Annotated in this window: 105 protein-coding genes and 1 other RNA gene (2 of these 106 running past the window's edge); 68 read left to right on the top strand and 38 right to left on the bottom strand. The window is 61.1% G+C overall.

The window, feature by feature from the left end:
- From AC0J41_RS25405 to rhtB, 3 genes are all read left to right on the top strand, one after another.
- Nucleotides 1–1,897 carry the 3' portion of an ATP-binding cassette domain-containing protein gene (locus AC0J41_RS25405; RefSeq protein ID WP_025113265.1) on the top strand. The gene continues 14 nt to the left of window position 1, outside the view, so 1,897 of the gene's 1,911 nt are visible here — the last part of the coding sequence; its start codon lies beyond the left edge, outside the window; the stop codon is at nt 1,895–1,897.
- On the top strand, nt 1,897–2,478 hold the full coding sequence (locus tag AC0J41_RS25400; protein WP_025113266.1) for a mechanosensitive ion channel family protein: 582 nt from the start codon (nt 1,897–1,899) through the stop codon (nt 2,476–2,478). Before AC0J41_RS25405 ends, AC0J41_RS25400 begins: the two co-directional genes overlap by 1 nt.
- A gap of 220 nt (nt 2,479–2,698) precedes the next feature.
- Complete coding sequence (gene rhtB / locus AC0J41_RS25395; RefSeq protein WP_473013892.1) at nt 2,699–3,331, top strand: homoserine/homoserine lactone efflux protein; 633 nt, start codon at nt 2,699–2,701, stop codon at nt 3,329–3,331.
- 60 nt (nt 3,332–3,391) lie between these two features.
- Here rhtB and AC0J41_RS25390 read toward each other — a convergent pair whose 3' ends face one another.
- The 5 genes from AC0J41_RS25390 to AC0J41_RS25370 all read right to left on the bottom strand — a co-directional run bounded on the left by AC0J41_RS25390 (nt 3,392) and on the right by AC0J41_RS25370 (nt 8,153).
- Nucleotides 3,392–4,135 carry a hypothetical protein gene (locus AC0J41_RS25390; protein WP_025113268.1) on the bottom strand — a complete coding sequence of 248 codons (744 nt, stop codon included), beginning with the start codon at nt 4,133–4,135 and terminating at the stop codon, nt 3,392–3,394.
- 3 nt (nt 4,136–4,138) lie between these two features.
- Entirely contained in the window at nt 4,139–4,726 is a 588-nt protein-coding gene (gene lpoB, locus AC0J41_RS25385) for a penicillin-binding protein activator LpoB (RefSeq protein ID WP_473013891.1), read from the bottom strand.
- Nucleotides 4,727–4,762: 36 nt separating this feature from the next.
- Nucleotides 4,763–5,137, bottom strand: a complete 375-nt coding sequence (locus AC0J41_RS25380) for a YcfL family putative periplasmic lipoprotein (RefSeq protein WP_025113270.1) — start codon at nt 5,135–5,137, stop codon at nt 4,763–4,765.
- A 15-nt stretch (nt 5,138–5,152) separates the two neighbouring features.
- A complete protein-coding gene (locus AC0J41_RS25375) occupies nt 5,153–6,547 on the bottom strand; it encodes a COG3014 family protein (protein WP_473013890.1) in 1,395 nt (464 codons plus the stop codon).
- Between the two features lie 214 nt (nt 6,548–6,761).
- Nucleotides 6,762–8,153 (bottom strand): COG3014 family protein, encoded by a 1,392-nt coding sequence (locus AC0J41_RS25370; RefSeq protein WP_473013889.1) that lies wholly within the window; start codon nt 8,151–8,153, stop codon nt 6,762–6,764.
- A 195-nt stretch (nt 8,154–8,348) separates the two neighbouring features.
- On the opposite strand from AC0J41_RS25370, the gene AC0J41_RS25365 reads away from it, so the two are divergent.
- The 3 genes from AC0J41_RS25365 (at nt 8,349) to AC0J41_RS25355 (ending at nt 11,793) form a co-directional block, all read left to right on the top strand.
- Nucleotides 8,349–9,248 (top strand): LysR family transcriptional regulator, encoded by a 900-nt coding sequence (locus tag AC0J41_RS25365; protein ID WP_473013888.1) that lies wholly within the window; start codon nt 8,349–8,351, stop codon nt 9,246–9,248.
- A gap of 86 nt (nt 9,249–9,334) precedes the next feature.
- Nucleotides 9,335–11,230, top strand: coding sequence for an FTR1 family protein (locus AC0J41_RS25360; protein ID WP_473013887.1), 1,896 nt, complete (start codon nt 9,335–9,337; stop codon nt 11,228–11,230).
- A 107-nt stretch (nt 11,231–11,337) separates the two neighbouring features.
- Complete coding sequence (locus AC0J41_RS25355) at nt 11,338–11,793, top strand: YaiI/YqxD family protein (RefSeq protein ID WP_025113275.1); 456 nt, start codon at nt 11,338–11,340, stop codon at nt 11,791–11,793.
- Nucleotides 11,794–11,922: 129 nt separating this feature from the next.
- Here the strand turns inward: AC0J41_RS25355 and elbB are convergent, their stop codons facing one another.
- Nucleotides 11,923–12,591, bottom strand: a complete 669-nt coding sequence (gene elbB, locus AC0J41_RS25350) for an isoprenoid biosynthesis glyoxalase ElbB (protein ID WP_473013886.1) — start codon at nt 12,589–12,591, stop codon at nt 11,923–11,925.
- Between the two features lie 114 nt (nt 12,592–12,705).
- On the opposite strand from elbB, the gene AC0J41_RS25345 reads away from it, so the two are divergent.
- Entirely contained in the window at nt 12,706–13,941 is a 1,236-nt protein-coding gene (locus AC0J41_RS25345) for a sterol desaturase family protein (RefSeq protein WP_473013885.1), read from the top strand.
- Here the strand turns inward: AC0J41_RS25345 and AC0J41_RS25340 are convergent.
- Nucleotides 13,922–14,572 carry a DedA family protein gene (locus tag AC0J41_RS25340; protein ID WP_025113278.1) on the bottom strand — a complete coding sequence of 217 codons (651 nt, stop codon included), beginning with the start codon at nt 14,570–14,572 and terminating at the stop codon, nt 13,922–13,924. The two genes, AC0J41_RS25345 and AC0J41_RS25340, sit on opposite strands and share 20 nt — an antisense overlap.
- A 207-nt stretch (nt 14,573–14,779) precedes the next feature.
- Here AC0J41_RS25340 and hemB point away from each other — a divergent pair, with 207 nt between their 5' ends.
- Together hemB and ppk1 are read left to right on the top strand one after the other, a co-directional pair.
- Nucleotides 14,780–15,793 carry a porphobilinogen synthase gene (gene hemB, locus AC0J41_RS25335; RefSeq protein ID WP_025113279.1) on the top strand — a complete coding sequence of 338 codons (1,014 nt, stop codon included), beginning with the start codon at nt 14,780–14,782 and terminating at the stop codon, nt 15,791–15,793.
- An 18-nt stretch (nt 15,794–15,811) separates the two neighbouring features.
- The gene (gene ppk1, locus AC0J41_RS25330) at nt 15,812–18,037 is read left to right on the top strand and encodes a polyphosphate kinase 1 (RefSeq protein ID WP_025113280.1); all 2,226 of its coding nucleotides are present in this window, start codon (nt 15,812–15,814) and stop codon (nt 18,035–18,037) included.
- Between the two features lie 154 nt (nt 18,038–18,191).
- Here the strand turns inward: ppk1 and ppx are convergent, their stop codons facing one another.
- The 5 genes from ppx to AC0J41_RS25305 form a co-directional block, all read right to left on the bottom strand.
- On the bottom strand, nt 18,192–19,694 hold the full coding sequence (gene ppx, locus AC0J41_RS25325; protein WP_025113281.1) for an exopolyphosphatase: 1,503 nt from the start codon (nt 19,692–19,694) through the stop codon (nt 18,192–18,194).
- Nucleotides 19,695–19,891: 197 nt separating this feature from the next.
- Entirely contained in the window at nt 19,892–20,629 is a 738-nt protein-coding gene (locus AC0J41_RS25320) for an amino acid ABC transporter ATP-binding protein (RefSeq protein WP_025113282.1), read from the bottom strand.
- Nucleotides 20,616–21,266: an amino acid ABC transporter permease gene (locus AC0J41_RS25315; RefSeq protein ID WP_025113283.1), complete on the bottom strand. Its 651-nt coding sequence runs from the start codon at nt 21,264–21,266 to the stop codon at nt 20,616–20,618. The genes AC0J41_RS25320 and AC0J41_RS25315 overlap by 14 nt, the downstream gene beginning before the upstream one ends.
- The gene (locus AC0J41_RS25310; RefSeq protein WP_473013884.1) at nt 21,263–21,931 is read right to left on the bottom strand and encodes an amino acid ABC transporter permease; all 669 of its coding nucleotides are present in this window, start codon (nt 21,929–21,931) and stop codon (nt 21,263–21,265) included. Before AC0J41_RS25310 ends, AC0J41_RS25315 begins: the two co-directional genes overlap by 4 nt.
- 21 nt (nt 21,932–21,952) lie before the next feature.
- Nucleotides 21,953–22,738 (bottom strand): transporter substrate-binding domain-containing protein, encoded by a 786-nt coding sequence (locus tag AC0J41_RS25305; RefSeq protein WP_473013883.1) that lies wholly within the window; start codon nt 22,736–22,738, stop codon nt 21,953–21,955.
- Nucleotides 22,739–22,994: 256 nt separating this feature from the next.
- Here AC0J41_RS25305 and AC0J41_RS25300 point away from each other — a divergent pair, with 256 nt between their 5' ends.
- From AC0J41_RS25300 to AC0J41_RS25275, 6 genes are all read left to right on the top strand, one after another.
- Complete coding sequence (locus AC0J41_RS25300) at nt 22,995–23,702, top strand: FadR/GntR family transcriptional regulator (RefSeq protein ID WP_473013882.1); 708 nt, start codon at nt 22,995–22,997, stop codon at nt 23,700–23,702.
- 120 nt (nt 23,703–23,822) lie between these two features.
- A complete protein-coding gene (gene trxA / locus AC0J41_RS25295) occupies nt 23,823–24,152 on the top strand; it encodes a thioredoxin TrxA (RefSeq protein ID WP_003206727.1) in 330 nt (109 codons plus the stop codon).
- 248 nt (nt 24,153–24,400) lie between these two features.
- Nucleotides 24,401–25,660: a transcription termination factor Rho gene (gene rho, locus AC0J41_RS25290; protein ID WP_003229334.1), complete on the top strand. Its 1,260-nt coding sequence runs from the start codon at nt 24,401–24,403 to the stop codon at nt 25,658–25,660.
- Between the two features lie 185 nt (nt 25,661–25,845).
- Entirely contained in the window at nt 25,846–27,846 is a 2,001-nt protein-coding gene (locus AC0J41_RS25285) for an acyltransferase family protein (RefSeq protein WP_473013881.1), read from the top strand.
- Nucleotides 27,847–27,915: 69 nt separating this feature from the next.
- A complete protein-coding gene (gene ubiD, locus AC0J41_RS25280) occupies nt 27,916–29,382 on the top strand; it encodes a 4-hydroxy-3-polyprenylbenzoate decarboxylase (RefSeq protein WP_008048693.1) in 1,467 nt (488 codons plus the stop codon).
- Nucleotides 29,382–30,350 carry a CDP-6-deoxy-delta-3,4-glucoseen reductase gene (locus AC0J41_RS25275; RefSeq protein WP_025113288.1) on the top strand — a complete coding sequence of 323 codons (969 nt, stop codon included), beginning with the start codon at nt 29,382–29,384 and terminating at the stop codon, nt 30,348–30,350. Before ubiD ends, AC0J41_RS25275 begins: the two co-directional genes overlap by 1 nt.
- Before the next feature lie 76 nt (nt 30,351–30,426).
- On the opposite strand, the gene AC0J41_RS25270 is transcribed toward AC0J41_RS25275, so the two are convergent.
- Nucleotides 30,427–30,903: a sn-glycerol-3-phosphate transporter gene (locus AC0J41_RS25270; protein WP_473013880.1), complete on the bottom strand. Its 477-nt coding sequence runs from the start codon at nt 30,901–30,903 to the stop codon at nt 30,427–30,429.
- 353 nt (nt 30,904–31,256) lie between these two features.
- Here AC0J41_RS25270 and AC0J41_RS25265 point away from each other — a divergent pair, with 353 nt between their 5' ends.
- Nucleotides 31,257–31,925, top strand: coding sequence for a gamma-glutamylcyclotransferase (locus AC0J41_RS25265; RefSeq protein WP_025113290.1), 669 nt, complete (start codon nt 31,257–31,259; stop codon nt 31,923–31,925).
- On the opposite strand, the gene glpT is transcribed toward AC0J41_RS25265, so the two are convergent.
- Nucleotides 31,901–33,250 carry a glycerol-3-phosphate transporter gene (glpT, locus tag AC0J41_RS25260; RefSeq protein WP_025113291.1) on the bottom strand — a complete coding sequence of 450 codons (1,350 nt, stop codon included), beginning with the start codon at nt 33,248–33,250 and terminating at the stop codon, nt 31,901–31,903. The two genes, AC0J41_RS25265 and glpT, sit on opposite strands and share 25 nt — an antisense overlap.
- 226 nt (nt 33,251–33,476) lie before the next feature.
- On the opposite strand from glpT, the gene AC0J41_RS25255 reads away from it, so the two are divergent.
- On the top strand, nt 33,477–34,106 hold the full coding sequence (locus AC0J41_RS25255) for a flagellar basal body-associated protein FliL (protein WP_473013879.1): 630 nt from the start codon (nt 33,477–33,479) through the stop codon (nt 34,104–34,106).
- 178 nt (nt 34,107–34,284) lie between these two features.
- Nucleotides 34,285–34,899, top strand: coding sequence for an energy transducer TonB (locus tag AC0J41_RS25250; RefSeq protein WP_473013878.1), 615 nt, complete (start codon nt 34,285–34,287; stop codon nt 34,897–34,899).
- A 94-nt stretch (nt 34,900–34,993) separates the two neighbouring features.
- Here the strand turns inward: AC0J41_RS25250 and AC0J41_RS25245 are convergent, their stop codons facing one another.
- A complete protein-coding gene (locus AC0J41_RS25245) occupies nt 34,994–35,971 on the bottom strand; it encodes an NADPH:quinone oxidoreductase family protein (protein WP_025113294.1) in 978 nt (325 codons plus the stop codon).
- A gap of 150 nt (nt 35,972–36,121) precedes the next feature.
- Here AC0J41_RS25245 and AC0J41_RS25240 point away from each other — a divergent pair, with 150 nt between their 5' ends.
- On the top strand, nt 36,122–36,529 hold the full coding sequence (locus AC0J41_RS25240) for a flagellar basal body-associated protein FliL (RefSeq protein ID WP_025113295.1): 408 nt from the start codon (nt 36,122–36,124) through the stop codon (nt 36,527–36,529).
- A 141-nt stretch (nt 36,530–36,670) separates the two neighbouring features.
- Here AC0J41_RS25240 and AC0J41_RS25235 read toward each other — a convergent pair whose 3' ends face one another.
- On the bottom strand, nt 36,671–37,123 hold the full coding sequence (locus AC0J41_RS25235) for an EVE domain-containing protein (protein ID WP_025111999.1): 453 nt from the start codon (nt 37,121–37,123) through the stop codon (nt 36,671–36,673).
- A gap of 197 nt (nt 37,124–37,320) precedes the next feature.
- On the opposite strand from AC0J41_RS25235, the gene AC0J41_RS25230 reads away from it, so the two are divergent.
- On the top strand, nt 37,321–37,476 hold the full coding sequence (locus AC0J41_RS25230; protein WP_003229308.1) for a hypothetical protein: 156 nt from the start codon (nt 37,321–37,323) through the stop codon (nt 37,474–37,476).
- 35 nt (nt 37,477–37,511) lie between these two features.
- Here the strand turns inward: AC0J41_RS25230 and AC0J41_RS25225 are convergent, their stop codons facing one another.
- The 4 genes from AC0J41_RS25225 to AC0J41_RS25210 all read right to left on the bottom strand — a co-directional run bounded on the left by AC0J41_RS25225 (nt 37,512) and on the right by AC0J41_RS25210 (nt 38,930).
- Nucleotides 37,512–38,117 (bottom strand): 5-formyltetrahydrofolate cyclo-ligase, encoded by a 606-nt coding sequence (locus AC0J41_RS25225; protein ID WP_473013877.1) that lies wholly within the window; start codon nt 38,115–38,117, stop codon nt 37,512–37,514.
- Nucleotides 38,118–38,197: 80 nt separating this feature from the next.
- Nucleotides 38,198–38,376: non-coding RNA, 6S RNA (gene ssrS, locus AC0J41_RS25220), on the bottom strand.
- A gap of 30 nt (nt 38,377–38,406) precedes the next feature.
- Nucleotides 38,407–38,724, bottom strand: coding sequence for a cell division protein ZapA (locus AC0J41_RS25215; RefSeq protein WP_008055229.1), 318 nt, complete (start codon nt 38,722–38,724; stop codon nt 38,407–38,409).
- Nucleotides 38,721–38,930: a TIGR02449 family protein gene (locus AC0J41_RS25210; RefSeq protein ID WP_025112001.1), complete on the bottom strand. Its 210-nt coding sequence runs from the start codon at nt 38,928–38,930 to the stop codon at nt 38,721–38,723. Before AC0J41_RS25210 ends, AC0J41_RS25215 begins: the two co-directional genes overlap by 4 nt.
- Before the next feature lie 130 nt (nt 38,931–39,060).
- On the opposite strand from AC0J41_RS25210, the gene AC0J41_RS25205 reads away from it, so the two are divergent.
- From AC0J41_RS25205 to gcvH, 9 genes are all read left to right on the top strand, one after another.
- Nucleotides 39,061–39,621 (top strand): YecA/YgfB family protein, encoded by a 561-nt coding sequence (locus AC0J41_RS25205; protein ID WP_473013876.1) that lies wholly within the window; start codon nt 39,061–39,063, stop codon nt 39,619–39,621.
- A gap of 27 nt (nt 39,622–39,648) precedes the next feature.
- Nucleotides 39,649–40,983 carry a Xaa-Pro aminopeptidase gene (pepP, locus tag AC0J41_RS25200; RefSeq protein WP_473013875.1) on the top strand — a complete coding sequence of 445 codons (1,335 nt, stop codon included), beginning with the start codon at nt 39,649–39,651 and terminating at the stop codon, nt 40,981–40,983.
- The gene (gene ubiH, locus AC0J41_RS25195; protein ID WP_473013874.1) at nt 40,980–42,167 is read left to right on the top strand and encodes a 2-octaprenyl-6-methoxyphenyl hydroxylase; all 1,188 of its coding nucleotides are present in this window, start codon (nt 40,980–40,982) and stop codon (nt 42,165–42,167) included. The genes pepP and ubiH overlap by 4 nt, the downstream gene beginning before the upstream one ends.
- Nucleotides 42,160–42,645 (top strand): DUF4442 domain-containing protein, encoded by a 486-nt coding sequence (locus tag AC0J41_RS25190; protein WP_025112005.1) that lies wholly within the window; start codon nt 42,160–42,162, stop codon nt 42,643–42,645. The genes ubiH and AC0J41_RS25190 overlap by 8 nt, the downstream gene beginning before the upstream one ends.
- Before the next feature lie 9 nt (nt 42,646–42,654).
- Nucleotides 42,655–43,872 (top strand): 2-octaprenyl-3-methyl-6-methoxy-1,4-benzoquinol hydroxylase, encoded by a 1,218-nt coding sequence (locus AC0J41_RS25185; RefSeq protein WP_473016034.1) that lies wholly within the window; start codon nt 42,655–42,657, stop codon nt 43,870–43,872.
- Between the two features lie 221 nt (nt 43,873–44,093).
- On the top strand, nt 44,094–45,098 hold the full coding sequence (locus AC0J41_RS25180) for an extracellular solute-binding protein (protein ID WP_473013873.1): 1,005 nt from the start codon (nt 44,094–44,096) through the stop codon (nt 45,096–45,098).
- A 129-nt stretch (nt 45,099–45,227) separates the two neighbouring features.
- Nucleotides 45,228–46,844 carry an ABC transporter permease gene (locus tag AC0J41_RS25175; RefSeq protein WP_473013872.1) on the top strand — a complete coding sequence of 539 codons (1,617 nt, stop codon included), beginning with the start codon at nt 45,228–45,230 and terminating at the stop codon, nt 46,842–46,844.
- A 156-nt stretch (nt 46,845–47,000) separates the two neighbouring features.
- Nucleotides 47,001–48,083: a glycine cleavage system aminomethyltransferase GcvT gene (gene gcvT / locus AC0J41_RS25170; RefSeq protein ID WP_473013871.1), complete on the top strand. Its 1,083-nt coding sequence runs from the start codon at nt 47,001–47,003 to the stop codon at nt 48,081–48,083.
- Nucleotides 48,084–48,132: 49 nt separating this feature from the next.
- On the top strand, nt 48,133–48,516 hold the full coding sequence (gcvH, locus tag AC0J41_RS25165) for a glycine cleavage system protein GcvH (protein WP_025112010.1): 384 nt from the start codon (nt 48,133–48,135) through the stop codon (nt 48,514–48,516).
- 54 nt (nt 48,517–48,570) lie between these two features.
- On the opposite strand, the gene AC0J41_RS25160 is transcribed toward gcvH, so the two are convergent.
- Nucleotides 48,571–49,713 (bottom strand): DegT/DnrJ/EryC1/StrS family aminotransferase, encoded by a 1,143-nt coding sequence (locus tag AC0J41_RS25160; RefSeq protein ID WP_025112011.1) that lies wholly within the window; start codon nt 49,711–49,713, stop codon nt 48,571–48,573.
- Nucleotides 49,714–49,869: 156 nt separating this feature from the next.
- Here AC0J41_RS25160 and gcvP point away from each other — a divergent pair, with 156 nt between their 5' ends.
- On the top strand, nt 49,870–52,743 hold the full coding sequence (gene gcvP, locus AC0J41_RS25155; RefSeq protein ID WP_473013870.1) for an aminomethyl-transferring glycine dehydrogenase: 2,874 nt from the start codon (nt 49,870–49,872) through the stop codon (nt 52,741–52,743).
- 175 nt (nt 52,744–52,918) lie between these two features.
- Here the strand turns inward: gcvP and AC0J41_RS25150 are convergent, their stop codons facing one another.
- The 3 genes from AC0J41_RS25150 to AC0J41_RS25140 all read right to left on the bottom strand — a co-directional run bounded on the left by AC0J41_RS25150 (nt 52,919) and on the right by AC0J41_RS25140 (nt 55,520).
- On the bottom strand, nt 52,919–53,236 hold the full coding sequence (locus AC0J41_RS25150; protein WP_102354863.1) for a DUF2388 domain-containing protein: 318 nt from the start codon (nt 53,234–53,236) through the stop codon (nt 52,919–52,921).
- 70 nt (nt 53,237–53,306) lie between these two features.
- Nucleotides 53,307–55,091, bottom strand: a complete 1,785-nt coding sequence (tfpB, locus tag AC0J41_RS25145; RefSeq protein ID WP_025112014.1) for a type IV pilus assembly ATPase TfpB — start codon at nt 55,089–55,091, stop codon at nt 53,307–53,309.
- 90 nt (nt 55,092–55,181) lie between these two features.
- Complete coding sequence (locus AC0J41_RS25140; RefSeq protein ID WP_025112015.1) at nt 55,182–55,520, bottom strand: hypothetical protein; 339 nt, start codon at nt 55,518–55,520, stop codon at nt 55,182–55,184.
- Between the two features lie 126 nt (nt 55,521–55,646).
- Here AC0J41_RS25140 and AC0J41_RS25135 point away from each other — a divergent pair, with 126 nt between their 5' ends.
- Nucleotides 55,647–56,117 carry an Lrp/AsnC family transcriptional regulator gene (locus AC0J41_RS25135; RefSeq protein ID WP_473013869.1) on the top strand — a complete coding sequence of 157 codons (471 nt, stop codon included), beginning with the start codon at nt 55,647–55,649 and terminating at the stop codon, nt 56,115–56,117.
- Nucleotides 56,118–56,216: 99 nt separating this feature from the next.
- On the opposite strand, the gene AC0J41_RS25130 is transcribed toward AC0J41_RS25135, so the two are convergent.
- On the bottom strand, nt 56,217–57,587 hold the full coding sequence (locus AC0J41_RS25130; protein ID WP_025112017.1) for a CYTH domain-containing protein: 1,371 nt from the start codon (nt 57,585–57,587) through the stop codon (nt 56,217–56,219).
- Between the two features lie 156 nt (nt 57,588–57,743).
- Here AC0J41_RS25130 and argE point away from each other — a divergent pair, with 156 nt between their 5' ends.
- Nucleotides 57,744–58,898, top strand: a complete 1,155-nt coding sequence (gene argE / locus AC0J41_RS25125) for an acetylornithine deacetylase (RefSeq protein WP_473013868.1) — start codon at nt 57,744–57,746, stop codon at nt 58,896–58,898.
- A gap of 265 nt (nt 58,899–59,163) precedes the next feature.
- Complete coding sequence (gene argA, locus AC0J41_RS25120) at nt 59,164–60,465, top strand: amino-acid N-acetyltransferase (protein WP_025112019.1); 1,302 nt, start codon at nt 59,164–59,166, stop codon at nt 60,463–60,465.
- A 50-nt stretch (nt 60,466–60,515) separates the two neighbouring features.
- On the opposite strand, the gene tauA is transcribed toward argA, so the two are convergent.
- Nucleotides 60,516–61,508 carry a taurine ABC transporter substrate-binding protein gene (gene tauA, locus AC0J41_RS25115; protein ID WP_473013867.1) on the bottom strand — a complete coding sequence of 331 codons (993 nt, stop codon included), beginning with the start codon at nt 61,506–61,508 and terminating at the stop codon, nt 60,516–60,518.
- Nucleotides 61,509–61,874: 366 nt separating this feature from the next.
- Here tauA and AC0J41_RS25110 point away from each other — a divergent pair, with 366 nt between their 5' ends.
- From AC0J41_RS25110 to AC0J41_RS25075, 8 genes are all read left to right on the top strand, one after another.
- Nucleotides 61,875–63,200 carry an OprD family porin gene (locus AC0J41_RS25110; protein ID WP_025112021.1) on the top strand — a complete coding sequence of 442 codons (1,326 nt, stop codon included), beginning with the start codon at nt 61,875–61,877 and terminating at the stop codon, nt 63,198–63,200.
- Nucleotides 63,201–63,494: 294 nt separating this feature from the next.
- Nucleotides 63,495–64,133 (top strand): peroxiredoxin, encoded by a 639-nt coding sequence (locus AC0J41_RS25105; RefSeq protein ID WP_025112022.1) that lies wholly within the window; start codon nt 63,495–63,497, stop codon nt 64,131–64,133.
- 323 nt (nt 64,134–64,456) lie between these two features.
- Complete coding sequence (gene ssuE, locus AC0J41_RS25100; protein ID WP_473013866.1) at nt 64,457–65,050, top strand: NADPH-dependent FMN reductase; 594 nt, start codon at nt 64,457–64,459, stop codon at nt 65,048–65,050.
- A gap of 88 nt (nt 65,051–65,138) precedes the next feature.
- Nucleotides 65,139–66,134, top strand: coding sequence for a sulfonate ABC transporter substrate-binding protein (locus AC0J41_RS25095; protein ID WP_473013865.1), 996 nt, complete (start codon nt 65,139–65,141; stop codon nt 66,132–66,134).
- Nucleotides 66,135–66,159: 25 nt separating this feature from the next.
- Entirely contained in the window at nt 66,160–67,308 is a 1,149-nt protein-coding gene (gene ssuD / locus AC0J41_RS25090) for an FMNH2-dependent alkanesulfonate monooxygenase (RefSeq protein WP_025112025.1), read from the top strand.
- Nucleotides 67,309–67,316: 8 nt separating this feature from the next.
- Entirely contained in the window at nt 67,317–68,099 is a 783-nt protein-coding gene (gene ssuC, locus AC0J41_RS25085) for an aliphatic sulfonate ABC transporter permease SsuC (protein ID WP_473013864.1), read from the top strand.
- Nucleotides 68,096–68,902, top strand: a complete 807-nt coding sequence (ssuB, locus tag AC0J41_RS25080; RefSeq protein ID WP_473013863.1) for an aliphatic sulfonates ABC transporter ATP-binding protein — start codon at nt 68,096–68,098, stop codon at nt 68,900–68,902. Before ssuC ends, ssuB begins: the two co-directional genes overlap by 4 nt.
- Before the next feature lie 106 nt (nt 68,903–69,008).
- Complete coding sequence (locus AC0J41_RS25075; RefSeq protein WP_003229256.1) at nt 69,009–69,224, top strand: TOBE domain-containing protein; 216 nt, start codon at nt 69,009–69,011, stop codon at nt 69,222–69,224.
- A gap of 161 nt (nt 69,225–69,385) precedes the next feature.
- Here AC0J41_RS25075 and AC0J41_RS25070 read toward each other — a convergent pair whose 3' ends face one another.
- Both AC0J41_RS25070 and AC0J41_RS25065 read right to left on the bottom strand, forming a co-directional pair.
- Nucleotides 69,386–70,018: a TetR/AcrR family transcriptional regulator gene (locus AC0J41_RS25070; protein ID WP_025112028.1), complete on the bottom strand. Its 633-nt coding sequence runs from the start codon at nt 70,016–70,018 to the stop codon at nt 69,386–69,388.
- A 248-nt stretch (nt 70,019–70,266) separates the two neighbouring features.
- Complete coding sequence (locus AC0J41_RS25065) at nt 70,267–71,643, bottom strand: glutamine synthetase family protein (protein WP_003229254.1); 1,377 nt, start codon at nt 71,641–71,643, stop codon at nt 70,267–70,269.
- A gap of 730 nt (nt 71,644–72,373) precedes the next feature.
- On the opposite strand from AC0J41_RS25065, the gene AC0J41_RS25060 reads away from it, so the two are divergent.
- The 7 genes from AC0J41_RS25060 to AC0J41_RS25030 all read left to right on the top strand — a co-directional run bounded on the left by AC0J41_RS25060 (nt 72,374) and on the right by AC0J41_RS25030 (nt 80,733).
- A complete protein-coding gene (locus tag AC0J41_RS25060) occupies nt 72,374–73,732 on the top strand; it encodes a glutamine synthetase family protein (RefSeq protein ID WP_025112029.1) in 1,359 nt (452 codons plus the stop codon).
- A gap of 56 nt (nt 73,733–73,788) precedes the next feature.
- Nucleotides 73,789–75,153, top strand: a complete 1,365-nt coding sequence (locus tag AC0J41_RS25055) for an aspartate aminotransferase family protein (RefSeq protein WP_025112030.1) — start codon at nt 73,789–73,791, stop codon at nt 75,151–75,153.
- A 171-nt stretch (nt 75,154–75,324) separates the two neighbouring features.
- Entirely contained in the window at nt 75,325–76,434 is a 1,110-nt protein-coding gene (locus AC0J41_RS25050) for a polyamine ABC transporter substrate-binding protein (protein ID WP_025112031.1), read from the top strand.
- Nucleotides 76,435–76,621: 187 nt separating this feature from the next.
- Complete coding sequence (locus tag AC0J41_RS25045) at nt 76,622–77,719, top strand: polyamine ABC transporter substrate-binding protein (protein WP_025112032.1); 1,098 nt, start codon at nt 76,622–76,624, stop codon at nt 77,717–77,719.
- Between the two features lie 67 nt (nt 77,720–77,786).
- The gene (locus AC0J41_RS25040) at nt 77,787–78,929 is read left to right on the top strand and encodes an ABC transporter ATP-binding protein (protein ID WP_025112033.1); all 1,143 of its coding nucleotides are present in this window, start codon (nt 77,787–77,789) and stop codon (nt 78,927–78,929) included.
- 35 nt (nt 78,930–78,964) lie between these two features.
- Complete coding sequence (locus AC0J41_RS25035) at nt 78,965–79,846, top strand: ABC transporter permease subunit (RefSeq protein WP_174823756.1); 882 nt, start codon at nt 78,965–78,967, stop codon at nt 79,844–79,846.
- Nucleotides 79,843–80,733: an ABC transporter permease subunit gene (locus AC0J41_RS25030; protein ID WP_025112035.1), complete on the top strand. Its 891-nt coding sequence runs from the start codon at nt 79,843–79,845 to the stop codon at nt 80,731–80,733. The genes AC0J41_RS25035 and AC0J41_RS25030 overlap by 4 nt, the downstream gene beginning before the upstream one ends.
- Before the next feature lie 147 nt (nt 80,734–80,880).
- On the opposite strand, the gene AC0J41_RS25025 is transcribed toward AC0J41_RS25030, so the two are convergent.
- Nucleotides 80,881–81,522, bottom strand: coding sequence for an HD domain-containing protein (locus tag AC0J41_RS25025; RefSeq protein ID WP_025112036.1), 642 nt, complete (start codon nt 81,520–81,522; stop codon nt 80,881–80,883).
- Nucleotides 81,523–81,835: 313 nt separating this feature from the next.
- Between AC0J41_RS25025 and AC0J41_RS25020 the strand changes: the two genes are divergently transcribed.
- Nucleotides 81,836–82,801 (top strand): GlxA family transcriptional regulator, encoded by a 966-nt coding sequence (locus tag AC0J41_RS25020; RefSeq protein WP_473013862.1) that lies wholly within the window; start codon nt 81,836–81,838, stop codon nt 82,799–82,801.
- Between the two features lie 114 nt (nt 82,802–82,915).
- Here the strand turns inward: AC0J41_RS25020 and AC0J41_RS25015 are convergent, their stop codons facing one another.
- Both AC0J41_RS25015 and AC0J41_RS25010 read right to left on the bottom strand, forming a co-directional pair.
- The gene (locus tag AC0J41_RS25015) at nt 82,916–85,327 is read right to left on the bottom strand and encodes a penicillin acylase family protein (protein ID WP_473013861.1); all 2,412 of its coding nucleotides are present in this window, start codon (nt 85,325–85,327) and stop codon (nt 82,916–82,918) included.
- A gap of 102 nt (nt 85,328–85,429) precedes the next feature.
- Nucleotides 85,430–86,008, bottom strand: a complete 579-nt coding sequence (locus AC0J41_RS25010) for a DUF6436 domain-containing protein (RefSeq protein ID WP_473013860.1) — start codon at nt 86,006–86,008, stop codon at nt 85,430–85,432.
- 99 nt (nt 86,009–86,107) lie between these two features.
- Here AC0J41_RS25010 and bipL point away from each other — a divergent pair, with 99 nt between their 5' ends.
- Nucleotides 86,108–87,055, top strand: a complete 948-nt coding sequence (bipL, locus tag AC0J41_RS25005) for a phospholipase BipL (protein ID WP_025112040.1) — start codon at nt 86,108–86,110, stop codon at nt 87,053–87,055.
- Nucleotides 87,056–87,162: 107 nt separating this feature from the next.
- Here bipL and AC0J41_RS25000 read toward each other — a convergent pair whose 3' ends face one another.
- Complete coding sequence (locus AC0J41_RS25000; RefSeq protein ID WP_025112041.1) at nt 87,163–87,915, bottom strand: DUF2059 domain-containing protein; 753 nt, start codon at nt 87,913–87,915, stop codon at nt 87,163–87,165.
- Between the two features lie 108 nt (nt 87,916–88,023).
- Here AC0J41_RS25000 and AC0J41_RS24995 point away from each other — a divergent pair, with 108 nt between their 5' ends.
- Both AC0J41_RS24995 and AC0J41_RS24990 read left to right on the top strand, forming a co-directional pair.
- Nucleotides 88,024–88,656 (top strand): 2OG-Fe(II) oxygenase, encoded by a 633-nt coding sequence (locus AC0J41_RS24995; protein WP_025112042.1) that lies wholly within the window; start codon nt 88,024–88,026, stop codon nt 88,654–88,656.
- A 1-nt stretch (nt 88,657) separates the two neighbouring features.
- A complete protein-coding gene (locus AC0J41_RS24990) occupies nt 88,658–89,143 on the top strand; it encodes a 2-thiouracil desulfurase family protein (protein WP_025112043.1) in 486 nt (161 codons plus the stop codon).
- 120 nt (nt 89,144–89,263) lie between these two features.
- Here the strand turns inward: AC0J41_RS24990 and AC0J41_RS24985 are convergent, their stop codons facing one another.
- Entirely contained in the window at nt 89,264–89,833 is a 570-nt protein-coding gene (locus AC0J41_RS24985) for a transporter substrate-binding domain-containing protein (RefSeq protein ID WP_473013859.1), read from the bottom strand.
- A gap of 135 nt (nt 89,834–89,968) precedes the next feature.
- On the opposite strand from AC0J41_RS24985, the gene AC0J41_RS24980 reads away from it, so the two are divergent.
- Nucleotides 89,969–90,394 carry a DUF4399 domain-containing protein gene (locus tag AC0J41_RS24980; protein WP_025112045.1) on the top strand — a complete coding sequence of 142 codons (426 nt, stop codon included), beginning with the start codon at nt 89,969–89,971 and terminating at the stop codon, nt 90,392–90,394.
- A 62-nt stretch (nt 90,395–90,456) separates the two neighbouring features.
- Here the strand turns inward: AC0J41_RS24980 and serA are convergent, their stop codons facing one another.
- Nucleotides 90,457–91,686, bottom strand: a complete 1,230-nt coding sequence (gene serA / locus AC0J41_RS24975) for a phosphoglycerate dehydrogenase (protein ID WP_025112046.1) — start codon at nt 91,684–91,686, stop codon at nt 90,457–90,459.
- Nucleotides 91,687–91,892: 206 nt separating this feature from the next.
- Between serA and AC0J41_RS24970 the strand changes: the two genes are divergently transcribed.
- The 4 genes from AC0J41_RS24970 (at nt 91,893) to AC0J41_RS24955 (ending at nt 96,194) form a co-directional block, all read left to right on the top strand.
- On the top strand, nt 91,893–93,287 hold the full coding sequence (locus tag AC0J41_RS24970) for an FAD-binding oxidoreductase (protein WP_473013858.1): 1,395 nt from the start codon (nt 91,893–91,895) through the stop codon (nt 93,285–93,287).
- A 39-nt stretch (nt 93,288–93,326) separates the two neighbouring features.
- On the top strand, nt 93,327–93,992 hold the full coding sequence (locus tag AC0J41_RS24965) for a fumarylacetoacetate hydrolase family protein (RefSeq protein ID WP_473013857.1): 666 nt from the start codon (nt 93,327–93,329) through the stop codon (nt 93,990–93,992).
- A 258-nt stretch (nt 93,993–94,250) separates the two neighbouring features.
- Nucleotides 94,251–95,174 (top strand): SdiA-regulated domain-containing protein, encoded by a 924-nt coding sequence (locus tag AC0J41_RS24960; protein ID WP_473013856.1) that lies wholly within the window; start codon nt 94,251–94,253, stop codon nt 95,172–95,174.
- 102 nt (nt 95,175–95,276) lie between these two features.
- Complete coding sequence (locus AC0J41_RS24955; RefSeq protein ID WP_025112050.1) at nt 95,277–96,194, top strand: SdiA-regulated domain-containing protein; 918 nt, start codon at nt 95,277–95,279, stop codon at nt 96,192–96,194.
- A gap of 149 nt (nt 96,195–96,343) precedes the next feature.
- Here the strand turns inward: AC0J41_RS24955 and rpiA are convergent, their stop codons facing one another.
- A complete protein-coding gene (gene rpiA, locus AC0J41_RS24950; protein ID WP_025112051.1) occupies nt 96,344–97,018 on the bottom strand; it encodes a ribose-5-phosphate isomerase RpiA in 675 nt (224 codons plus the stop codon).
- 146 nt (nt 97,019–97,164) lie between these two features.
- On the opposite strand from rpiA, the gene ilvA reads away from it, so the two are divergent.
- Together ilvA and AC0J41_RS24940 are read left to right on the top strand one after the other, a co-directional pair.
- Nucleotides 97,165–98,679: a threonine ammonia-lyase, biosynthetic gene (gene ilvA / locus AC0J41_RS24945; RefSeq protein WP_025112052.1), complete on the top strand. Its 1,515-nt coding sequence runs from the start codon at nt 97,165–97,167 to the stop codon at nt 98,677–98,679.
- 39 nt (nt 98,680–98,718) lie between these two features.
- Nucleotides 98,719–99,144 carry a DUF2269 domain-containing protein gene (locus tag AC0J41_RS24940; protein WP_025112053.1) on the top strand — a complete coding sequence of 142 codons (426 nt, stop codon included), beginning with the start codon at nt 98,719–98,721 and terminating at the stop codon, nt 99,142–99,144.
- Nucleotides 99,145–99,250: 106 nt separating this feature from the next.
- Here AC0J41_RS24940 and AC0J41_RS24935 read toward each other — a convergent pair whose 3' ends face one another.
- On the bottom strand, nt 99,251–99,907 hold the full coding sequence (locus AC0J41_RS24935; RefSeq protein WP_473013855.1) for a histidinol-phosphatase: 657 nt from the start codon (nt 99,905–99,907) through the stop codon (nt 99,251–99,253).
- A 143-nt stretch (nt 99,908–100,050) separates the two neighbouring features.
- On the opposite strand from AC0J41_RS24935, the gene AC0J41_RS24930 reads away from it, so the two are divergent.
- The gene (locus AC0J41_RS24930) at nt 100,051–100,530 is read left to right on the top strand and encodes an RNA pyrophosphohydrolase (protein WP_003229203.1); all 480 of its coding nucleotides are present in this window, start codon (nt 100,051–100,053) and stop codon (nt 100,528–100,530) included.
- Between the two features lie 22 nt (nt 100,531–100,552).
- Nucleotides 100,553–102,841 carry a phosphoenolpyruvate--protein phosphotransferase gene (gene ptsP / locus AC0J41_RS24925; RefSeq protein WP_025112055.1) on the top strand — a complete coding sequence of 763 codons (2,289 nt, stop codon included), beginning with the start codon at nt 100,553–100,555 and terminating at the stop codon, nt 102,839–102,841.
- Nucleotides 102,842–102,949: 108 nt separating this feature from the next.
- Here the strand turns inward: ptsP and AC0J41_RS24920 are convergent, their stop codons facing one another.
- On the bottom strand, nt 102,950–103,696 hold the full coding sequence (locus tag AC0J41_RS24920) for an NRDE family protein (protein WP_473013854.1): 747 nt from the start codon (nt 103,694–103,696) through the stop codon (nt 102,950–102,952).
- 130 nt (nt 103,697–103,826) lie between these two features.
- On the opposite strand from AC0J41_RS24920, the gene AC0J41_RS24915 reads away from it, so the two are divergent.
- From AC0J41_RS24915 to AC0J41_RS24905, 3 genes are all read left to right on the top strand, one after another.
- A complete protein-coding gene (locus AC0J41_RS24915) occupies nt 103,827–104,609 on the top strand; it encodes a sulfite exporter TauE/SafE family protein (RefSeq protein WP_025112057.1) in 783 nt (260 codons plus the stop codon).
- Nucleotides 104,610–104,702: 93 nt separating this feature from the next.
- Entirely contained in the window at nt 104,703–105,518 is an 816-nt protein-coding gene (gene lgt, locus AC0J41_RS24910) for a prolipoprotein diacylglyceryl transferase (protein ID WP_473013853.1), read from the top strand.
- Nucleotides 105,519–105,568: 50 nt separating this feature from the next.
- Nucleotides 105,569–106,540 carry a thymidylate synthase gene (locus tag AC0J41_RS24905; protein WP_025112059.1) on the top strand — a complete coding sequence of 324 codons (972 nt, stop codon included), beginning with the start codon at nt 105,569–105,571 and terminating at the stop codon, nt 106,538–106,540.
- A 124-nt stretch (nt 106,541–106,664) separates the two neighbouring features.
- On the opposite strand, the gene cadR is transcribed toward AC0J41_RS24905, so the two are convergent.
- Nucleotides 106,665–107,114 (bottom strand): Cd(II)/Pb(II)-responsive transcriptional regulator, encoded by a 450-nt coding sequence (gene cadR, locus AC0J41_RS24900; RefSeq protein WP_025112060.1) that lies wholly within the window; start codon nt 107,112–107,114, stop codon nt 106,665–106,667.
- An 84-nt stretch (nt 107,115–107,198) separates the two neighbouring features.
- On the opposite strand from cadR, the gene AC0J41_RS24895 reads away from it, so the two are divergent.
- The 4 genes from AC0J41_RS24895 to AC0J41_RS24880 form a co-directional block, all read left to right on the top strand.
- Complete coding sequence (locus AC0J41_RS24895; RefSeq protein WP_473013852.1) at nt 107,199–109,460, top strand: heavy metal translocating P-type ATPase; 2,262 nt, start codon at nt 107,199–107,201, stop codon at nt 109,458–109,460.
- Between the two features lie 16 nt (nt 109,461–109,476).
- Nucleotides 109,477–110,340 carry a LysR family transcriptional regulator gene (locus tag AC0J41_RS24890; protein WP_473016033.1) on the top strand — a complete coding sequence of 288 codons (864 nt, stop codon included), beginning with the start codon at nt 109,477–109,479 and terminating at the stop codon, nt 110,338–110,340.
- A 165-nt stretch (nt 110,341–110,505) separates the two neighbouring features.
- Complete coding sequence (locus tag AC0J41_RS24885; RefSeq protein WP_025112063.1) at nt 110,506–111,582, top strand: putative 2-aminoethylphosphonate ABC transporter ATP-binding protein; 1,077 nt, start codon at nt 110,506–110,508, stop codon at nt 111,580–111,582.
- A protein-coding gene (locus AC0J41_RS24880; RefSeq protein ID WP_473013851.1) for a putative 2-aminoethylphosphonate ABC transporter permease subunit crosses the window boundary here: on the top strand, nt 111,582–111,609 show its 5' end (the start). Its footprint extends 1,697 nt past the window's final position; 28 of the gene's 1,725 nt are visible here — the first part of the coding sequence; it begins with the start codon at nt 111,582–111,584; its stop codon lies off the right edge, out of view. Before AC0J41_RS24885 ends, AC0J41_RS24880 begins: the two co-directional genes overlap by 1 nt.

The raw sequence follows: 111,609 nt of genomic DNA, 5'->3' as shown, positions 1-111,609 counted from the left end.
GAACCTGACTTTACAGCGTGGCCCGCAGCGTCTGCTAGAAGACGCCGAGCTGACCCTGCACGCCGGCCACAAAGCCGGCCTCATCGGTGCCAACGGCGCCGGCAAATCGAGCCTGTTCGCCCTGTTACGCGGCGAGTTGCATCCGGACTCGGGCGATTGCCTGTTGCCGGCCGACTGGCGCATCGCGCACATGCGCCAGGAGGTCGACACCCTCGAGCGCCTGGCGGTCGACTATGTGCTCGATGGCGACCTGCGTCTACGCGAAGTGCAGCGTGACCTCGCCGCCGCCGAAGCGGCCCACGATGGCACGGCACTGGCCCGTTTGCACGCCGAACTCGACAGCGCTGACGGCTATACCGCCGATGCACGTGCGCGCAAATTGCTGGCCGGTCTTGGTTTCACCAACGAGCAGATGGATCGTCAGGTAGGAGATTTCTCCGGTGGCTGGCGGATGCGTCTGAACCTGGCGCAGGCCTTGATGTGTCCATCGGACCTGTTGCTGCTCGACGAACCGACCAACCACCTGGACCTCGACGCAATCATCTGGCTCGAAGAGTGGCTGAAAAGCTACCCGGGTACTTTGCTGCTGATTTCCCACGACCGCGACTTCCTCGATGAAGTGGTCGATCACGTGGCCCATGTCGATCAGCGCAAACTGACCCTGTACCGGGGCGGCTATACCGCGTTTGAACGTGCCCGTGCCGAACGTCTGGCCCAGCAACAGCAGGCTTACGAGAAGCAGCAGGCGCAACGTGCGCACATGGAAAGCTACATCGCTCGCTTCAAGGCCCAGGCCACCAAGGCCCGTCAGGCGCAGAGCCGGATCAAGGCCCTGGAGCGCATGGAAGAGCTGTCGGCGGCCCACGTCGATTCGCCGTTCGATTTCGTGTTCCGCGAGTCGACCAAGATCTCCAGCCCGCTGATCGACCTGTCCGATGCGCGTCTGGGATATGGCGATAAAACCATCCTGGAGAAGGTCAAGCTGCAACTGACCCCGGGTGCGCGGATCGGCCTTCTCGGGCCGAACGGTGCCGGTAAATCGACCCTGATCAAGAACCTCGCCGGTGAGCTCGAGCCGCTGGGCGGGCGTCTGACCCGTGGCGAAAACACCGTCGTCGGCTACTTTGCCCAGCATCAGCTCGACTCGCTGGATGCCAAGGCCAGCCCATTGCTGCACTTGCAGCGACTGGCGCCGACCGAGCGCGAGCAGACCCTGCGTGACTTCCTCGGCGGTTTCGACTTCCGTGGCGCGCGCATCGACGAACCGGTGCTGAATTTCTCCGGTGGCGAAAAGGCGCGTCTGGCCCTGGCGTTGATCGCCTGGGAACGGCCGAACCTGCTGCTGCTCGACGAACCGACCAACCACCTCGATCTGGAAATGCGCCTGGCGCTGACCATGGCGCTGCAGGAATTCAGCGGCGCGGTGTTGGTGGTGTCTCACGATCGTCACTTGCTCAAGAGCACCACCGACAACTTCTACCTGGTCGCTGATGGCAAGGTCGAAGAGTTCGATGGCGATCTCGAAGACTACGCGCGCTGGCTGGTGGAATACCGTCAGCGCAACGCCCCGGTCAGCAACACGCCGGTCAATCCGGACAAGACCGACAAGAAAGCTCAGCGTCAGGCTGCCGCTGCGTTGCGTCAGCAATTGGCGCCGCACAAGCGTGAAGCCGACAAGCTCGAAGCTGAGCTGGGCAAGCTCCACGAGAAACTCGCCAAGGTCGATGCCAGTCTCGGTGACAGCGACATTTACGAGCCTGCGCGCAAGAATGAGCTGCGTGATCTGCTGGCCGAACAGGCCAGACTGAAGGTTCGCGAAGGCGAGCTGGAAGAAGCCTGGATGGCAGCGCTCGAAACCCTGGAAAGCATGCAGGCGGAGCTGGAGGCGCTGTCCTGATGGACGCGTTCAAGCTTCCTTTGCCGGCAGTGTGGGTCGAGCCGATCTGGCTCGGCGTGCAGATTCTGCTGATCCTGCTGGCCGGTTATCTGGCTCAGCGTTTCGTTGCCAAAGGCCTGACCCGTCTGGGTGAGCGCTACCCGTTCCCGCCGCAGTTGCTGATGCCGCTGCGCGGCGGGCTGCGCTGGCTGATCATGGGCAGTGCGCTGATCTTTGTGCTGGAACGCCTCGGCGTGTCGGCCACGGTGCTGTGGACGGCGCTGTCGGGTTTTGTCGCGGTAGCGGCGGTGGCGTTCTTCGCCATGTGGAGTGTGCTGTCGAACCTGCTCTGCGCGATCCTGATCTTCACCGTCGGCCCGTTCCGTCTGGGTGATGTGGTCGAACTGGTCGACACCACCGACAAGCCGGGTGTCAAAGGCCGGGTGGTGGCGATCAATCTGCTCTACACCACGTTGATCGAGGCTGAGGAACTGGGCACCGGCAGCGCCATGGTGCAAGTGCCGAACAGTCTGTTCTTCCAGCGCTCGGTGCGGCGCTGGCGCGGCAGCGATGTGTTCCCTTCCGGCGGTTTCGAAAAGTAGATTGCCCGGGCGTCTGATCTGACGCCTTCGCGAGCAGGCCCGCTCCCACAGTGTCCTGAGTGGAACACACAATGTGTGAACACCAAAGATCCTTGTGGGAGCGGGCTTGCTCGCGAAGGTGCCCCCGGTAGCCCCACAACTTTCAGCAAAAAATCGGTAGTCATCCATTCAAACCCGGATTAGCTTAGGCATTTGTCACGAACATGAGTCGAGGTGAGCGATGGAGCTACAAACATGGCTGGCGTTTTTCGCCGCCTGCTGGGTGATCAGTCTGTCCCCGGGCGCCGGCGCCATTGCGTCGATGTCCAGCGGTCTGCAATACGGTTTCTGGCGTGGTTACTGGAACGCCCTCGGTCTGCAGATCGGCCTCGCGGTACAGATTGCGATCGTCGGCGCCGGTGTGGGCGCGATCCTCACCGCTTCGGCCACCGCGTTCTATGCGATCAAATGGTTCGGTGTGGCGTATCTGGTCTATCTGGCGGTCAAGCAATGGCGTGCGCTGCCCATGGACATGAGCGATGACGCGGCGGTACGGCCGATCGGCAAACCGTTGGCGCTGGTGTTCCGCGGTTTTCTGGTGAACATCAGCAACCCCAAGGCGCTGGTGTTCATGCTGGCGGTGCTGCCGCAGTTCATCAATCCGCACGCTCCGCTGCTGATGCAGTACCTGGTGATCGGCGTGACCATGATCTGCGTTGATCTGATCGTCATGGCCGGCTACACCGGGCTGGCATCGAAGGTGCTGCGCCTGTTGCGCACGCCGAAACAGCAGAAGCGCATGAACCGCACGTTTGCCGGGCTGTTCATCGGCGCGGCGGCGTTTATGGCGACGTTGCGCAAAGCCGTCGCGTAAAGCAACAGGCACAAAAAAGGCGACCCTCTCAGGTCGCCTTTTTCGTTTACGGCTGTCGAATCAGTGAAGAATCACCGGCGCCGTATCGCGCGGCAGGTTGTTGCGCTGCTGCGGCTCACGCGGCTGCTCGTAACCGCCGCCACCGAGCTGTTGGCTCAATTGCCCGGCGACGTCCTCGCCCAGTGCCTTGGACACCTCACGCACCACCCGAGGGCGGTTCAGCGAGATCTTGATGTCGCGCCCGTTCACCAGTTTGGTGTCCTGCGCTTCACCCATCGCCGTGAAGGCTGAAGTGATCTCGTAGGTCTTGGTGTTGATCAGACTGAAATCCGCCACCAGCGTCAGGCCCAGTACCGCCGAATAGCTGTCGGTGTGCGCCAGCTCGTTCATGTCCTGGGTGAAGTCGATGTCGGACACCGTGCCGAACAGCACATAGTCGGCGCCTTTGAAGCTGCCGGCCTTGATGCGTTTGATAACGTCATAGACGTCACCCTTGGACGACGCGGTGTACGGCGTGCCCTGCACCAGCTGGAACATGCCGGTACGCAGGATTTCACCCTTGATGTCGCCGGTGAATTTACGCAGCTCACCCTGCTCGATATAGCTGGTGGTCGCTTCCAGCTCGTTATAGCTCGATGAGCCACTGGAGCTGTAGTAACCCTCGCGGTAATTGTTCTGCGCCGAAACGATGTGGATGTATTGCTCCACACGCTCCTGATACGCCAGATCCGTCACTGCGACTTTGGGGGCTGCCTGCACGCTGAACGCGCAAGCCAGGGCCATCATGCCAATCCATGCGCGCATTGCTTAACGCTCCGTGGTTTTGCGGATCTCTTTTTCGTCCATCCACTCGGCCAGACCGCTTTCAACGTCGATCAGTTGCAGGCTGAATTTGTAGAAGACGTCCTTGTAGTCGCTGCTGCGCTTGACGATCGAGCTGATCGAACCTTCCAGGCGGTACTTGGCGGCGATCATGTTGCCGGTCTTGGCCACGCTGCTCTTCTTGTACAGGCCGCTCTGGTTTTGCAGCTTGAGCTGATCAACCTGGCTCTGCATCGCGGTGTTGTCGCTGGCGAAGCGGGCGGTGCCGGACTTCATCAGCTGGGTCTTGATGCTGGTGGTGATTTCGCGGGTATTGATGTACTCGCTGGTCTTGTTCTTCACGTCGTAGACCTGCACCACCGGACGGCCCTGCAGAATGCCGGACTGGGCCAGCGAGCGGGTCATCGACTCGGCGATCATTTGCAGATCGGTCGAACCGAATTCGTTGGTCACGGTTTCAACCGCTTTGGTGTCGCCGTAGCTGATGTTCTTGTTGCCCAGGGTCGGCGAGGTGTTGGCGCAACCGGAAGCCAGCAGGGCGAGGACAGCGATCAAGGAAAAGCGTGCAAACATGGGAGTGCTCTCTAAAACAGGAATAGGGTGGCGGACTTAAGGCGTCTTGAGTTCCAGACGGAAATCCACGGCTTTGGGGGTCGGGGCGATGCCCTGAATGAAGCTGGTCTGGGCGCCGTACATCATCTGGCTTTTCCAGACTTCTTCCTCGGCAATCGGGAAACCTTCCGGGCCGAGCCAGGCGAAGCGGTAGTAGAACGTCTTGTTGCTGTTGAGGGTGTTGGTCAACTGCACATTGACGGTCATGAAGCCGTTCTCGCGTGCCACGCGCATGGCGCCGACTGCGATGTGTTTCTGCGGGCCCATGGCCACGACCTTGCTCGCGGCGCTGCCCGGCTCAGGTGGTGGCGGGGTGGCGCAGCCGCTCGCCAGGACGGCGAGGGCGGCAACGGCGATGAGTTTGAAGCGCATGCAAAGACTCCGTTCTTAAGGTTGTTTGAGGCTGGCGACGTTGGTCGCACCGGCGCTCGGAATGACGTGGGCGGCGAGGCCCGCAGCGAACACCTGATTGCCCACGGCGCGCAGGCTGATCACCTGATAACGCTGATCGACGGTGACCTTGACCACCGAGCCACCGATGGCGCTCGGCAAACTGACTTGGTGCTCGCCTTTCTTCAAGCGCAGACGTACCACCTGGGTGTTGTCCGGCAGGGTGCGCCACGTACGGGTATCGGCACCTTCGAGCACAGCTGAAGAGATACCGACGGCCAGACCGGCCAGCGGATTGGTTTCGTTGATCTTCTTCTGCGCCACGCCTTTGGTGATTGCGCGCACGGTGGTGCGCACGATAATCCCCGGCATGTCATCGCGCAGGGCGCGGCGCGACATGGCAGTGGTGCTGTTGAGGGCGGTCAGGTTGACTTGCTGGCCATCGACGCCAATCTGCGCGAACGGCGCGGTGGAGGTGTCAGGCTTGATGATCGGGAACGACAGCGGGGTGATCACCACGTTGTTGGAGATCGGCAATGGCAGCGGCACGCGGATCGAATCGCGGGCTGGCGCCAGACCGCTTTGCACCACGATCAGGATGTCGCTGTCGTCGGATTTGCTTGGCTTGTCGAGATTGACCAGCGCCTGTTCCAGCAGTGGGGTGTTCGGACGCAGTTCGGCAGCCTTGCGGTAGCCCGGTGCAGCCAGGTCTTTCTCGCCCAGGGCTTCGTAGACGAAGCCGGCCAGGTAATGGCTGAACGCACTCTGGTAGCTGTTTTTCAGGCTGACCACTTCCGGCGCATCAAGGCTGGCAACCGGGTAACCCTGCAGATCCTTGTACTGGGTCTTGATCCCTTCTTTCTCGGCCTCTTCCTCGCTCTTGAGGTATTCCTTGTCACGCAGGTCGGCGATCACGGCTTCACGTTCGTGAGTCTTCTTGATCGCGGTGCGGGCGCCGTCGAAGTCATTGACCGCCAGCAGGTTGAGGGCTATCTGCGTGGTCAGCATGACTTTTTCGTAGTCGTAGCCTTCGTAGCGACGAACCTTGTCGTTGACGATGAAGCTACCGAACTGAGCCAGGTATTTGCCGGAATCGAGCTTGACCGCGTCTTCCCACTGACCGACCACCTGGTCGGCGCTGGTCCAGGCGTTCTGGCTGCCGGACAGGTCGCCCTTGGCGCGCAGCAACTCCCCCTTCTCGAAGTAATAGAGCAGGTCTTTGTCCGGGCCGGTGTTGTTCTTTTCCAGCAGGGTCAATGCGGCGTCGACGTTGCCGGTGGCCAGTTGCTGGTTGGTCTGGGCCAGTTCCGAATCGTAGTTGCGAAACGCCGAACAGCCGGACAGCAGAGTGACAGCGCTGAGCGCGATCAAGGTGGGAGCGCGGAATGCCATGGGGGTACTTCTTCCCTGAGCTTGAAACTGCAGCAGCCACCTGTGCTGGTCGGGCTGATGTGACCCATCGACAGTGGCGCTGGCCTCCTGCCAATTCCTCATAACCAGAGGAGCTTTTATGCCGCATCGCGATAGCGCGGGCGCGGCATTATAAGCAGGCGATGCTGGCCATGTAATAGCTTTTTAATCGCACTTGTTAGTTTGGTGCCATTACTTATTTCAGGCCGGATACGCGGGTTTCCAGCGCAGGGATGGCCTGAAAAGCGCTGCCATTCGCGTAAATCCGCTCGCCCAGCACACGCAGACCGATCATCTGACGGTTCTGGTCGATACGGATTTTCAGCGGTGCACCCGCATTCGGCAGGCTAATCAGATGTTCGCCCTTTTTCAGGCGCAGGCGCACAACCTGCGTCAGGTTGGGCAGGGTGCGCCACGTGCGGGTGTCCGCCTGCTCGAAACCGTCCCAGTGGGTCACGTAGGACGCTTTGCTCGGGTTACGTCGGTTGTCCGTGCCTTGCACGTCCGCTGCAAGAAATGCCCGGTAGGTCGTGCGCTGGATAATCCCGGGCATGTCGTCGCGCAGCGTGCGCAAGGACATGTCGGTGATGCTGTTGACCGCGATCAGCTGTTTTTGTCGACCATCGATACTGACCTGACTGATCGGCGGGGTTGAGGTGTCCGGCACCATCACCGGAAACGAGATGTTGGCGACGATGACTTGCCCGTCCGCCAGTTTCACCGGGTAAGGCACGCGTACCGAACTGCGGGCGGGCGCCAGGCCACTTTGCACAATGATCAGCACATCGCTTTCGTCGGCCTTGAGCCCGGGGCTGTCGAGGTCACGCAATGCCTGTTGGAAAAACGCCATGTCCGGGCGCAATTCAATGGCTTGCCGATAGCCGGGCGCGGCGAGGTCCTTTTCACCCAGTGCTTCATACGTGAAGCCGGCGAGATAGTGACTGAACGCACTTTGGTAACCGTTTTTCAGGGCAATCACCGCAGGCGATTCGAGCATCACCACCGGATAACCCTGCAAATCCTTGTAATGCACGCGTGCGCCCTGGACCTTGGCGGTTTCCTCGATTTTTTCGTATTCCAGCTCCCGTTGCCGGGCTATCAGCGCTTCGCGTTCATGAGTTTTCCTGATGTCGGCGCGGGCGCCATCGAAGTCATTTTGCGCTAACTGATTAAGGGCCATTTGCGTGGTCAGCATGACCTTTTCATAGTCGTAGCCATCGTAGCGGCGCAGCTTGTCGTTGATGATGCTGCCCCAGTGATTGCCCATCGCGGCGAGCAACTTGTCGCCAGTGGTTTCGATCGTGTCCTGACGCTCGATGATCATCTGCTCGGCGCTGCGCCAGGTTGTCTGGCTCTGCGCGAGCTCTCCGCCGGCACTGAGGACGGCGCCCTTTTCGAAATAGTAGAGCAGGTCTTTTTCCGGGTCCGGGTTGTGCGCTTCGATCACGGACAGAGCGCCGTCGATGTTGCCGGCCTTGAACTGATCGGTGGTCTGTTGCAGTTCCAGATCGTAATTGCGATACGCCGCGCAGCCGCTCAGTTGGACAACGGCGGTGATCAACAGGGGCAGGAGCAAGCGATGGCGCATGAGGAGGGGTCATCCTTGGACGGGAAATGCAATGAAGTGGCGCATTATAGGTGGCGATAGTGGCTAAGTGATCCGTCCGTTTTGGCGGCCCATTGCACCGCTCATGTGTGGCGCTCAACGGACTTGCCGGTGGGATGGCGCACGGGATTGAGCTAGCCTTGCTGGCCTGACGCATAAACGAATTGCGGGACTTTAATGAATCAACTGCAAGCCATGCGCGCATTTCGTTGCATCGTCGAATGTCGCGGCTTCAGCGCCGCCGCCGAGCGGCTCGACACCACGCACTCGACTATTTCCCGGCAGTTGCAGCAGCTGGAAAATGAACTCGGCACGCGCCTGATCAACCGCAACACCCGGCGTTTCAACCTGACCACGGCGGGGCAGCAGTATTACGCCGCGTGCGTGGACATCCTCGAACGCCTCGATCAAGCCGCGCTGGCGGTGGGGCAGGCCCATGAAAGCCCCAGCGGTGTGTTGCGCATCAGCGCGCCGATGGTGATCGGTACGCTGGAACTGGCGAGCTGGCTGCCAGCGTTTCAACAGCGCTATCCCGACATCGACGTGGAGCTGTCCTGCGATGATCGTTTCGTCGATCTGATTGCCGAGGGCTTCGACGTGGCGCTGCGCATCTGCGGGCCATTGGCCGACTCGTCACTGGTGGCGCGCCTGCTGACCGTCTCGGACATGCTGCTGGTGGCGTCGCCGGCCTACGTTGCCCGCCACGGTCTGGTGCGTCAGGTGCGCGAGCTCGCCGGGCAGCAGTTGCTGGCGTTCGCCGGTGCCAGCGACTGGGTGCTGACTGACGCGCGCGGGGTTACCAGCGGCGTGCGTGCGCAAGGCCGGTTCAAGGCCGACTCGATCAGCTCGTTGCACGCCGCCGCGCTCGCCGGGGTCGGCATTGCCGCGTTCACCCGCGCCACGGTGCAGGACGATCTGCTCAGTGGCCGGCTGGTGCACATCCTGCCCCATTGCAGCCTCGGTCAGCGCCACTATTACGCGCTCTATCCGCATGCCCGGCATGTCGCGCTGAAGGTGCAGGTTTTCGTCGAGTTCATGCGCGAGCATTACCGCAACACCCCCGCAGCGCTGCGCTAAAACGCCACGAGTCGTCGACAAAGCTTGAGGGAAAGGCCTTCGAAGTGAACAATATGTAACTTCGCATTTCCATTTGAGACTCATTCATGACTGCCTCGTCCCGATTCCTGGCCTGGCTGGTGTTCCCTTTGTTTGCCCTGAGCAGTTTCAACCTGCTGGCCGACACCGTGGAAGGCGCCCCGCAGGCGCTGCACCTGCTCGATTACATCAGCGCCGACTACCCGCCGACGGTCGCGGCGGGCAAGGTCGTCGACGACGGCGAGTACCGCGAACAACTGGAATTCACCCAGGTGCTGCAAGGTTTGATCGCCGGCATGCCGGCCAAGCCAGAGAAGGCCGCACTGGAGCAGGGCGTCGAGGCTTTGCGCGTCGCCATCAGCGCGAAGCAGGACGGCGCTGAAGTCGCCCGGCAGGCCCGGCAACTGGGCGCGAAGCTGGCGGTGGCGTATGAAGTCAGCCAGGCACCGATCATCACGCCGGATCCGACCCGGGGCGCGCCGCTCTATGCGCAGAACTGCTCGGTCTGTCATGGCGACGCAGGTGTTGGCGATGGTCCGGCGGGCCTCGGCATGAACCCGGCGCCGGCCAACCTGCGCGCTGCCGCACGGATGGACCACCTGAGTCTGTACGCGATCTACAGCACCCTCGGCCAGGGTGTCGAAGGCACCGACATGCCGGCGTTTGCCGATCAACTGGATGACCGTCAGCGCTGGGACCTGGCGACCTACATCGCCGGCTTCAGTGCCGACCCGGCAGCGGCCAGGTCCGACAAGACCTACAACATCGCCGATCTGGCCCGCCAGACCCCGGCCGAAGTGCAGGCCGCCGAAGGTCCACAAGCCGCCGCGACCTTCCGCGCCCAGCGCGCGCAGCCGCCGCAGGTCAAGCGTGGCCCGGCGCAGTTGCTCGATTACACCGCTGCCACGCTGGACAAGAGCCTGGCCGCGTACCGCGCCGGTGATCGTGATCAGGCCTATGACCTGGCGGTGGCGGCTTATCTGGAAGGCTTTGAACTGGTCGAAAGCTCGCTGGACAACGTTGACGCCAACGTGCGCAAGGACACTGAAAAGTCGCTGATGGCCTACCGTCAATCGCTGCAGGACGGTCTGCCAGTGGCGCAGGCCGAGCAGCGTCTGGATGCGGCAAAGGAAAAACTGAAAGCGTCTGCCGAACTGCTCGGCAGCGATGGCCTGAGCTGGTCGCTGAGCTTCATTTCCGGGCTGCTGATCCTGTTGCGCGAAGGTCTGGAAGCGATTCTGGTGTTGGCGGCGATCCTCGCCTTTCTGCGTAACACCGGTCAGCAGTCGGCGGTACGCAGCGTCAACATCGGTTGGGGTCTTGCGCTATTGGCCGGTCTCGGCACCTGGGCGCTGGCGGCGTGCGTGATCGACGTCAGCGGGTCGCAGCGTGAATTGCTCGAAGGCGCGACGGCGCTGTTCGCCAGTGTCATGGTGCTGTGGCTCGGGGTGTGGATGCACGACCGGCGCCACGCGGCGGCCTGGCAAGACTACATCAAGCAAAGTCTGGTGGGCGGTGGCGGGCGTTTCGGTTTCGCGATCCTCGCGTTTTTCTCGGTGTATCGCGAGCTGTTCGAAGTGATCCTGTTCTACGAAACCCTGTGGCTGCAGGCAGGTCCGGCCGGGCATGACGCGGTGCTGGCCGGTGGTGCCACGGCGCTGGTGCTGCTGGTCGGTCTGGCCTGGGTGATCCTGCGCGGCTCGGCGAAGTTGCCGCTGGCGCTGTTCTTCAGTATCAACGCCGGGCTGCTGTGTGCGTTGTCGGTGGTGTTCGCCGGCCATGGCGTGAAAGCGTTGCAGGAAGCCGGGATCTTCGGCACGCGGCCGGTGGCGTTCTTTGACTTCGACTGGCTGGGGATTCATGCCGATGCCTATTCGCTGACGGCGCAAGCGGTGGCGATTGTGGCGATTGTCGTGTTGTACGGGCGTAGTCGGATGGCCGAGAAAAAGCGCGTGACTGCTTAAGAGCATTCGGCGCGCTCACATTCGCGAGCAGGCTCGCTCCCACAGGAGTTGCGCGTAACCTGTGGGAGCGAGCCCGCTCGCGAATTGTTTTTTGGAGGCAAGAAAAAATGCGTGTATGGATCGATGCCGACGCCTGCCCCCGGGCAGCGAAGGATCTGGTGGTGAAGTTCGCCCTCAAGCGCAAGTTCGAAGTGGTGCTGGTGGCGGGGCAGCCGCAGATCAAACCGGGGCTGGCGATCGTCAAACTGATCGTGGTGCCGAGCGGCCCGGATGCGGCGGACGATTATCTGGTGGAGCACGCAGTGCCCGGTGAACTGGTGATCTGCAGCGATATTCCGCTGGCCGATCGTCTGGTGAAGAAAGGCGTGGCGGCGCTGGACCCGCGCGGCAAGGAGTTCGACGCACAGAACATGGGCGAGCGGCTGGCGGTGCGCAATCTGTTCACCGACCTGCGCGAACAGGGCCAGATCAGTGGCGGCCCGGCGCCTTTCGGCGAGCGCGAGAAGCAGGCCTTTGCCAATGCGCTGGATCGCATCCTCACCCGGCTCACCCGCAAACCCTGAACATTACACAGATCCCTTGTGGGAGCGGGCTTGCTCGCGAAGGCGTCGTATCAGACAACATTGATTTGCATGACGCACCGCTTTCGCGAGCAAGCCCGCTCCCACATTTGTTCTGCATGCCGTCAGAGATCAGGCATCTTTTTCGTGGGTCAATTCCAGAACGCGGTCGACCAGTTTGTTGATCCCCGAAGCCGCCTCACTGATGTTCTGCGCCAGCATGTAAGCCGGGGTGGTCACCAGTTTGCGTGCCTTGTCTTCGATGATGTCGCTCACCGCGCAGTCTTCGTGGGTGGCCCCCATCTTGTTCATCGCCGTCGCGGTGTCGGCATCGTTGCCGACGGTGCAGGTCACGCCAGGGCCGTAGATCTTCGCCGCCAGCGCCGGTGAGATGCACATCAGGCCTACCGGTTTACCCGCTTCGGCAAACGCTTCGGCCAGTTCCAGCACCTGCGGCTGCACGCTGCAACCGGCGCCTTCGACGGCGAAGTTCGAGAGGTTTTTCGCCGCACCGAAACCGCCCGGCACGATCAGCGCGTCGAAGTCGTCGACGTTGGCTTCGCGGATGTCCTTGATATTGCCGCGGGCAATGCGCGCCGATTCCACCAGGACGTTGCGCGTCTCGGGCATTTCTTCGCCGGTCAGGTGATTGATCACATGCAATTGCGCAATGTTCGGGGCGAAGCACTGCACCTGCGCGCCGCGTTGATCCAGGCGCAGCAGGGTGATGACGCTCTCGTGGATCTCGGCGCCGTCGTACACGCCGCTGCCGGACAGGATCACTGCAACTTTTTTGCTCATGGGTTTCTCTCCAGATTCATGGCGCTAAATGTCCACTAATTTGTCGCGCGTTGCCATAGGGTGATTGGGCGGCTACACCTAGGATCTGTCCATAGAATCCGACCGGGGCGCGCCATGGACTTCATTCTGTATGCAGTGCCGTTTTTCTTCGTGCTGATCGCCGCCGAACTGCTCGCCGACCGCTGGCGCGGAGTGCGCCACTATCGCCTCGCCGACTCGGTGAACAGCCTCAGCGCCGGGGTGTTGTCGACGACCACCGGGCTGCTGACCAAGGGTCTGGGGCTGGTGACCTATGCGTTTGCTCTGGAACACCTGGCGCTGCTCAGGCTGCCGGCGGACAGTGTCTGGGTCTGGGTGTTTGCCTTTGTGTTCTATGACTTCTGCTATTACTGGCTGCACCGCCTGGGTCATGAGCGCAACATCCTCTGGGCGGCACACTCGGTGCATCACCAGAGCGAGGAGTACAACCTCTCCACGGCGTTGCGCCAGACCAGTACCGGGTTCCTGCTGGGCTGGATCTTCTACTTGCCGATGGCGGTGCTCGGCGTGCCGCTGCTGGTGTTCGTCAGCGTCGCGGCGATGAATCTGCTGTATCAGTTCTGGGTCCACACCCGGCACATTCCCAAGCTCGGCTGGTTCGAGTGGTTCTTCGTCACGCCATCCAATCATCGGGCCCACCATGCACAGAACGCTCTCTACATGGATCGCAACTACGGCGGGGTGTTCATTCTTTGGGATCGGCTGTTCGGCACGTTTCAGGAAGAGGATGACAACGAACCGGTGATTTTCGGCGTGACCACGCCGCTGGCGAGCTGGAATCCGCTGTGGGCCAATGTGCAGTTCTATGCGCAGTTGTGGGACGACGCGCGCCGCGCCGAAAGCCGCTGGGACACACTGCGGATCTGGTTCATGCGCACCGGCTGGCGCCCGGCGGATGTCGCGTTGAAGTATCCGCTGAACAAGCCGGATCTGCGCCGCTTTCGCAAGTTCGAGGTGCCGCTCGACAGCCGTCGAAAGGGCTACGTGGCGCTGCAGTTCTGCGTCTATATCGCGTTGGGCAGTTACCTGATGGGGCAGGCGCCGCAGCTGCCGATCGCCGCGCTGGTGCTCGGCTGGGTCGCGGTCGCATCGGGTCTGTTTGCGCTGGGCGTGGCTCTTGAGAATCGCCCGTGGGCGTTGAAGGTGGAACTGCTGCGGCTGGGGTCAAACGTACCGCTGGTGTGGCTGGCGCCATTGCTCGGGTTATGGCCGGCCAGCCCGTTGGCCTGGGCTGGCTTGCTCGGTTACAGCTTGCTCAGCGGCCTCGGGCTGTATGGCTGTCGCCAGCGTGTTACTCGGCTGGCGTCTTAGGTTCGGCGGGTTTGGCTGCTTCTGCCTGATGCAGACGCGCGGCGTGTGCGGCTTGCTCGTCGGCGTAAACCTGCTTGGCCAGGCGCGCATTCTTGAACCGGCGACGAAGCCACAGGCCGACACCCAGTACCAGCAGCGCGCCGAGGACCCACAGTTCGTACTTCTTGATGCTGCCGAGCATGCCTTCAAGCACTGCGCCGAAGTGGTAGGCGGCGGCTGCCAGGGCAGTGGCCCAGATTGCCGCACCAATGCCGTTGAGCAGCAGATAACGTCCCGGCGGATAACCCGACAGGCCGATCGCCACCGGCATCACCGTGCGCAAACCATAAACGAAGCGGAAGCTCAGGACCCAGATGTCCGGATGCTTGCGAATGTGTTCCAGCGCGCGGTCGCCCATCATCTGCCAGCGCGGTTTGCGCGCCAGCAATTTGCGCCCGTGCTTGCGCCCCAGGAAGTACCACAGCTGATCGCCGGCATAACTGCCGAAGAACGCCACGACCACCACCAGGTTGATGTCCATGTATCCACGGAACGCGAGGAAGCCTGCGAGCACCAGGATGGTTTCGCCTTCGAAGAACGTGCCGAGGAACAAGGCAAAGTAGCCAAAGTCATGCAGAAATTGTTGGAGCATTGTCTGGGTGCTGGCGAAATGAACGCGCAGCCTAACCCTTCGGACACATTCATGAAAGTGTCCAAATGTGTCTCGACGTGAACAATTCCTACACTAACAATGGAATGCGGCTACGTGTCACGGGGTACGCACAACTGTAATCTGTTCGTCATAATGCCCGTCTATAACTGTCACGCTCGCCCGTTTGCGCGGGCTCAGGAGTCTGCCGTGAGCTTTACCCCTGCCAACCGTTTGTTCCCCGCCACCCGTTTGCGCCGCAATCGTCGCGATGATTTTTCGCGTCGGCTGGTACGGGAAAACGTGCTGACGGTCGATGACCTGATCCTGCCGGTGTTCGTGCTCGACGGTGAAAACCGTCGCGAAGCCGTGGCCTCGATGCCCGGTGTCGAGCGCCTGACCATCGATCTGCTGCTCGAAGAAGCGGCGAAATGGGTCGATCTGGGTATCCCGGCGCTGGCGCTGTTCCCGGTCACTCCTCCCGAATTGAAAACCCTCGACGCCGCCCAGGCGTGGAACCCTGAAGGCATCGCCCAGCGCGCCACCCGTGCCCTGCGTGAGCGCTTCCCTGAACTCGGCGTGATCACCGACGTTGCGCTCGACCCGTTCACCACCCACGGTCAGGACGGCATTCTCGACGAAGAAGGCTACGTGCAGAACGACATCACCGTCGATGCACTGGTCAAACAGGCACTGTCCCATGCCGAAGCCGGCGCTCAGGTCGTGGCACCGTCGGACATGATGGACGGTCGCATTCAGGCGATTCGCGAAGCGCTGGAAATCGCCGGTCACGTCAATGTGCGGATCATGGCCTACTCGGCCAAGTACGCCAGCGCCTACTACGGTCCATTCCGCGATGCGGTCGGTTCGGCGTCGAACCTGGGCAAAGCCAACAAAGCCTCTTATCAGATGGACCCGGCCAACAGCGACGAAGCGCTGCACGAAGTCGGCGCGGACTTGTCTGAAGGCGCGGACATGGTCATGGTCAAACCCGGCATGCCGTACCTGGACATTCTTTTGCGGGTAAAAGATGCCTTCAAAGTGCCGACCTTCGTCTATCAGGTTAGCGGCGAATACGCCATGCACATGGCGGCGATCCAGAATGGCTGGTTGAGCGAGGCGGTGATTGTCGAATCACTGACCGCCTTTAAACGTGCCGGTGCTGATGGCATCCTGACTTACTTTGCTGTCCGTGCCGCTCAATTGTTACGAGAGCAGAAATAGCCCTCCCAGGAACATTCGATGAATACCGAAGGACTCACAGAAGTTGCAGTAAAAGAAGCTCAGCCGGTGGTGGAACAAATCACCGAAACCCCGCCGGAACTGGAGCCTGCGCCACCCGCGCCGGTTGCCGAGGCCGCAGCGGCGGCACCGGTGATCGCGATTCCCGGCCTGGATGACAGCAGCCTGTACATCCACCGCGAGCTCTCGCAACTGCAATTCAACATCCGCGTGCTGGAACAGGCGCTGGACGAGTCCTATCCGTTGCTGGAGCGGTTGAAGTTCCTGCTGATCTTCTCCAGCAACCTCGACGAATTCTTCGAGATTCGCGTCGCCGGCCTGAAGAAACAGATCACCTTCGCCCGTGAACAGGCCGGTGCCGACGGCCTGCAGCCGCATCAGGCGCTGGCGCGGATCAGCGAGCTGGTGCACGGTCACGTTGACCGCCAGTACGCGATCCTCAACGACATCCTGTTGCCGGAGCTGGAAAAGCACCAGGTGCGCTTCATTCGTCGCCGCAACTGGACGACCAAACTCAAGACTTGGGTGCGCCGTTATTTCCGCGATGAGATCGCACCGATCATCACCCCGATCGGCCTCGACCCGACGCACCCGTTCCCGTTGCTGGTGAACAAGAGCCTGAACTTCATCGTCGAGCTGGAGGGCATCGACGCCTTCGGCCGCGATTCCGGTCTGGCCATCATCCCCGCACCGCGCCTGCTGCCACGGATCATCAAGGTTCCGGAAGAAGTCGGCGGCCCGGGCGACAACTATGTGTTCCTGTCGTCGATGATTCACGCCCACGCCGATGACCTGTTCCAGGGCATGAAGGTGAAGGGCTGCTACCAGTTCCGTCTGACCCGAAACGCCGACCTGGCGCTGGACTCCGAAGACGTCGAAGACCTTGCGCGCGCCCTGCGTGGCGAGCTGTTCTCGCGGCGCTACGGTGATGCCGTGCGTCTGGAAGTTGCCGACACCTGCCCGAAACACCTGTCGGACTACCTGCTCAAGCAGTTCAACCTGAGCGAGACCGAGCTGTATCAGGTCAACGGTCCGGTCAACCTGACGCGTCTGTTCAGCATCACCGGTCTGGACAGCCACCCGGAGCTGCAATACACGCCGTTCACCCCACAGATCCCGAAACTGCTGCAGAACAGCGAGAACATATTCAGCGTCGTCAGCAAGCAGGACATCCTGCTGCTGCACCCGTTCGAGTCGTTCACGCCAGTGGTCGACCTGCTGCGTCAGGCGGCGAAAGACCCGCATGTATTGGCCGTGCGCCAGACCCTGTACCGCTCTGGCGCCAACTCGGAAATCGTCGACGCGCTGGTGGACGCCGCACGTAACGGCAAGGAAGTGACGGCGGTCATCGAGTTGCGCGCACGTTTCGACGAAGAGTCCAACCTGCAACTGGCTAGTCGTCTGCAAGCGGCCGGTGCGGTGGTGATCTACGGCGTGGTTGGCTTCAAGACCCACGCCAAGATGATGTTGATCCTGCGTCGCGAGGCCGGCGAGATCGTGCGGTATGCGCACCTCGGTACCGGTAACTACCACGCCGGCAACGCCCGTCTGTACACCGACTACAGCCTGCTGACTTCCGACGACGCGTTGTGCGAAGACGTCGGCAAACTGTTCAGCCAGTTGATCGGCATGGGCAAGACGCTGCGCATGAAGAAGCTGCTGCATGCGCCGTTCACCCTGAAGAAGGGCATGCTCGACATGATTGCCCGCGAGACCCAGTTCGCCCTCGACGGCAAACCGGCGCACATCATCGCCAAGTTCAACTCGCTGACCGATCCGAAAATCATCCGCGCGCTGTACAAGGCCAGCCAGTCGGGCGTGCGCATCGATCTGGTGGTGCGTGGCATGTGCTGCCTGCGTCCTGGGATTGCCGGGGTTTCGCACAACATCCATGTGCGCTCGATCATTGGTCGCTTCCTCGAGCACACCCGGGTGTTCTACTTCCTCAACGGTGGCGAGGAGCAGATGTTCCTTTCCAGTGCCGACTGGATGGAGCGCAACCTCGACAAGCGCGTCGAGACTTGCTTCCCGGTCGAAGGCAAAAAGCTGCTGACCCGCGTGAAGAAAGAGCTGGAGTTGTACCTGACCGACAACACCCACAGCTGGAGCCTGCAGTCGGATGGCCGTTACATCCGCAACACGCCTACCGGCAACCAGAACCCGCGTAGTGCGCAGGCGACGTTGCTGGAGCGGTTGGGTAGCCCGATTTTGCCGGTGAGCAGCTGAGGTCTTAAAAGCCAAAAGCCCCTCACCCTAACCCTCTCCCATTGGGAGAGGGCCGGGATGGATTCAAGAAACACCAAAGGCTTGTAGCCGAACGCTCAAGCCCAATAAAAAAGGCGATCCCTGCGGATCGCCTTTTTTGTGCCTGAGATTTAACTCAGTGAACAGTGAGGACAATCCCCACCCGCGTCAGCCACTCGGCTTCAAGCCCGAAATCCGCTTGGGTCAGCTGATTCTCATCCAGCCAGTTCTCCGGGAATTCCACGTCAAGGTTGTTGCCCTTGGCATGCAGCACCACCTGCGGCATCGCCTGGGTGCCACGGATGTGGTGGAACAGGATCGCAAAGCGCAGCAGCACGCACAGGCGGATCAGCTTGTCGCCGTCGTCACCGAACTCGGCGAACTTGTCCTTGGGAATGTTGCGGCGGTGGCCACGCACCAAGAGCGCGAGCATCTGCTGGTCTTCACGGGAGAACCCGGCGAGGTCCGAGTGCTCGATCAGATAGGCGCCGTGCTTGTGGTAGTGATAGTGCGCGATGTCGAGGCCGACTTCGTGGACTTTCGCCGCCCAGCCCAGCAGTTCGCGCCAGATACCGTCGTCCAGCTCCCAGTCGGCCGCGACCTGATCGAACGCGTGCAGCGCCTTGCGCTCGACCCGTGCAGCTTGTTCCAGGTCGACGTGATAACGCTCCATCAGCGAAGTCAGGGTGCGTTCACGCACGTCTTCGTGATGATGGCGACCGAGCAGGTCGTAGAGCACGCCTTCACGCAGCGCGCCTTCGCAGTGATCCATGCGTTGCAGTTCGAGGGCGTCGAAGATCGCTTCGAGAATTGCCAGGCCTGCGGGGAAAATCGCCCGACGATCTGGCTTGATGCCTTCGAAATCGATCTTGTCGACATCGCCAAGCTTGAACAGGCGACGCTTGAGCCACGCCAGGCCTTCGGCGTTGACTTCGCCGGTGCCATGGCCACCGGCCTTCAGCGCCAGGCCGATGGCGCGGATGGTACCCGAGGAGCCGATGGCTTCATCCCAGGTCAGGCGGTGCAGGGCGTGTTCGATGCTCATGATCTCCAGCCGCGCTGCGGTGTAAGCCTGGGCGTAGCGCGCCGGGGTGATCTTGCCGTCCTTGAAGTAACGCTGGGTGAAGCTGACGCAGCCCATTTGCAGGCTTTCGCGCAGCAGCGGTTCAAAACGCTGCCCGATGATGAATTCGGTACTGCCGCCGCCGATATCAGCCACCAGGCGCTTGCCCGGGGTGTCGGCCAGGGTGTGCGAGACACCCAGATAGATCAGGCGCGCCTCTTCACGGCCGGAGATGACCTCCACCGGGTGACCGAGGATTTCTTCGGCGCGGTGGATGAACTCCAGACGGTTGCGCGCTTCACGCAGGGCGTTGGTGCCAACGATGCGCACGGCGCCCAGTGGCATACCGTTGATCAGTTGGGCAAAGCGCTTGAGGCAATCGAGCCCGCGCTGCATGGATTCTTCGTTGAGATGGCGCTCATCGTCGATGCCGGCGGCGAGCTGAACCTTCTCTCCGAGGCGCTCCAGAATACGGATTTCACCGTTCTGGGCCTTGGCCACGACCATGTGAAAGCTGTTGGAGCCCAGGTCGATTGCGGCGATCAGGGACAGATTCTTGGCTTTGGATTGCGGCATGGTCTGGGGGTCTCGGTCGATAACCCCGACATCGTGCCACGATCAAACGCTGGCGCCAACGCGCATGGTTCAAACCCTTGATCCTGCGCATAAAAGCTGGAGACCGCGGCGCGGCCATTCGCGAGCAAGCCCGCTCCCACAGGTGACCGCATTCCCATGTGGGAGATTCTATGTTGCAGGGGAACCCTGCAAACTCATCAGGCTGTCGCTTCGACGGTACCAATGAAATTCGCCAGCTCCGGCGTCTGCGGATGGGCAAACAACACCTTCGGATCCCCCACCTCATGCACCTTGCCATGGTGCATGAACACCAGTTTGTCGCCGACCTCCCGGGCGAAGCGCATTTCGTGGGTGACCATGATCAGCGTCATGCCTTCCCGGGCCAGTTGGCGCACCACGGCCAGCACTTCATTGACCAGCTCCGGGTCCAGTGCCGAGGTGATCTCGTCGCATAGCAGCACTTTCGGCGACATCGCCAAGGCTCGGGCAATCGCTACACGCTGCTGCTGACCGCCGGAGAGGCGATCCGGAAATGCATCGAATTTTTCCCCCAGACCGACGCGCTCGAGCATCTTACGCGCCAGTTCGGCAGCCTTGGCCTTGGGGACTTTCTGTACCACTTGCGGGGCGAGCATCACGTTTTCGCCCACGGTCAGGTGCGGGAACAAGTTGAACTGCTGGAACACCATGCCGACTTTCTGCCGCAGGCTGCGCAGGTCGGCGCGGGCGGCATCGAGGTATTCGCCGTCGACTTCGATCACTCCGTCGTTGATCGATTCCAGACCGTTGAGGGTGCGCAGCAGGGTCGATTTGCCCGAGCCGCTGCGGCCGATGATCGCCACCACCTGGCCTTCCTCGACACTCAGGTCGATGCCTTTGAGCACGTGGTGATCGCCGTAGTATTTATGCAGGGCGGAAATTCTAAGCAGAGGCATGCAGTCTCCTTTCCAGGTAGCGCGCACTGAGCGACAAGGGGTAGCAGAGCAGGAAGTAGCCGAGGGCGACGAGGCCGTAGACCATGAACGGTTCGAAAGTGGCATTGGCGAGCATGCCGCCGGTTTTGGTCAGCTCGGTGAAGCCGATGATTGAGGTCACCGCTGTGCCTTTGACCACTTGCACCGAGAAACCCACGGTCGGCGCCACGGCGATGCGCAGCGCCTGCGGCAGAATCACGTAGCGCAATTGCTCCAGAGGGTTCAGCGCCAGGCTTGAAGAGGCTTCCCATTGGCCATGGGGAATTGCTTCGACGCAACCGCGCCAGATCTCCGCCAGATAGGCGCTGGTAAACAGCGTCAGGGCAATCGCCGCGGCCATCCACGGCGAGATTTCGATCCCGGCCAGCGCCACACCGAAGAACACCAGAAACAGCTGCATCAGCAGCGGCGTGCCCTGGAACAGCTCGATCCAGGTGCGGGCGATGCTGCTCGGCAAGGGATTCTTCGAGATGCGCATGATCAGAATCAGCAACCCGACGATCCCGCCGCCGATGAAGGCCACCAGCGACAGTGCCAGCGTCCACTGCAGACCGGTGAGCAGGTTGCGCAGGATGTCCCAGAAGGTGAAGTCGCTCATCGGCTGCTCCTTGCGATATAACGGCGGCCGACCCAGTTCAGCAATTGGCGGATCAGCAGCGCCATGCACAGATAGATCAGGGTGGTCAGCGCATAGGTTTCAAAGGCGCGGAAGTTGCGCGACTGAATGAAGTTGGCGGCGAAGCTCAACTCCTCGGTGGCGATCTGCGAGCACACCGCCGAACCGAGCATGACGATGATGATCTGGCTGCTCAGGGCCGGCCAGACCTTGCCCAGTGCCGGCAGCAGGACCACGTGGCGGAACGCTTCGAAACGGCTCATCGCCAGTGCGGCAGCGGCCTCCAATTGCCCACGCGGGATCGCCTGAATGCCGGCGCGAATGATCTCGGTCGAATACGCACCGAGGTTGATCACCATCGCCAGCACTGCCGCCTGCCACTCGGAAATCTGCACCCCGAGCGAGGGCAGGCCGAAGAAGATGAAGAACAACTGCACCAGAAATGGCGTGTTGCGGATCAACTCGACGTAGACGCCGAAGATCGCCGAGAACGGGCGGATGTTCCACGCCCGCACCAGCGCGCCGACAATCCCCACGCCAACGCCGAGCAGCGCACCGATGGCCGTCAGCTCAAGGGTAAACAGCGCCCCACGCAGCAGCAGGTCGGTGTTTTCCAGCACCGGCAAGAAATCGAACTGATAAGCCATGAAAATCTCCCGCGCAGTCGATCAGAGATCGGCCGGCAGCGGCTCTTTCAGCCAGGTCTGCGAGTTCTTTTCCAGCGCGCCGTCAGCCTTGGCGGTGGTCAGGATGTCATTGACCTTGGCCAGCAGCGCCGGCTCGTTTTTGTTCACGCCGACGTAGACGGGAGAGTCCTTGAGCTTCACTTTCAGCGCCGGCACGCGTTTCGGGTTTTTCTCGCTGATCGCGACCATCACCACGTTGCCGCTGGCGATCAGGTTGACCTGGCCAGCGAGGTAGGCAGCGATGGTCGAGTTGTTGTCTTCGAAGCGCTTGATGGTCACGCCTTCCGGGGCGACCTTGGTCAGCTCGATGTCTTCGATGGCGCCACGGGTGACGCTGATGGTTTTGCCCTTGAGGTCGTCGAGCGTGGAGATTGCGGCATCAGGCGGGCCAAACACCGCGAGGTAGAACGGCGCGTAGGCGTGGGAGAAGTCGATGACTTTCTCGCGCTCGGGGTTCTTGCCCAGGCTTGAGATCACCAGGTTGACCTTGCCGGTGGTGAGGAACGGGATGCGGTTGGTGCTGTTGACCGGGGTCAGTTCGAGTTTGACCTTCAACTGGTCGGCCAGCAGTTTTGCCGTGTCGATGTCCAGGCCGCGAGGCTTCATGTCCGGGCCGACCGAGCCGAACGGCGGGAAGTCCTGGGGCACGGCAACTTTCAGCGTGCCGCGTTTGACCACGTCGTCCAGACCGTCGGCGTGGGCGGGCACCTGGCTCAGCATCAGGCTGGCAAACAGGGTGGCGAGGAGGGCACTGTAACGCTTGGTCATGGACAATCTCCGGATCGGCGGGAAGTGATTTCTGCGATCGGACAGAGCACGGGCCATGCCAACAGCCCGGTCTGTTCCCTGAGGGCCGCGGTTTCCTTGGGTTTGTTCGGTCTTACTGGTCTGAACAGTCAGGGTGTTTTTCGCACCCCGATAGCGCATCGCGCCAAGGCGCCGAACCCCGCTGGGGCACGACTTGCCGGATCCGGCGAATAGCTTTACAACTAGCCGCACCTTGGCCTGGCTCGTCTGAACAACCATGAACTCGATCTCTCGCGCCGTACCTGAAGTGGCGCTGCAAGCGATTCGCAAACTGATCACTGAACAGGGTTTCGGCCCGGGCGAGGCGTTGCCATCGCAACGGGATCTGGCGCTGCAACTGGGCGTCAGTCGGGCGTCATTGCGTGAGGCGCTGTCGTCGCTCAGCGCACTGGGCGTGGTCAGCATCCAGCCGGGCAAAGGCGTGTTCGTGCAGGCGCCGGTGGAGTTGGCGCGCAGTGATAGCGCTCCGGGCTGGCCGTTTGCGGCGCAGGCCTCGCCGCTCGATATTTTTCAGCTGCGCTATGCCCTGGAAGGGTTTGCGGCAGGGCTGGCGGCGGTGACCTTGAGCACGTTCGATCTGGATGCGCTGGAGGACAACGTCGCGGCGATGCGTGAGCAGTTGAAGGCGGGTGACTTCGAGGCGGCAGCCAGGCTCGACTTCGAATTCCACCAGCGCATTCTGCTGGCCAGCGGCAATCAGGCGATGCTGAGCATCCTCACCGCCAGTGCCGAGATTTTTCTGGAAAGCCAGAAGCTACCGTTCATCCGCGCCGAACGGGCGATGGAAACCTGGCAGGAGCACCGCAAGATTCTCCGCGCACTGGCCCGCCGGTCGTCCGCCGCTGCCCAGAAAGCCATGCAGGAGCACGTGCGCAACGCAGCACTGCGCACCGGCATCGCCTTTATCGCCCCCGCCAGCGCGTGAGTTGAGCTATACCCAGACTCATGGGGCGCCATAGCAAGACTCAATCATCTGCGGCTTCCTGAACAAGGGAAGGGCGGATATGATGGGCCACGTTTTTTTGCTTACAACCTGGAGAATTCCATGAGCAGCGATCTTATCAAACACGTTAGCGACGCCAGCTTCGAAGCCGACGTACTCAAGGCCGAAGGCGCTGTACTGGTCGACTACTGGGCTGAATGGTGCGGCCCTTGCAAAATGATCGCTCCGGTTCTGGACGAGATTGCCGAGACCTACAAAGGCAAGCTGACCGTTGCCAAACTGAACATCGACGAAAACCAGGAAACTCCGGCCAAGCACGGCGTGCGTGGTATCCCGACGTTGATGCTGTTCAAGAACGGTAACGTTGAAGCGACCAAAGTCGGCGCCCTGTCCAAGTCGCAACTGGCCGCTTTCCTCGACGCCAACATCTAAGCGTCGCCGTAAAGTGCCCTGAAAAAGCCCCGCAAATTGCGGGGCTTTTTGCGTATTCAGGGCTAGACGCTCCGAAACTCAGGTGGTACATTCGGCCCCGCACTGGTTTCTCCACTGCCCCCTGCTAGCCGTCGCCGACGCACTCCTTTTCGAACAAGTTCGCGATCCTGTCGCCTTCTCCGCGGCGCGGCCTCATTAAGCCAAAAGCTTAATTTCCCCCCCTCCATAAATGATTACGTCATTCCTATATGAATCTGACTGAACTCAAGCAAAAGCCGATTACCGAACTGCTCGAATTGGCCGAACAGATGGGCATAGAAAATATGGCCCGTTCGCGCAAGCAGGACGTGATTTTCTCCCTGCTGAAAAAGCACGCGAAAAGCGGCGAGGAAATCTCCGGTGATGGCGTGCTGGAGATTCTCCAGGACGGCTTCGGCTTCCTGCGCTCCGCTGACGCTTCCTACCTGGCCGGCCCGGACGATATCTACGTCTCGCCGAGCCAGATCCGTCGTTTCAACTTGCGCACCGGTGACACCATCGTTGGCAAGATCCGCCCTCCAAAGGAAGGCGAGCGTTACTTCGCCCTGCTCAAGGTCGACACGATCAACTTCGATCGTCCCGAGAACGCGAAAAACAAGATTCTCTTCGAGAACCTGACCCCGCTGTTCCCGACCGTGCGCATGAAGATGGAAGCCGGTAACGGTTCCACTGAAGACTTGACCGGTCGTGTGATCGACCTGTGCGCCCCGATCGGCAAAGGCCAGCGTGGTCTGATCGTTGCACCGCCCAAAGCCGGTAAAACGATCATGCTGCAGAACATCGCCGCGAACATCGCCCGTAACAACCCTGAAGTGCACCTGATCGTGCTGCTGATCGACGAGCGTCCGGAAGAAGTTACCGAAATGCAGCGCACCGTGCGCGGCGAAGTGGTTGCCTCGACCTTCGACGAGCCGCCGACCCGTCACGTGCAGGTTGCCGAAATGGTGATCGAGAAGGCCAAGCGCCTGGTCGAACACAAGAAGGACGTGGTGATCCTGCTCGACTCCATCACCCGTCTGGCCCGTGCCTACAACACCGTGATCCCGAGCTCCGGCAAGGTCCTGACCGGTGGTGTCGATGCTCACGCCCTGGAGAAACCGAAGCGTTTCTTCGGCGCTGCGCGCAACATCGAAGAAGGCGGCTCGCTGACCATTATCGCCACCGCACTGGTTGAAACCGGTTCGAAGATGGACGAAGTGATCTACGAAGAGTTCAAGGGTACCGGCAACATGGAACTGCCTCTGGATCGCAAGATCGCCGAGAAGCGCGTGTTCCCGGCCATCAACATCAACCGTTCCGGCACCCGCCGCGAAGAGTTGCTGACCGCCGACGACGAACTGCAGCGCATGTGGATTCTGCGCAAGCTGCTGCACCCGATGGACGAAGTTGCCGCCATCGAGTTCCTGGTCGACAAGCTGAAAACGACCAAGACCAACGACGAGTTCTTCCTGTCGATGAAGCGTAAGTAACATCGCAGGCAGTGCCCGAAAATGGCATCCCGCACGGGGTGCCATTTTTTTTGCCTGAATTATGGGAGGTTCGTGATCTGTTAAGGTCTGTGACTGGGCAAAATAACCAGCAGCATTTGTGAGCCTTTTCGAGTCATAGGCTCAAGCTGTACAAAAAACAACCATCTGATTGGCATTAAAGATTTATGAGCACACTCGCTTATCGAAGGGATATCGACGGCCTGCGCGCAGTCGCAGTGATCGCCGTGGTGCTGTTCCACTTTGGCGTCCCGGGGTTTACCGGCGGATTTGTCGGCGTGGACGTGTTCTTCGTGATTTCCGGCTACCTCATCACGTCGATCATCTGGAACCAGCGTCAGGCGGGTCGTTTCAGCTTCGTCGAGTTCTGGGCGCGGCGTGCGCGGCGAATTCTGCCGGCGCTGTTCGCGATGATCATCGCGGTGCTGGCGGTAGGCTGGTTCCTGCTCGCACCCAAGGATTACGAGGAACTGGGGCGCTCGGTGCGTTATCAGGTGACGTTCGTCTCGAACCTTCTGTTCATGCGCCAGGACGGCTACTTCGATGTCGCCTCTGACCTGAAACCGCTGCTGCACACCTGGTCGCTGGCGGTGGAAGAACAGTTCTACATTGTCTTCCCGCTGTTGCTGACGCTGCTCTCGAGTCGGCTGAAACACTGGCGGCTGGCGCTGTTCGGCGTACTGCTGGTGTCGTTCGGGTTGAGTGTGTGGGCGATCAATCATCACCCGGAAAAAGCCTTCTTCCTGCTGCCGATGCGGGCCTGGGAGTTGCTGGCCGGGGCGATGCTGGCGATTGCGCCGAAACACGCCTGGCGCTTGAAGCCGCTGGCTGCACAAGCGTTGAGCATCCTGGGCATGGGGCTGATCCTGCTGGCGGTGTTCGTCTATGACAAGTCGACGCCGTTCCCGGGGGCCACGGCCTTGTTGCCGGTGCTGGGCGTAGTGCTGCTGATTCTGGCCAACGGTCATCGCGAGACCCTGGTGGGTCAATTATTGAGCAGCCGAGTGATGGTCGGCCTCGGCCTGATTTCCTATTCCTGGTATCTGTGGCACTGGCCGGTGTTCGTGTTTTCCAGCTACGCCAGTGTCGATGAGCCGGGTGCGCTCGACACCGCCGGTTTGATCCTGCTGACGCTGGTGCTCGGTTATCTGTCGTGGAAATTCGTCGAAACCCCGTTCCGCGAGCGGCGTTTGCTCGCTGGGCGTCGCCAGGTGCTGCTGGCCGGTTTCTGCGGCATTCTGGTGCTTGGTCTGGCCGGGCAAGCCTTGCGCTGGACCGATGGCCTGCCATGGCGCCTTTCCGAGCAGGCACTGCAATACGCCAAGGGCCGCGAGTGGCGGCCGGAGTTGATGGCGTGCCTGGCGGACGACAAGACCCCGGACGACAAGCTGTTCTGCCATTACGGCGTGACGGATCTGCCGACTCGCGCGCTGGTCTGGGGCGACAGTCACGCCACCGCGCTGATCCCGGTGTTCGATGACGGTGCCAAGGCCCACGGCGTCAGCGTGATCCTGGCCAGTTCCCCGGGATGCATTCCGGTCGATGGGCTGGAGCATGACGGTGTGTGTGCGCGGTTCAATAAGCGGGTCGAGCAGGGGCTGAAGGCGCAGTCGGTCAGCGATGTGGTGCTGGTCGCGCGGTGGAGCCTGTATCTGTACGGCGATGCCAAAGGCGATCTGGGTCATGTGCTGAGAACGACCGACGGCCGCTATGATCGCGCCGACGCCGAACGGCGGCTGGCCGAAGGTCTGCGGGCACGGGTGGCGCAATTACGCGCCGCCGGGCATCGCGTATGGCTGGTGAAAGAGGCGCCGCTGCAAGCCTTCAGCCCGCCGTATCGCCTGACGCGTCTGGCGATGCTCGATCGTCCGGTCGATGAAGTCGGGCTGGACGTCGAGGCGCACCACAAGCGCCAGGTATTCATCAGTCAGCTGTTCGCCCAGCTCGCGCAGGATGATCCGGCGGTGCGGGTGGTCGATCCGGCGCCGCGCCTGTGTGATGACAAGGGCCTGTGCCACGCCGAACTGGGCGGTTATTCGCTGTACACCGATGACAATCACCTGTCCGAAGTCGGTGCACGCTTTGTGGCACCGATCCTCGAGCCGCTGTTTATCGGCCTGCAAGCCCGGGAAAACCTTGGCAAAGCGCAGACGAATGCAGCCAAGTAAGCAGCGACAGGCTGCCACAGGCCGGCATAGCAGGTAGGATGTACGCCTATTTTGAGGGTGCCATCGTCAATGAAATTCAAGGATCTTCGGGATTTCGTGCAGCAGCTTGAGCAGCGCGGAGAGTTGAAACGCATCCAGATTCCCGTCTCGCCGGTGCTGGAGATGACCGAGGTGTGCGACCGCACACTGCGGGCCAAGGGCCCGGCGCTGTTGTTCGAAAAGCCGACCGGCTACGACATTCCGGTGCTCGGCAACCTGTTCGGCACCCCCGAGCGGGTCGCCATGGGCATGGGCGCCGAGTCGGTCAGCGAGCTGCGCGAAATCGGCAAGCTGCTGGCCTTCCTCAAGGAGCCGGAGCCGCCGAAGGGCTTGAAGGATGCGTGGTCGAAACTGCCGATCTTCCGCAAGATCATCTCGATGGCACCCAAAGTCGTCAAAGATGCGGTGTGTCAGGAAGTGGTCATCGAAGGCGACGACGTTGACCTGGCGATGCTGCCTGTGCAGACCTGCTGGCCCGGCGACGTCGGCCCGCTGATCACCTGGGGCCTGACCGTCACCAAAGGTCCGAACAAGGATCGCCAGAACCTCGGCATCTACCGTCAGCAAGTGATCGGCCGTAACAAGGTGATCATGCGCTGGCTCAGCCACCGTGGCGGTGCGCTGGACTATCGCGAGTGGTGCGAGAAGCATCCGGGCCAGCCGTTCCCGGTGTCTGTCGCGTTGGGCGCTGACCCGGCGACCATCCTTGGCGCCGTGACGCCAGTGCCGGACAGCCTCTCCGAGTACGCCTTCGCCGGCCTGCTGCGCGGTAACCGCACCGAACTGGTCAAATGCCGCGGCAACGACCTGCAAGTGCCGGCCACTGCCGAGATCATCCTCGAAGGCGTGATCCATCCGGGCGAGATGGCCGACGAAGGCCCGTACGGCGACCACACCGGTTACTACAACGAAGTCGACAGCTTCCCGGTGTTCACTGTCGAGCGCATCACCCACCGGATCAAACCGATCTACCACAGCACCTACACCGGCCGTCCGCCGGATGAGCCGGCAATCCTCGGTGTGGCGCTGAACGAAGTGTTCGTGCCGATCCTGCAGAAGCAATTCCCGGAAATCACCGACTTCTACCTGCCGCCCGAAGGCTGCTCGTACCGCATGGCCATCGTGACGATGAAGAAGTCGTATCCGGGGCATGCCAAGCGCGTGATGCTCGGTGTCTGGTCGTTTTTGCGACAGTTCATGTACACCAAGTTCGTTATCGTCACCGACGACGATATCAACGCCCGCGACTGGAACGACGTGATCTGGGCCATTACCACGCGCATGGACCCCAAGCGCGACACGGTGATGATCGACAACACGCCAATCGACTACCTCGACTTTGCCTCGCCGGTCTCCGGCCTGGGGTCGAAAATGGGCCTGGATGCCACCCACAAGTGGCCAGGCGAAACCACTCGCGAATGGGGTCGCGTGATCGTCAAGGACGACGCCGTTACCCAGCGGATCGATGCCATCTGGAATCAGTTAGGAATAGATTGATGCGTGTAACCCTGCAGCCCTCCGGAGCGGTGCTTGAGATACGGCCCGGCGAGCGGATTCTCGATGGTGCGCGGCGCCTGGGCTACGAATGCCCGCAAAGCTGTCGCAACGGCAATTGTCACGTGTGTGCCGCGCTGCTGGTGGAAGGTCGGGTCGAGCAGGCCGGCAAGGTGCACGACCACGGCGAGTTCTACACTTGCATAGCCGAGCCGCTGGAAGACTGCATCCTGCTGTGGGATGGCGTGCTCGCGCTGGGAGAACTGCCGGTGCGCAGCCTGTCGTGTCAGGTCATCGAATGCCGGGACGTCGGCGGCGACACCTGGCGCGTGCGCCTGCGGGCGCCGGCCGGCAAGCCGCCGCGCTATCACGCCGGGCAGTACCTGATGATCGAGCGCGAGAGCGGCGAGAAGTCGGCGTTCTCCATGGCCTCGGCGCCGCATGGCGGACGTGATCTGGAAATCCACGTACTGGCGCGTGAGCCCAGTGCGCTAAGCCTGATCGAGCAACTGCAACGCAACCCGCTGGTGCGCGTCGAACTGCCGTTCGGCGACACGCACCTCGCCGAATTGCCCGACGGGCCGCTGGTGCTGATTGCCGCCGGCACCGGCATGGGCCAGATCCACAGCCTGATCGAACACTGCCGCGCCAACGGCTTCAAACACCCGGTGCATTTGTATTGGGGGGTGCGTCGTCCGGAAGATTTCTACGAAATCGAACACTGGGATGAATGGCTGAAGCTGCCTAACCTGTTCCTGCACAAAGTGGTCAGCGACCAGTGCGGTTGGGAAGGACGCTGCGGGATGTTGCATCAGGCGGTATGTGAGGACTTCGCGGATCTGAAGTCCCTGCACGTCTACGCCAGCGGCTCGCCGGCGATGGTCTACGGTACGCTGGATGCGCTGGTGGAAGCCGGCATGGATGCGCACCAGATGCGCGCCGACGTGTTTGCCTATGCGCCGCGCTCTTGAGCCGCGCGAATTGAGCTGCGCTCTCGAGCCGCGCGAATTGAGCCATGTGAATTGAGCCGAGCCTGAGTCCCCGCCCCTAGAAACGCACCCCGGTTGTCACCATCGCCGCATTGGCGCCGAGAAACACCAACTCGGCGGCCAATGGGCCGTAGTGAGTACCGATGGACGGAATGATCACCGGTGCAACGCCGTAGCGATTCAACGGGATCTTGTCCTTGTAATCACCGCGATAACCCTGCAACAGCCCACCGGTGACTTTCAGATAAACCGGATACTCGCTGCTGTCATAGCGTTTGCCGACATAGGCATAGTTCGAGCGCTGGCGGAACGAATTGCGGAAAGTTGCCCCGCCAAATACCCAGCCGGAAGCCTGATTGCGTTCGATGCCGATCAAGTCCTGATGATTATTGTGCTCGGGGTCGGGCGAATAATGGCGGGTATAGACACTGGTCTGTGCGTACCAGAACCCCTTGTCCTTCTGTGAGTCATCCTCGGCCAAAGCCTGGCCGGTCTGGATCAATAACAGTGCGGCCAAAAGCCTTGGTTTTTTCATGATGCAGCCTCGGTTAAACGGATGGCTTGCGCCAGAGGAAGGCCGTTATACGTAGGCGTTCAGCGACGGGAAAGACAGAAAGTCCGACATTTTAGTAGGAAGATTCCTGCATTTTCTTGAACCGATCCTGAACAAGCGAAGGCTTATGCATATTTCATTCGGGTATTTAAGATATTTTGGCAAGGGTATTAGGCTATATAAAAGCCGTTGGCCGAGGCTGATAATCGCGCTTTAGCGCTATTGAACAGGTCATACATCCTTTAGCACTTTTCGTTTTACAGTTACTGCTATATGTTCTATCAAGCGAATTGTGCTTACATCTTGTAATACTTGCGGGGCCGAACACTTCCGTCATGACAGCCATTGAATCTGCTTTTGTGAATCTGGCTTACCCTCCGCGGCTCGATCTGGGGCCGCAGCTGACCCACGAACAACTTCTCGTCTCGATGCAATCGACCATGGCGCGCCACAAGGGCGGCCCGGTGTGGCTGTTCGCCTACGGTTCGCTGATCTGGCGTCCGGAGTGTTCGGCTGTGGAGCGGGTGCGCGGACGCGTCCACGGCTACCACCGCGGCCTGTATCTGTGGTCGCATGAACATCGCGGGACGCCGGAGATGCCCGGGCTGGTGTTCGGTCTGGATCGCGGCGGTTCATGCAGCGGCTTCGCCTATCGGCTGCCGGAAGAGAACCTTGACGGCGCGTTGTACGCGCTGTGGAAACGCGAGATGCCGTTCCCGTCCTATCGCCCACACTGGCTCAACTGCCGGCTTGAAGATGGCAGTCAGGTACAGGCGTTGGGATTTGTTCTGGAGCGACACCTGCCCAGCTATGCCGGCAACTTGCCGGATCATGTGCTGAGCCAGGTGTTCGAAAGCGCTTGCGGGCGCTACGGCACGACTCGCGATTATGTCGAGCAGACCGTCCACGCCCTGCGCAGCCACGCCATGCCAGACCGGAATCTGGAGGCGCGGCTCAAGCGCTGCAAGTCAAAGGTCGATCAGGCGAGCGATTCTCGGCCCTGACTGGCGACTTTCTTGTGCCACAACGTGGGAGCCAGGCAAACCATCGCCATGATGCAGCCGCCCACCAGCAGCACGAAGCCGCCGTCCCAGCCGAAGTGGTCCACGGTGTAGCCCATTGCTGCACTGGCCGCGACCGACCCACCCAGATAACCAAACAGACCGGTGAAGCCTGCTGCAGTGCCGGCGGCTTTCTTCGGTGCCAGTTCCAGCGCCTGCAAACCGGTCAACATCACCGGGCCATAGATCAGGAAACCAATGGAGAACAGCGCGATCATGTCGATGGTCGGGTTGCCCGGCGGGTTGAGCCAGTAGACCAGCGTCGCCACGGTGACCAGCGCCATGAATACCATGCCGGTCAGGCCACGATTGCCACGGAAGATCTTGTCTGACATCCAGCCACAGAGCAGCGTGCCTGGAATACCGGCCCACTCGTAGAAGAAGTACGCCCACGAGGTGGTGTCCACGGTGAAGTGCTTGGCTTCCTTCAGATACGTCGGGGCCCAGTCCAGTACGCCGTAGCGCAGCAGGTAGACGAAGACGTTGGCCATGGCCACGTACCAGAGCATTTTGTTGCGCAGCACGTACTTGACGAAGATTTCCTTGGTGCTGAATTCGTCTTCGTGGCTGGCATCGTAGCCTTCGGGGTAATCGTTCTTGTACTGCTCGATCGGCGGCAGGCCAACCGATTGCGGGGTGTCGCGCATGGTCATGAACGCGAACGCCGCCACGCCCAGGGCCACTGCAGCCGGCACGTAGAATGCCGCATGCCAGTCATTGAACAGGCCCATGCCGAGCAGGAACAACGGACCGATCAGGCCGCCCCCCACGTTGTGCGCCACGTTCCACACCGACACTACGCCGCCGCGCTCTTTCTGCGACCACCAGTGCACCATGGTCCGACCGCTCGGCGGCCAGCCCATGCCCTGAGCCCAGCCGTTGATGAACAGCAGAATGAACATCATGGTCACGCTGGACGTCGCCCACGGTGCAAAACCGAAGACGAACATCACGCCTGCCGAGATCAGCAAGCCGAACGGCAAGAAGAAACGCGGGTTGGAACGATCGGACACCAGGCCCATCAAGAACTTCGACAGGCCGTAAGCGATCGCGATGGCCGACATTGCCACGCCCAGTTGACCCCGGGTGTAGCCCTCGTCGATCAGGTACGGCATGGCCAGCGAGAAGTTTTTGCGCAGCAGGTAGTAACCCGCATAACCAAAGAAAATACCGGCGAAGATCTGCCAGCGCAGGCGTCGGTAGGTACTGTCTATTTTTTCGTCAGGCAATGGAGCCTGATGTGCGGCAGGACGAAAGAAAGCAAACATTCAAGAGCTCCAGATTTCTTGTTTTGACTGCGGATGCGAATGTTACAGTTTCGTTACCGAAAATAGCACCGGTTCGCATCAGCAAAACAGTGGAAAATGTTGGAAGTCGCATGTTCCTTTACGAACCTGTCGCTCAGCTGTAAGAACAGGGCGTTTTCACCACCTGTGAACATGTGGGGGCTTAGACTCGCGGTCAGTTCAGCCTATTGATCAGCAGAGATAAGAAATGCCAGTGAAGGTTCGCATGTTGGTGCCGAGATTCTTGGTGGCGGCGGGACTCGCCGTTGTGATGCTGGCCTTGATTTTCACCGACCATCCTGCCCATTCCGGTCTGCGCAACACGACCGTGCTGATCATTCGCCATGCGGAAAAGCCCGACGTGGGCTCGGTGCTCAATGCCCGAGGCGAACAGCGTGCGGCCGCCTACGTCGACTATTTCAGTGTGCTGAAACTCGACGGCCAGACGCTCACCCCCCAGCGTTTGATTGCTGCCGGCGACACCCCGGAGAGCGCTCGCTCGCGCCTGACTCTGACCCCGTTGGCCCAGCGGCTTGGCCTGCCGATTGAGCAGCCCTACGTCAATGGCGATCTGCATCAACTGGTCAAACTGTTGCGCAAGAGCAATCAGGCGCCAACGGTGCTGATCGCCTGGCACCATGGGCACATCAATAAACTGCTCAAAGCCTTTGGCGGTGATGCCAGCGCATTGATGGGGCAGGAAAAATGGCCGGATGATGTCTTCGACTGGTTGATTGTCCTGCGCTTCGATGACAAAGGCCGGCTCATTCCGTCTCGCAGCCTGAAGGTGCAAGAGCATCTGTTGCCGGGCGATATTGCAGGATCAAACAGCGGCTAAACGTCTGTCAGAAAACTTACCTGACGCCACTTACTCAGCGGTTTCGTCAGGTTTCCGCTCGGGATCAGGAAATGTCCTGCGTCCAACAGCGACGTTGCGCCATTCAGTTTAAAGGCCGCGCTCCGTAACCTTTGTGCTGTTGCCGGATAAGGCATCTCACTAGGGACGGGGCACGATCATGCGGTGGTTTTTTGCTGGGCTTCTGTTGACGATCTTCAGCTTGGCGCTGGCGGCAGAAGGGCTGCTCATCCCTGAACACAATCCCAGGCCGATTTACCCAAGAGCGTTGTACAGGGCCGGGATCGATGGCGAGGTCAGGGTCAGCTTCATCGTCAAGGCGGATGGTTCGGTCAGCGCGATCAGCATCGTGCACAGTGACCATCCCGATCTGGCGGGGGCGGTCAAGGAGGCGGTAACGCAGTGGCGATTCAAGCCTTGGTCGGTCGATGAAGGTCGGCCTGCGGAGCAGTCAGTGCTCGCGCCAATGCTCTTTCGACTTGATCTGCATCAGCCGATCCACATCAACCAGTGGCTGAAGACCGTGAAGTGTCGCGTCATCAGTGACGGCCTCACGCACACGCCCGAGTACGCGTGGGTCGATGCACAGGTATTCGATTACACCCGTGCGTACGTGTCGAACGTGATCCACAAGAGTCAACTGGCCGATGAGCAGCGTCTGGCGATCATCGCAAAGATGAACCGGCGCGTACCCTTGATCGTCAGAGGTTGCCGGGAAAACCCTATGCGCAGATACATGAGTTTTCTGCCGGCGGAGGTTCGTGAGTTGCTATGAACGGCAGCAATGCCACGCCGCTATAGGTGACGCCGGGTTGCTGCCTTTCGGGCTCAAGCCGGACTTCGGGGAAAAGTCCGGCCTGAACAACAAGTCAGCGTACCTGCACCACCACCTTGCCCACCGCTTTGCGCTGGCCCAGGTCATTGATCGCCTGCGCCGCATTGCTCAGCGGATACACCTGCGACACCAAAGGGTGGAGCTTGCCTTCGGCAAACCAGCCGAACAGTTGCTGGAAGTTCGCCGCGTTGTCCTGTGGCTGGCGCTGGGCGAAAGAGCCCCAGAACACGCCGAGTACCGCTGCGCCCTTGAGCAGGGCGAGGTTGACCGGGAGTTCGGGGATGCGCCCGCTGGCAAAACCCACCACCAGCAGGCGGCCGTTCCAGGCGATGGCGCGGATGGCCTGGTCAAACAGGTCGCCACCCACCGGGTCGTAGATCACGTCGGCGCCCTGGCCGTCGGTGAGGCGTTTGATTTCGTCCTTGAGGCTGGTTTCGCTGTAGTTGATCAGTTCGTCGGCGCCGGCAGCCTTGGCCACCGCGAGTTTTTCTGCGCTGCTGGCGGCGGCGATGACGCGGGCGCCCATGGCTTTGCCGATTTCCACCGCTGCCAGGCCGACACCGCCGGAGGCGCCGAGCACCAGCAGGGTTTCGCCCGGTTGCAGGTTGGCCCGTTGTTTAAGGGCGTGCATTGAGGTGCCGTAGGTCATGCTGAACGCAGCGGCGGTATTGAAGTCCATCGACGGCGGGATCGGCAGGACGTTATAGCCCGGCACCGCGACCTGTTCGGCAAAGCTGCCCCAACCGGTCAGGGCCATGACCCGGTCGCCGACCTTCAAATGGCCGACCTTTTCGCCCACGGCGCTGACCACGCCGGACGCCTCGCCACCGGGGGAAAACGGGAAGGGCGGCTTGAACTGGTATTTGCCCTCGATGATCAGCGTGTCCGGAAAGTTGACCCCGGCGGCGTGCACGTCCAGCAGGATCTCGTTCTTCTTCGCGACAGGACTGGCGACGTCTTCCAGCACCAGCGATTCGGCAGGGCCGAAGGCTTTGCACAGCACGGCTTTCATCAGGGCTATTCCTTTGGGAGTGATGGCCGATAAGTGTAGGTGTGTCAGTCAACGGGTCAACGAGCATGCCCGGCCCTGATAGTCAGCCATAAGCTTGTGCTTGTGCGGCGGGTCGTTATGCTAGGCCGCAAACCGGATAAGGAGCGAATTGTGAAAGCGTGGATCATGTTGTTGCTGGCCCTGTCTCTGCCTGTGGCAGCGCTGGCCGAAGAAGCCAAAGAAGGCGAGGCGCCGAAGGTCAACTACATCACTCTTAGCCCGCCGTTCGTGGGCAACTACGGGCTGGACGGCACGCCCAAGCTCAAGGTTTACAAGGCCGACGTGGCGCTGCGTGTGACCGGTGACGAGGCGACCAAGCTGGTCAAGGCCAACGAGCCGCTGATCCGCAATCAGCTGGTGGCGCTGTTCACCCAGCAGACTGCCGAGGCGATGAGCAGCATCGAAGGCAAGGAAAAGCTGCGTCAGGAAGCCCTGAAGCAGACTCAGCAAGTCATGAATGACGAAACCGGCAAGCCGGTGGTTGAGGATCTGTTGTTCAACAACCTGATCATTCAGTAAGCCCTTTGTTGTCCGGGCTGTCCTTTTCGCGAGCAAGCCCGCGCCCACAGTGTTTTGCGGTGGCACATAAATATGTGATCACCGCGTCACCCTGTGGGAGCGGGCTTGCTCGCGAAAGCAATTGATCAGTCGCCCAATGAATCAGGGTTTGAGCGCGATCACTGCCGCCCACTGCTCTGCCGTTACCGGCATCACCGACAGCCGCGAACCCTTCTGCACCAATGGCATTTCCGCCAGCGCCGTCTGCTGCTTCAGATAATCCAGCTTCAACACCCGCACAAACGTCTCGACGTGCTCGACATCAATCGCGCTCCAGGCGTTTTTCTCCGGGGTAGCCTTCGGATCGAAGTAATGACTCTCCGGCTCCAGTGCGGTGGGATCCGGGTACGCCGCCTCGATAATTCTGCCGATTCCGGCAATTCCCGGCTCCGGGCAGCTGGAATGGTAGAAAAAGAACTCATCCCCCACCGCCATCGCCCGCAGGAAATTGCGTGCCTGATAGTTGCGAACCCCGTCCCAGCGCGCTGTGCCAAGTTTCTCCAGACCTTTGATCGAGAGTTCATCGGGCTCGGATTTCATCAGCCAGTAGGCCATGTCTTTTGCTCCTCAAGCGGTCATTGGGCAGGTTGTCGGGCAATTTTATGACAAACCGACGGTCGGTTGACGTCAGCGTTTGCGCCCGGGTTCACGTTGTCGCAAAATGCCGGCCTTTAAAGCTTGACGCTGCTGCACGGCCTACGAAGGGAAACCGCTGCTGTCATCGTGATGATGTGCCTTGAGGGGGGCAATCGATGAAACGCAAACCGGATTTGCTATGGACTTTGGTTATTTTGTTCGGCCTGGGCGTCGTGACCACCGGTTATGCGCAAAGTCTGTGGACAAGCAAGACCGATGCTCCAGTTGAAGTCGCGCAACAGGTTCAGCAGTCGACCGCCTTCAAGCGCTGAAACGGCCTCCCCGACGCCGCTGATCTGCGCGGCGTCTAGTCTGCGAAATACCACGCCTTGTCCGTCACCGTGCCCTGCAACGGTACATCCCAGCTTGCCTGCGCCAGGCGTCCGACCTTCTGACATTCATGGGCCAGTCCCAACAGTGTCGGCTTGCGCCAGTTTTTGCGCCGGGCCAGGTACGCCAGGCTGCGGTCGTAGAAACCACCGCCCATCCCCAGGCGTCCGCCGACATCGTCAAACCCCACCAGTGGCAGCAACACCAGATCCAGCGTCCAGATCTTGCGTTGGCGGGCCAGGTTGGCGCGCGGTTCGAGAATGCGGAAGCGATTGGGCTTGAGCTTGTCGGCGGGGCGAATGCGCTGGAAGACCATTTTGGTTCGCGGCCAGGCGCTGAGCACCGGCAGGTAGGTCGCCTTGCCGCGACGCTGGGCTTCGCGCAGCAGCAGGCGCGGGTCGATTTCACCGTCGGTGGGCAGATACAGAGAAATGTGTTTTGCCCGGCGGAAGTGCGGGTCTTGTGCCAGTTGGCGGAACAGGCCTTTGGCGGCCTGACGTTGCTCGCTCGGCGTCAGCGCGCGGCGCGCCTTGCGTAGCAGGCGACGGAGTTGCGGGCGGGGCAGCAGCGCAGGTTCGGTCATGGTTCGGCTTCGGCAGATGAGGGCGAAAACGCACGCATAAAAAATCCGATGCCGGCAAAAACCGGCATCGGATTCGAATCAGGCTCCCCGGATGAACCGCTGTCAACTTAGCCCTTGAACCCGAAAGTTCAAGGTGGAGGATGCAGTAGACTTTAAGGCTTTCCGTCTGGCGGACATGCACACCAGCCCAACGTGCAACCTCCAGGGTAGTGCGAATCGGCTCAGGGACATCGTCAACTGGCAAGCACCCCAGGGAGTGCCGCGAGTATACCTCAAGCGGCCTGGCGAATCAGCCCTTGGTGACGTCCGGATCGGTGGCCAGCACCAGATCGACACGATCGAGCAAGTCGCGCACCTGTTCACGGGTCGAGCCGCTGGCCTGGATGTCCGGGCGCTCTTCTTTGTGCAAGAGGTCATGGGTGATGTTCAGCGCGGCCATCACGGCGATACGGTCGGCACCGATGACTTTGCCGCTGCTGCGAATCTCGCGCATCTTGCCGTCCAGATAGCGTGCGGCACTGACCAGATTGCTGCGTTCTTCCTGCGGGCAGATGATCGAATATTCTTTGTCGAGGATCTGCACGGTAACGCTATTGCTTGAACTCATGAGTCTTGCTCCAGGGCCTTGAGGCGCGAAATCATCGATTCGACCTTACGCCGGGCGATTTCGTTTTTTTCAATGAGGTGAGCGCGTTCCTCGCGCCAGGTCTTTTCCTGAGCTAGTAAGAGTGCGTTTTGACTCTTAAGTTGCTCCACTCGACTAATCAGCAGTTCGAGTCTGGCCATCAGCGCTTGCAGGTCGGTGTCTTCCATTGTGTCCACTGAGTCGGAGTCTGTCTGATGGGATAGCGGGCGGACAGCCTTTAATAGTCTTGGCGAGTCTGTCGATGTAGGATACAAGGCCTTCATTCTAGACATAGCGCCGTCTGGCGCCTAGCTGCCCATGACCATTGCGAATTCCCCGTACCAAGCCTTTGCCACCCTGCTGACTGCCAGCGGCCACAACGTCTCGCCTGCCGAACTGCATGGCCTGCTGCTCGGTCGCAGTTGCGCCGGCGCCGGCTTCGATAACGAAGGCTGGTTGATCGACGCCGCCGAACTGCTCGAAGGCGACATCCAGGACAACGTCCGTAACGCCCTGATCGGCCTGCAAGAGATGGTCAAAGGCGAGCTGACCGGTGACGACGTCACTGTCGTTCTGCTGCTGCCGACCGATGACGCCCCGCTGGCTGACCGCGCCGCTGCGCTGGGCCAATGGTGCCAGGGCTTCCTCAGCGGTTTCGGCCTGAACTGCCGCGACAGCAGTATGCTCAGCACTGAAGCCACCGAAGTATTGCAGGACCTTGCGGCCATCTCTCAGGTGCAAGATGCCCTGGAAGAATCCGAAGACGGCGAATCCGACTACATGGAAGTCATGGAGTACCTGCGCGTCGCGCCGCTGCTGCTGTTCTCGGAAACCAAGAAAGCCGACGTGCCGCCAGCCGCCAAGCCGTCGCTGCATTAATCGCGTGCCAGGGAAAGCCATCTGCCCATGACCCATATCCCCAAAGCGGAATACAGCCGTCGCCGCAAGGCCCTGATGGCGCAGATGGAACCCAACAGCATCGCGATCCTGCCCGCCGCCGCGGTAGCGATCCGCAACCGCGACGTCGAGCACGTCTACCGTCAGGACAGCGACTTCCAGTACCTCAGCGGATTCCCCGAGCCACAAGCCGTCATCGTGTTGATGCCGGGGCGCGAGCATGGTGAGTACGTGCTGTTCTGCCGTGAACGTAATGCCGAACGCGAGTTGTGGGACGGCCTGCGTGCAGGGCAGGAAGGTGCGATCCGTGATTACGGCGCCGATGACGCGTTCCCCATTACCGATATCGACGACATCCTGCCAGGCCTGATCGAAGGCCGCGACCGGGTGTATTCGGCGATGGGCAGCAACCCGGAATTCGATCGGCACCTGATGGACTGGATCAACGTGATCCGCTCCAAGGCGCACCTCGGCGCTCAGCCACCGAACGAATTCGTTGCCCTGGATCACCTGTTGCACGATATGCGTCTGTATAAATCGGCGGCAGAAGTGAAGGTGATGCGCGAAGCCGCACGGATTTCTGCTCAGGCTCATATCCGCGCGATGCAGGCCAGTCGGGCCGGGCTCCACGAGTACAGCCTCGAAGCCGAGCTCGATTACGAATTCCGCAAGGGCGGGGCGAAGATGCCGGCCTATGGTTCGATCGTCGCGGCGGGGCGCAACAGCTGCATCCTGCATTACCAGCAGAATGACGCGCTGCTCAAGGACGGCGACCTGGTGTTGATCGACGCCGGTTGCGAGATCGATTGCTACGCCAGCGACATCACCCGCACCTGGCCGGTCAACGGCAAGTTTTCCGCCGAGCAGAAAGCGATTTACGAGTTGGTGCTGGCCTCGCAGGAAGCCGCCTTTGCCGAAATCGCCCCGAACAAAAACTGGAATCAGGCGCACGAAGCCACGGTCAGGGTTATTACCACCGGTCTGGTCAAGCTCGGGATCCTGCAAGGCGAGGTCGACGAGCTGATCGCGACCGAAGCCTATAAAGCGTTTTACATGCACCGTGCCGGCCACTGGCTGGGCATGGATGTACACGACGTCGGCGAATACAAGGTCGGCGGCGAATGGCGCGTACTGGAGGTCGGCATGGCGCTGACCGTGGAGCCGGGCATCTACATCGCCCCGGACAACCAGAACGTAGCGAAGAAATGGCGCGGCATTGGCGTGCGCATCGAGGATGACGTGGTAGTGACCAAGAGCGGTTGTGAAATCCTGACCAGCGGCGTACCGAAAACCGTCGCCGAGATCGAAGCGCTGATGGCGCAAGCACGGACACACGCGGCATGAGTCGAGTCAATCTGGCAGTCATCGGTGGCGGCCTGGTCGGCGCCAGTCTGGCGTTGGCCCTGCAGGCCGGGGCCAAGGCGCGCGGCTGGAAAATCGTGCTGATCGAGCCGTTCGCCCCCGGTGACAGCTGGCAGCCGAGCTACGACGCCCGCTCGTCGGCGCTGTCCTTCGGTTCGCGGCAGATTTATCAACGGCTGGGTGTGTGGCAGGAGATTTCCCGCCGCGCCGAGCCGATCAAACAGATTCACGTGTCCGACCGTGGCCGCTTCTCCACCGCCCGTCTATCGGCGATGGAAGAGGGCGTACCGGCCCTGGGTTACGTGGTGGAAAACGCCTGGCTTGGCCAGTGCCTGTGGCAACACCTCGATAAAGAGGTGATCAGCTGGCGCTGCCCCGCGGAAGTCACGCGCATGGAGCCGCTGCCCGATGGCTACCGCCTGACCCTCAATGATGAAACCACCATCGAGTGTGATCTGGCGGTACTCGCCGATGGCGGCCGCTCCGGTCTGCGCGAGCAGTTGGGCATCAACGTGCGCAAGCGTCCGTACAACCAGAGTGCGCTGATCGCCAACATCACCCCGAGCGAAGCGCACAACGGCATGGCCTTCGAGCGCTTCACCGACGAAGGGCCGATGGCGCTGCTGCCGCTGCCGGACAACCGCTGCGCGCTGGTCTGGACCCGCCTGGGGATGGACGCGCAACGCCTGGCCGACCTCAGCGAACGCGACTTCCTCAGCGAACTGCAAGGCGTGTTCGGCTACCGTCTCGGCACCTTGAAACAGGTTGGGGCGCGGCATCTGTATCCGCTGACGCTGGTCGAGGCCGAGGAGCAAGTGCGCTCGCATCTGGCCGTGCTCGGCAACGCCGCGCACAGCCTGCACCCGATTGCCGGGCAGGGTTTCAACCTGTCGCTGCGCGACGCCGATGCCTTGGCCGCGGCGTTGCTCGCCAGTGACAAACCGCTGGGCGACTTCGCTACCTTGCAAGCGTATCGCGAGCGTCAGCGTCTGGATCAGGACCTTACCGTGGGCTTCTCCGATCAGGTCACACGGCTGTTCGGCAGCACCCAGCCGCTGGTCTCGCTGGGCCGCAACATCGGCTTGCTCGGCCTCGATCTGCTGCCACCGGCCAAGCGCTGGTTCGCCCGTCAGGCCATGGGGCTGGGAACACGCCCGGATGCTTAAGTGGTTGACCGCGAAATTCGGCAAGGCGCGACTGATGCGCTGGGTGATGACGTTCTACCCGCCATACCTGGGTGCCGGCGTGCGGGTACGACACATCAGCGATGACTTTCGCGACGTGCAGGTGTCGATGGGCCTGGGTTGGTACAACCGCAACTATGTCGGTACCCAGTTCGGCGGCAGTCTGTATTCGATGGTCGATCCGTTCTTCATGCTGATGCTCATGGAAAACCTCGGTTCGCGGTACATCGTCTGGGACAAGGCGGCCGATATCGATTTCATTGCGCCGGGCAAAGGCCCGGTGTTCGCCCGGTTCAACATCGACGACACCCTGCTCGACGAGATCCGTCGGCAGACCGCCAACGGCGAGAAATACCTGCCGCAGCTGCAGGTCGACATTCATGACGGCGCCGGCAACCTCGTGGCGCGGGTCGGAAAAACCCTTTACGTGCGGCTCAAGCCGCAAGCGAGACAGGCTTAAAGCATGGAAATGCGCGCAGATATGCTGATTGTCGGAGCCGGAATGGTCGGCAGCGCCCTCGCGTTGGCGTTGCAGGACAGCGGGCTCGAAGTCCTGCTGCTCGACGGCAGCCCGCTGAGCGTCAAACCGTTCGATGCCGCCGCGCCGTTCGAGCCACGGGTGAGCGCCTTGTCGGCGGCCAGCCAGCGGATTCTCGAGCGCCTCGGCGTGTGGGACGGCATCGCCAAGCGCCGCAGCAGCCCGTACACCGACATGCATGTGTGGGACGGCAGCGGCACCGGACAGATTCATTTCTCGGCGAGCAGTGTGCACGCCGAGGTGCTGGGGCATATCGTCGAAAACCGTGTCGTGCAGGACGCCTTGCTCGATCGTTTGCACGACTGCGATCTGGGCATGCTGGCCAATGCGCGGCTTGAGCAGATGCGTCGCTCCGGTGACGACTGGCTGCTGACCCTGGCGGATGGTCGTCAGTTGCGCGCGCCGCTGGTGATCGCTGCGGACGGTGCGAACTCGGCGGTGCGTCGCCTGACCGGTGTCGCCACCCGCGAGTGGGATTACCTGCACCACGCCATCGTCACCAGCGTGCGCAGCAGCAAGCCGCATCGGATGACCGCGTGGCAGCGTTTCACCGATCACGGGCCGCTGGCGTTTTTGCCGCTGGAGCGTGACGGGCAGCAGGACTGGTGCTCGATCGTCTGGTCGACCACGCCGAGTGAAGCCGAACGCCTGATGGCGCTGGATGAAACCGCGTTCTGCCGTGAGCTGGAGCGTGCGTTCGAAGGCTGTCTTGGCGACGTCATCAGTGCCGACCCGCGACTGTGCGTGCCGCTGCGTCAACGGCATGCCAAGCGCTACGTGGCCGAGGGCCTGGCGTTGATCGGCGATGCGGCGCACACCATTCACCCGTTGGCCGGGCAGGGTGTGAACCTGGGGTTCCTCGATGCGGCGGTGCTGGCTGAAGTGCTGTTGCAGGCGGCTGAGCGCGGCGAGCGACTGGCGGACGTGAAGGTGCTGAGCCGCTATGAACGTCGGCGCATGCCGCACAACCTGGCGCTTATGGCGGCGATGGAGGGCTTCGAGCGTTTGTTCCAGGCGGACCCATTGCCGGTGCGCTGGCTGCGCAATGCCGGGTTGAAGCTGGTGGAGCAGCTGCCGGAGGCCAAGGCTCTCTTTGTTCGTGAAGCACTTGGCCTCACAGGCGACCTTCCGGCGCTCGCCAAACCCTGACATCATCATTGAGGCTGATGACCTCATCGCGAGCAGGCTCACTCCTGCATGGGAACGCATTCCGACTGTAGGGGTGAGCCTGCTCGCGATGGCGTCAGTCCATTCACCGCAGTTTCGGAGCTGTGCAACATCTGGTAACTCCTTGGAAAAGAGTTCGATTGAGGTGGTAAATGTGAGTCCTTATCATTTGGCCCACATTTTCCGACCCAGAGATCACTCCCATGTTGGCACCCAAGCGTCTCCTGACCGCACTGGCCCTGACCCTGATCGGCAGCACCACCGCCCAGGCCGCCGACGAGGTGGTGGTCTACTCCTCGCGTATCGATGAACTGATCAAGCCGGTTTTCGACGCCTACACCGCGAAAACCGGGGTGAAGATCAAGTTCATCACCGACAAGGAAGCGCCGTTGATGCAGCGCATCAAGGCCGAAGGTGAAAACGCCACCGCCGACCTGCTGCTCACCGTCGATGCCGGCAACCTCTGGCAAGCCGAGCAGATGGGCATCCTGCAGCCGTTCACCTCGAAGACCATCGACGCCAACATTCCTCTGCAATATCGCTCCTCGACCCACGCCTGGACTGGCCTGAGCCTGCGCGCGCGGACCATCGCCTATTCCACCGAGCGCGTGAAACCGGGCGAGTTGACCACCTACGAAGCGCTGGCCGACAAGAACTGGGAAGGGCGCCTGTGCCTGCGCACGGCGAAGAAGGTCTACAACCAGTCGCTGACCGCGACCATGATCGAGGTGCACGGCGCCGAGAAGACCGAGAAGATCCTCAAGGGCTGGGTCAACAACCTGTCCACCGACGTGTTCTCCGACGACGTTGCGGTGCTGGAGGCGATCAACGCCGGTCAGTGTGATGTCGGCATCGTCAACACCTACTACTACGGTCGCCTGCACAAGCAGAAACCGGAGCTGCCGGTGAAACTGTTCTGGCCGAATCAGGCCGATCGCGGCGTGCACGTGAACCTGTCGGGCATCGGCCTGACCAAACACGCGCCGCACCCGGAAGCGGCCAAGGCGCTGGTGGAGTGGATGACCACGCCGGAGGCGCAGAAGATCTTCGCCGACGTGAACCAGGAATTCCCGGCCAACCCGGCCGTGAAACCTTCCGAGGAAGTGGCAGCGTGGGGCAAGTTCATTGCCGACACCTTGCCGGTGGAAGTGGCGGGCAAGCGCCAGGCTGAGGCGATCCGGATGATGGATCGGGCGGGCTGGAACTGAGTCTCTTCCGATAGGTTCGTCTGCTTCAAGATCCAGCCCTCTCCTCATGGAGAGGGCCAGGGAGAGGGCAACAATCCCAACCTGAAATACTCAATCCAAGATCACCCCAATCCCTCCAGAGATTCAAAAGTGGCCCACCCCGCTCAACGCCGCTGGTACCCCATCGTCTGCGCCATCGCTGCGCTGGTGCTGTTGCCTCTGAGTGTTCTGCTGTTGTCGTGGCAAACCATCGATCAGCAGATCTGGTCGCACCTGTGGGAAACCCAGATGCCGCGCCTGCTGGGCAACACTCTGACGCTGGTGCTTGGCGTGGGCGTCGGCGTGACGCTGCTCGGTGTCAGTCTGGCGTGGCTTACCAGCCTCTGCGAGTTTCCCGGCCGTCGCTGGCTCGACTGGGCGCTGATGCTGCCATTTGCCATTCCTGCCTATGTGCTGGCGTTCGTCTTCGTCGGTCTGCTGGACTTCGCCGGCCCCGTGCAAACCCTGCTGCGTGAGTGGTTCGGCAGCGGTTTGCGCCTGCCGCGAGTGCGCTCCACAGGCGGGGTGATTGTGGTGCTGGTGCTGGTGTTTTATCCCTACGTCTATCTGCTGGCGCGCACTGCGTTTCTTGCGCAAGGCAAAGGCCTGATGGAAGCTGCGCGGGTGCTCGGCCAATCGCCCTGGCAGGCGTTCTGGCGGGTGGCGTTGCCAATGGCGCGTCCGGCGATTGGCGCCGGTGTGGCGCTGGCGCTGATGGAAACCCTGGCCGATTTCGGGGCGGTATCGGTGTTCAACTTCGACACCTTCACCACCGCGATCTACAAGACCTGGTACGGCTTCTTCAGTCTGCCCAGCGCGGCACAACTGGCGAGCCTGTTGTTGCTGGTGGTGATGCTGGTGCTCTACGGCGAGAGGCGTGCGCGCGGCGCCAACCGGGCGAGCAACGAGCGGCCACGGGTGAAAGCGCTGTATCACTTGCGTGGACTCAAGGCCTTCGCGGCGACGAGCTGGTGTGGATTGGTGTTCGCCTGCGCCTTCGTCATTCCGCTGCTGCAACTGATCGTCTGGTTCTGGCAGCGCGGCCGTTTCGATCTGGATGAACGCTACACCGGGCTGATCCTGCACACCTTGTATCTGGGCGGCATGGCGGCGCTGATTACCGTCAGCGTCGCGCTGCTGCTGGCGTTTGCCCGACGACTGGCGCCGACCCGGGCGATCCGTTCCGGCGTCAGCCTGGCCAATCTCGGTTATGCGCTGCCGGGTTCAGTCTTGGCGGTGTCGATCATGCTCGCCTTCAGCTACCTCGACCGCGAACTGGTGATTCCGCTTTCAGGCTGGCTCGGGGGCGCCGGCAAGCCGCTGCTGCTGGGCAGTCTGGCGGCGTTGTTGATGGCCTATCTGGTGCGCTTCATTGCCGTGGCCTACGGGCCGCTGGAAAACAGTCTGGCGCGTATACGGCCATCTTTGCCTGAAGCGGCACGGAGCCTGGGTGTCAGTGGGCCGCGACTGTTTTTCAAAGTGTATCTGCCGTTGTTGTTGCCCGGCACGCTGAGCGCCGCGTTGCTGGTGTTCGTCGATGTGCTCAAGGAAATGCCCGCGACCCTGTTGATGCGCCCGTTTGGCTGGGACACGCTGGCGGTGCGGATCTTTGAAATGACCAGCGAGGGCGAGTGGGCGCGTGCGTCGTTGCCGGCGTTGACCCTGGTGTTGGTCGGTTTATTGCCGGTCATCGGCCTGATCCGCCGCTCGGCGCATCGAAACACTTAGTAGTGAGTCCTGAATCATGCGGCTACAATGCGCGGCATTCGGTGCGGTTCGTCTGACAGACCCGTTCGCTGAAATCGGCTGAAAGCCTTCTATTTCGCGGCTTTCACCCCGTACAGCGGCTGTCCGCACCTTCGCCACGCCCGGAAGGAGAAACCCATGGGACAGCGTACGCCTCTGTATGACCTGCATCTCGCCCTCGGCGCGAAAATGGTCGATTTTGGCGGTTGGGACATGCCACTGCATTACGGCTCGCAGGTCGAGGAGCACCACGAGGTGCGCCGCGATTGCGGGGTATTCGATGTTTCCCACATGACCGTGATCGATGTCACCGGTGCCCAGGCCAAGGCCTGGCTGCAGCATTTGCTGGCCAATGACGTCGAGCGCCTGCACCGCCCCGGCCGCGCGCTCTACAGCACCATGCTCAACGAGCGCGGCGGCATCGTCGATGACATGCTCGTCTATCGCCTCGAAGACGGTTATCGGCTGGTGGTCAACGCCTCCACCCGTGATCAGGATCTGGCCTGGATGCAGGCGCACGTCGCCGGTTTCAAGGTCAACCTGCAGGAGCGCTCCGAGCTGGCGATGCTCGCCATTCAAGGCCCGCAGGCCCGGCACAAGATCGCCGAGCTGGTGACCCAGTCCCGCGCCGAACTGATCCAGCATCTCAAGCCGTTTGAAGCTCACGTCGATGGCGACTGGTTCATTGCGCGCACCGGTTACACCGGAGAGGACGGTCTGGAAATCGCTCTGCCGGCCGATCAGGCCCCGGGGTTCTTCAACGATCTGGTGGGCGCCGGCATTTCGCCGATCGGCCTCGGCGCCCGTGACACGTTGCGGGTGGAAGCCGGGATGAACCTCTACGGCCAGGACATTCATCAGGATGTCTCGCCGCTGGCGTCCAATATGGCCTGGAGCATTGCCTGGGAACCGGCCTCGCGGCAGTTTATCGGTCGTGCGGCGCTGGAAGCGGAAAAAACCGCTGGCGTTGCGCACAAACTGGTAGGTCTGGTGCTTGAGGAACGGGGTGTTTTACGCGCCCATCAGGTGGTTCGTATCGCCGATGTTGGCGAAGGGGAGATCACCAGTGGTAGTTTCTCTCCTACGCTAAGCAAATCGATTGCCCTGGCGCGTGTACCGATGGCCACAGCCGACCGCGCCGAAGTGGAAATCCGTGGCAAGTGGTATCCGGTACGAGTGGTCAAGCCGACCTTCGTGCGCCATGGCAAAACCTTGATCTAACCTTTTCCGGCGGGCATGACCGCTGACAATTTTCTTGAGGACACCGAGCATGAGCAATATCCCCGCTGAACTGCGTTTTGCCGAAAGTCATGAGTGGGCACGTCTGGAAGCTGACGGCACCGTTACCGTGGGCATCAGCGATCACGCGCAGGAAGCGCTGGGCGATGTGGTGTTCGTTGAGTTGACTGAAGTGGGCAAGGTGTTCGAAGCCGGTGAAGCGGCCGGTGTGGTCGAGTCCGTGAAAGCGGCGTCCGACATCTACTCGCCGATCAGCGGTGAAGTGATCGCAATCAACGAAGCGCTGGCCGATGCGCCGGAAGACCTGAACAACGACCCGTACGGCGCATGGATCTTCAAGCTCAAGCCAAGCGACAAGGCCGAGCTGGACAATCTGCTCGACGCCGCCGCCTACAAGGCTGCCATCGGCGAGTAAGTGCCCGCTACACCGCAAAGCCCCGACCTGTCGGGGCTTTTTTGTGGGCGCCGATCAGGCGTCGCGCAACACCGCTTTCACCGCCGCCACCGAACGCTCGACGTCGTCCTTGGTCATGGTAGTGAACATCGGCAACGACACAATCAGTCGCCCGACGCGCTCGGCCACCGGCAGCATGCCTTCCTGGAAACCGCGCTCGCGGTACAGGCTGAGCAAGTGGATCGGCGGGTAGTGGTAACCGATGCCGATGCCTTTGGCCTGCATCTGCTCCATGAACGTGGCCCGTGCCGGCAAGCCGTCCTTGCGCTCTGGCAGCACCAGCTGGAACAGGTGCCAGTTGCTGTGGGTGAAATCCGCTGGCGGCAGCTGGGCGCCATAGGTCGCTTCAAAGTCATCGCCAAAACATGTGAAGTAGTGACGGGCCAGTTCTTGGCGATGGGCGGTCAGCGTCTCGATGTGGGCAAACTGTCCCAGGCCGATGGTCGCGGCGACGTCGGTCATGTTGAATTTGCCGCCGAGCACATCGACGTCGAGGCCGTCGAAGCCGTTGCGGGTCACGCCTTGCAGACGATACTTCTCCGCCAGCCGCGCTTCTTCCGGGGTGTTCAGCACCAGGCAGCCGCCCTCGGAGCAGGTCACGTTCTTGTTGGCCTGAAAGCTGAACGACACGAAATCGCCGGTGGCGCCGATGCGCTGACCCTTCCAGCTCGAACCCAGCGCCTGGGCGGCGTCTTCGACAATGCGCAGATTATGTTGGCGGGCAATGGCGTACAGCCGATCCATGTCTACTGGCAAGCCGGCGAGGTACACCGGAATCACCGCTTTGGTGCGCGGGGTGATCGCCGCTTCCAGCTGGTCCAGGTCGATGTTGCGGGTCACCGGGTCGATGTCAGCAAACACCGGCGTGGCGCCGACTTCCAGAATTACGTTGGCAGTGGCGACCCAGGAGATCGGCGTGGTGATCACTTCATCACCCGGCCCGATGCCGGCGATGCGCAAGGCGATTTCCATGGTGCAGGTGCCGGAGTTGAACGTGCGCACCGGGCGCCCGCCGAAGTATTCCGACAGCTGTGCTTCGAAGGCCTGGACCTTCGGCCCGCTGGTGATCCAGCCGGAGCGCAGCACATCGCCGACGGCGGCAATCGTGGCTTCATCAATGACAGGTTTGGAAAACGGCAGGAACGGCAGTTGGCTCATGAGGATTCGATCATCCGAAAGTTGGACGCCTGATGCAGGCGCTACAGCATGCCCCGGAACGCCCTGTGCCGCCAAGCCGTGCGCGTCGGTATCGGCTGCTATGCTGGTTTGACCGTGTTGCATTGACGCCGAGCGCCAGTCAAGAGAGAGCCCGTCATGTCCCAGTTGCCATCCTTGAGCCAGTTACGCGACCCTGAAGCCTTCCTGCGCCGCCATTTGGGCCCCGACGCCGCCGAACAGCAGGCGATGCTCGACAGCCTCGGTCTCGGCAGCCGGGTCGAACTGATCGAGCAGACCGTGCCGCCGGGCATTCGCCTGAACCGGGCGCTGGATTTACCACCGGCCCTTGACGAACAGGCGGCGCTGGCCAAGCTGCGTGGCTATGCCGAACAGAATCAGGTGTGGACCAGCCTGATTGGCATGGGCTATCACGGCACGCTCACACCGACCGTCATCCTGCGCAACGTGCTGGAAAATCCCGGTTGGTACACCGCGTACACCCCGTATCAACCGGAGATCGCCCAGGGCCGTCTTGAAGCGCTGCTGAATTTTCAGCAACTGACCATCGACCTCACCGGGCTTGAACTGGCCAACGCCTCGTTGCTCGACGAAGCCACCGCTGCGGCGGAAGCCATGGCGTTGGCCAAGCGTGTGGCGAAGTCCAGGAGCAATCTGTTTTTCGTCGACGAGAACTGTCATCCGCAGACCATCTCCGTGGTGCAGACCCGCGCCGAAGGTTTCGGCTTTGAACTGATCATCGACGCTGTGGATAACCTGAAACAGCACCAGGTGTTTGGCGCACTGCTGCAGTATCCCGACACCCACGGCGAGATCCGCGATCTGCGACCGGTCATCGATCAACTGCACGCGCAGCAGGCGCTAGCCTGTGTGGCGGCGGACCTGCTGAGCCTGTTGCTGCTGACGCCGCCGGGTGAACTGGGCGCGGACGTGGTGTTCGGTTCGTCCCAGCGCTTTGGTGTGCCGATGGGTTACGGCGGCCCGCATGCGGCGTTTTTTGCCAGCCGCGACGAATACAAACGGGCGATCCCGGGGCGGATCATCGGCGTCTCGAAGGACGCTCGCGGCAACGTCGCGTTGCGCATGGCCCTGCAAACCCGCGAGCAACACATTCGCCGGGAGAAGGCCAATTCGAACATCTGTACCGCGCAGGTGCTGCTGGCCAACATCGCCAGTTTCTACGCGGTGTATCACGGGCCTGAAGGCTTGAAACGGATCGCCCAGCGGGTACATCGGCTGACCTGCATTCTGGCTGCGGGCCTTGAGCGCCACGGCCTCCAGCGGGTCAACGGGCAGTTTTTCGACACCCTGACCCTCGACGTGGGGGGCGCGCAGAGCGCGATCATCGACAGCGCCAAGGCTGCGCAGATCAACCTGCGGATTCTTGGCCGGGGCCGAGTGGGCTTGAGCCTCGACGAGACTTGCGATGAAAACACGGTAGCGAAACTGTTCGATGTGCTGCTCGGCGCCGATCATGGGTTGAACGTCGACGAAATGGATGCAGAAATGCTGGTTTCCGGCATCCCCGACTCCCTCCAGCGCAAGACGCCTTACCTGCTTCATCCGGTGTTCAACGCGCATCACAGCGAAACCGAGATGCTGCGCTACCTCAAGCAACTGGAGAACAAGGATCTGGCGCTCAACCAGTCGATGATCCCGCTGGGCTCCTGCACCATGAAACTCAATGCCACCAGCGAAATGATCCCGATCACCTGGCCGCAGTTCGCCAACCTGCACCCGTTCGCGCCTCGGGAGCAGGCGGTTGGTTATACCTTGATGATCGAAGAGCTGGAGCGCTGGTTGTGTGCGATCACCGGGTTTGATGCGATCTGCATGCAGCCCAACTCCGGCGCTCAGGGCGAGTACGCCGGGCTGCTGGCGATTCGCAAATATCACGAGAGCCGGCATCAGGGCGCACGGGACATCTGCCTGATTCCGTCTTCGGCCCATGGCACCAACCCGGCTTCGGCACAGATGGCGGGGATGCGCGTGGTGATCGTCGAGTGCGACGAGGCCGGCAACGTCGATCTGGATGACCTGAAAACCAAGGCTGCCGAGGCGGGGGACAAGTTGTCGTGCCTGATGGCGACCTATCCTTCGACCCACGGCGTGTACGAGGAAGGCATCAGCGAAATCTGCGAAGTTATCCACAAGCACGGCGGGCAGGTGTACATGGACGGCGCCAACCTCAATGCGCAGGTCGGGCTGGCGCGGCCGGCGGACATCGGCGCCGACGTGTCACACATGAATCTGCACAAGACCTTTTGCATTCCGCATGGCGGCGGCGGGCCTGGCATGGGGCCGATCGGCATTCGTGCGCATCTGGCGCCGTTCGTCGCCAATCACCCGGTGGTGCCGATCGACGGCCCGCTGCCGCAGAACGGCGCGGTCAGCGCGGCGCCGTGGGGCAGCGCGAGCATTTTGCCGATCAGCTGGATGTACATCGCGATGATGGGGCCGCAATTGGCGGACGCCAGCGAAGTGGCGATCCTGGCGGCGAATTATCTGGCGCAACACTTATCCGGCGCTTTCCCGGTGCTGTACACCGGGCGCAACGGACGGGTGGCCCATGAGTGCATTCTCGATCTACGGCCGTTGAAGGCGCAGACCGGGATCAGCGAAGAGGACGTCGCCAAGCGTCTGATGGACTACGGCTTCCATGCGCCAACCATGTCATTCCCGGTGCCGGGGACACTGATGGTCGAGCCGACCGAGAGCGAGTCCAAGGCTGAGCTGGACCGGTTTATCGGCGCCATGCTGAGCATTCGTGCGGAAATCACCGAGGTGCAGAACGGCAACTGGCCGGCGGAAGAAAATCCGCTCAAGCGTGCTCCGCATACGCTGGCGGATGTTACCGGGGTCTGGGAGCGGCCTTACAGCATCGAGCAGGGCATCACTCCGGATGCGCACACAAAGGCGCATAAATACTGGCCGGCGGTGAACCGGGTCGACAATGTCTATGGGGATCGCAATCTGTTTTGCGCGTGTGTGCCGGTGGATGATTACCGCTGATTTCCAGGTTGAGTGGGAGCGAGCCTGCTCGCGAAGGCGGCGTGTCAGAAGACATACCTGTATCTGACCCACCGTGTTCGCGAGCAGGCTCGCTCCCACAGGGTGATGTGGTGAATTCGACATTAAGGGCAAAAAAATGCCGCTCATCTGAGCGGCATTTTTGTCGGCGCCAGGCTTACTCGGTTTCCACCGCGTTCTTCGCCAGAATCGCATTCGCCAGTTCCATGTCCGTGGCCTGCAGGCCCGGGTTGTCGGCGCGGACTTTCTGCATCGCCGCTTCCAGATACGGCCCACGGATGCCGCCGTCGCTGGCGACGAAGCTGCCGGCATCGTCCTGCGCGGCAACGATCAGCTTGTGATCCTTGAAGGTCAGGTAGGTCGAACCGGTGGTGGCACCGGACGAAATGACGTTACGCCAAAAGCTGTCGGCCATCGCTGAACCAACGGGAAGGGACAGCAAGGCAAGGGTGGCGACAGCAAGTTTCAGACGCATGATTGAGTGACTCCTGGGGGGTTAACTACGGCGTTGGATTGCGATTTCCCCGATCCGGTTCCGTCGTGGCCTATTTCTGCTCGCTCTGCGGTGTTACCCGCAGCACTTCTTCAAGGGTAGTCAGCCCCGCCGCGACCTTCTGCGCACCCGACAGGCGCAGGCTGCGCATGCCTTCCTTGAAGGCTTGCCGGCGGATGGCGGTGAGGTCGGTGTCCGGGGTGATGAGTGCTTTGAGGCTGTCGCTCAGTTGCATGATTTCGTAGACCCCGGCGCGCCCGCGATAACCGGTGTCGCGGCACTCCAGGCAACCGATCGCGCGTTGCGCATTGCCCGGCAAGGGAGCTTGCCACGGGCGGGTCAGGGTTTGCCAGTCTTCCTCTTCCAGCGTCAGCGGCGCCTTGCAGTGCGGGCACAAAGTGCGCACCAGCCGCTGGGCCATGACCCCGAGCACCGTGGCCTTGATCAGATAATGCGGCACGCCTAGTTCGAGCAGGCGGCTGATCGCGCTGGGCGCATCGTTGGTGTGCAGGGTCGACAACACCAGGTGTCCGGTGAGCGCGGCCTGAATCGCCATTTCGGCAGTCTCCAGATCGCGGATCTCGCCGATCATGATGATGTCCGGGTCCTGTCGCATCAACGCGCGTACCCCGGCGGCGAAGCTCAGGTCGATGTTGTGCTGCACCTGCATCTGGTTGAACGCCGGCTCGACCATTTCGATCGGGTCTTCGATGGTGCAGAGGTTGATCTCCGGCGTCGCCAGCTTCTTCAGCGTGGTGTAGAGCGTGGTGGTCTTGCCTGAACCGGTCGGCCCGGTGACCAGAATGATGCCGTTGGGCTGACGGGTCATGTCCTGCCAGCGGCGCAGGTCGTCGGCGGAGAAGCCCAACTGATCGAAGTCCTTGAGCAGCACTTCCGGGTCAAAAATCCGCATGACCATTTTTTCGCCGAACGCGGTGGGCAGGGTCGACAGACGCAACTCGACCTCGCCACCGTCCGGAGTCTTGGTCTTGACCCGGCCGTCCTGGGGTTTGCGCTTCTCGGCGACATTCATCCGCCCGAGGCTTTTCAGGCGGCTGACGATCGCCATCGTCACCTGCGGCGGGAATTGATAGACGTTGTGCAGCACGCCGTCGATGCGAAAACGCACCGTGCCCTGTTCGCGGCGCGGTTCGATGTGGATATCGCTGGCGCGCTGCTGGAAGGCGTACTGGAACAGCCAGTCGACGATGTTGACGATGTGCGCATCGTTGGCGTCCGGCTCCTGATCGCTGGCACCGAGGTTGAGCAGTTGCTCGAAGTTGCCGAGGTTGCCGCTGTGCTGGTCGGCACTGTTGGCGCCGCTGACCGATTTGGCGAGGCGGAAGAACTCGACGCTGAAGCGCTGGATGTCCACCGGGTTGGCGACCACCCGTTTGATCGGCAGCTTCAGCACGTGGGTCAGGTCGGCCTCCCAGCCGGTGACGTAGGGCTGGGCGCTGGCGACGACCACGGCATCGCGGTCGACCGCCACGGCAAGGATCTTGTGCCGCTGGGCAAACGCGTAAGACATCAGCGGAGTGATCGCGGCAACGTTGATCTTCAACGGGTCGATGCGCAGATACGGCTGGCCGGCCTGTTGGGCCAGCCACAGGGTCAGGCTTTCCAGGTCCAGGTGTTTGCCCGGACGGCTGAGGTCGTCCAGCTGCTGGCTGGCGATGAACTCCAGCGGATGTGGCTGGCCGTGGGTCGCGTGGCGGCGGCGGGCGTTGAGCGCCTGCTCCGCCGAGTCCTGGCTGATGAAACCCTGGGCGACCAGTTCACGCAGTACATCGTTGAGATCCAGCCAGCGGTCCTGAGTGGCAAGTTGAACGGACATGCGGGCTCCTTTTGAACGACAGTTCGCAAAGGATAGTCGTGGCCTCGCAGACCGTTGGGCCACTACCCGACAAAGCCGTTGCCGGATTTGTCAGCCCGCCGCTTGCGCGGGCGTATTCCACGCCGCGTCGGCGTTTTGCAGGTTCACCGAGCAGACGCTGATCAGGTTACGAAGTTTTTCCGCAATCACTTCGGCGCGATGCCAGCTCAGTCCGTCGATAGTCATATCGATCGACAGCAGATCGTCCAGGCGCTCGGCGTTGACCTGGACGGGCGTCAGAAATTGCAGCGCAAACAGATTCAGCACCCGCACCAAAAGATCCGGTTCAGCCTCGGCAAGAATCTGATATTGCGCCAGGCAATGGGCATTGCTCACGTTCCAGACGTCGGCGCGGGTCGGGGTGCTGTTCACGGCTTCAAGGTGCGGCATGGCAAGTCTCCAAAATCACTGGAGAAATTTTTACATTCGGTGTCGGGTATTTCTTGGCTAAAATCGGTGTTATTGGCGAGCGATCGAAAAGATCAATTCGTAATATCTGGCATTTGAGGTTTTTCTATGCACAGCGAGCTGGACAGTTACGACCGCAGGATACTCGCTCTGCTGCAAGAGGACGCTTCGCTGTCCAGCGCACAGATCGCCGAACAGGTGGGCCTGTCGCAGTCGCCGTGCTGGCGGCGGATTCAGCGGATGAAGGAGGAGGGGATCATTCGCGGTCAGGTGACTTTGCTTGATCGCAAGAAGATCGGCCTGAACACGCAGATCTTCGCCGAGATCAAACTCAACGCCCACGGGCGTTCGAACTTCACCGAATTCACCGAGGCGATTCGTGGCTTTCCGGAGGTTTTGGAGTGTTATGTGCTGATGGGGGCGGTGGATTTTCTGTTGCGCATTGTCGCGGCGGACATCGAGGCGTATGAGCGGTTCTTCTTCGAGAAGCTGTCGCTGGTGCCGGGGATACAGGAAGTGAACTCGATTGTGGCGCTGTCGGAGATCAAGTCGACAACGAGCCTGCCAGTCATACGTTGATTGTGCAGGCCGCTTCGTCGGATCGCCGCCCGGAGCCGGCGCGCTCCCACCGTTGGAATGCAATCCCCTGTGGGCGCGAGCCTGCTCGCGAAAGCTGTGTTACATGCGCAGCAGCATTTTCCAGGCACGATTCTGGTAAACCGCAATCGCCTGCTGCTTGCGCGCATCGAGCAGTTCGTCAGTGATCGTCGGCTCGTTGGCCAGTTGCGCCAGTTTGTTCAGCTCGCCGTACAGGCGATCCATTTCCGGGATCTCCAGCACGTTGCGCGCGTGGTGCAGCCAGACCTGGATGCGCTCGATGCGCGGCAGTTGCTCGGCCAGATCTTCCGGTTGCTGCTGATAACGCTGCAATTGCAGGGACGTAGCCTCTTCGCCCAACAGACGTGGCAACCAGCTGTGCAGTTGCGCGGCGCCCTGACGATTGCCACGGGTGTTGCGCTCGGCGGTCCAGGTGCGGGCCAGCAGCCAGCGCGACGCAGTCAGCGAGAACAGGCCCCAGCGCGGGTCTTCCAGTTCTTCGAGGAACTGCTCCGGCGCCGCCTTGCGCACGTCTTCGTCTTCGATGCCGACCTGAACCAGCGGGCGCCAGTCTTCGAGCAATGCATCGAGTGCCACACGCAAGTCGTGCGTCGCAGGACGCGGTGCAGCCTGACCGAGGCTGCTGAGCAGGGCGCGCATTTCCGCGAGGTTCTCGACCCAGTCCAGCAGCAGGCGCCAGTGGCCGTTGAAACGGTATTGTTCAGCCAGACGCTGGCTGCTGCCGAGCAGGTGCCAGCAGAGCGCGGCGAAGGCGTCGTCCAGTTGGGTTTCCGGCGTCAGCTGCGGCGCTGGCAGGCTCAGCGAATAGCTGTTGGCGTCGTACAGACGGTAGCCGCGTTCGGCCTTACTGATGTCGCACGGCATCAGGGCCAGGGTTTCGGCCAGTTCAGCGGCCAGTTCCAGCAGTGCCGCCGGCTCACCCTCACGCAGTTCCAGTTCCAGCTCGCAGATTTCTTCTTTCTGTTTGCCGACCACTACGTGGCCGAGGTCCAGTGCGGCTTCGATGACCACCTTGGCCTTGCCGCGGCCCCAGGCGATTTCGGCGCGCTCGCGGACGAAGTCGGTGGTGAAGATCGGCTTCAGGGTTTTCTTGTCGAGCTCGGCCAGCGACTCGGGCCAGCATTCGCCGTCGAGTTTCTTCACGTCGAGCTTGGCTTTGGGCAACTTCCAGTCGTACTCGTTACGCTCGGACAGGCCGGCAACGCTCTGGCCGCGGGTCTTGAGGGTCTGAATCACTTCGTCACCGTCCTTGCGCAGACGCAGGGCGACTTTGGCCTGGGCCAGATCGCGCTCGGGGGTGTCGAAGTACTGGTTCATCAACTCACGGCGTTCCCAGCCATTTTTGTTGCGTTTTTTCAGTAACGGGTGCTCGCGCAGGGCGGCGAGGGTTTCGCGGCTGACGCGGAGTTTGATTTCGGTTTCTTTCTGCATGGCCGGAAAATCCAGGATCGGGAGCGCAGCCGGGGGAATGTGTGGCTGCCAAGGCCGTGCAGTGTACAGGACTGATACGTCCTACGCCCTGCGGCGGTTTATTCCTGGCGCCGGATGGCTCTATGATGGACTTCAAATCGGGAGTTGGAGTCAGCGATGCCTTTGCCATCCATGCAAGACCAGTTCGCTGCACTGATCGCCTCACCGTCGGTCAGTTGCACCCAACCGAGCCTGGATCAGTCCAACCGGGCGGTGATCGATTTGCTCGCCGGTTGGCTGGGTGATCTGGGCTTCAGCTGCGATATCCAGCAGGTCAGCCCCGGTAAATTCAACCTGCTTGCCAGTTTCGGCAGCGGCCCCGGCGGCCTGGTCCTGGCCGGGCACAGCGATACCGTTCCTTATGACGATGCGCTGTGGCAGACCGATCCGCTGAAGCTCACCGAAGTCGACGGCCGCTGGGTCGGGCTGGGCAGTTGCGACATGAAGGGCTTTTTTGCCCTGATCATCGAAGCCGTGCAGCCACTGCTTGACCAGCCATTCAAGCAACCGCTGCTGATCCTCGCCACCTGTGATGAAGAAAGCTCGATGTCCGGTGCCCGGGCGCTGGCCGAGGCCGGTCGTCCGATTGGGCGCGCGGCGGTGATCGGCGAGCCGACCGGGCTCAAGCCGATCCGCATGCACAAAGGCATCATGATGGAGCGCATCGACATTCTCGGGCAGAGCGGCCATTCGTCGGATCCGCGCCTGGGCCACAGCGCCCTCGAAGCGATGCACGACGCCATCGGCGAACTGCGCGGCCTGCGCCTGTTGTGGCAGCGCGAGTTCAACAACCCGCAATTCAGCGTGCCGCAACCGACCATGAACTTCGGCTGCATCCATGGCGGTGACAACCCCAACCGCATTTGCGGCCAGTGTTCGCTGGAATTCGACCTGCGCCCGTTGCCGGGCATGGACCCCAAAGTCCTGCGTGCGGAGATTCTGCGCAAGCTCAATCCGGTGGCCGAGCGGCATCAGGTGAAGATCGATTACAAACCGTTGTTCCCGGAAGTGCCGTCGTTTGAGCAGGCCGAAGACGCCGAATTGGTGCGCATCGCTGAAAAGCTCACCGGTCACCGCGCCGAAGCAGTAGCGTTTGGCACCGAAGCGCCTTATCTTCAGCGCCTTGGCTGCGAAACCATCGTGCTCGGCCCCGGCGACATCGCCTGTGCACATCAGCCCGGCGAGTACCTTGAAATGTCACGTTTGCAGCCTACCGTGCAGCTATTGCGGCAGTTGATTGAACATTACTGCCTCACGACTGACGAACGATGATGCCCCCTGTGGGAGCGGGCTTGCTCGCGAAGACGGAGTGTCAGGTCCATCCATGTCGATTGACACGACGCCTTCGCGAGCAAGCCCGCTCCCACAGGAGGACTGTGTTTTGCCTGACCAAACGCTGTAAATTGCCAGCACCCCAACCCGTATTCATGAGGAGAGCGCGCGTGTCGCCAAGCCTGTTCCGACGATAACCATCAGCCCGCTGTGCGTTTTCCGTTTCGCCCTTTTTCCGGCTGCTATTTATTACAGGCCCAGGTTCATGCCCGAATACGTCAATTGGCTTCGTCACGCGTCCCCTTACATCAATGCCCACCGCGATTGCACCTTCGTCGTCATGCTGCCCGGCGACGGCGTGGAGCACCCGAACTTCGGCAACATCGTCCACGACCTCGTGCTGTTGCACAGCCTTGGCGTGCGTCTGGTGCTGGTCCATGGTTCGCGCCCGCAGATTGAAACCCGCCTCGCCGCCCGTGGCCTGACCCCGCACTACCACCACGGCATGCGCATCACCGATGCGGCGACGCTGGAGTGCGTGATCGACGCGGTTGGCCAGTTGCGCATCGCCATCGAAGCGCGGCTGTCGATGGACATGGCCTCGTCGCCAATGCAGGGCTCGCGCCTGCGGGTAGCCAGCGGCAACCTGGTCACGGCGCGGCCGATCGGCGTGCTGGAAGGTGTCGACTATCACCACACCGGCGAGGTGCGCCGGGTCGACCGCAAAGGCATCAATCGTCTGCTCGACGAGCGCTCGATCGTGCTGCTCTCGCCGTTGGGCTATTCGCCGACCGGTGAAATCTTCAACCTGGCCTGCGAAGACGTCGCCACCCGCGCCGCCATCGACCTGGGCGCTGACAAATTGCTGCTGTTTGGTGCCGACCTCGGTCTGATCGACGAGAACGGCAAACTGGTGCGCGAACTGCGTCCGCAACAGGTGCCGGCGCATCTGCAGCGTCTGGGCAGCAGCAACTATCAGGCAGAACTGTTGGATGCTGCCGCCGAGGCCTGTCGTGGCGGTGTCGCGCGCAGCCATATCGTCAGCTATGCCGAAGACGGCGCGCTGCTGACCGAACTGTTTACCCGTGACGGTGGCGGTACGCTGGTTGCGCAAGAGCAATTCGAACGGGTGCGCGAGGCGGCGATTGAAGACGTCGGCGGTTTGCTCGACTTGATCAGCCCGCTGGAAGAGCAGGGGATTCTGGTGCGTCGCTCGCGTGAGGTGCTGGAGCGTGAGATCGAGCAGTTCAGCGTGGTCGAGCGTGAAGGCATGATCATCGCCTGTGCGGCGCTGTATCAGATTGCCGATTCGGATGCCGGCGAGCTGGCGTGCCTGGCGGTAAACCCTGAGTACCGGCATGGCGGTCGCGGTGATGAGTTGCTGGAACGCATCGAAACCCGGGCCAGGGCGCAAGGCCTGAAAACCCTGTTCGTCCTCACCACTCGCACCGCGCACTGGTTCCGCGAACGCGGTTTCGAGCCGAGCAGCGTCGAGCGCCTGCCAGCGGCGCGGGCGTCGCTTTACAACTATCAGCGCAACTCGAAAATCTTCGAAAAGACCCTCTGACAGCATGTGAGGACTTTTGTGGCGAGGGGATGAATCCCCTCGCCACATATTCAATTGTTTTCGGTTACAAACTTTGCACTCACGTAAGGCGAGTAATCCGGCAGCACCGTCTCAACCTTGCCCTGTTCCTTCAAAAACTTCGCCGTTTCACCAATCGCCTTGGCCGTGCCGCCATCCAGCAGCGCGGCAGTTTGCTGCGCCTTGGCATCCGGGAAGGCCGAACCGGCCAGCAACTCCGGCACGTCCGCGGCATTGGCGCCGGTCAGTTTGGCGATTTTCTGCACCGGTTCCGAGTCCGCCGTCCAGCTGTCTTTATGGCTGGCGTAATCGGCAAACGCGTCTAGAGTGACCTTGGCAAATTTGGCCACCACCTCAGGATGTTTCTCGGCGTAGTCCTTGCGTGCGACCCAGACTTCAAAGGTCGGCGCGCCCCATTGGCCGACTTGTGCAGCATCGGTCAGGGTCTTGCCGGTCTTGCGGATTTCTCCCAATGCCGGCGACCAGACAAACGCGCCGTCAATGTCGCCGCGCTTCCACGCCGCGGCGATTTCCGCGGGTTGCAGGTTCACCACTTTGACTTTGCTGGTGTCCAGGCCCCAGTGCTTGAGTGCGCCGAGCAGGCTGTAGTGGGAGGTGGAGACAAAGGGTGTGGCGATGGTCTTGCCGACCAGATCCTGCGGGGTGTTGATCCCGCTGCCATTGCGTACCACCAAGGCTTCGGCGGCATTGATCTGCGCTGAAACAATGAACGCGACGATCGGCAGATTGCGCGAAGCAGCCGCTGCCAAAGGGCTGGAGCCAAGATTGCCGATCTGCACATCGCCCGATGCAATGGCTGTCACAACTTCCGGGCCACTATTGAAGCGTCGCCAGTCGATCTGCTGGCCGATGGTTTTCTCGTAGGTGCCATCAGCCTGAGGAACTTTGCTCGGGTCGATACCGGTTTGATAGCCAACAGTGAGGTTGGCGGCTTGGGCGGAGAAAGAAATTATTACCGACACACAAACTGTAACAAATTGACTAGATAGTGCCCGTTTGGCCATGATGGCGTCGCCTTTTGGATAGGGTTTGACGTGATTTGGAAACGTCAACGCTAATCGATCTAAAAATAGGCGAACAAATACCATTTAGTAATTAGCTTAGTAGCCGATATCCTGTGTTGCGCTGCAGGTGGCCACTACTGGGCCATATACTCAGATGATATAAAAAAGAATGAAATAATTCTTTTTGGGGTTATCAGGAAAGTCAGTACTGTGCAGGGACCCAAATACTGCGATTAGACCTTGGTCGTAGACACACAAGGTTACGATTGACTTGTCAGTCACGCTCTGGCGCTAATCGCGAACCTACGGATCCGGGCATTCGACCAGGACCAGGAACACAAGAATTAGAAACGAGAGGAGCTTTACATGAACAAGTCCACCTTGGCCCTGGCTGTGGCCGTAGGGGTTTTGGCGCAGCAGGCAGGCGCCGCCGGTTTCATCGAAGACAGCAAGGCCACTCTGGGCCTGCGCAACTTCTACATCAACACCGACAACCGTGACGGCACTGGCCCGAACAAGAACGAAGAGTGGGGCCAAGGCTTCGATCTGCGTTTCATCTCGGGTTACACCCAAGGCACCGTGCAGTTCGGTGTTGACGCGATCGGCCTGTACGGCGTGCGTCTGGATTCCAGCCCGGCCAAGAGCGGCAACGCCGCTGGTACGTCGTCGGGTGGCACTGTGTTCCCAAGCGACGGCAACAGCGCTGTGAATGACTTCGCCAGCCTGGGCGTGACCGGCAAGGTCAAGATCTCTCAGACCGAGCTGAAGGTCGGTACCCTGATGCCGAACAACCCGGTCATCAAGTACAACGACGGTCGTCTGCTGCCGCAAACTTTCCAGGGCGAAGCGATCACCTCGAACGAATTCAAGGACCTGACTCTGACTGCCGGTCAGGTTGAGGCCGTGAAAGGTCGTAACTCCAGCAACAACGAGAACATGTCGATTGCCGGCGCGAACGCTGGTTCGAACTACGACAAGGGCGTGTTCAGCAACAAGTTCTACTACGGTGGTGCTGACTACAAGATCAACAAAGATCTGACCGCTTCGTACTACTACGGCGAGCTGAAAGACTTCTACTCGCAGAACTTCCTGGGTCTGGTACACAACTGGGGCATCGGCCCGGGCGTACTGAAAAGCGACCTGCGTTACTACCGCAGCCGTGACAACGGTGCCAACGGCGATACTTCTGCCTACTACACCAGCGGTTACTACGGTGGCAAAACCGTCAAGGGCAAGGTCGACAACGACCTGTACAGCTACCTGGCACTGTACTCGGTTGAAGGTCACACCTTCGGTGCCGGCTACCAGTACACCAAGGGCGACAGCGACTTCCCTTGGCTGAACCAGGGTGACGGCTCGTCCAACAGCACCATCACCGACATGCAGATCCAGAAGTTCGCCCGTGCTGGCGAGCGTACCTGGCAGGCTCGCTACGGCTACGATTTCGCCAAGATCGGCGTTCCTGGCCTGACCGCCAACCTGATCTACCTGCGTGGCAACAACATCGACACCCCGCTGGGCGAAAAAACCGAGTGGGAACGTGACCTGACCGTTGGTTACGTGATCCCTGAAGGCCCGCTGAAAAACCTCGGCGTAGCCTGGAAAAACGCTATGTGGCGTACCGACCTGGCGAACACCCGTTCCCAGGACGAAAACCGCCTGATCGTCAGCTACTCGATCCCGCTGCTGTAATAGCGCGTTCAAGCTGCTGATGTAAAAAAGCCCCGTCCGGCACCGTGCCGGACGGGGCTTTTGCATTTTCGAGTCAGACTCACCCCCGTAAGCCCTTCCCGAAATTCCCCTCTTTGCAGCTACTCAAGGCCTTCTCGAACCTTGAGAGCGATGTTCGTCGCGATGCCGGCGAGCGTCCAGTGAACGATGTTTAATATTCCTTTAGGTTCTAGATATCTAGTTATTTATTCTTTTTCATGATGGCGAATCCCGAGCTACAGTTGAGTTCTCCAACAACTCATCAGGAGCAGCACCATGAGCCTCAGACTCGGCGACATCGCCCCCGACTTCGAACAGGATTCCAGCGCCGGCAAGATTCGTTTCCACGAGTGGCTGGGCGATAGCTGGGGCGTGCTGTTCTCCCACCCGGCCGACTTCACCCCGGTGTGCACCACCGAGCTGGGTTTCACCGCCAAGCTCAAGGATGAGTTCAGCAAGCGCGGCGTCAAAGCCATTGCGCTGTCGGTCGATCCGGTGGACTCGCACCACAAGTGGATCGAGGACATCAACGAAACCCAGAATACGATCGTCAACTTCCCGATCCTGGCCGATGCCGACCGCAAGGTCTCCGATCTCTACGACCTGATCCACCCGAACGCCAGCGACACGCTGACCGTGCGTTCGCTGTTCGTGATCGATCCGAACAAGAAGATCCGCCTGACCATCACCTACCCGGCGAGCACCGGGCGCAACTTCCACGAGATCTTGCGGGTAATTGATTCGTTGCAGCTCACCGACAACTACAAGGTGGCTACACCCGCCAACTGGCAGGACGGTGAAGAGGTGGTGATCGTGCCGTCGCTCAAGGATGAAGACGAAATCAAGCGACGCTTCCCGAAAGGCTATCGCGCGGTGAAGCCGTATCTGCGCCTGACACCACAGCCGAACAAGTAAGTCAGTGAGATTTGCGGTGTAGCTGCCAGCGCTTTCGCGAGCAGGCTCGCTCCCACAGGGGGTTGCATTTCAAATGTGGGAGCGAGCCTGCTCGCGAAGGCGTCAGTCCAGGCAATCCAGAATTCAGAACCACAAAGCAGGGGATTTCAGGCCGTTTCCACGGCCTGTTTTTTTGCCCGCTGAAAAGCAGATCATATATCGCTTAAATGCATAACCAAATGAATAAATATGATTTATGGATATATAAATCAGCTGGTAAGGTCACTCCATCGAAGCGAGATCGCAACCTGCGAATCGCCTGTAACGCGCAAGGAATCGTCTGAATGCTGGTCGTCTCACTCGGTGGCAGTCCCAGCCAACGCTCCCGCTCTGGAGTGTTGCTGGAGCGCTCGCAACGCTGGTTGCAGGAGCAGGGGGTGGAAGTGGTGAGTTATCAGGTCAGGGACTTCCCGGCCGAAGACCTGCTCCACGCCCGCTTCGACGGCCCGAAGGTGCTCGACCTGCTGGCCCAGATTGAAAGCGCCGACGGTCTGCTGATTGCCACCCCGGTCTACAAAGCGTCGTTTTCCGGCGCGCTGAAGACCGTGCTGGACCTGCTGCCCGAGCGCGCCCTGAACCACAAGATTGTTTTGCCGATGGCCACCGGCGGCAGCATCGCCCACATGCTGGTGGTCGATTACGCCCTCAAACCGGTGCTGTCGGCGTTGAAAGCGCAGGAAATGCTGCAGGGCATTTTCGCCGAGGACAGCCAGATCGCGTACGGCGAAGGCAGTGCCCAGGCGCAACTGGCGCCGGCGCTGGAGCAGCGTCTGCATGAAGCGCTGGACCAATTTGTCAGTGCCATGGCCCGCCGGCCGAAACCGCTGGAGCCGGGCTTGTTGAATGAACGTTTGTTGAGTGCTCGCTGGAGCATTTAAGCCTCATCGAAATTGAAGTACTGGCCTTACTCGCCCGCCAACGGGCAAGCAGGTGCAGCCACAACCCAACAGCAAAAAGGAGAGCGCTATGCGCACTGTACTTTTGCGTCGTGGTCTGGTCGCTCTGTTTGCTGCGGCTGTCACCTTCGGCGCCATCACTCAAGCTCAAGCGCTTTCTACCCATGAAGGCGTGCTGCGGATCGGTTATCAGAAATACGGCACGCTGGTGCTGCTCAAAGCCAAAGGCACCCTGGAAAAGCGTCTGGCCGCTCAAGGCGTCGACGTGCAATGGACCGAATTCCCCGGTGGCCCGCAACTGCTTGAAGGCCTGAATGTCGGCTCGATCGACTTCGGCGTCACTGGCGAAACCCCGCCAGTGTTCGCCCAGGCCGCTGGCGCCGATCTGCTCTACGTCGCTTACGAGCCACCCGCGCCGAACAGCGAAGCGATCCTCGTGCCGAAAGACTCGCCGATCAAATCGGTGGCGGATCTGAAAGGCAAGAAAGTCGCCCTGAACAAAGGCTCCAACGTCCACTACCTGCTGGTGCGCGCGCTGGAAGATGCCGGCCTCAAATACACCGACATCCAGACCGTGTTCCTGCCGCCGGCCGATGCCCGCGCCGCATTCGAACGTGGCAGCGTCGACGCCTGGGTGATCTGGGACCCGTACCAGGCCGCCGCCGAGCAACAGCTGCAAGCGCGCACCCTGCGCGACGGCAAAGGCATCGTTGACAACCACCAGTTCTATCTCGCGACCAAACCTTACGCAGAGAAAAATCCTCAGGTGATCAAGACCCTCGTGGAGGAAGTGCGCGCGGTCGGCGAGTGGTCCAAAGCCAACCCTGAAGACGTGACTCAACAGGTCGCGCCGCTGCTCGGCCTGCCGGCGGACATCACCCTGACCTCGGTGAAACGCCAAGGCTACGGTGCGCTGTTCCTGACCCCGGAAGTGGTCGCCGCGCAACAGAAAATCGCTGACACGTTCTTCCAGCTCAAGCTGATTCCCAAGCCGCTGAGCATCAAGGATGTGATCTGGACACCACCAGCCGCTGTGGCCCAAAGCTCGGTTACCCAAGCCCAGTAATTCGAATCCCCAAGGAGACCACTCCATGAGCCTCAACATCTTCTGGTTCCTGCCTACCCACGGCGACGGCCATTACCTTGGCACCGCCGAAGGCGCTCGCGCCGTCGACCACGGTTATCTGCAACAGGTCGCGCAAGCGGCGGATCGTCTGGGTTTCGGCGGTGTGCTGATTCCCACCGGGCGTTCCTGCGAAGACTCGTGGCTGGTGGCCGCGTCGCTGATCCCGGTGACTCAGCGTCTGAAGTTCCTCGTTGCCCTGCGCCCCGGGATCATTTCCCCGACGGTCGCGGCGCGGCAGGCGGCCACGCTGGATCGTCTGTCCGGCGGCCGTGCGCTGTTCAATCTGGTGACCGGCGGTGACCCGGAAGAGTTGGCCGGCGACGGTCTGTTCCTCAGTCACGAGGAGCGCTATCAGGCCTCGGTGGAATTCACCCGCATCTGGCGCCGGGTGCTGGAAGGTGAAACCGTTGATTACGACGGCCAACACATCAGCGTGAAAGGCGCCAAGCTGCTCTATCCGCCGATCCAGCAACCGCGTCCGCCGCTGTACTTCGGTGGCTCGTCGGAAGCGGCGCAGGACCTGGCCGCCGAACAGGTCGAGATGGTCCTGACCTGGGGCGAGCCGCCCGCAGCGGTGGCCGAGAAGATTGAGCAGGTTCGCGCCAAAGCCGCCAAGCTCGGACGCACCGTACGCTTCGGCATTCGTCTGCATGTGATCGTCCGCGAAACCAACGCTGAAGCCTGGCAGGCGGCAGATCGGCTGATCTCGCACCTGGATGACGACACCATCGCTCGTGCTCAAGCGTCGCTGGCGCGTTTCGATTCGGTTGGTCAGCAACGCATGGCCGCGCTGCACGGCGGCAGTCGCGACAATCTCGAAGTCAGCCCGAACCTGTGGGCTGGCGTCGGTCTGGTGCGCGGTGGTGCCGGCACGGCGCTGGTCGGCGATGGCCCGACTGTGGCGGCGCGCGTGAAGGAATACGCGGATCTCGGTATCGATACCTTCATCTTCTCCGGTTATCCACACCTCGAAGAGTCGTATCGGGTCGCCGAATTGCTGTTTCCGCACCTTGATGTCGAGCGCCCGGAACTGCCGAAAAGCGCCGGCTACGTCAGCCCGTTTGGCGAGATGGTCGCCAACGACATTCTTCCCAAAGCCGCGTCGCAGAGCTGAGGCGCGCCATGAAGAAAATCATCCACAGCCTCGCGCCCTGGGCGTTGCCGGTGTTGTTGCTGGCGGTGTGGCAGTTGTCGGTGTCGGCCGGTTGGTTGTCGACGCGGATCCTGCCGGCACCGGTGGCGGTGATCGAGGCCGGTGTCAGTCTGGTGCACAGTGGCGAGATCTGGACGCACCTGGCAATCAGCGGCTGGCGCGCGGCGCTGGGCTTCACCATCGGCGGCAGCATCGGTCTGGCGCTGGGCTTCATCACCGGCCTGTCGAAGTGGGGCGAACGCTTGCTCGACAGCTCGGTGCAGATGATCCGCAACGTGCCGCACCTGGCGCTGATACCACTGGTGATCCTGTGGTTCGGCATCGACGAGTCGGCGAAGATTTTCCTGGTGGCGTTGGGCACCTTGTTCCCGATCTACCTCAACACGTACCACGGCATCCGCAACGTCGACCCGGCGCTGGTAGAGATGGCGCGCAGTTATGGCTTGAGTGGTTTCAGCCTGTTCTGGCAGGTGATTCTGCCGGGCGCGCTGCCTTCGATTCTGGTCGGTGTGCGCTTCGCGCTGGGCTTCATGTGGCTGACGCTGATCGTTGCCGAAACCATTTCCGCCAGCTCCGGCATTGGCTACCTGGCAATGAATGCCCGCGAGTTTTTGCAGACCGACGTGGTGGTGCTGGCGATCCTGCTTTACGCGGTGCTCGGCAAACTCGCTGACCTCGCTGCCCGTGGCCTTGAGCGCGTCTGGCTGCGCTGGCATCCGGCCTATCAGGTTGCCAAGGGAGGTGCGGCATGACTGCTCAACAACCTCCACGCCTGCTGCGCGGAATTCCGCTGGTGGTGCGCAACCTGCAGAAAACCTTCGGTGCGCGGCAGGTGCTGCGCAACATCGACCTGCACATTCCGGCGGGGCAATTCGTTGCGGTGGTCGGGCGCAGCGGTTGCGGCAAGAGCACCTTGCTGCGTTTGCTCGCCGGCCTCGACCAACCGACTGGCGGCGACCTGCTGGCCGGCGCCGCAGCGCTGAGTGATGCGCGGGAAGACACCCGGCTGATGTTTCAGGAAGCACGGCTGCTGCCGTGGAAAAAGATCATCGACAACGTCGGTCTCGGCCTCAAGGGCAACTGGCGTCCGCAGGCCCTGCAAGCGCTGGAATCGGTCGGTCTGGCCGATCGCGCCAACGAGTGGCCGGCCGCCTTGTCCGGCGGGCAGAAGCAGCGCGTGGCCTTGGCCCGGGCGCTGATCCACCAACCGCGCCTGCTGCTGCTCGACGAGCCACTGGGTGCGCTGGACGCCCTGACCCGGATCGAGATGCAGCAACTGATTGAGCGTTTGTGGCAGCAGCACGGCTTCACGGTGCTGCTGGTGACCCACGACGTCAGCGAAGCGGTGGCGATTGCCGACCGAGTGATTCTGATCGAGGACGGCGAAGTCGGTCTCGATCTGCACGTGGAGCTGGCGCGCCCTCGGGTGCGTGGTTCGCACCGACTGGCGGCGCTGGAAACCGAAGTACTCAACCGTGTTCTGTCCCTGCCCGGTGAACCGCCCGAGCCGGAACCTGTTTCACCCCTGCCTACGCAATTGCGTTGGGCGCAATGAAGCAGCTTCGAGCGGCAAGCGACAAGCCTCAAGTAAAAGCGCTGTGCTTTTGCTTGCCGCTTGAAACTTGCAACTTGCAGCTTATTTCGACCCCAGGAGAAATATCATGACTATCAAAGCCATCAACGTGCGCAACCAGTTCAAAGGCTCGATCAAAGAGATCGTTCTCGGCGACGTGCTGTCGGAAATCGACGTGCAGACCGCCTCCGGTATCGTCACTTCGGTGATCACCACCCGTTCGGTCAAGGAGCTGGAACTGGTGGTGGGCAGCGAGGTGATCGCCTTTGTGAAATCCACCGAGGTGTCGATCGCCAAGTTGTAAGCCTGTGGAAAAAAACAAACCCCGGAGGGCGTGAGCCCTTCGGGGTTTTTTGTGCCTGACTGGACATCGGCGGCGCGGCCTTCGCGAGCAAGCCCGCTCCCACAGGGAACCGCATTCCAAATGGGGGAGCGGGCTTGCTCGCGAAGAGGCCGGTCAGGACGCTAAAGAATTCTCTTGGGTAAATATGGCGGCAGATACAGGCCGATATAAGCATCAAACACCCGCATCCCTTCCTCCGCCATGCGCGGCGTGATCTGGCCATGCTGCTGCACCGAGCGCGCATACACGCGGTCACCCAGTTCCATCGCCAGCGCAAACACATCGACATCGTTCGGCAGTCGCGGCAATTCGAAGTGGTGGTCGAACAGCTTGTGCATCAGGTCGCCCAGTTCGATGTCGTGCTGCCGGTCGGCCTGGGTCACTTCGGTCAGGCCATGCTGGGCGAGGATCAACTGGCGGGCGGCGGCGTCTTCGTCATAGATCTCCAGCATCCGCTCCTCGACCAGCCGCGACAGGTCGCGCCAGTCGCGCAGGGCATCGTGGTCGATCGGCGCTTGCAGGCAAGCGCGAAACGCCGCATGCACGTCGGCGGTCAGCGCTTCGAGCAGCGCCGGCACACTGGCGAAGAAGTGGTACACGGAGGAGGGCGGAATCTGCGCGCGTTCGGCCACGCTGTAGATCGACAGGCTGGCCACGCCCTCGGCGGCCAGCAGCGTGCGCGCGGCGTCGAGTATCGAATCGATTCGCGCCTGGCTGCGGGCACGGGGTTTGCGGACGGGGGCGGGACGCGTCATGGAAGTCTCCTGCGGGGCAGCGGGCATTGTACGAGCCGAGCCGTGTGTTGTCTGCCAGGACGCCTTCGGGAGCAAGCCCCCTTCCACAGTTGAGCTCTATCTACAAAAAATCCCTGTTCGCTGTAGACCCCTGTGGGAGGGGGCTTGCTACCAAACCGCCGAAAGCGGCCATTCAGATCAGAATTGCGCCATAAAAAAACGCCGCGGGCTGCAATAGCCAACGGCGTTGTTTCTGGCACGACAACCGCTTACACGGTATGCAGATACCAGTTGTACTCGAGGTCGGAGATGGAGTGTTCGAACTCCTCCAGCTCGCTCTCTTTACAGGCGACGAAGATATCGATGTATTTCGGATCGATGTACTTGGCCATCACCTCGCTGTCGTCCAGCTCACGCAGGGCGTCGCGCAAGTTGTTCGGCAGGCTTTGTTCGTTCTGCTCGTAGCTGTTGCCTTCGACCGGAGCGCCCGGTTCGATCTTGTTCACCAGGCCGTGATGCACACCTGCCAGGACCGAAGCCATCAGCAGGTATGGGTTGGCGTCGGCGCCGGCTACGCGGTGTTCGATTCGCACGGCATCGGCAGAGCCGGTCGGTACGCGGATCGCCACGGTGCGGTTGTCCAGGCCCCAGCACGGCGAGTTCGGCACATAGAACTGCGCGCCGAAACGACGGTAAGAGTTGACGTTCGGGCAGAGAAAAGCCATCTGCGCCGGCAGGGTCTCGAGCACACCGCCGATCGCGTGACGCAGCGCGGCGTTCTGCTCGGGATCCTCGCTTGCAAAGATGTTCTTGCCATCTTTGTCGAGCACCGAGATGTGGACATGCAGACCGTTACCTGCCTGACCCGGGTACGGCTTGGCCATGAAGGTGGTGTCCATTTCATGGTCGTAGGCGATGTTTTTGATCAGACGCTTGAGCAGTACCGCGTAGTCGCAGGCCTTGATCGGGTCGGCGACGTGGTGCAGGTTCACTTCGAACTGCGCCGGGGCACTTTCCTTGACGATGGCGTCGGCCGGGATGCCTTGCTCTTTGGCACCTTCCAGAATGTCCTGGAGGCAGTCGACGTATTCGTCGAGGTCGTCGATCAGGTAAACCTGAGTCGAGTGCGGACGTTTGCCGGAGATCGGCGAGCGTGGTGGCTGCGGACGGCCGTTCACGTTTTCCTGGTCGATCAGGTAGAACTCGAGTTCGAATGCGGCGCAGATGGTCAAGCCCAGCTCGTCAAACTTTGCAACAACTTGACGGAGCACTTCGCGCGGATCGGCGAAGAACGGGTCACCTTCGAGTTCGTGCATGGTCATCAACAGTTGCGCGGTAGGGCGCTTCTGCCATGGCTCGTTGCACAGGGTGTCGGGGATTGGATAGCAGATCCGGTCGGCGTCGCCGATGTCCAGACCCAGGCCGGTGCTTTCCACCGTAGAGCCATTGATATCCAGAGCAAATAGAGAGGCCGGCAGGTTGATGCCTTTCTCGTAAACCTTGTGGAGGCTGGTGCGTTCGATGCGCTTGCCGCGCACCACACCATTCATATCCGCAATCAGAAGGTCAACGTACAGAACCTCAGGATGTTCCTTAAGGAACGCGTTCGCTTCGTTAAGCTGAACGGCACGCGGGGGTACCGACATGATGCAACACCTTTGTTGTTAAAAATATCAATCATTGATCTTTTCTGGTTTCAGTCAACCCGAACGGGATGCCGAAGTCAAGCGAGGCCTTTTTTGCCCTAAAAAAGCGCTGCAAGGGCATTTATGGGGCACTTTGGGGCGGTTTTGCTCCCTTTGGACGCTTGGCACCCGCGGGCTTGAGCAGGCCGTGTTGTATTTTTTACGGGGGTGTTGTGTAAAAAAATGAACAAGGCTAAGCTCGGATCAAACCCATAACAGCAATAATACCGGGGTGCTTCATGTCTCGCCTGCCGTTAATCGGCATCACCGACTGCTCGCAACAGTCCGGTCTGCATGCTCAACACATCAGTGGCGACAAATCCGTCCGTAGCGCAGCCAGCAAGGCTCGCGGTCTGTCGACGATGTTCTCGTCGGCAGCAGCCAGAACGGCAGCGTCCGTTATTCTGGACGTACGGCCAAGCATCCTGTTTATGGCGTCTCCTTCCAATATAGATCTCTTTGAGTCCCAAAGCCTGTGCCGCTTGACAAGCCGTGCTCGTGATTCTGCACGCCTTGAATGTGCACAGGAAATGCAACGCCAGCGTAAAGGGCAGGTAAGCTCCTCTTTCATTGTCTATGCGCGGTGCCAGGCGTAAGCCGGCACTGCGCGCAAGCAAGCCCCCTTTAACGCGACGCCACGGCGTCAAACTTTGCCTGACACGATGTCAGGAGACTCAGCCCAGAGGCATTTATGAGTAACAACCTCGACCAGCTCACCGATTGGTTGAAAGACCACAAGATCACAGAAGTCGAATGCATGATCGGCGACCTGACCGGTATCACCCGGGGCAAGATCTCGCCGACCAACAAGTTCATCGCCGAAAAAGGCATGCGCCTTCCGGAAAGCGTGCTGTTGCAGACCGTGACCGGCGACTACGTCGAAGACGACATCTATTACGAACTGCTCGACCCGGCCGACATCGACATGATCTGCCGCCCCGACCAGAACGCCGTGTATCTGGTGCCATGGGCCATCGAGCCGACCGCCCAGGTGATCCACGACACCTACGACAAGCAAGGCAACCCGATCGAGCTGTCGCCGCGCAACGTCCTCAAGAAAGTCCTGAAACTCTATGCCGACAAGGGCTGGCAGCCGATCGTGGCGCCGGAAATGGAGTTCTACCTGACCAAGCGCAGTGACGACCCAGACTATCCGTTGCAGCCGCCGATTGGCCGTTCGGGCCGTCCGGAAATCGGTCGTCAGTCGTTCTCCATCGAAGCAGCGAACGAATTCGACCCGCTGTTCGAAGACGTCTACGACTGGTGCGAACTGCAGGAGCTGGACCTCGACACGCTGATCCACGAGGACGGCACGGCGCAGATGGAAATCAACTTCCGTCACGGTGACGCCCTGTCGCTGGCCGACCAGATCCTGGTGTTCAAGCGCACCATGCGTGAAGCCGCGCTCAAGCACGACGTGGCCGCAACCTTCATGGCCAAGCCGATGACCGGTGAGCCGGGCAGTGCGATGCACTTGCACCAGAGCATCATCGACATCGAGACCGGCAAGAACGTCTTCTCCAATGAAGACGGGACCATGAGCCAGCTGTTCCTGCACCACATCGGTGGCCTGCAGAAACTGATCCCGGAGTTGCTGCCGCTGTTCGCGCCGAACGTCAACTCGTTCCGCCGCTTCCTGCCGGATACCTCGGCGCCGGTGAACGTGGAATGGGGCGAAGAGAACCGCACTGTGGGCCTGCGCGTACCGGATGCCGGCCCGCAGAACCGCCGCGTGGAAAACCGCCTGCCGGGCGCCGACGCCAACCCGTACCTGGCGATCGCCGCGAGCCTGCTCTGCGGTTACATCGGCATGGTCGAGGGGCTCAACCCGAGCGCACCGGTGGTCGGTCGTGGCTATGAACGCCGCAACCTGCGCCTGCCGCTGACCATCGAGGACGCACTGGAGCGCATGGAAAACAGCACCACCGTCGAGAAATACCTCGGCAAGACTTTCATCACAGGCTACGTCGCGGTCAAGCGGGCCGAGCATGAAAACTTCAAGCGCGTGATCAGTTCCTGGGAGCGTGAGTACCTGCTCTTCGCCGTCTGATACGCCGGGCGCGGCTGTCAGCAGCCGCGCCTTCACCGATAACAAGGAGAATTGGCATGACCAGCAACAACCCGCAAACCCGTGAGTGGCAAGCCCTGAGCAGCGATCACCACCTGGCCCCGTTCAGCGACTTCAAGCAGCTGAAAGAGAAGGGTCCACGGATCATCACCAACGCCAAGGGCGTGTACCTGTGGGACAGCGAGGGCAACAAGATCCTCGATGGCATGGCGGGTCTGTGGTGCGTGGCGATCGGTTATGGCCGCGATGAGCTGGCTGACGCAGCCGCGAAGCAAATGCGCGAACTGCCTTACTACAACCTGTTCTTCCAGACCGCGCACCCGCCGGCGCTGGAACTGGCCAAGGCCATTGCCGACGTCGCGCCGCAAGGCATGAATCACGTGTTCTTCACCGGTTCCGGCTCCGAAGGCAACGACACCATGCTGCGTATGGTTCGTCACTACTGGGCGATCAAGGGCCAGCCGAACAAGAAAGTCATCATCAGCCGCAAGAACGGTTATCACGGTTCCACCGTGGCCGGCGCAAGCCTGGGTGGCATGACTTATATGCACGAACAGGGCGACTTGCCGATTCCGGGTATCGTCCACATCGCGCAGCCGTACTGGTTCGCCGAGGGCGGTGACATGTCGCCGGAAGAGTTCGGCATCTGGGCGGCCAATCAGCTGGAAGAGAAGATTCTCGAAGTCGGCGTGGACAACGTCGGTGCCTTTATTGCCGAGCCGATCCAGGGTGCCGGCGGCGTGATCATTCCGCCAGACAGCTACTGGCCGCGCATCAAGGAAATCCTCGCCAAGTACGACATCCTGTTCGTGGCGGACGAAGTGATCTGCGGTTTCGGCCGCACCGGTCAGTGGTTCGGTTCCGATTTCTACGACCTGAAGCCAGACATGATGACCATCGCCAAAGGCCTGACGTCCGGTTACATCCCGATGGGTGGCCTGATCGTGCGCGACGAAGTGGTGAAGGTGCTCAACGAAGGCGGCGATTTCAACCACGGCTTCACCTACTCCGGGCATCCGGTGGCGGCAGCGGTGGGTCTGGAAAACATCCGGATTCTGCGCGATGAGAAAATTATCGAGAACGCGCACAACGAAACGGCACCGTATTTGCAGAAACGTCTGCGCGAACTCAACGACCACCCGTTGGTGGGTGAAGTGCGCGGCGTCGGTTTGCTGGGGGCGATCGAGCTGGTGCAGGACAAGGCCACTCGCAAGCGTTACGAGGGCAAGGGTGTGGGCATGATCTGCCGGCAGTTCTGCTTCGATAACGGCCTGATCATGCGTGCCGTGGGCGACACCATGATCATTGCGCCGCCGCTGGTGATCAGCAAGGCGGAGATCGATGAGCTGGTTACAAAGGCACGCAAGTGCCTGGACCTGACCCTCAGTGCATTGCAGGCCTAAGTGCTAGGCTTCGAGCGGGGGAGCTGCGGCGCTCTCGCTCGAAGGTGTCAGAAAGGTTGGCCTTTTCTTGAAAGACCGCCTCCGATCTTGCCAGACTAGCCGCGGTTCCAGTTGTCGGGGTTCGGCCGCTGAACAAAGTGGTTCAAAAAAGAAAAATTTGGAGCATGACGCATGAAGGCATTAGGTAAAAAGCTTGCTGGCAAGACTCTTCTCGCTTTGTCCGTCGCGGGCATGATGGCGGGCGCGGTTCACGCGGACGACAAAGTACTGCACGTCTACAACTGGTCCGACTACATCGCTCCGGACACCATCGCCAACTTCGAGAAAGAGTCCGGGATCAAAGTCGTCTACGACGTATTCGACAGCAACGAAACCCTGGAAGCCAAGCTGCTGGCAGGCAAGTCCGGTTATGACGTGGTTGTGCCGTCGAACAACTTCCTGGCCAAGCAGATCAAGGCTGGCGTTTACCAGGAACTGGACCAGTCCAAGCTGCCTAACTGGAAAAACCTCAACCAGGACCTGCTCAAGGCCGTGTCGGTCAGCGACCCGGGCAACAAGCACGCCTTCCCGTACATGTGGGGCTCGATCGGCATCGGTTACAACCCGGAGAAGGTCAAGGCTGCACTGGGCGTCGACACCATCGACTCGTGGGACGTGTTGCTCAAGCCGGAAAACATCGCCAAGCTCAAGGGCTGCGGTGTGAGCTTCCTCGATTCGCCGACTGAAATGCTCCCGGTCGCGCTGCACTACCTGGGCCTGCCTACCGACACCCAGAAGAAAGAAGACATCAAGAAAGCCGAGGACCTGTTCCTCAAGATTCGTCCTTCGATCACCTACTTCCACTCCTCCAAGTACATCTCGGACCTGGCCAACGGCAACATCTGCGTAGCGGTCGGCTACTCGGGTGACGTGCAGCAGGCCAAGTCCCGTGCCGCCGAGGCCGGTGACAAGGTCAAAGTCAGCTACGCCATTCCGAAGGAAGGCGCTGGCAGCTTCTTCGACATGGTCGCCATCCCCAAGGATGCCGAAAACGTTGAAGGCGCCTACAAATTCATGACCTTCCTGCAGAAGCCTGAAGTCATGGCCGGCATCACCAACGCCGTACGTTTCCCGAACGGTAACGCCGCTGCAACGCCACTGGTGAATAAAGACATCACCAGCGATCCAGGCATCTACCCGCCAGCCGACGTGCAGGCCAAGCTGTATGCGATCGCCGATTTGCCAGCGGCTACCCAGCGTGAAATGACTCGCAGCTGGACCAAGATCAAATCCGGCAAATAAGCCGGTTTGACGCAGCAACCGCTGGCCGTCGTCCCCGCGAAGGCGGCCAGCGGATCAATTAAATGACAGGAAGTTTTGCAGGAACGGTTTTTCGAGGGTAAGTTGCGCGCCGGTTTGGTTGCCGGGCAGCGATGGCTGTCATGTAACGCGGGGCAACTTGGGCCCAACTAATTTAGAGGACCTCCACTTGCCTATTTTTTCTTCTTTGCGCAAAGCCCTGCTGGCCACTGCCGGCCTGACGATCGCTGTCGGAGCCCAGGCCGCCGGTACGGTGCATATTTATAACTGGTCGGATTACATCGGCGAGACCACCCTGGCCGACTTCGAGAAAGCCACCGGGATCAAACCGGTCTACGACGTGTTCGACTCCAACGAAACCCTGGAAGGCAAGTTGCTGGCCGGGCGGACCGGTTACGACGTGGTCGTGCCGTCGAACCACTTCCTCGGCAAGCAGATCAAGGCGGGCGCGTTCCAGAAGCTCGACAAGGCGCAGCTGCCGAACTATTCGAACCTCGATCCAGTGCTGCTCAAGCGTCTGGAGCAGAACGATCCGGGCAACCTCTACGCCGTACCGTACCTGTGGGGCACCAACGGCATCGGCTACAACGTCGAGAAAGTCAAAGCCGTGCTCGGTATCGACAAGATCGATTCCTGGAGCGTGCTGTTCGAGCCGGAGAACATCAAGAAGTTGCACAGCTGCGGCGTAGCGTTCCTCGATTCGGCGGATGAAATGATGCCGACCGTGCTCAACTACATGGGCCTGAACGCCAACAGCACCAATCCCAAGGATTACGAAAAGGCCACGGCCAAGTTGCTCGCCGTGCGTCCTTACGTGACCTACTTCCACTCTTCGAAATACATCGGTGATCTGGCCAACGGCGACATCTGCGTGGCCATCGGCTTCTCCGGCGACATCTTCCAGGCCAAGCACCGTGCCGAAGAAGCCAAGAAGGGCGTGAACATCGCCTACTCGATCCCCAAAGAAGGCGGCGCGCTGTGGTTCGACATGCTGGCGATTCCCAAGGACTCGTCCAACGTCAAGGAAGCGCACGCCTTCATCAACTATTTGCTGAAACCTGAGGTGATCGCCCAGGTCAGTGATTACGTCGGTTACGCCAACCCCAACCCGGGTTCGGACAAGCTGATGGAACAGTCCATCCGCACCGATGAAGCGGTTTATCCACCGCAAGCAGTCCTCGACAAGACCTACGTGTCGACCGAGTTGCCACCCAATATTCAGCGTTTGATGACCCGCAGCTGGACCAAGGTCAAGTCGGGCAAATAAGGCACAAACTATCCTGGGTTCGTCCGCATAGGGCGAACTGCACTGTTTTTTTCTGGGAGTTTCGTAAATGGCAGTTGCCTCCGGCGCCTATAAGAAAGCCCTCGAGGGCGACCAGACACCTAAACAGGTGTTGGTCAAAATCGACCGGGTCACGAAGAAGTTCGACGAGACGATTGCCGTGGACGATGTGTCCCTGGAAATCAAGAAAGGCGAGATCTTCGCCCTGCTCGGCGGTTCGGGATCGGGCAAATCCACTCTGCTGCGGATGCTGGCAGGGTTCGAACGGCCCACGGAGGGGCGCATTTTCCTCGACGGCGTCGACATCACCGACATGCCGCCGTACGAGCGACCGATCAATATGATGTTCCAGTCGTACGCCTTGTTCCCGCACATGACCGTGGCGCAGAACATCGCCTTCGGCCTCAAGCAAGACAAGATCCCGACGGCTGAAGTCGATGCCCGCGTGGCCGAAATGCTCAAGCTGGTGCAGATGAGCCAGTACGCCAAGCGCAAGCCGCATCAACTGTCTGGCGGTCAGCGTCAGCGGGTGGCCCTGGCGCGTTCGCTGGCCAAGCGGCCGAAGCTGCTGCTGCTCGACGAACCGATGGGCGCACTGGACAAGAAACTGCGTTCGCAGATGCAACTGGAGCTGGTGGAGATCATCGAGCGCGTGGGTGTGACCTGCGTGATGGTGACCCACGACCAGGAAGAGGCCATGACCATGGCCGAGCGCATCGCGATCATGCACCTGGGCTGGATCGCCCAGATCGGCAGCCCGATCGACATCTATGAAACCCCGACCAGCCGTCTGGTCTGCGAATTCATCGGCAACGTGAACATCTTCGAAGGCGAAGTGATCGACGACGCCGAAGGCCACGCGACCATCACCTGCAAGGACCTCGACCGGCAGATCTACGTCGGCCATGGCATCAGCACTTCGGTGCAGGACAAATCGGTCACCTACGCGATCCGTCCGGAGAAGCTGCTGGTCACCGCCGAAATGCCGACCTGCGAGTACAACTGGTCGAGCGGCAAGGTGCATGACATCGCCTACCTGGGCGGTCACTCGGTGTTCTACGTTGAACTGCCGAGCGGCAAACTGGTGCAGTCGTTCGTTGCCAACGCCGAACGTCGCGGCGCGCGTCCGACCTGGGGCGATCAGGTTTACGTGTGGTGGGAAGACGACAGCGGCGTGGTACTTCGCTCATGAACATGCGCAAATTCAAACGCCGCCTCAATCGAATAATTCCCGGTGGCCGCCAGCTGGTCATCGGGGTTCCCTTCATCTGGCTGTTCCTGTTCTTCATGCTGCCGTTCTTCATCGTCCTGAAGATCAGCTTCGCCGAAGCCGACGTGGCCATCCCGCCGTACACCGAGATCTACACCTTCGCCGAGCAGAAGCTGCAACTGCTGCTGAATCTGGGCAACTACGCGATGCTCGGCGACGACGAGTTGTACATCGCCGCCTACCTCGGCTCGCTGAAGATGGCTTTCTTCAGCACGCTGCTGTGCCTGCTGATCGGCTACCCGATGGCCTACGCCATTGCCAGTGCGCGTAAAGAGCTGCAGACGGTGCTGGTGCTGCTGATCATGATGCCGACCTGGACCGCTATCCTGATCCGCGTTTACGCGTGGATGGGCATCCTCAGCAACAACGGCCTGCTCAACGGGTTCCTGATGAGCATGGGCTTCATCGACGAGCCGCTGCAGATCCTCAACACCAACCTTGCGGTGTACATCGGCGTGGTTTATTCGTACCTGCCGTTCATGATCCTGCCGCTGTACGCCAACCTGGTGAAGCACGATCACAGCTTGCTGGAAGCCGCTTCCGACCTCGGTTCGAGCACCTTCAACAGCTTCTGGAAAATCACCATTCCGCTGTCCAAGAACGGGATCATTGCCGGTTGCATGCTGGTGTTCATCCCGGTGGTGGGCGAATTCGTGATCCCGGAACTGCTCGGTGGTCCGGAAACCCTGATGATCGGTAAAGTGCTCTGGCAAGAATTCTTCAACAACCGTGACTGGCCGGTGGCGTCCGCGCTGGCGGTAGTGATGCTAGCGATCCTGATTGTGCCGATCATTCTGTTCAACCGCAGTCAGGCCAAGGAAATGGAGGGTAAAGAATGAAGCGCTTCCGTTTCTCCAGCCTGATGCTGGTCCTGGGTTTGTTGTTCATCTACCTGCCGATGCTGATCCTGGTGATCTACTCGTTCAACGCCTCCAAGCTGGTGACGGTGTGGGGTGGCTGGTCGATCAAGTGGTACGTCGGCCTGCTCGACAACACCCAGCTGATGGGTTCGGTGGTGCGCTCGCTGGAAATCGCCTGTTACACCGCGGTTGCCGCGGTGGCGCTGGGTACGCTGGCGGCATTCGTGCTGACCCGGATCACCCGCTTCAAGGGCCGCACGCTGTTCGGCGGGCTGGTGACGGCGCCGTTGGTGATGCCGGAAGTGATCACCGGTCTGTCGCTGTTGCTGCTGTTCGTGGCCATGGCGCAAATGATCGGCTGGCCGCAGGAGCGTGGCATCGTCACTATCTGGATTGCCCACACGACGTTCTGTGCGGCGTACGTGGCGGTGGTGGTGTCGGCGCGCTTGCGTGAGCTGGACCTGTCGATCGAAGAGGCGGCCATGGACCTCGGTGCTCGGCCGTGGAAAGTGTTCTTCCTGATCACCATCCCGATGATTGCGCCTTCGCTGGCGGCGGGCGGCATGATGTCTTTCGCCCTGTCGCTGGACGACCTGGTATTGGCGAGCTTCGTCTCCGGCCCGGGTTCGACCACCCTGCCGATGGAAGTGTTTTCGGCGGTACGTCTGGGCGTGAAGCCGGAGATCAACGCCGTGGCCAGTCTGATTCTGCTGGCAGTGTCGATCGTCACCTTCATGGTCTGGTTCTTCAGTCGCCGTGCCGAAGAAGCGCGCAAGAAAGCCATCCAGCAAGCCATCGAAGAAGGCGCAGCCGACTCGTGGAAGCAACCGGACGTGCGCCGCGCACCTGCGCCGGAAGCGGCTTAAAGCAACACCGGGTTGGCCTCTTGCTGGCCAACCCGATTCCAAACTTGTGGGAGCGAGCCTGCTCGCGAATGAGGATTGTCAGTCGATATCAATTTGACTGACATACCGCTTTCGCGAGCAGGTTCGCTCCCACAGTTTTTGCGCTGCTCAGGCGCTCCAGGGCGATTTGCGGATGACTTCAACGAAGTTCATCGGCTTGAACCCCGGCTCCTGATCCATCAGCACATCGGTCTTCACATTGCCGAAGGTCGTCTGCGGACGATGGCGCAAGCCGTCGGCAAATGCGCAGATGATGCATTCCTTGAAACCTTCCCCACGTGGATGCGCATGCACTACGGCCTCGCGCTGGGTGCTGCTGAACGCCGCGTAGTCCATGCCCAGCACGTCCATCTCGACGCCTGCGGTCACCAGCGCCACGGTCGGCCGCAAATGCTTGGGCACACCGGGTGTGGTGTGCAGGGCAATCGACAGCCACACTTGTTCGATGTCGTCATCGCTCAGCCCGTATGGCTTGAGAAACGCCGCTGCCGCATTGGCGCCATCCACTTCAAAACGTTCGTCGTCACTGCGATAGCCTTGTACCAGCCCGAGGTCGTGGAACATCGCGCCGACGTACAGCAACTCCGGGTTGTAGGCCAGTTGCTGGCGCTCACCGCTCAGTGCGCCGAACAGGAACACCCGACGCGAGTGGTGGTAGAGCAGATCGGATTCGATGTCGCGAATGTACTCGGTGGTGGCCCGGGCCAACGCGCTGTCAGGGATTTTGATGCCGGCAATGGTGCTGCTCATCTGCTAGTCCTCGTCGAAAACGCCGTCGTGGCGCCGATGGACAAAGTCTGTTCCTCAAGGCACTAAACGGACAATCAACGCATGGCTGCGATCCTTGCCAATCGACCTGCAAATCGTGCCAAACCTCGCTTGTTGGGCGTGGATTGGCTAGGGTTGGCCCGATCAACAAGACAGGCACGGTCCATGTGGGAGCGGGCTTGCTCGCGAAAGGGCCATGACATTCAACTGATCTGTTGAATGACACACCGCTTTCGCGAGCAAGCCCGCTCCCGCAGGGTTTTTGTTTGCCGCAGGCATTGAGGACGTTTGAGTCATGAACAAAACCGTCGCCATCGTGGTGTTCCCCGGCGTGCAGGCGCTGGATGTCAGCGGGCCGATGGATGTGTTCGCCGAGGCCAACCGGTTTCTGCCGACCGAGGATCACTATCGGCTGGAAGTGATCGGTGTCGAGCAGGGCCAGATGGCTTGTTCCAATGGTTTGAACCTCACTGCTCATCGGCATTTCAGCGACGCGCTCGACGCTTATGACTTGCTGTTGGTAGCCGGCGGCCCGCAGTTGCCGTTCATGGATTTTGGCCGGGTCTTCGACGCCTGGCTGCGTGAGGCCAGCGCTCGCGCACGGCGTTTCGGATCGATCTGCAACGGCGCGTTCATGCTGGCGCGCGCGGGGCTGCTGGAAGGGCGCACCGTGACCACCCACTGGAACGACGCTCAGGCCCTGGCGCAGTTGTGTCCATCGACCCGGGTCGAGGCCGATCGCTTGTATGTCGAAGATGGCGTGCTCTACACCTCGGCCGGGGTTACGGCAGGGATCGATCTGTCGCTGTACCTGCTGGCTCGCGATCACGGCGCTGAAGTGGCACTGAGCGTGGCCAAGCGGCTGGTGGTGTTCACGCAGCGCTCGGGCGGGCAGTCGCAGTTCAGCCCGTTCCTCACGCCGCATGCGGAGCCGACCTCGGCGGTGGCGATGGTGCAGCTGTATGTGCTGGCCAATCTCACCGGCGACCTGACGATTGCCGATCTGGCGAATGCGGCGAACATGAGCGCGCGTAACTTCTCCCGGGTGTTCGCTCGCGAGGCCCGGGTCACCCCGGCCGAGTTCGTCGAGCGGGCGCGGGTAGATGCGGCGCGGGTGATGCTCGAAAGCACTGCGGCGCCGCTGAAGACGGTGGCGTATCAGTGCGGGTTTCGCGATGCGCAGCACATGCGCAGTGTGTTCAATCGAAGGTTGGGCGTGACGCCGCAGCAGTTTCGGCTGAATTTTTCTGTGCTGCTCTGAAGGTTTCCGTGTTGCTGATGGCCCTTTCGCGAGCAAGCCCGCTCCCACCGGTGGCACGCGGTCTTGTGTGGGAGCGGGCTTGCTCGCGAAGGCGTCCGCCTGAACAACAGCGGATTATTGAGCAGCCCGCGCCGGCAACAGTTTCAAGGTGCTGCGGGTATTGGCCGTCACTTCTTCCTCGCTGAAGTGCGCCTGCACATACATCCCCTCGACGTACTCCTCGGCCTGATCGTCATAGTGGCTGTCGAACGGCACGCCGCTCTGGCCGACCGGGTTGATGGTCAGGCTGTGCGCCGGGTCGGCGAAGTCGATCAGTCGCCGCGTTGACGGGCCGTACGTCACCGGCCAAGGCGCCGGACCGAGTTTGGCCGAGAGGTTGTTCGGCACTTCATGACTGCCCGGCGCTGCAAACGGGCCGACGTTGAAAATCTTGTCCAGTGGTTTCTGTTGCCCCAGCGGATGGCCGTGGGTCAGGGTGTGCGCGGTGCCCCATTGCCAGTCGGACGGGTTGTCGCCGAGGGTCTGTTTGAGGTGCGCCATGCTCGCCTGCCACGCCACTTTCACGATGTCGGCGCGGGTTTCCTTGTTCGGTGTGTTGCGGTTGTCCCACCACGGTGAATCTGCGTTCGCCGCGAGGCGCGGCAGGGCGGCGTCGATCACCCGGGTCGACAGCAGCGTTTCAAAGAAATCGTTGCCCAGTTCATCACGCATGGCCGCATCGGCGAGGTCGTAGAGGAACTGGTTGAATACCGTCGCGCTGACCGAATCCAGCGGATAGTCGCCTGGCCACTGCGCCAGTTGCTCGACCAGTTTCAGTTGTGCCGGATCGCTCACCACCTCCCGCAATACTGGCAGCAACGGCGCCAGGGTGCGCGGGCCGTAGGCGGTGGTGGTGCCCAGTTGCAGCTTCTGGTTGGCTTCGTTGCTCCACTTCACGTTTTTGTCGCTGAGCTGGCGGTTGAGCTGCTGGCCGCGATCAGCCAGGTTGTAGTAACCGGGGATTTCCATTCCGGTCGGCGACAGCGGCTGGAAGTTGGCCGAGACGATGTAGCCGCGCGCCGGGTTTTCTTCCTGCGGGTTGGCGCTGAACGGGTAGTAGCCGTCCTTGTCCGCCTGATTGCTGCTGCCGTCGAGAATGAAGTCCGGCTTCACCCCGACAGGGCGTTTGGGCAGCAGCGCCGAAGCCCACCAGGCGATGTCGCCCTTGGCGTTTGCATAGACGATGTTCAGTCCCGGCGCCTGGACCTTGGCCGCTGCGGCGCGGGCCTTGGCCAGGGTGTCGGCGCGGTTGAGCTGGTAGAAGCCTTCAAGGATCGGGTTCGGCGTTTCGAGGAACGCCCACCACATGGCGATCGGGGTCTTGCCGGCAGCCGTGCCGAGGGCGTCGTTGACGATCGGACCGTGGGGCGACTGGCGCAGAGTGAGTGTCACCGGCGCCTGGCCCTTCACCGCAATCTGCTGCTCGGTGCTGACCAGATCGGTCCACTGGCCGTGGTACCAGACCTGATTCGGGTTGTCCGGGTTGACCTTCTCGGCAATCAGATCCAGATCGTCATTCTGGAACATGGTCAGGCTCCAGCCGAAATCCAGGTTGTGGCCGAGGAAGGCGAACGGCACCAGCGCCTGATGGTGACCGTAGAGTTCAAAGCCCGGCGCTGACAGTTGCGCCTCGTACCACACCGATGGCACCGAGAAGCGAATGTGCGGATCGCCGGCCAGCAGCGGTTTGCCGCTCTGGCTGCGGCTGCCGGCGATCACCCAGGCGTTGCTGCCTTCGAATTGCGGCAGGCCGTTTTCGATCAGCGCCTGTTCGCTGAGGCGGGCGAGGGCGTTGAGGTCTTTCCAGTCGCTGGCGGCGAGGGCCGGGGGCGGGTTGGCGCGACCTTTGGCAAGCACGCCCTTGGGTTGCCAGTTGAGGTCGAAGACGGTGAGGTAATCGGCACCGAGCTGATCGCGCACGTAGGTCAGCAGCGGTTCGGTGCGAAACGCGGCGGCGAAACTGTAGGCCATGTAACCGGCGACGCTGATGCTGTCCTCCGCCGTGAACGGCCGCTTGGGGATGCCCAGCACGTCGAACTCGACCGGTGCGGCGTGGCTGTCCTGATATTGGTTGATGCCGTCCAGATAGGCTTGCAGGGCCTTCCACGCCGGTGACTGCTTGTCGAGACTGGCGACATAACTGGCGGCGCGTTCGCGGATGCGCAGGCTGCGAAACAGCTTGTCGGTGTCGAGCAGCTTCGGCCCGAGCACTTCGGCCAGCTCGCCACGCGCGAGGCGGCGCATGGCTTCCATCTGGAACAAGCGGTCCTGGGCATGCACGTAGCCAAGGGCGCGATAGAGGTCGGTTTCGTTTTCGGCGCGGATGTGCGGCACGCCACGCCCGTCGTAACGCACCGTCACCGAACCTTGCAGGTTGCGCAGCTCCACCTGGCCCTGACGCGTCGGCTGTTTGCTGTAGACGTACCAGCCGACGCCGGCGAGCAGAACAACGATGAGCAAGGCAAGAACGGTGAAAACGCGTTTCATGGTGACTCCTTGTGCATGCGGGATTGCCGCCCGTCGGGCTGCAAACAATTAGCACAGACCTTCCGTGCCGTGCATCGCTGTCCTCGAAAAGTCCGGAATGCCTTACTGCGCCACCACCGGCCACGGGCAATAACAGCCGACCGCCAGGGTGTGCGTGGCGTTGACCGGGCGATCTTCCGTCAGGGCATTGAGGATCGGTTCGATAAAACTGTTGCTGGAGTTGCAGGTCAGCCCTTCGCTGTAAGGCCCGAAGTACGCCAGCTTGCCGCTGCGGTCCCAGATCGCCACGGCGGGGCTTGCGGGAATCTGCTCGGAGCCGGGCAGTACGGCGATGGTTTTCAGGTTGCTCAGGGTCGCGGGTAATTGACCGTGGGAGCCGGCGCGCTGCACGGCGAAGAATTCCACACCGCGCGCGCCGTACTGCTCGACCATCTCGGTCAGGTGCTGCTGATTACCGACGTTGCACGGGCAGGCCGGGTCCCAGAAGTGCACCAGGCGAATGTTGCCGGGGCCGGCGAGATCATCCGGCAGGCGCAGCGGATCACCGGAAAACACTGCCGTGTGCTGGCTGAAGGCCCGCAGGTAGCGGCCCTGAAACCAGTCGTACGCCGCCCACAGCACCCCGGCACACACAAGCGCGAGCAGGCTGGCAAACAGTGCGGTGCGGTAGGGCGAACGCATGGTTTTTCGATCCTCGAAGGGCCGCTAGCTTGCCATGCTTGCCGCAACAGATGAATATCGCAGGCCGATAAAGTCTGTTTACCGCTTTGGAATACCCGCATGCCTGACACTTTCGATGCCGATCATTTACGCGCCAGCCTCAAGCCTTTGGCCCAATGGCAGCCGTTGTCGGACGAGGCCAAGGCATATCAGCGGTTCTACCAGACCGACTTCCCCGAGCGTGATGTCTGGCGCGGCATGGGGCGCTTCGAAGTGGATGGCTATGAGCTGGTCAGCCACTGCTGGTGGCCGGAGAAGGTCAAGGGCACGCTGTTTCTGCTGCACGGTTTTTACGACCACACAGGGCTGTATCGGCATGTGATCGAGTGGGCGCTGGATCAGGATTTCGCGGTGATCGCCTGCGACTTGCCGGGGCATGGTCTGTCGAGCGGCCCCCGGGCCAGTATCCGCGATTTCTCTGAATATCAGGACGCCTTGCAAGCCTTGTTCGCCGAAGCCAATTCGATCGCCCTGCCGCAGCCCTGGCACCTGTGCGGGCAAAGCACGGGCGGCGCGATCGTCGTCGACCATGTGCTCAACCATGGCGAGCACAGTCCAGCGCAAGGCCAGTTGATCCTGTTGGCGCCGCTGGTGCGTCCGCGCGCGTGGGGCTGGTCGCAGCTCAGTTATTACCTGCTCAGGCCTTTCGTGCGGGGCGTTACCCGGCGCTTCAGCGAGAATTCCAATGACCCGGCATTCCTGCCGTTCCTGCAGGCCGACCCGTTACAACCCAAACGCTTGCCGACCGCGTGGGTCGGTGCCCTGTCGCGCTGGATCATCCGTGTGGAACACGCGAAAAAAAGTCCGCGACGGCCACTGATCATTCAGGGGCAGGCGGACATGACCGTGGACTGGCAGCACAATTTGCAGGTGATGAAATGGAAGTTCGACCGGCCGCAGATTCTGTTGCTGCCAGAGGCGCGGCACCATCTGGCGAATGAGACGCTGGAAATGCGCGAGGAGTATTTCGAGTTTCTGAACAAGCGGATCAGAGGGCGGAATCTCTAGGGCCTTTTGAGGGCCTCTTCGCGAGCAGGCTCGCTCCCACAGGGGGAATGCATTCCAGCATGTGGGAGCGGGCTTGCTCGTGAAGGCGGCCTGTCAGGCGATAAAGATCACTGGCCAAGGCTTGAAGCGCTTTGCCCCACCGCCAGCCCCGCGCGAATCGCCGCGAGTGCCGCCTGGTAATACGCCTTGCCCTCGGTAGATTCGGCAAACGTCGCGAACTGCTCCAGTTCGTCATCCGACAGATCACGGTAAACGTAGAGCAGGGTGTTGTTCATGTCGGCGCCGATCTGATCCATCAGGCGCTGGCGCTGGCCGTTCAACATGCCTTGCGCCTGACCGCCGCCGAGCAGGCCCGGAATCATCGAACTCAAGCTGTCTGCCGCCACGCCGGCAATCGCCAGGCTGACTTCGGCGCCGGCCTCGCGTGCCGGCAGCGCTTGCGCCAGATGGCCGATGATCAGCAGGCGGCTGTCGCTGGCCTGCATCTTCGGCAGGCCCTTGGCGTTCTTCGCCAACTGATCGCGGCGGGTCGCCAGCAACTCGGCGGCGACGATCTTGCGGCCCAGTGGCGACTGGAAAAAGGTCAGCGCCGGTTGTGGATCGGCAAGGTGCTGGCGCAGTTGCGCTTCGGCACGCTGATCCATGGCCTGGGGGGCGAAGCGCTGGTTGCTGTTGTTGACCAGGGCTTGAAACACCGCAGGCGGCAGGTTGTTCTGATAGCGCTGCTGCGCGGCACTCAGGGCGTCATTGAAATGCGCACGTTGATCTGGCCAGCCGGCGATCTTGTACAGCTGATCGTGGCCGTCCGCCCAGGCGGGCAAAACGCAGAACATCAACAGTGAAAAAAGCAAACGGCGCATAGGGACTCCTGTCAGCAGCGGACTATTCTCCGTGCGGTGCCGGTACTTGTCGAGAATTCGTGGCAAGCCGCTGCGTGGCTCTGTCGGATTTCTTGCCGCAGGCATACTATGCGCGCCATGCAAATATCCTCTGAACACCCGCTGCTGTTACGCATCGTCGACGACCTGGCCGAACATGGCTGGTCGCAGCAGAACATTTTCCTGCCCGCGGGTTTGACCCGTGAGCTGGCGGCCGAGTGCCGCAAACGTGAGGCCGAGGGTGAGCTGGCGCCGGCGGCGGTGGGCCGTGGGCCATTTTCGGAGATTCGCGAGGGCATTCGCGGCGACCACATCCAGTGGATCGACCCGGGGCAGGCCGAGGCCAGCGACCGTTATCTGAACCTGATGGACAGCCTGCGCGAGGCGCTCAATCGCGGGTTGTTCCTGGGGCTGGAAGATTTCGAGTGTCACTTCGCCCTCTATCCGCCGGGCGCGTTTTACCGCAAGCACGTCGACCGCTTCCGCGATGATGACCGGCGCATGGTTTCGGCGGTGGTCTACCTCAATGACGCGTGGCTGCCGGAAGACGGCGGTCAGTTGCGCATGTACCTGGGGGAAGACCGGGTTCATGACGTGCAGCCCACTGGCGGCTGTCTGGTGGTATTCCTCTCCGGTGAAGTGCCGCACGAAGTGCTGCCGGCAAACCGCGAGCGCCTGTCGCTGACCGGCTGGTTCCGCCGCCGTGGCAACGAGCCGTTCTGATATGCAGAAGATTCTGGTCAGCCGCTGCTTGCTGGGCCACCGTGTGCGTTACGACGGCGGAGCCAGCGGGCCATTCGATCTGCTCGAACAGTGGATCGCTGAAGGGCGGGTGGTGCCGTTGTGTCCGGAAGTCGCCGGAGGCTTGCCGACCCCACGTGCCGCGGCGGAAATTCCGGGTGGGCAGGGCGTCGAAGTGCTTGATGGCACGGCGGCGGTGATCACCAGCGAAGGCGAGGACGTCAGCGCGCAGTTTCTCGATGGCGCGCGGCAGGCGCTGGCACTGGTGCAGAAACATGGCATCCGTGTGGCGGTGCTCAAGGCCAACAGTCCTTCCTGCGGGAACTTGCTGACCTATGACGGGACGTTCAGTGGGGTGAAGGTCACCGGCGAAGGCGTAACGGCCGCGTTGCTCAAACGGCATGGGGTGCAGGTATTCAGTGAGTTGGAATTGCCGCAGGCCGCAATGGCCCTGACTCAACCCGACTAAAAGCCCAGCGCAGACCCCCTGTAGGAGTGAGCCTGCTCGCGATAGAGATCTATCAGCACATCCATGAATGACTGACAGACCGCTATCGCGAGCAGGCTCACTCCTACAGGGTTTGTGTGTTCATTTGGGGTCGGTGAGCCACTTTTGCGACAACGCCGCCAACCGCCCATCCGCCTTGATCCGCTGCAGCGCACCCGCAAGGCTGGCCTGAAACGCCGGATTACCCTTCTGAAACGGAATCGCCAACTCCACCGGTGTCGCCGCTTTCGGCTTCTCTTCAGTCAACGTCTGCACCAGCACCATCGGCCGTGGCTGTTCGTCCTTCTTCGCCCACAGCTGCGAATCGACCTTGCCGTAGGACTCGCTGAAATCGAAACGATCCTTGAGTTCAGGTGTCAGTGCTATGTGATTGAGCGCAACGTCGTACTTGCCGCTTTCCACGCCCTGGAGCAAGTCTGCTTCGTCAGTGACGATGAAGTCGGCGCGTACATCCAGCTCGTTGGCCAGTTGTTGCCCCAGCTCGACCTCGAACCCCGTGAGTGTGTCGCCGTCCTTGAAATTGAAGGGCGGTGTATTAGCCTCAAGGGCGATGCGCAATTCGCCACGGTCGTTGACGTCATCAATCAGTTCGGCGTGAGCCAATGGGCTCAAAAGGGGTAGCAGGCAGATCAGGCCAGGCAGAAAACGCATGGTCACTCCTTTGAAATCATTATGGCGACGCTCTGAGTCAGGCTCGCTTTGCTATGGTTGTCGAGTGCCTTCGACAACGAATGGTCATGAAGTTGTCATGACCGCGCGGATTTTACGGAAAAACTGGAGAAGAAAATGAAAAGCTTTATGTCACGTGCAGCGTTGGCTGGTGTGCTGATGGGTGTTTCGGTGTTGGCCAGTGCGGCCACCCCGGCCCCGAAAGGCGCCGAAGTGTTCATCGTTTCTCCCGAGGACGGGGCCACGGTTTCGCAAACCTTCACCGTCAAGTTCGGAACCAAGGACGTCGCACTGGCACCCGCCGGTGATGCCACTCCGAATACCGGCCACCATCATCTGCTGATCGACGCCAAGGACATTGTTCCGGCAGGCGCCGTGGTACCGACCGACGCCAATCACATGCATTTTGGCAAGGCTCAGACCTTCGCGGAAATCAAACTGGCCCCGGGCAAGCACACCTTGCAGCTGGAGCTGGGTGACAAAAATCACATGGCATTCGATCCACCTGTCGTCTCGAAGAAAATCACCGTCAACGTCGAATAAACGTTTCGGCGTGCATGAAAAAGGGAGCCCGAAGGCTCCCTTTTTTGTCGCTCAACGCAGGATCAGAACAGCACGCGGCTACGGATGGTGCCGTTGACGTGTTGCAGCTTCTCTTGCGCCAGCTCCGAGTACTCGGCGTCGACGTCGATCACCACGTAACCGACTTTCTCGTTGGTCTGCAGGAACTGACCGGAGATGTTGATGCCGTTTTCGGCGAAGACCTTGTTGATCTCGCTCATCACACCCGGGATGTTCTCGTGGATGTGCAGCAGGCGGTGCTTGCCAGGGTGAGCCGGCAGGGCCACTTCCGGGAAGTTCACCGACGAAACGGACGTGCCGTTGTCGCTGTACTTGACCAGTTTTTCCGCCACTTCCAGACCGATGTTGGCCTGCGCTTCAGCGGTGGAGCCGCCGATGTGCGGGGTCAGGATCACGTTGTCCAGGCCACGCAGCGGGCTTTCGAACTCTTCGTCGTTGGAGCGTGGCTCCACCGGGAATACGTCGATCGCTGCGCCGATCAGGTGCTTGTCCTTGATCGCGTCCGCCAGGGCGTCCAGTTCGACCACGGTGCCGCGCGCGGCGTTGATCAGGATGCCGCCCTTCTTGATGGCGCGGATTTCCTTCTCGCCGATCATCCACTGGGTCGCAGCGGTTTCCGGAACGTGCAGGGTGACGATGTCGGACATGCCCAGCAGTTCGTGCAGGTTGCCGACCTGAGTGGCGTTGCCCAGCGGCAGCTTGGTCACGGTGTCGTAGAAGAACACCTGCATGCCCAGACCTTCAGCCAGAACCGACAGCTGCGTACCGATCGAGCCGTAACCGACGATGCCCAGTTTCTTGCCACGGATCTCGAAGGAGTTGGCTGCGGACTTGATCCAGCCGCCACGGTGGCAGGAAGCGTTTTTCTCAGGGATGCCACGCAGCAGCAGGATCGCTTCGGCCAGCACCAGTTCCGCTACGGAACGGGTGTTGGAGTACGGCGCGTTGAACACGGCAATACCGCGCTCACGGGCAGCACTCAGGTCAACCTGGTTGGTGCCGATGCAGAAACAGCCGACTGCCACCAGCTTCTTCGCGTGATCGAAGATCTCTTCGGTCAGTTGGGTGCGCGAACGAATGCCGATGAAGTGAGCGTCAGCGATCTTTTCCTTGAGCTGGGCTTCCGGCAAGGAACCTGTCAGGTATTCGATGCTGGTGTAGCCCGCCGCCTTGAGGACGTCGACAGCCGATTGGTGGACGCCTTCGAGAAGAAGGAACTTGATCTTGCTCTTATCGAGAGAAGTCTTGCTCATCTGCGTAAACCTGTATCCCGGAGAAAAATGGCAGGGAGGGGAGCAGCCTGGAGCTGACCCAAACGGCAGGAAAGCCGTCACCGCAGAACTGGCCTTGGGCACTGGCCTGCGGGGTCGGTATGCTAGCATAGCCTCCCCGCTAAACACTCATTCCTGCGACGTGAAGCGTTCTCAGGATGACCATGAATTGTTCGAGAGTTCTGTCGATGACCAATCCTGCCCTGATTGATGAACTGAAGACCCTGGTCGAGCCTGGCAAGGTCCTGACCGACGCCGACTCCCTGAACGCGTACGGCAAGGATTGGACCAAGCACTTCGCCCCGGCGCCGAGCGCCATTGTATTTCCCAAGACCATCGAGCAGGTGCAGGCGATTGTCCGTTGGGCCAACGCCCACAAAGTGGCGCTGGTGCCATCCGGCGGGCGAACCGGTCTTTCTGCGGCCGCCGTGGCCGCCCATGGCGAAGTGGTCGTCTCGTTCGACTACATGAACCAGATCCTCGACGTGAACCTCACCGATCGCACGGCTGTTTGTCAGCCGGGCGTGGTCACCGAACATTTGCAGAACGTCGCTGAAGAGAAGGGCCTGTACTACCCGGTAGACTTCGCTTCTGCCGGTTCCAGTCAGATTGGCGGCAATATCGGCACCAATGCCGGCGGAATCAAGGTGATTCGCTACGGCATGACCCGCAACTGGGTGGCGGGCATGAAAGTCGTCACCGGCAAGGGCGACGTGCTGGAACTGAACAAAGACCTGATCAAGAACGCCACCGGTTACGACCTGCGCCAGCTGTTCATCGGCGCTGAAGGCACCCTCGGTTTCGTCGTCGAAGCGACCATGCGCCTCGATCGCGCACCGAAAAACCTCACCGCGATGGTCCTTGGCACCGCCGATTTCGACTCGATCATGCCGGTGCTGCACGCCTTCCAGGGCAAGCTCGACCTGACTGCGTTCGAATTCTTTTCCGACAAAGCCCTGGCCAAAGTCATGGGCCGTGGCGACGTGCCGGCGCCGTTCGAAACCGACTGCCCGTTCTACGCGCTGCTGGAATTCGAAGCGACCACCGAAGAAGTGGCCAACAGCGCCCTGGAAACCTTCGAACACTGCGTCGAACAGGGTTGGGTGCTGGATGGCGTGATGAGCCAGAGCGAAACCCAGCTGCAGAATTTGTGGAAGCTGCGCGAGTACATCTCCGAAACCATCTCGCACTGGACGCCGTACAAGAACGACATCTCGGTAACCGTCTCGAAAGTGCCGGCATTTCTGCAGGAAATCGACGCGATCGTCGGCGAATACTATCCAGACTTCGAAATTGTCTGGTTCGGTCATATCGGTGACGGCAACCTTCACCTGAACATCCTCAAGCCGGATAACCTGAGCAAGGACGAGTTTTTTGCCAAGTGCGCGACCGTCAACAAGTGGGTGTTCGAAACCGTCGAGAAATACAACGGCTCGATTTCCGCCGAGCACGGCGTGGGCATGACAAAGCGCGACTACTTGACGTACAGCCGTTCGCCGGTCGAAATCGAATACATGAAAGCGGTCAAAGCGGTGTTCGACCCGAACGGCATCATGAACCCGGGCAAGATCTTCGCGTTTTGATTGGCAATCCCTTGAATCAATGAAGGCAGGAGTCGGTAAATGAGCTATCAGCACCAGTATGTCGACGGCACGCGCATCCACTTTCCGATCGGGAAAGTCGTGTGCATTGGCCGTAATTACGCCGAACACGCCAAGGAACTGGACAATCCGGTCCCTACCGAGCCATTGCTGTTCATCAAGCCGGGCAGTTGCGTGGTGCCGCTGGACGGCGGTTTCAGCATTCCGACCGAGCGCGGTTCGGTGCACTACGAAGCGGAAATCGCTGTGCTGATCGGCAAGCCGCTGTCGACCAGGCCGAGCCGCGAAGAAGTGCTGGACGCGATCTCCGGTTTCGCCCCGGCGCTGGACCTGACCTTGCGCGACAAACAGGCCGAGCTGAAATCCAAGGGCCTGCCGTGGGAAATCGCCAAGTCGTTCGACGGTGCGGCCGTGATCGCCCCGTTCGTGGTTGGTAGCACCTTCGCTGACCTGACTGACATCGGCATCCGCCTGACCATCAATGGTGAAGTGCGTCAGGACGGCAACAGCAGCGCGATGCTCAATCCGATCGTGCCGATGATCCAGCACATGGCCGGCTGCTTCTCGCTGCAGGCCGGCGACGTGATCCTCACCGGCACGCCAGTGGGTGTCGGCCCGCTGAATGTCGGCGACGACATCGTCCTGGAACTGCCGGGTGCGAGCAGCTTCACCAGCAGCGTACGCTGACCCGCTGCAATGCCTCTGTAGGAGTGAGCCTGCTCGCGATAGCGGTCTGTCCGTTAACGAAAGTGTTGACTGAGCCGACGCTATCGCGAGCAGGCTCGCTCCTGCAGTTGTTCTGTGTAGTGGCCCGCAAAGCCGAAGGGCAATCCCGCCATTTGCCGTTTTTTTCACATTCTGTCCGGATAATTCCTCTCATTCTGGCGTCTGAGCCGGCCTCTTTGTGCTATTACCCATAGCCTGAATTTTCGGAACGCGTCCCTGATGTCAGCTCAAACTCAGCTCAATCCTCCTCGTCGCTCACGTTTTGCCCTGCGTTGGTATGTCTGGCTGTTGCTGGTGCTCGCCGCCGCTTATGGTCTGGCGTTTGCCATGCATTGGGATGACCGTGGCCTGCTTTGGGTGCGCGAGCGTTTCGAGAGCCAGACCGAACAGAAGGCCAGCGTCTGGCTGCCGGACTATCGGGCGGTCATTGACGGCAAGCTGCTGCCGGGCATGGAAAAGGACGAGGCTTCGGACCTGTCCTATAACCCGCAGACCAAAACCCTGTTTTCGGTAATGGGCAAGAACCCGTTCCTGGTCGAACTGACCTTGCAAGGTGATGTGCTGCGCAAGATGCCGCTGGTGGGCTGGATCAATCCGGAAGGCGTGACCGTGATGGAAAACGGCCTGATGGCGATCGTCGATGAACGCGAACACCTGCTGACCATCGTCAAGGTCGATGCCAGCACCCGCGAACTGAATATCGCCGACTTCCCGAAATACGACCTCGGCCCGTCGAAAAATCAGAACAAGGCGTTTGAAGCCATTACCTGGGATCCGCGCAACCAACAGTTGCTGCTGGGCGAAGAGCGCCCGCCGGCGTTGTTCACCTGGAAAAGCGACGGCAGCCAGATCCTCAAGGGCGACAAGCAGAAGCTGGCCAGTAACGAGCTGGATATCCGCAACCTCTCGGCGCTGGCGATTGACCCGCGTACCGGCCACACCCTGGTGCTGTCCGCCGACTCGCACCTGCTGCTGGAGCTGGACGAGAAGGGCGAGCAGGTCAGCTTCATGACCCTGCTCGGCGGCTTCAACGGTTTGAAGAACACCATTCCCCGCGCCGAAGGCGTGACCATGGACGAGGCTGGCACGCTGTACATGGTCAGCGAGCCGAACCTGTTCTACCGCTTCGAAAAGCAGAAGTAAGCCCATCGGCCCCGGCTTGTGGTCACGGGCAAGTGGCCATTAAGCTTCAGTTCAGACAGGCGTGATATTTCATCCGCCTGTTTTGATCCAGAGCCTGCCCGAATGCGTCGACTTGCCCGTCCCAAGCCCCTGTTTGTCATCCTGTCGGTGATGGCCCTGATCGCGTTGCTCGTGATCGGCCAATACTTGCGCCTGTTCGAGCGCGCCTGGTTCAACCTGCACACCCTGTGGCAGCCGTTGAGCAGCGAAGCCATCGGCCTGGATCAGTACCGGGTCGAGGTCGAAGCCAGGGTCATCGACGGGCTGAACGATGATGTGTCGGCGCTGACCTACGATCCGGTGCGTAACAGCCTGTTCACCGTGACCAACAAAAATGCCGAACTGGTCGAGTTGTCGCTCGAAGGCAAAATCCTGCGGCGCATTGCACTGATCGGCTTTGGTGATGCGGAAGCCGTCGAGTTCATCAGCGCCGACACGTATGTGATCACCGACGAGCGTCAGCAACGCCTGATCAAGGTCCATCTGCAGCAGGACACCACGTTCCTCGATGCGGCAGATGCCGAACAAATGACCCTCGGCGTACACATGAGCGGCAACAAGGGCTTCGAAGGTCTGGCGTATGACTCGGTGGGCAAGCGCCTGTTCGTGGCCAAGGAGCGTGATCCGATGCTGATTTATGAGGTGCATGGTTTCCCGCACTTCAATCCGGAAAAGTCCTACGCCGTGCACGTGATCAACAACCCCAAGCGCGATGCCGGAATGTTCGTGCGCGATCTGTCGAGCCTGCAATACGACGAGCGCAGCGGCCATTTACTGGCGCTGTCCGACGAGTCGGGGCTGATTCTGGAGCTGGATGTGGATGGGCGCCCATTGAGCACCTTGTCGTTGAACAAGGGTCGGCAAGGCTTGCAGAAGAGGGTGCCGCAAGCCGAAGGCATTGCGATGGATGATGACGGGACGTTGTATCTGGTGAGCGAGCCGAACCTGTTTTACGTCTTCAAGAAACCAGCGCAAAACTGACTGACACCGCAAAAAACCGAATGTGGGAGCGGGCTTGCTCGCGAAAGTGGTGGAACAGTCGACATCTGCATTGACTGAACCACCGCTTTCGCGAGCAAGCCCGCTCCCACAGGGAGTGCACTTGCCTACAAGAATGTGGGCAGGCTGGCTTACTCAGCCTTGAGGGTTTTCACGCCTTCGCTTGTACCCAGCAGCAACAGGTCCGCCGGACGCGCCGCGAACAGGCCGTTGGTGACCACGCCGACGATTGCGTTGATCTGCGCTTCCAGCTCCACCGGGTGGGTGATCTGCAGGTTGTACACATCAAGAATGATATTGCCGTTGTCGGTCAGCACGCCTTCGCGGTACACCGGGTCGCCGCCCAGCTTCACCAACTGGCGGGCAACGTGGCTGCGGGCCATCGGAATCACTTCGACCGGCAGCGGGAATTCGCCCAGCACCGGCACCAGTTTGCTGGCGTCGGCGATGCAGATGAAGGTCTTGGCCACGGCCGCGACGATCTTCTCGCGGGTCAGGGCTGCGCCGCCGCCCTTGATCAGGTTCAGGTGGGCGTCGCTTTCATCGGCGCCATCGACGTAGAACTCCAGGTCGCTGACGGTGTTCAGCTCATACACCGGAATCCCGTGGCCCTTGAGGCGTGCAGCGGTGGCTTCGGAGCTGGCGACGGCGCCATCGAACGCGCCCTTGTGCTGGGCCAGTGCGTCGATGAAGCAGTTGGCGGTGGAGCCGGTGCCGACCCCGACGATGCTCTTGTCGTCGAGTTTCGGAAGGATGAAGTCGACGGCGGCCTGAGCCACTGCCTGTTTGAGTTGATCCTGGGTCATGCGGGCTCCGGAAGCGGGCAAGGTAAGTACGGAAAGGCCGGCATTATAGCCTCAAGCCGGGCTAAAACCTCTGGATTCGTGTGGTCGCCCGGGCAAAAGCCGGGTTAGACTCGTTGGTCCCGCCCAATCGCCAGTGATGCTTTCCGATGCTCGAACAGTACGTCAAAAAGATCCTCACCTCGCGCGTTTATGACGTTGCCGTAGAAACCCCGCTGCAGAACGCTCGCCAGCTCTCCGAGCGGCTGGGCAATGACATTTGGCTCAAGCGTGAAGACTTGCAGCCGGTGTTCTCGTTCAAAATTCGCGGCGCCTACAACAAGTTGACCCAGCTGACCGACGAAGAGCGCGCCCGTGGCGTGGTCACCGCGTCGGCGGGCAACCATGCGCAAGGTCTGGCGTTGGCGGCGAAAGTGCTCGGCGTGAAAGCGACCATCGTGATGCCCAAGACCACCCCCGAGATCAAAGTCGAAGGCGTGCGTTCGCGCGGCGGCAAAGTGGTGCTGCACGGTGACTCGTTCCCGGAGGCGCTGGCCTACTCGCTGAAACTGGTCGATGAAAAGGGTTACGTCTACATCCACCCGTACGACGATCCGCACACCATTGCCGGGCAGGGCACCGTGGCGATGGAGATTCTGCGTCAGCACCCGCAACCGCTGGACGCGATCTTCGTCCCGGTCGGTGGCGGCGGCCTGATTGCCGGCATCGCCGCGTACGTGAAATACCTGCGCCCGGACATCAAGGTCATCGGCGTCGAGCCGGACGACTCCAACTGCCTGCAAGCGGCCATGGCTGCCGGTGAGCGCGTGGTGCTGCCGACCGTGGGCATCTTCGCCGATGGCGTAGCGGTGGCGCAGATCGGCCAGCACACCTTCGATATCTGCAAGGACTACGTCGACGAAGTGATCACCGTCAGCACTGACGAGATCTGCGCGGCAATCAAGGATATCTACGACGATACCCGCTCGATCACCGAACCTGCCGGCGCCTTGGGCGTGGCCGGGATCAAGAAGTACGTCGAGTTGCGCGGTGTCAGCGGCCAGACCTTCGTGGCCATCGACTCCGGGGCCAACGTCAACTTCGACCGCTTGCGCCACGTCGCCGAGCGCGCCGAACTGGGCGAGGGCCGCGAAGCGATCATCGCCGTGACCATCCCTGAGCAGGCCGGCAGCTTCAAGGCGTTCTGCGAAGCGATCGGCAAGCGCCAGATCACTGAATTCAACTACCGCTACAACACCGGCAGTGAAGCGCACATCTTCGTTGGCGTGCAGACTCATCCGGAAAACGATCCGCGCAGTGCACTGCTGGCGAGCCTGACCGAGCAAGGGTTCCCGGTTATCGACCTGACCGACAACGAACTGGCCAAGCTGCACATCCGTCACATGGTCGGTGGGCGCGCGGCGCAAGTGGTCGATGAAGTGGTGCTGCGCTTCGAATTCCCGGAGCGTCCGGGCGCGCTATTCAACTTCCTCAACAAGCTCGGCGGGCGCTGGAACATCTCGATGTTCCATTACCGCAACCATGGTGCGGCGGATGGTCGTGTCGTCGCGGGCCTGCAAGTGCCTCATGACGAGCGTCATCTGGTGCCGGCGGCGCTGGCGGAAATCGGTTACCCGTACTGGGATGAAAGCGACAACCCGGCCTATAAGCTGTTTCTTGGCTGAGCGGCTACGCTGATGGGCAGGCCATAAGGAAATCGAACAATGGAAACGTTAACCGCCCTGAAAACGGCGCACATGGTGGCGACGGTGGTGTTGCTGGCCAGTGCGCTGGGTCTGGGAGTCTGGGTTTTACTGGCAAGACGCAAAGGTGACACAACGGCCGCCAGCCGCACCTTGCAACGGCCTCGAGTGTTCATCTGGCTGTTGATGGGGCTGGCGCTGTTGAGCATGCCGTTCACCGGCTGGGGGATGGTGCATCTGGTCGGCTGGCCGTTGGGGCAGACCTGGCTGCTGGCCTCAAGCGTGCTGTACACCGTGGCGGCGTTGACGTGGTTCTGGCTGCTGGTGCGCTTGAATCGCTTGCGCAAGACGCCGGGTGGTGTCGGCAAGTTCAGTTTTGCCTTGGCGTTGTTCAGTTTTGTCTGCTTTATCGCCATTGCCGGGTTGATGGGCGCCAAGCCTGTTTAAGGCTTCACCCCGAGTCGACCCCATTCGGGAGCAAGCCCCCTCCCACATTGGATTTGTGTTGTAAACACGATCCCCTGTGGGAGCGGGCTTGCTCGCGAAGGCGATATCAGTCGCGCAACGAAATCACCGGCCAGCCACGTTTCTCGGCCTCGGCGCGCAGATTCGGATCCGGGTCAACCGCCACCGGGTTCGCCACCTGCTCCAGCAGCGGCAAATCATTCATCGAATCGCTGTAGAAATAGCTGTCATCCAGCGAATGTCCGGTCTCTGCCAGCCAGCGATTCAGGCGCGTCACCTTGCCCTCACGGAAGCACGGAATATCGGTGCTGCGCCCGGTGTAGCGGCCATCGACCATCTCGCATTCGGTGGCGATCAGGGTTTCAACGCCCAGGCGCACGGCAATCGGTGCGGTGACGAAGCGGTTGGTGGCGGTGATGATCACCAGTTTGTCACCGGCGTCGCGGTGCTTTTTCAGCAGTTCCAGCGCCTTGGGCAGTACGATCGGTTCGATGCAGTCGCGCATGTAATCGTTGTGCCACTGATCGAGCACGGCCATTTCGGTGCGGCCGAGGATTTCCAGGCAGAAGTTCAGGTACGCGGCGTTATCCAGTTTTCCGGCCAGGTAGTCCTGATAGAACTCGTCGTTGCGCGCCTTGTACGCGATCGGGTCGAGGAAACCGCGTTCGCACAGATAGTCGCCCCAGGCGTGATCGCTGTCGCCGCCCAGAAGGGTGTTGTCCAAATCGAATAGAGCCAGGCGCATTGCAGTTACCCGCTGAAAAGTCAGTAAAAAGGTGACAAGAATACGGTCTTTTCACAAGAGTGCACATAAGGTAGGAACCTTCGTTGCCGCCTTATCAACCTTTGTGGAACAATGCGGCGACATGCGTTTGCGAGGTTGTTGCCGTGATCGACCCCGATGGTTTCCGCCCCAATGTCGGGATCATTCTGACGAATGACGCCGGCCAGGTGCTGTGGGCTCGCCGTATCAATCAAGATGCCTGGCAGTTTCCGCAAGGGGGAATCAACCCCGAGGAGACGCCGGAAGACGCCTTGTACCGCGAGCTGAACGAAGAAGTTGGCCTGGAACGTGAAGATGTTGAAATACTGGCCTGTACTCGGGGCTGGTTGCGCTATCGTTTGCCGCAACGTCTGGTGCGTACCCACAGCCAACCGCTGTGCATCGGCCAGAAACAGAAATGGTTTCTCCTGCGCCTGATCTCCAACGAGCAGCGGGTGCGGATGGATTTGACCGGTAAACCGGAGTTCGATGGCTGGCGCTGGGTCAGCTATTGGTATCCGTTGGGCCAGGTGGTGACATTCAAGCGCGAGGTGTATCGCCGCGCCCTCAAAGAGCTTGCCCCGCGCCTTTTAGCGCGCGACTGACGACGGAGTTCGACCCCGAGCCATGCTCAATACGCTGCGCAAGATCGTCCAGGAAGTTAACTCCGCCAAGGATCTCAAGGCGGCGTTGGGGATTATTGTGTTGCGCGTCAAAGAGGCCATGGGCAGCCAGGTCTGCTCGGTCTACCTGCTTGATCCCGAGACCAACCGCTTCGTCCTGATGGCCACCGAGGGCTTGAACAAGCGCTCGATCGGCAAGGTCAGCATGGCACCCAACGAAGGTCTGGTGGGTCTGGTCGGCACGCGTGAAGAACCCCTGAACCTCGAAAACGCCGCGGATCACCCGCGCTACCGTTACTTCGCCGAGACCGGCGAGGAGCGCTACGCCTCCTTCCTCGGGGCACCGATCATTCACCACCGCCGCGTCGTCGGCGTGTTGGTCATCCAGCAGAAAGAACGCCGCCAGTTCGATGAGGGTGAAGAAGCCTTCCTCGTGACCATGAGCGCGCAGCTCGCCGGGGTAATCGCCCACGCCGAGGCCACCGGTTCGATCCGTGGTCTGGGCCGGCAGGGCAAGGGCATTCAGGAAGCCAAGTTCGTCGGCGTGCCGGGTTCGCCGGGCGCGGCGGTCGGTACGGCGGTGGTCATGTTGCCGCCGGCAGACCTGGACGTCGTCCCGGACAAGCACATCACCGACATCGACGCCGAACTGGCGCTGTTCAAGACCGCCATCGAAGGCGTGCGCGCCGACATGCGTGCATTGTCGGCCAAACTGGCGACCCAGTTGCGTCCGGAAGAACGCGCACTCTTCGACGTCTACCTGATGATGCTCGACGATGCCTCGCTGGGCAGCGAAATCACCAATGTGATCAAGACCGGCCAATGGGCCCAGGGCGCGCTGCGCCAGGTCGTGACCGATCACGTCAATCGTTTCGATTTGATGGACGACGAGTACCTGCGTGAGCGGGCGTCGGACGTCAAGGATCTGGGCCGCCGCCTGCTCGCCTACTTGCAGGAAGAGCGTCAGCAGAACCTGGTCTACCCCGAAAAAACCATTCTGGTCAGCGAAGAGCTGACGCCGGCCATGCTCGGCGAGGTGCCGGAAGGCACGCTGGTCGGTCTGGTGTCGGTACTCGGTTCGGGTAACTCCCACGTCGCGATCCTGGCCCGGGCCATGGGCATTCCGACGGTGATGGGCCTGGTCGACCTGCCGTACGCCAAGGTCGACGGCATCGAAGTGATCGTCGATGGCACCCGCGGTGAGGTCTACACCAACCCCAGCGACGTACTGCGCAAGCAGTTCGCCGAGGTGGTCGAAGAAGAGAAACAACTGGCGCTGGGCCTCGACACCCTGCGCGATCTGCCGTGCGTGACCCTCGATGGCCACCGCATGCCGCTGTGGGTCAACACCGGCTTGCTGGCCGATGTGGCGCGGGCACAGAAGCGTGGCGCTGAAGGTGTCGGCCTGTACCGCACCGAAGTGCCGTTCATGATCAACCAGCGCTTCCCGAGCGAAAAGGAGCAGTTGGCGATCTATCGCGAGCAGCTCGCCGCGTTCCATCCGCAACCGGTGACCATGCGCAGCCTGGACATCGGCGGTGACAAGTCGCTGTCGTATTTCCCGATCAAGGAAGACAACCCGTTCCTCGGCTGGCGCGGGATTCGCGTCACCCTCGACCACCCGGAAATCTTCCTGGTACAGACCCGCGCGATGCTCAAGGCCAGTGAAGGCCTGAACAATCTGCGGATCCTGCTGCCGATGATCTCCGGTACTCACGAACTCGAAGAAGCCCTGCACCTGATCCACCGTGCCTGGGGTGAAGTGCGCGATGAAGGCACCGACGTGCCGATGCCGCCGATCGGGGTGATGATCGAAATTCCGGCAGCGGTGTATCAGACCAAGGAACTGGCGCGGCAGGTGGACTTCCTGTCGGTCGGCTCCAACGACCTGACCCAATACCTTCTGGCGGTAGATCGCAACAACCCGCGAGTGGCCGATCTCTACGACTACCTGCACCCGGCCGTGCTGCAAGCCCTGCAAACCGTGGTGCGCGACGCGCATGCCGAGGGCAAGCCAGTGAGCATCTGCGGCGAAATGGCCGGTGATCCGGCGGCGGCGGTGCTGTTGATGGCGATGGGCTTCGACAGCCTGTCGATGAACGCCACCAACCTGCCGAAGGTCAAGTGGATGCTGCGCCAGATCAACCTGAGCAAGGCCAAGGATCTGCTGGCGGAGCTGATGACCATCGACAACCCGCAAGTTATCCACAGCTCGCTGCAACTGGCGCTGAAGAATCTCGGGTTGTCGAAGATCAATCCCGCCGGCGGTCAACAAAGCCCTCTAAAACCTTGAGGGCCTCTTCGCGAGCAAGCCCGCTCGCACATTTGACCGAGTTCTACCTTTGGAATGTGGTCGAATGTGCGAGCGGGCTTGCTCGCGAAGGCGTCAGTTCAAACGCTGCTAAACAGCAATCTCCACCTCACCCAAATGCCCGCCATACGGCCCAAAGCTGCGTTCCACCATCCGCCGCGTCCCGTCGGCCTGCACAATCAACGCGGTACTCGCCCGCGTGCCGTAACTCTGGCTGGCAATAAACACACTCGACAACAATGATTCGGTCACCAGCCCGACCCCGGTGTCCGGCAGCTCGGCAAACGGTGCGGTCTGCGCATCGCCCAGCAGCGCCAGCAACCGCGCAGGCTGTGGATCATCCAGCACCGTGCTCAACGCTGCCTTGGCCTTGAGCAGTTTCGGCCACGGCGTATCCAGACCGGCATTCGATAGCCCGTAAACCCCGGGTTCGAGCATCACCGGCTCGCACGTCCGCGCATTGAAGTGCCATAGCTCATGGCTATTGCCCAGCAGCAAGTTGAACCCCGCGTACTCCGGTGATCGGCCAACGACATCGCTCAAATAATCATCAAGCGACGCATCGCCCGTGAGAAACCGCGCCACCAGTTCTCCCCGCGACTTGCGCGCCGGCGGCTGGTGCGGGTCGCGGATATTGGTCAACGCGGCAAAGCGCCCGTTGGCGCCGATCCCCAGCCACGTGCCGCCCGCTTCCAGATCGCGACCGGCATGTACGTGCGGCGCGTGCGGCCATTGCGCCAGCGGCAGGCTCGGCCGGGCGTAGAACTCGTCACGGTTGGCCGCGACGATCAGCGGCTGGGCATGGCCCGGGCGCCAGGCGAAAACAATCAGGCACATAAGGTGGTCCTTGTGTGTTTTTTGCTCACTCTACGCAGTCGTCGTCCGTGCATCCATCGTAAGTGGAGCCAAAGGGCATGCATCCGTTACCATGCCGCTCCGGTTTTGGGGATGCGTCTGGGAGACGGTCATGGAATTTCTGCTCTATCTGGCGTTGGGCGCCTGTGCGGGCGTGCTGGCCGGGCTGTTCGGGGTTGGCGGCGGGATCATTATTGTCCCGGTGCTGGTGTTCAGTTTTACCTTGCAGGGATTCGATCAGTCGATCCTCACGCACCTGGCGGTAGGGACATCGCTGGCGACCATCATCTTTACCTCGGTCAATGCCGTGCGCGAGCACCATCGACGCGGTGCGGTGCGCTGGCCGATCTTCATGTGGATGACCGTGGGCATTCTCCTCGGCGCCGGTTTCGGTGCGCTGACGGCTGAGGCGATCTCCGGGCCGAATTTGCAGAAGATCATCGGCGTGTTCGCGCTGGTGATTGCCGTGCAACTGGCGCTGGAGGTCAAACCCAAGGCCAGTCGAACGGTGCCGGGCAAACTTGGTCTGACCGTGGCCGGCGGTGTGATTGGCTGGGCCTCGGCGATTTTCGGGATTGGTGGCGGGTCGCTGACCGTGCCGTTCCTGACCTGGCGCAGCGTGCCGATGCAGCAAGCGGTGGCGACGTCGTCGGCCTGCGGTTTGCCGATCGCCGTGGCCAGTGCATCAAGTTTCATGATTCTGGGCTGGCATGATCCGTTGTTGCCGCCGCATAGTCTCGGTTTTGTCTATTTGCCGGCGCTGCTGGGCATTGCCCTGACCAGCATGGTCTTCGCCCGCATCGGCGCGCGTCTGGCGCACAAGTTGTCGCCGCGCTTGCTGAAAAGGCTGTTCGCCGCTTTGCTGTTCTGCGTGGGCCTGAATTTCCTGCTCTGACCTTCTGGTTCAGAACAGGCCGCAATCCTGGCTTAATCTTGAGGTGGCAGCGTCGCCCGGGAATTTTGGTTTCAACTCTAACGAGGAGTCGCAATGCTGCCTTACCCGCAGATCGACCCGGTGGCCCTGGCCATCGGTCCGCTGAAAATCCACTGGTACGGCCTGATGTACCTCGTCGGCATCGGCGGCGCATGGCTGCTGGCGTCGAGCCGGCTCAACCGATTCGACCCGACCTGGACCAAGGAGAAACTCTCCGATCTGGTGTTCTGGCTGTCGATGGGGGTGATTGTCGGTGGACGTCTGGGCTACGTGCTGTTCTATGACCTGAGCGCCTACATCGCCAACCCGACGCTGATTTTCGAAGTGTGGAAGGGCGGCATGTCGTTCCACGGCGGGTTCATTGGCGTGATGCTCGCGGCGGTATGGTTCGGCAAGCGTAACGGCAAGAGCTTCTTCCAGCTGATGGACTTTGTCGCGCCAATGGTGCCGATCGGCCTGGGCGCCGGACGGATCGGCAACTTCATCAATGCCGAGCTGTGGGGCAAGCCGACCGATGTGCCGTGGGCGATGATCTTCCCGCCGTTCAGCGATCCGGCGCAGCTGCCGCGTCACCCGTCGCAGCTGTATCAGTTCGCGCTCGAAGGCGTCGCGCTGTTCCTGATCCTGTGGTTGTTCTCGCGCAAGCCGCGTCCGACCATGGCGGTATCGGGCATGTTCGCGCTGTTCTACGGCATCTTCCGTTTCATCGTCGAGTTCGTCCGCGTACCGGACGCGCAACTGGGCTATCTGGCCTGGAACTGGCTGACCATGGGGCAGGTTCTCTGCGTGCCGATGATCGTCGGCGGATTGTTCCTGATCTGGCTGGCCTATCGTCGTGCGCCGGCAGCGCCGGTTGCGCCGACGGCTTAAACTACGAACCCCGGCGCGCGACGCCGGGGCTCAAAGGACACAGGTAACTCATGAAGCAATATCTCGAACTGGTCTCGCACGTCATTCAGAACGGCACCAAACAGGCCAACCGTACCGGCATCAACACCATCAGCTTCCCGGGTGCGATGCTGCGTTTCGATCTGCAGGAAGGTTTCCCGGCGATCACCACCCGCAAGATGGCCTTCAAATCGGCCATCGGCGAGATGTGCGGCTTTTTGCGTGGCGTGAACAACGCCGCTGAATTCCGTGCGCTGGGCTGCAAGGTCTGGGACCAGAACGCCAACGAAAACGCCCAATGGCTGGCCAACCCGTTCCGTCAGGGCGAGGACGACCTCGGCGAAATCTACGGTGTGCAATGGCGCAAATGGCCTGCGTACAAGCAGATCCCGGTGAGCAACACTGCCGCTATCGAACAAACGCTGAGCAACGGCTACAAGCAGATCGCCCAGGGCGAGGAAGACGGCCAGGCCTACGTGGTGCTGTACAAAGCCATCGATCAGGTGCGCCAGTGCGTCGACACGATCATCAACGACCCGGGCAGCCGCCGCATCCTGTTCCACGGCTGGAACTGCGCCCAGCTCGATGAAATGGCCTTGCCGCCGTGTCATCTGCTGTACCAGTTCCACCCGAACGTCGAGACCAGGGAAATCTCCCTGACCCTCTACATCCGTTCCAACGACCTGGGCCTGGGCACGCCGTTCAACCTCACCGAAGGCGCCGCGCTGCTGAGCCTGATCGGTCGCCTGACCGGCTACACGCCGCGCTGGTTCACCTATTTCATCGGCGATGCGCACGTCTACGAGAACCACCTGGACATGCTCAACGAACAGCTCAAGCGCGAGCCGTTCGCCATGCCGAAGCTGAAAATCTCCGACCGCGTGCCGGAGTTTGCCAAGACGGGTGTGTATCAGCCGGAGTGGCTGGAGCTGGTGGAGCCGAGCGATTTCTCGCTGGAAGGTTATGAGCACCATGCGCCGATGACCGCGCCAATGGCGGTCTAAAGGTTTCACGCAATACCCTGTGGGAGCGGGCTTGCTCGCGAAGAGGGTGTGTCAGCCAACACATAATTGACTGACACACCCTCTTCGCGAGCAAGCCCGCTCCCACATTGGTAATCGGGTGTTCTTAATGGCCGTGGCTGCGGCCCACATGCGAATGCTCGACTTCCGTCGCGACAACCCCGCCGCTCACTTCCAATCGCTGCAAAATTCCGCATTGATCCGCCCCCGGCCCTTCGCCACAGCGTTGGCGCAGGTCGAGCAGTTGTGTCTGCAACGCCAATAACCCATCGATCCGCGCCTTCACATGCTGGATATGTTCGTCGATCAGTGCATTGACGCTTTCGCACTGGTCCTGCGGACTGTCACGCAACGCGAGCAGGCTGCGGATTTCTTCGAGGGTCATGTCGAGGGTGCGGCAGTTGCGGATGAACGTCAGGCGTTCGGCATGGGCCTGGGTGTAGACGCGGTAGTTGCCGTCGCTGCGGGCCGGTTCCGGCAGCAGGTTTTCGCGCTCGTAGTAGCGGATGGTTTCCACGGCGCAGTCGGTGAGTTTGGCCAGTTCTCCGATCTTCATGACGGCAATCTCCAAAAGGGTGCTTGACCCTATAGTGGCTACAGGGTCTTTACTTGGCAACAGGCACCTTCATGGACGCGACCAATGAGCGATTCCCAGCATACCCACAAACCCGGCGACGGGCACGATCACAGCCATAGTCACAAGCTGCAGCCTGTGCATAAACATGACCACGGCGGTGATTCCTGCTGTTCATCAAAAGCCGCGGCGCCGGCATTGGTGCAACTGAGCGAAAAGACCAGCGCTGACGCCCGACTGAGCAGTTTCCGCATCGAAGCGATGGACTGCCCGACCGAGCAGACGCTGATCCAGAACAAGCTCGGCAAACTGGCCGGCGTGCAGCAACTGGAATTCAACCTGATCAACCGTGTGCTCGGCGTGACGCATAACCTGCCGGGTACCGAGCCAATCACTGAGGTGATCAAATCCCTCGGCATGCACGCCGAGCCGCTGGAGGCAGGCGTCGAGGCGCCGGCACCTGCGCCGGTGAAAAAGCACTGGTGGCCATTGGCGCTGTCCGGTGTCGGTGCGCTCGCTGCCGAAGTTATCCACTTCACCAATGCCGCGCCGACCTGGGTGGTGGCGATCATTGCGCTGGTATCGATCCTCAGCGGTGGCCTGACCACCTATAAAAAGGGCTGGATCGCCCTGAAGAACCGCAACCTCAACATCAACGCGCTGATGAGCATCGCGGTGACGGGGGCGGTGCTGATCGGGCAGTGGCCGGAAGCGGCGATGGTGATGTTCCTGTTCACCGTGGCTGAGCTGATTGAAGCGCGTTCGCTGGATCGCGCCCGTAATGCCATCAGCGGTCTGATGCAGATGACCCCGGAACAGGCCACGGTGCAGCAAGCCGACGGCAACTGGATCGAACAAGAGGTTAAAAGCGTCGAAATCGGCGCCCGGGTGCGGGTAAAACCCGGCGAGCGTATCGCGCTGGACGGTGAAGTTGTCAGCGGCAGCTCGACCATCGACCAGGCACCGATCACCGGTGAAAGCCTGCCGGTGGAGAAAACCGTTGGCGACAAAGTCTTCGCGGGCACCATCAACCAGGCCGGTTCGCTGGAATATACGGTGACCGCTGCGGCGAACAACTCGACCCTGGCGCGGATCATCCATGCCGTGGAACAAGCGCAGGGCGCGCGCGCGCCGACCCAACGCTTCGTCGATCAGTTCTCGAAAATCTACACCCCGGTGGTGTTCGTCCTGGCGCTGGCCGTGGCAATCATCCCGCCGCTGTTCATGGGCGCGGTGTGGTTCGACTGGATCTACCGCGCATTGGTGCTGCTGGTGGTGGCATGCCCGTGCGCACTGGTGATTTCCACCCCGGTGACCATCGTCAGCGGCCTCGCGGCTGCGGCGCGCAAAGGCATTCTGGTCAAGGGCGGCGTGTACCTGGAGGGCGGTTTCAAGCTCGATTATCTGGCGCTGGATAAAACCGGGACGATTACCCACGGCAAACCGGTGCAGACCGATTACCTGTCGCTGGACCCGACCGCCGACGCCACGGCCCCGGCGATTGCCGCTGCGCTGGCCGGGCGTTCCGACCACCCGGTGTCGTTAGCGATTGCCAACGCGGCTGTGGATAAAAACCTTGCCGTGCTGACGGTGGATAACTTCGAAGCGCTGGCCGGTCGTGGTGTGAAAGGGCAGGTCAACGGCCAGACCTATCACTTGGGTAACCACCGTCTGGTTGAAGAGCTGGGCCTGTGCTCGCCGCAACTGGAAGAAAAACTGTTCGCGCTGGAGAAGCAGGGCAAGTCTGTGGTGCTGCTGCTCGACAGCTCCGGCCCGCTGGCGCTGTTCGCCGTGGCCGACACCGTCAAGGAAACCAGCCGCGAAGCGATCCGCCAACTCCATGATCTCGGGGTGAAAACCCTGATGCTCACCGGCGACAACGTTCACACCGCGCAAGCGATTGCCGCACAGGTTGGCATTGACGAGGCCCGTGGCGACTTGCTGCCGACCGACAAACTGCAAGCCATCGAAGACCTTTATGCACAAGGTCGTCGGGTCGGCATGGTCGGCGACGGCATCAACGACGCCCCGGCACTGGCCCGCGCCGAGATCGGTTTCGCCATGGCGGCGGCCGGTACCGACACCGCGATTGAAACCGCCGATGTCGCCTTGATGGACGACGATCTGCGCAAGATCCCGGCGTTCATCAGCCTGTCGCGCAATACCGCCAGCATCCTGAAACAGAACATCGCGTTGGCACTGGTGATCAAGGCTATCTTTCTTGGGGTAACCTTCGCCGGACTCGCCACCATGTGGATGGCGGTGTTCGCCGACATGGGCGTAAGCCTGCTGGTGGTGTTCAACGGCTTGCGCCTGTTGCGTAAATAAACGATGAGGGATGGTTGTGCTGAGTGCCGAGCTGAAAGCGTTTTACATGGTCGCCCGCCTGGGCAGCATCACGCTGGCAGCGAAGAAACTCGGCCTCAGCCAACCCACCGTGACCACACAGATCCGCAACCTGGAAAGCCAGTATTCGGTGGAGCTGTTCTATCGCGGCGGTCGGCGCCTGAGCGTCAGCGACGAAGGCGCGCGGTTGCTGCCGATGGTCAAGGCGCTGTTGCAGCAGGAGTCCGATATCGAGTTCTTCCTGCGCAACAGCGGTCAGGTGCAGGGCACGTTGCGCATCGCCGCCACTGCGCCGTATTACATCCTCGATCTGGTGAAGACTTTTCGTGAGCGCTTGCCGCAGGTGGAAGTGTCGGTGGAAATCGGCAATTCGCAGCAGGTGCTCGAAGCGCTGGAGGATTACCGGGTGGACGTCGCGGCGTCGTCGCAGTTGCTTGAGGATGCACGGTTGATTCGCCGGGTGCTCGGCACTGATCCGCTGGTGCTGGCGGTGCATCGCAACCATCCGCTGGCGGCGCAGGAGCATGTGGCGTTGAGCGCACTGGCCGGGCACACGCTGTTGATGCGCGAGCCGGGTTCGACCACGCGGCGGCTGACCGAAGAGTTGCTGGCCAGCGCCGGAGTGAGTTTCGGCCCGTTGCTGGAGATCGGCAGCCGCGAGTCGATCCGCGAGGCGGTGCTGCGCAATATCGGCATCAGCATCATTGCCCGCCAGGAAGTGCCGCACGATCCGCAACTGCGCGTGTTGACCATCGAGAATGCGCCGCAGATTCCCGAGTACCTGTATTGCCTCAAGGAGCGCAAGAGCGCGCGGTTGCCGGCGGCGTTTCTGGGGTTGGCGCAAGAGATGTCCCCGGCCTGACTTCTCCATCAACCTTGCTGACCCCTTCGCGAGCACAGGCAACACCTGCCCTGAGAACTGAACCAAAATCCCCGAATACCACTATCGGCCGTTTTTGCCTCACTGCCACATGACGGACGCATTACAACTCTAGGATTGGCCCCATCTGCTTGATGAGGTCTGTCCATGAATCCTGCCATCGCAACTGCCCTGACCAACCCCGGTGCGCCGATGAAAGTGCGCGGCGTGCAGAAACGCTTCGGCGCGTTCACCGCCCTGGATAACGTCTCCCTTGATGTCGCCGCCGGTGAACTGGTGTGCCTGCTCGGCCCGTCGGGCTGCGGCAAGACCACGTTGCTGCGCTGCATCGCCGGGCTGGAAAAGCAGGACAGCGGCGAACTGTACCTCGGCGACCGCGACGTTTCGCACCTCGCCCCGCAGGCCCGCGATTACGGCATTCTGTTCCAGTCCTACGCGCTGTTCCCCAACCTGACGGTCGAAGCCAACATTGCCTACGGCCTCGCCGGCAGTGGTCGTGACGAAGTGCGCCGCCGCGTCGGTCAGATGCTGGAACTGGTCGGCCTCAGTGGCAGTGAGAAAAAGTACCCGGGCCAGTTGTCTGGCGGCCAGCAGCAACGTGTGGCGCTGGCCCGCGCTCTGGCCCCGGCGCCATCGTTGTTGCTGCTCGATGAACCGATGTCGGCCCTCGACGCCCGGGTCCGCGAGCATCTGTGCACCGAACTGCGCCAACTGCAGCGCAACCTCGGCATCACCACCCTGATGGTTACCCACAATCAGGACGAAGCCATGCTGATGGCCGACCGCATCGCCGTGATGAACAACGGCCGCGTCGAGCAATACGCCACCCCCCAGGAAATCTACAACCGCCCGGCCACGCCGTTCGTGGCCGAGTTCGTCGGGCAGGGCAACTGGCTGCCGTTCCAGCGCAGCAGCGTCAGCCACGCGCAGGTCGGCGGGATGAGCCTGCGCCTGGCCGATGGCAGCGTACACAGTGCCTCGGGCCGGTTGTTCTGCCGTCCGGAAGCGATCAACGTCAATCCCGTGGTGCACGAAGAAAACCTGTTCCCGGCCAAAGTCCGCGAGATTACCTTCCTCGGCAATCGCTGCCGCATGAGCTTCGAACTCGATCAACTGCCGGGCCACGCATTGCTCGCCGAACTGGCGCCAGAGGCCATGCCGCGCCTCGGTGCCCAGCAAATCATGGTCGCCTTGCCGCCGCGCAGCCTGCAGGTGTTTGCCTGATGAACAGCAACCTCGCGCTGCCGCTAC

Source organism: Pseudomonas sp. Arb-4-2C (genome assembly GCF_055755015.1).
This window is presented reverse-complemented; position numbering and strand designations above follow the sequence as displayed.

What these genes read in the sequence shown, in the direction of transcription:
- AC0J41_RS25400 (WP_025113266.1), top strand. Translation starts at nt 1,897, where the DNA reads ATGGACGCGTTCAAGCTTCCTTTGCCGGCAGTGTGGGTCGAGCCGATC.
- rhtB (WP_473013892.1), top strand. Translation starts at nt 2,699, where the DNA reads ATGGAGCTACAAACATGGCTGGCGTTTTTCGCCGCCTGCTGGGTGATC.
- AC0J41_RS25390 (WP_025113268.1), bottom strand. Translation starts at nt 4,135, where the DNA reads ATGCGCGCATGGATTGGCATGATGGCCCTGGCTTGCGCGTTCAGCGTG.
- lpoB (WP_473013891.1), bottom strand. Translation starts at nt 4,726, where the DNA reads ATGTTTGCACGCTTTTCCTTGATCGCTGTCCTCGCCCTGCTGGCTTCC.
- AC0J41_RS25380 (WP_025113270.1), bottom strand. Translation starts at nt 5,137, where the DNA reads ATGCGCTTCAAACTCATCGCCGTTGCCGCCCTCGCCGTCCTGGCGAGC.
- AC0J41_RS25375 (WP_473013890.1), bottom strand. Translation starts at nt 6,547, where the DNA reads ATGGCATTCCGCGCTCCCACCTTGATCGCGCTCAGCGCTGTCACTCTG.
- AC0J41_RS25370 (WP_473013889.1), bottom strand. Translation starts at nt 8,153, where the DNA reads ATGCGCCATCGCTTGCTCCTGCCCCTGTTGATCACCGCCGTTGTCCAA.
- AC0J41_RS25365 (WP_473013888.1), top strand. Translation starts at nt 8,349, where the DNA reads ATGAATCAACTGCAAGCCATGCGCGCATTTCGTTGCATCGTCGAATGT.
- AC0J41_RS25360 (WP_473013887.1), top strand. Translation starts at nt 9,335, where the DNA reads ATGACTGCCTCGTCCCGATTCCTGGCCTGGCTGGTGTTCCCTTTGTTT.
- AC0J41_RS25355 (WP_025113275.1), top strand. Translation starts at nt 11,338, where the DNA reads ATGCGTGTATGGATCGATGCCGACGCCTGCCCCCGGGCAGCGAAGGAT.
- elbB (WP_473013886.1), bottom strand. Translation starts at nt 12,591, where the DNA reads ATGAGCAAAAAAGTTGCAGTGATCCTGTCCGGCAGCGGCGTGTACGAC.
- AC0J41_RS25345 (WP_473013885.1), top strand. Translation starts at nt 12,706, where the DNA reads ATGGACTTCATTCTGTATGCAGTGCCGTTTTTCTTCGTGCTGATCGCC.
- AC0J41_RS25340 (WP_025113278.1), bottom strand. Translation starts at nt 14,572, where the DNA reads ATGCTCCAACAATTTCTGCATGACTTTGGCTACTTTGCCTTGTTCCTC.
- ppk1 (WP_025113280.1), top strand. Translation starts at nt 15,812, where the DNA reads ATGAATACCGAAGGACTCACAGAAGTTGCAGTAAAAGAAGCTCAGCCG.
- ppx (WP_025113281.1), bottom strand. Translation starts at nt 19,694, where the DNA reads ATGCCGCAATCCAAAGCCAAGAATCTGTCCCTGATCGCCGCAATCGAC.
- AC0J41_RS25320 (WP_025113282.1), bottom strand. Translation starts at nt 20,629, where the DNA reads ATGCCTCTGCTTAGAATTTCCGCCCTGCATAAATACTACGGCGATCAC.
- AC0J41_RS25315 (WP_025113283.1), bottom strand. Translation starts at nt 21,266, where the DNA reads ATGAGCGACTTCACCTTCTGGGACATCCTGCGCAACCTGCTCACCGGT.
- AC0J41_RS25310 (WP_473013884.1), bottom strand. Translation starts at nt 21,931, where the DNA reads ATGGCTTATCAGTTCGATTTCTTGCCGGTGCTGGAAAACACCGACCTG.
- AC0J41_RS25305 (WP_473013883.1), bottom strand. Translation starts at nt 22,738, where the DNA reads ATGACCAAGCGTTACAGTGCCCTCCTCGCCACCCTGTTTGCCAGCCTG.
- AC0J41_RS25300 (WP_473013882.1), top strand. Translation starts at nt 22,995, where the DNA reads ATGAACTCGATCTCTCGCGCCGTACCTGAAGTGGCGCTGCAAGCGATT.
- trxA (WP_003206727.1), top strand. Translation starts at nt 23,823, where the DNA reads ATGAGCAGCGATCTTATCAAACACGTTAGCGACGCCAGCTTCGAAGCC.
- rho (WP_003229334.1), top strand. Translation starts at nt 24,401, where the DNA reads ATGAATCTGACTGAACTCAAGCAAAAGCCGATTACCGAACTGCTCGAA.
- AC0J41_RS25285 (WP_473013881.1), top strand. Translation starts at nt 25,846, where the DNA reads ATGAGCACACTCGCTTATCGAAGGGATATCGACGGCCTGCGCGCAGTC.
- ubiD (WP_008048693.1), top strand. Translation starts at nt 27,916, where the DNA reads ATGAAATTCAAGGATCTTCGGGATTTCGTGCAGCAGCTTGAGCAGCGC.
- AC0J41_RS25275 (WP_025113288.1), top strand. Translation starts at nt 29,382, where the DNA reads ATGCGTGTAACCCTGCAGCCCTCCGGAGCGGTGCTTGAGATACGGCCC.
- AC0J41_RS25270 (WP_473013880.1), bottom strand. Translation starts at nt 30,903, where the DNA reads ATGAAAAAACCAAGGCTTTTGGCCGCACTGTTATTGATCCAGACCGGC.
- AC0J41_RS25265 (WP_025113290.1), top strand. Translation starts at nt 31,257, where the DNA reads ATGACAGCCATTGAATCTGCTTTTGTGAATCTGGCTTACCCTCCGCGG.
- glpT (WP_025113291.1), bottom strand. Translation starts at nt 33,250, where the DNA reads ATGTTTGCTTTCTTTCGTCCTGCCGCACATCAGGCTCCATTGCCTGAC.
- AC0J41_RS25255 (WP_473013879.1), top strand. Translation starts at nt 33,477, where the DNA reads ATGCCAGTGAAGGTTCGCATGTTGGTGCCGAGATTCTTGGTGGCGGCG.
- AC0J41_RS25250 (WP_473013878.1), top strand. Translation starts at nt 34,285, where the DNA reads ATGCGGTGGTTTTTTGCTGGGCTTCTGTTGACGATCTTCAGCTTGGCG.
- AC0J41_RS25245 (WP_025113294.1), bottom strand. Translation starts at nt 35,971, where the DNA reads ATGAAAGCCGTGCTGTGCAAAGCCTTCGGCCCTGCCGAATCGCTGGTG.
- AC0J41_RS25235 (WP_025111999.1), bottom strand. Translation starts at nt 37,123, where the DNA reads ATGGCCTACTGGCTGATGAAATCCGAGCCCGATGAACTCTCGATCAAA.
- AC0J41_RS25230 (WP_003229308.1), top strand. Translation starts at nt 37,321, where the DNA reads ATGAAACGCAAACCGGATTTGCTATGGACTTTGGTTATTTTGTTCGGC.
- AC0J41_RS25225 (WP_473013877.1), bottom strand. Translation starts at nt 38,117, where the DNA reads ATGACCGAACCTGCGCTGCTGCCCCGCCCGCAACTCCGTCGCCTGCTA.
- AC0J41_RS25215 (WP_008055229.1), bottom strand. Translation starts at nt 38,724, where the DNA reads ATGAGTTCAAGCAATAGCGTTACCGTGCAGATCCTCGACAAAGAATAT.
- AC0J41_RS25210 (WP_025112001.1), bottom strand. Translation starts at nt 38,930, where the DNA reads ATGGAAGACACCGACCTGCAAGCGCTGATGGCCAGACTCGAACTGCTG.
- AC0J41_RS25205 (WP_473013876.1), top strand. Translation starts at nt 39,061, where the DNA reads ATGACCATTGCGAATTCCCCGTACCAAGCCTTTGCCACCCTGCTGACT.
- pepP (WP_473013875.1), top strand. Translation starts at nt 39,649, where the DNA reads ATGACCCATATCCCCAAAGCGGAATACAGCCGTCGCCGCAAGGCCCTG.
- ubiH (WP_473013874.1), top strand. Translation starts at nt 40,980, where the DNA reads ATGAGTCGAGTCAATCTGGCAGTCATCGGTGGCGGCCTGGTCGGCGCC.
- AC0J41_RS25190 (WP_025112005.1), top strand. Translation starts at nt 42,160, where the DNA reads ATGCTTAAGTGGTTGACCGCGAAATTCGGCAAGGCGCGACTGATGCGC.
- AC0J41_RS25185 (WP_473016034.1), top strand. Translation starts at nt 42,655, where the DNA reads ATGCGCGCAGATATGCTGATTGTCGGAGCCGGAATGGTCGGCAGCGCC.
- AC0J41_RS25180 (WP_473013873.1), top strand. Translation starts at nt 44,094, where the DNA reads ATGTTGGCACCCAAGCGTCTCCTGACCGCACTGGCCCTGACCCTGATC.
- gcvT (WP_473013871.1), top strand. Translation starts at nt 47,001, where the DNA reads ATGGGACAGCGTACGCCTCTGTATGACCTGCATCTCGCCCTCGGCGCG.
- gcvH (WP_025112010.1), top strand. Translation starts at nt 48,133, where the DNA reads ATGAGCAATATCCCCGCTGAACTGCGTTTTGCCGAAAGTCATGAGTGG.
- AC0J41_RS25160 (WP_025112011.1), bottom strand. Translation starts at nt 49,713, where the DNA reads ATGAGCCAACTGCCGTTCCTGCCGTTTTCCAAACCTGTCATTGATGAA.
- gcvP (WP_473013870.1), top strand. Translation starts at nt 49,870, where the DNA reads ATGTCCCAGTTGCCATCCTTGAGCCAGTTACGCGACCCTGAAGCCTTC.
- AC0J41_RS25150 (WP_102354863.1), bottom strand. Translation starts at nt 53,236, where the DNA reads ATGCGTCTGAAACTTGCTGTCGCCACCCTTGCCTTGCTGTCCCTTCCC.
- tfpB (WP_025112014.1), bottom strand. Translation starts at nt 55,091, where the DNA reads ATGTCCGTTCAACTTGCCACTCAGGACCGCTGGCTGGATCTCAACGAT.
- AC0J41_RS25140 (WP_025112015.1), bottom strand. Translation starts at nt 55,520, where the DNA reads ATGCCGCACCTTGAAGCCGTGAACAGCACCCCGACCCGCGCCGACGTC.
- AC0J41_RS25135 (WP_473013869.1), top strand. Translation starts at nt 55,647, where the DNA reads ATGCACAGCGAGCTGGACAGTTACGACCGCAGGATACTCGCTCTGCTG.
- AC0J41_RS25130 (WP_025112017.1), bottom strand. Translation starts at nt 57,587, where the DNA reads ATGCAGAAAGAAACCGAAATCAAACTCCGCGTCAGCCGCGAAACCCTC.
- argE (WP_473013868.1), top strand. Translation starts at nt 57,744, where the DNA reads ATGCCTTTGCCATCCATGCAAGACCAGTTCGCTGCACTGATCGCCTCA.
- argA (WP_025112019.1), top strand. Translation starts at nt 59,164, where the DNA reads ATGCCCGAATACGTCAATTGGCTTCGTCACGCGTCCCCTTACATCAAT.
- tauA (WP_473013867.1), bottom strand. Translation starts at nt 61,508, where the DNA reads ATGGCCAAACGGGCACTATCTAGTCAATTTGTTACAGTTTGTGTGTCG.
- AC0J41_RS25110 (WP_025112021.1), top strand. Translation starts at nt 61,875, where the DNA reads ATGAACAAGTCCACCTTGGCCCTGGCTGTGGCCGTAGGGGTTTTGGCG.
- AC0J41_RS25105 (WP_025112022.1), top strand. Translation starts at nt 63,495, where the DNA reads ATGAGCCTCAGACTCGGCGACATCGCCCCCGACTTCGAACAGGATTCC.
- ssuE (WP_473013866.1), top strand. Translation starts at nt 64,457, where the DNA reads ATGCTGGTCGTCTCACTCGGTGGCAGTCCCAGCCAACGCTCCCGCTCT.
- AC0J41_RS25095 (WP_473013865.1), top strand. Translation starts at nt 65,139, where the DNA reads ATGCGCACTGTACTTTTGCGTCGTGGTCTGGTCGCTCTGTTTGCTGCG.
- ssuD (WP_025112025.1), top strand. Translation starts at nt 66,160, where the DNA reads ATGAGCCTCAACATCTTCTGGTTCCTGCCTACCCACGGCGACGGCCAT.
- ssuC (WP_473013864.1), top strand. Translation starts at nt 67,317, where the DNA reads ATGAAGAAAATCATCCACAGCCTCGCGCCCTGGGCGTTGCCGGTGTTG.
- ssuB (WP_473013863.1), top strand. Translation starts at nt 68,096, where the DNA reads ATGACTGCTCAACAACCTCCACGCCTGCTGCGCGGAATTCCGCTGGTG.
- AC0J41_RS25075 (WP_003229256.1), top strand. Translation starts at nt 69,009, where the DNA reads ATGACTATCAAAGCCATCAACGTGCGCAACCAGTTCAAAGGCTCGATC.
- AC0J41_RS25070 (WP_025112028.1), bottom strand. Translation starts at nt 70,018, where the DNA reads ATGACGCGTCCCGCCCCCGTCCGCAAACCCCGTGCCCGCAGCCAGGCG.
- AC0J41_RS25065 (WP_003229254.1), bottom strand. Translation starts at nt 71,643, where the DNA reads ATGTCGGTACCCCCGCGTGCCGTTCAGCTTAACGAAGCGAACGCGTTC.
- AC0J41_RS25060 (WP_025112029.1), top strand. Translation starts at nt 72,374, where the DNA reads ATGAGTAACAACCTCGACCAGCTCACCGATTGGTTGAAAGACCACAAG.
- AC0J41_RS25055 (WP_025112030.1), top strand. Translation starts at nt 73,789, where the DNA reads ATGACCAGCAACAACCCGCAAACCCGTGAGTGGCAAGCCCTGAGCAGC.
- AC0J41_RS25050 (WP_025112031.1), top strand. Translation starts at nt 75,325, where the DNA reads ATGAAGGCATTAGGTAAAAAGCTTGCTGGCAAGACTCTTCTCGCTTTG.
- AC0J41_RS25040 (WP_025112033.1), top strand. Translation starts at nt 77,787, where the DNA reads ATGGCAGTTGCCTCCGGCGCCTATAAGAAAGCCCTCGAGGGCGACCAG.
- AC0J41_RS25030 (WP_025112035.1), top strand. Translation starts at nt 79,843, where the DNA reads ATGAAGCGCTTCCGTTTCTCCAGCCTGATGCTGGTCCTGGGTTTGTTG.
- AC0J41_RS25025 (WP_025112036.1), bottom strand. Translation starts at nt 81,522, where the DNA reads ATGAGCAGCACCATTGCCGGCATCAAAATCCCTGACAGCGCGTTGGCC.
- AC0J41_RS25020 (WP_473013862.1), top strand. Translation starts at nt 81,836, where the DNA reads ATGAACAAAACCGTCGCCATCGTGGTGTTCCCCGGCGTGCAGGCGCTG.
- AC0J41_RS25015 (WP_473013861.1), bottom strand. Translation starts at nt 85,327, where the DNA reads ATGAAACGCGTTTTCACCGTTCTTGCCTTGCTCATCGTTGTTCTGCTC.
- AC0J41_RS25010 (WP_473013860.1), bottom strand. Translation starts at nt 86,008, where the DNA reads ATGCGTTCGCCCTACCGCACCGCACTGTTTGCCAGCCTGCTCGCGCTT.
- bipL (WP_025112040.1), top strand. Translation starts at nt 86,108, where the DNA reads ATGCCTGACACTTTCGATGCCGATCATTTACGCGCCAGCCTCAAGCCT.
- AC0J41_RS25000 (WP_025112041.1), bottom strand. Translation starts at nt 87,915, where the DNA reads ATGCGCCGTTTGCTTTTTTCACTGTTGATGTTCTGCGTTTTGCCCGCC.
- AC0J41_RS24995 (WP_025112042.1), top strand. Translation starts at nt 88,024, where the DNA reads ATGCGCGCCATGCAAATATCCTCTGAACACCCGCTGCTGTTACGCATC.
- AC0J41_RS24990 (WP_025112043.1), top strand. Translation starts at nt 88,658, where the DNA reads ATGCAGAAGATTCTGGTCAGCCGCTGCTTGCTGGGCCACCGTGTGCGT.
- AC0J41_RS24985 (WP_473013859.1), bottom strand. Translation starts at nt 89,833, where the DNA reads ATGCGTTTTCTGCCTGGCCTGATCTGCCTGCTACCCCTTTTGAGCCCA.
- AC0J41_RS24980 (WP_025112045.1), top strand. Translation starts at nt 89,969, where the DNA reads ATGAAAAGCTTTATGTCACGTGCAGCGTTGGCTGGTGTGCTGATGGGT.
- serA (WP_025112046.1), bottom strand. Translation starts at nt 91,686, where the DNA reads ATGAGCAAGACTTCTCTCGATAAGAGCAAGATCAAGTTCCTTCTTCTC.
- AC0J41_RS24970 (WP_473013858.1), top strand. Translation starts at nt 91,893, where the DNA reads ATGACCAATCCTGCCCTGATTGATGAACTGAAGACCCTGGTCGAGCCT.
- AC0J41_RS24965 (WP_473013857.1), top strand. Translation starts at nt 93,327, where the DNA reads ATGAGCTATCAGCACCAGTATGTCGACGGCACGCGCATCCACTTTCCG.
- AC0J41_RS24960 (WP_473013856.1), top strand. Translation starts at nt 94,251, where the DNA reads ATGTCAGCTCAAACTCAGCTCAATCCTCCTCGTCGCTCACGTTTTGCC.
- AC0J41_RS24955 (WP_025112050.1), top strand. Translation starts at nt 95,277, where the DNA reads ATGCGTCGACTTGCCCGTCCCAAGCCCCTGTTTGTCATCCTGTCGGTG.
- rpiA (WP_025112051.1), bottom strand. Translation starts at nt 97,018, where the DNA reads ATGACCCAGGATCAACTCAAACAGGCAGTGGCTCAGGCCGCCGTCGAC.
- ilvA (WP_025112052.1), top strand. Translation starts at nt 97,165, where the DNA reads ATGCTCGAACAGTACGTCAAAAAGATCCTCACCTCGCGCGTTTATGAC.
- AC0J41_RS24940 (WP_025112053.1), top strand. Translation starts at nt 98,719, where the DNA reads ATGGAAACGTTAACCGCCCTGAAAACGGCGCACATGGTGGCGACGGTG.
- AC0J41_RS24935 (WP_473013855.1), bottom strand. Translation starts at nt 99,907, where the DNA reads ATGCGCCTGGCTCTATTCGATTTGGACAACACCCTTCTGGGCGGCGAC.
- ptsP (WP_025112055.1), top strand. Translation starts at nt 100,553, where the DNA reads ATGCTCAATACGCTGCGCAAGATCGTCCAGGAAGTTAACTCCGCCAAG.
- AC0J41_RS24920 (WP_473013854.1), bottom strand. Translation starts at nt 103,696, where the DNA reads ATGTGCCTGATTGTTTTCGCCTGGCGCCCGGGCCATGCCCAGCCGCTG.
- AC0J41_RS24915 (WP_025112057.1), top strand. Translation starts at nt 103,827, where the DNA reads ATGGAATTTCTGCTCTATCTGGCGTTGGGCGCCTGTGCGGGCGTGCTG.
- lgt (WP_473013853.1), top strand. Translation starts at nt 104,703, where the DNA reads ATGCTGCCTTACCCGCAGATCGACCCGGTGGCCCTGGCCATCGGTCCG.
- AC0J41_RS24905 (WP_025112059.1), top strand. Translation starts at nt 105,569, where the DNA reads ATGAAGCAATATCTCGAACTGGTCTCGCACGTCATTCAGAACGGCACC.
- cadR (WP_025112060.1), bottom strand. Translation starts at nt 107,114, where the DNA reads ATGAAGATCGGAGAACTGGCCAAACTCACCGACTGCGCCGTGGAAACC.
- AC0J41_RS24895 (WP_473013852.1), top strand. Translation starts at nt 107,199, where the DNA reads ATGAGCGATTCCCAGCATACCCACAAACCCGGCGACGGGCACGATCAC.
- AC0J41_RS24885 (WP_025112063.1), top strand. Translation starts at nt 110,506, where the DNA reads ATGAATCCTGCCATCGCAACTGCCCTGACCAACCCCGGTGCGCCGATG.